Below are 113,347 nucleotides of genomic sequence, written 5' to 3'. Positions count from 1 at the left end.
CTCACCCCAGACGTGCTGGCCCGCGCCTACGGGCTGCGGGCCGAGGTGTGGAAAGACCCGGCGGGGGTCGCCCCCGTCATCGTCCCGCGCGGCACCGTGGGGTAGCTGGTGCATCAGGAGAGGAGATCTTCGTGCAGCGCTGGCTCGGCGGCCTTCCGCGTTACGACGCCACCCACCTCCCCACCGTGGCCAAGGTCCAGGAAACACTTGCTGACGTCGACGGTGTTGGCGTGACCGGCGCCTGGGTTGCCGGGGTTGGGGTCCCGGCCGTGATCGGCAACGCGCGTGAGGCGGCGCAGGGCCTCCTCTAGGCGGAAGCGCGCACCAAATTCCTTGATCTGGGACGTCGACGTCGCGTTCCCCCAGGTCGCGCCCCTTGTGCAAAGGAATTTGGTGTCACCCCAGTTGGTCCGAGTGACAAAAGACGCAACTCGAAAAAGTGGGGTCAGCATAACCGCAGGTCAAAAAAGGGCTAGCTAACAAGAGGTGCGTCTTTCGTCACTGGTGCGCATTCTGTTTAATCCAGGGTTTTGCCCTTCTGCTCAGGCAGGACGAACGCAGCCGCGGCTGCCACGGTGAACGCCACCGCGAAGACCACGAACACGCTGGCGTGGCCACCGAAGGCCAGAACCGGCGGGACGATCAGCGGCGCCAGGATCGAGCCGACCCTGCCGAAGGCAGCTGCAGCGCCGGTGCCGGTGGCGCGGATCTGGGTGGGGTAGAGCTCAGGGCCGATGGCGTAGAGGGCACCCCAGGCGCCCAGGTTGAACAGGGAGAGCAGGCAGCCAGCGGCGATGATCTGCCAGGGCGCGGTGGCGAACCCGTAGAGCCCCGCCGACACCGCCGACCCGGCCAGGAAGACGGCGAGGGTGGTGCGGCGCCCCCAGACCTCGATGAGCCAGCCTGCCAGAGCGTACCCGGGCAGCTGGGCCAGCGTGATGATCAGCGTGAAGCTGAAGGAGCGCACGAGGCTGAAGCCTTGGTCCACAAGCAGGGAAGGGATCCAGGTGAACGCGCCGTAGTAGGCGAGGGACACGCAGAACCAGACTGTCCAGAAGGCGGCGGTGCGGGCGCGCAGTTCGGGGCCCCAGATGTGATGGCTGGAACTTGCATCGGGATCGGCGGTGGTGGCGATGGGGGCGTCGACAAGCAGTTCGGGTGGGACTTGTTCCTCAAAGCTGCGGACCACTGCCTCTGCCTCCTCGTCGCGGCCGCGCGACTCCAGGAAGCGGACCGATTCGGGCAGCTGCATGCGCACATACAGCGCATAGAGCGCGGGCACTGCGCCGAGCGCGAGCCCCCAGCGCCAACCGTTTTCACCCTCGGCGACGACGAACGTGCCGATGACCGCCGCCAGAATCCAGCCCGCCGCCCAAAACGCCTCGAGCCAGACCACCATCCGCCCGCGCACCTTCAGCGGCGCGAACTCGCTCACCAGCGTGGACGCGACGGGCAGCTCCGCGCCGAGGCCAAGGCCGGTGAGGAAGCGGAAGATGAGCAGGACGGTAACCGACCCGGCGAGCGCCGAGGCCCCCGTCGCCACGCCGTAGACGAGGAGCGTGAGGGCGAAGACCTGTCGGCGCCCCAGCTTGTCCGCGAGCAGGCCGCCGAGGGAGGCGCCGACCGCCATCCCGATGAACCCCACGGACGCGATCCAGCTCGTGGTGGTTTTCTCCAGGTCCCAGTGCACCGCCAGCGCCGCGATGACGAAGGAGACCAGCCCCACATCCATCGCGTCCAGCGCCCACCCCACCCCCGATCCGACGAGGAGCTTCTTGTGCTTCGGGGTGACCGGCAGCCTGTCGAGGCGCTGGGTGCGCGTCAATGGTGTTTTCATGGGAAAAACCTTAGACCAAGCCTGTGGATATTGTGGGAAATTCGATCAAAATACCTGGTAGTCTGCCGGTATCAAGAAGCAGCTCGGACTCATGCTCGTTACTACCTGCTCAGCGACCATGTTGGTGGCCCCGCAAGCCATGGCGGAGGAGGCGCAACCAACCCGTCAAAGCCGGCTGCGCCAATCTGACCGACACTGAAAAGGACGACTCCTCCACCGGCGGCATCATCGCCGGCGTGGTGCTCGGGTTGCTGGCACTCATCGGAATCGTGGTAGCCACCAACCCAGGAATTCTCAATATGTTTTAGGTAGGTACACTCTCTGCTTATGCAAAGCGAGGAGCACACCACACCCGAACCAGAATGGTGGGAACAACCAGGCATGCCCTGGAACAGCAAACCAACCAAGGCCGACTACTGGTGCCTCGGCTGGTTCGGCTTCGTAGGCATCTTCGGCCTCGCCATGATCCCGCTTCGCGCCTGGCTACTCGGCCTGCACCCGCCCATCATGCTGGCGATTACCGGTTCGCGGATCGGCGCGGCGTCGACAGGCGCGCTCGCGGCTGTTGGCGAGGTGCAGCACTGGCTGGGCTACCTGCTCATCGGCACGCTGATGGCCATCAAGTTTGACTGGATCTACTGGTGGGCCGGCAAACTGTGGGGGCGTGGCATCCTGGACGTGCAGGCGCAGAACTCCAAACGCAGCGCCCGCAACATTGCGCGCGTGGAAACGTGGGCCCTGAAACTCGGCTGGCTGGGCATCTTCCTCGCCTACGTGCCGATCCCGCTTCCCATCGCCTTCGTCGTCTTCGTGCTGATGGGCATGACCGGCATGCCGCTGTGGAAGTTCATGGTGCTGGACTTCATCTCCAAAACCCTGTGGTCACTGGGCTATTTCGCCCTCGGTTGGTGGATCGGCGAGCCCGTGGTGTACGTGCTGGAGCAGTACGCGAAGGTGGCCAACTGGATCGCCATCGGGCTGATCGTGGTGATCATGTTCGGCGCGTTTAGGAGGCAATCGAAGAAGGCGTAGGTGCGCTGCCTGGCCGAGCAGTGACAAAAGACGCACTTGGATTTGATACAGACATTCATAGTCGCAGGTCAGAAATGGGCTATCTTTTCCTGGCTGCGTGATTTGTCACTCGGCGTCGCGTTTCCCTAGGCGCACCCCAAAATTAGCGGTACACCACCACTGAGGAGAAGTCCTCATCCCCGTGGCCCTTCTTCTGCTGCTCCTGGAGGGAGGCAACCGCGGTGCGGTTCCAGACCGTGAGGTCGTGGTCACTGATAAGCTTGAGCGCTAATTCGGTACACATACGGCAGAGGCCTAAAAAATGCAATCTTCATATCGCCTAGGATAGGCAACTATGACGAAGACGAACCTGACTTCAGAAAATACTGCTCGTTCTGCTGAGTTGTTTGCGCGTGCTCAGCGGGTCACGCCGGGTGGGGTGAACTCGCCGGTGCGCGCGTTTGGCTCGGTGGGTGGGCAGACGCGCTTTATTGAGAAGGCGTCCGGCAGCAAGCTCATAGATGTCGACGGCAATTCCTACGTCGACCTGGTCAACTCGTGGGGTCCGATGATCCATGGCAATGCGCACCCGGCGATCCTGGAGGCCGTCGAGAAGGCGTTGGTGAACGGGTTGAGCTTCGGTGCGCCGACTGAGGCCGAGGTGGAGATCGCGGAGATGATCACGCAGCGCACCTCGGTGGAGGAGGTGCGCATGGTCAACTCGGGTACTGAGGCGACGATGTCGGCGGTGCGTTTGGCGCGCGGGTACACGCAGCGTCCGAAGATTATTAAGTTTGATGGCTGCTACCACGGCCATGTGGATGCACTGTTGGCGTCGGCAGGCTCCGGCATTGCGACGTTCTCGCTGCCGGATTCGCCGGGGGTCACCGGCGCACAGGCGGCGGACACGATCGTGGTGCCGTACAACGACATTGAGGCTGTGAAGCGCGCGTTCGCGGAAAACGAGGGCCAGATCGCCGCCGTGATTGCGGAGGCGGCCGCCGGCAACATGGGCACGGTGGCGCCGCAGGACAACTTCAACGCGAAGCTGAAGGAGGTCTGCCACGCCAACGGCGCCCTGCTCATCCTGGACGAGGTGATGACGGGCTTCCGCACCTCCTACTCCGGCTGGTACGGGGTCGACGGTGTTGCGGGTGACCTGACGACCTTCGGCAAGGTCATCTCGGGTGGGTTGCCGGCGGCGGCCTTTGGTGGACGTCGAGAAGTAATGGAGAAGCTTGCGCCGAACGGGCCGGTGTACCAGGCGGGCACCCTGTCGGGGAACCCGGTGGCGATGGCTGCGGGCATGGCGTCGTTGCGCCTGGCCAGCGAGGATATTTACCCGGTGCTGCACCGCAACGCGGACAGGCTGGAAGATTTGGTCAGCTCGGCGCTGACGCGCGAGGGCGTGGCGCACCACATCCAGCGCGCGTCGACGATGCTGTCGGTGCGCTTCGCTGAGGGCGAGGGCCACAATTTCGACGACATGAAGGCGGCGGAGACGTTCCGCTACGCGCCGTTCTTCCACGCGCTGCTGGACCACGGTGTGCACGCGTCCCCGAGCCCGTTCGAGACCTGGTTCGTCTCTACGGCGCTGACCGACGACGACTTCGCCACCATCGAGGCCGCGCTCGTCCCGGCTGCGAAGGCCGCAGTCGCCGCGACCCCGGAGGGCCAGTAAATGACGCGAACTGTTGTCCACCTGGTGCGCCACGGTGAAGTGTTCAACCCGAAGAAGATTCTCTACGGGCGCCTGCCGGGCTACCACTTGAGCTCCCGCGGCTACTCGATGGCGGCTGCGACCTCGAAGTTTTTCGAAGGCCGCGACGTCACCTACCTGGCGGCTAGCCCGCTGCTGCGCGCGCAGGAGACCGCGCAGCCGATTGCGGAGGTCACCGGGTTGGAGATTGATACGCGGGAGGAGATCCTGGAGGCCGGCAACACCTTCGAGGGACTGCGCACCAAGGGGTGGCGCTCCCAACTGTGGAACCCGGTCCGGTGGCGCCACATGTTCAAGCCCTGGGAGCCGAGCTGGGGCGAGTCCTACGAGGACATCTTCGCCCGCATGGACGTCGCGATTGAGGACGCCCGCCAGCGCGCCGAAGGGCACGAGGCGGTCATGGTGAGCCACCAGTTACCGATCGTGACGGTGCAGCGCTACGTGCAGGGCAAGCCCTTCGCGCACGCGAGTCGTCGCTGCGAGCTGGCCAGCGTGACGTCACTTGTGTTCGACGACGACGTTGTTGTTGACTGGTCATACTCAACTCCCGCATCCGCGATCTAACCTGGAAGGACCCTATGACCGTGCGCCGCAGCCTTGTCCCATTCGTTGCCGCAGCAGTGCTGCTGAGCGGGTGCTCGAGCGCCAGCGACAACGGCGGGTCCTTCGCGTTCCACTCGCCGGGCGGGCAGGTGGAACTGTTCTACCCGCAGGAGGAGCGTAAGCCGCTGCCGGACTTTTCCGGCGAGTCCCTCATGGAGCCAGGAGAGACGATCGCACTGTCTGACTTTGATAACCAGGTCGTGGTGCTCAACGCGTGGGGCCAGTGGTGCGCGCCGTGCCGCGCGGAGGTTGACGACCTCCAGGAGGTCCAGGAGGCCATCGAGGGTTTCGGCACCGTGCTCGGTATTAATGTGCGGGACCACAACGCGGACATTGCGCGCGATTTCATGAAGGACAACGGGGTGACCTACCCCTCCTTGTACGACCCGCCGTTTAAGACCGCCGCGTTCCTGGGCGGCGTTCCCAGCTCCGTGATCCCGACAACTATCGTGCTGGACACCCAGCACCGCCCGGCGGCGGTGTTCCTGCGGGAGGTCACCGCGCAGGAGATCATTGACCTGGCAAACTCGCTGCACCAGGAGGCGGAGGCCTAAGTGGGGGAGGCGTTATCGGAGCTGGTCTCCCAGGGGCCGCTGCTGCTGGGGATGCTGGCGGCGGCACTGGCCGGGTTGGCGTCCTTTGCCTCGCCGTGCGTGGTGCCGCTGGTGCCGGGCTACATGTCGTACCTGACGGGCATCGTGGGCGGTGAGCTCAACGTGGACGAACACGGGGTATCTGTGACGCGGCGCCGCTGGGCCGTCGCGGGCGCGGCTGGGCTGTTCATCCTCGGGTTCACCGTGGTGTTTCTGCTGGCCACCGTGACCGTCTTCGGCGCGGTGAGCGCGGTGGCCCTGAACGCTGAGACCCTCATGCGTGCGGGTGGCGTGGTCACGATTGTGATGGGTCTGGTGTTCGCCGGCTGGGTGCCGGCGCTGCAAAACGACACGCGGCTGCGACCGAAGAAGTGGACCACGCTGCTGGGCGCACCGCTGCTCGGCGGGGTGTTCGCCCTCGGGTGGACGCCCTGCTTGGGGCCGACGCTCGCCGCGATCGTCTCCGTCTCCGTGGGCACGGCGGGCATGACGGCGGCGCGCGGCGTGCTGCTGGTCATCGCGTACTGCCTCGGGCTGGGGCTGCCGTTTCTGTTGGTGGCGCTTGGCTCGGCGAAAGCGGTGCGTAGTATCGAGGTGCTGCGGAAGCACTCGCGCACCATCCAGGTGATCGGCGGGGTAGCGATGGTCATCGTCGGCCTGCTGCTGCTCACGGGGGCCTGGAACGTGTTTATCGGCTGGACGCGCCAGCTCGTCGTCGGATATGGAGCAACGGTGATTTAAATGAGCACTGCATGGACGTGGCTACGCAGGTCGTGGCACTGGCTGACCAGTATGCGCACCGCGCTGCTGCTGTTGTTCCTGCTCTCCCTGGCCTCCATCCCGGGCGCGCTGCTGCCGCAGCGCACGGTCTCCGCGACGCTGGTGGATGACTACCTGCGCGCCAACCCAACCATGGGGCCCATCTACGACAAGCTCCAGCTTTTCGACGTCTTCGATTCCACCTGGTTCGTCGCCATCGTGACGCTGCTGATGGTGTCGCTGGTCGGGTGCATCATTCCGCGCTCGATTGACCACTGGCGTGCGTACCGGGCCACGCCGACGAGGGCGCCGAAGTACTTGTCCAGGATGCCGCTGCATGCGGAGGGGGACGTCGATACGCCGAAGGACGAGCTGGAGGCGAAGGCGCGCACAGTGCTGCGCAGGTGGCACGTGGCCTCCTACCAGCCGGAGGAAGACCGCGCCGGGGTGTTCTCGATCTCTGCGGAGCGTGGCTACTCTCGCGAGCTGATGAACCTGCTGTTCCACATTGGGCTGGTCGGCATGATTGTGGCGTTCGCGGCTGGCCGCATGGTGTTCTACGAGGGCCAGGTCATCATGGTGACCGAGTCCGAGTCGCAGTACGCGGTGCCGGTGGAACAGCCGCGACAGTTCTGTAATACGTCGCCGGCGAACTTCGACGTCTTCCGCGCCGGCCCGCTCTTCGACGGCACCGGCCTGCACCCGTTCTGCATCGAGTCGAAGAACTTCCGCGCCGAATACCTCAACACTGGGCAGGCGAACGGGTTCTGGTCGGACGTGGCCTACACCCCGGACGTGAGCGCCCCGCGCGAGCAGTGGGAGGACTTCACGCTGCAGGTCAACCACCCGCTGCGCGTGGACGGCAACCGCGTCTACCTGCAAGGCCACGGCTTCGCCCCGCAGGTGACCATCACGTGGCCGAACGGGGAGACCCGCACCCAGATGGTGCAGTTTCGGCCCACGGACGTGCAAAACTTCCTGTCCGCCGGCGTGATGCGCTTCGACCCACCGGCCGGCATGTACCCGGACCTCACCGAGCGCCGCCAGCACCAGATCGCCATCGAGGGCAACTTCGCGCCGACCGCCCAGTGGACCGGCGTGAACGGCGACATGCTGCAGTCTGGCTTCCCGGCGATGCAGGACCCGGCGATGGCGGTGGACATCTATGTCGGCGACGCCGGCCTGGACACCGGCCGCCCGCAGAACATCTTTGTGCTTGACCAGAACCTCATCGCTGAAGGGCGCCTGCAGAAGGTGGAGCGCGTCAACCTGGTGCCGGGGGAGGAAACCACCCTTGAGGGCGGCATCCGCGTGCGTTTCGACGGCGCCGCCGAGTACGCCAACTACCAAATCTCCCACGACCCGACCCAGGGCTGGATGCTTGCCACCTCGGTGCTCATGCTGGCCGCGCTGGCAGGTTCGCTGACCATCAAGCGCCGCCGCCTGTGGATCCGCCTAACCCCGACAGCAACCGGTACCCACGTGGAGCTCGCCGGCCTGGCCCGTACGGACCGCGCCGGGTGGGGCGCCGAGTTCGATGAAATCGCGGAGGAAATCCTGGGCGTTTCGGAGGAGGAGAACCCCTCCTTCGAGGTTGATGACCTTGGCTAACCTGCGGTGACGCGGTAGATTGTTCCCCATGCTTGTCGATTCCACGATGGCGGACCTTTCAGACCTCACGTTCCGCACCGCGTTCATCCTGTATCTGGCTGCGCTGATCATGTCCTGTATCTACTACGGGCGCATGTTCGGTGTGCTCGACATGCGCCGCGAGCGCACCCGCATGGATCAAAAAGTCGCTGTGGGGGCCGGGGGCGGCTCCGAGCTTATCGACGCCCCCTCCGACTCCTTCGACCAGGCAGAATACGACCGCCGCGTCGCCGGCGCCCGCAAGTGGGCGAACATGACGCAGGCGCTGATCTGGTTCGGCATCGTGCTGCACGTGGCGTCCTTTATTACGCGCGGGTTGGCGGCGAAGCGCTTCCCGCTCGGCAACCTGTACGAGTACATCCTGGCGATGACGGCCGTCGTGATGGTCGCAGCCGCGATCGTGGTGCAGCGCAAGAACTGGCACACCATCTGGCCGTGGCTGCTCGCCCCGATGGCGATCGCGATGTTCCTCAACTCCACCGTGTTCCACATGCACGTGGCGCCGGTGGTACCGGCGTTGCAGTCCTACTGGCTGCCGGTGCACGTTTCGTCGGTGTCGGTGGGGGCGTCGATAGGTATTGTGTCGGGCATCTTTGCGCTGCTGTACTTGCTGCGCATGTGGCAGCCGCGCGGCGAGGAGCACGGGTTCTTCGGCGCGATTGCGAAGCCGCTGCCGAGCGCGAAGACGCTCGACCAGATCACCTACAAGACGGCGATTATTACGCTGCCGCTGTTCGGAATCGGCATTGTGTTCGGCGCGATCTGGGCAGAGGTCGCCTGGGGTCGCCCGTGGGGGTGGGACGCGAAGGAAACCGTGTCCATGATCACGTGGATTCTGTACGCTGCGTACCTGCACGCGCGTGCCACCGCCGGCTGGAAGAACTCGAAGGCCGCGTGGATCAACGTTTTTGCCTTGGCCATGACCATCTTTAACATGACCTATGTAAATACTGTCATTGCTGGACTTCACTCGTACGCAGGATTGAACTAATGAAAACACTGATTACAGGAGGGGCCGGCTACATCGGCTCCACAATTGCATCGTGCTGCTCCGACGCAGGCATCACCCCGGTCATCCTCGATGACTACTCGACTGGCCTGCGCGTCTTCGCCGAGCGTTTCGACTACTACGAGGGCGACATCGCCGACACCGAGCTCCTCAACAAAATTTTCGACGACCACCCCGACATCGAAGCCGTCATCCACTGCGCGGCCAAGATCATCGTGCCGGAGTCCGTCGCGCAGCCGCTCGAGTACTACGACGTCAACGTCGGCCGCGCAACCAAGATGCTGCAAGTCCTTCGCGACCGCGGCGTCAAGCGCGTCATGCTCAGCTCCACCGCCGCCATGTACCAGGCGGACGAGGACTTCACTGTGAACGAGTCCTCCCTCGTCGCGCCGACCAGCCCGTACGCCGCGTCGAAGTGGATGCTGGAGCGCGTCATGGCCGACGCCGCTGCCGCCGGCCAGATCCAGGCCGTGGCCCTGCGCTACTTCAACCCGATCGGCGCCGACCCACAGCTGCGCACCGGCCTGCAGAACCCGCTGCCGTCCCACGCGCTGGGCAAGATGATCACCGCCCACCAGAAGGGTGAGGCGTTCACGGTCACAGGCGTCGACTGGCCAACCCGCGACGGCTCCGGCCTGCGCGACTACGTCCACGTCTGGGACCTCGCCCGCGCCCACGTCGCCGCCCTGAAGGCGGACCTCGCCCCGTACGAGGTCATCAACCTGGGCACCGGCACCGGCACCACCGTCTTCGAGCTCGCCGAAGCGTTCAAGGCCGCCAGCGGCTCCGACATGGAGGTCACCACCGCACCACCACGCGAGGGTGACGTGGCCGGCTGCGCGCCGCGCATTGACAAGGCGCGCGAGGTACTCGGCTGGTCCCCAGAGCTCACCATCGAGCAGGGCGTTCGCGACTCCCTCGCCTGGGCAGAGAAACTCCCCGAGGTCCTCGCAGAGGAAGCAACGCGCAGCTAGTCCTCGCCGCGCCTCCTCCGACGCTCCTCCTCTTCACGACGCCGGCGCTCCGCCTCCTCGCGGGCCCGGCGTTCTTTAAACCTATTCTTCTCGATCTCCCACAGGAACTCCTCATCATCATCCGGCCCCTTAATAACCGGTGGCTGTTCCTGCTGCTGCACCCCGTACCGGGCGTTCGACCCCGGGCCGAACGCACGCCACATCAGGTAGGCGGCAAGAATGATCAGTGCGAGCAGAAGAAGGCGTCCCATGCCCTCTAACATACTTGTTCCGGTTTGAGTTAGGCTAAGTCCCCATGAGTGAAGCACCACAGGAAGCTCCCGAGGTCGACCCAAACGCCAAGCGCCGCGCCAACAAAGCCGCCGCCATCTACGGGCTGTACCGGCTGCTCCTATTCATCGTCTTGACCGTGGTGATCCAACTGCTGGCCATGGCAGTTGGGGCGCCGGTGCCGCTGATCATGTCAGCCCTGCTGGCGCTCATTGTGGCGTTCCCGCTGTCCATGCTGGTATTCAAGAAGCAACGCATCGAGGCCGTCCAGGCCCTTGCGCACTGGAAGGAGCAGCGCCGGGCCCGCAAGGCGTGGATCGAGGCCGAGCTAGCCGAGCGTTAGCTCTCTCGTGGGGTGCTGTGCACCACATTCCGGGGTTTTGGAGATTCGGGTTCGCAAAAGCCCGGGTCGCGGCTTGTAATGCTGGAATTTGGTGCACGCTTCCACCCCGCCAGTGACAAAGGACGCAACCGACTTTTCGCGACCTGGGCTTTTGCCGGAGTCTATCGGCAAGATTGCGCCCTTTGTCACTCGCTCCCCAAGCTAGGCACCACATTCCCTTGCTCAACGTCGGCAAACTGGGGAAACGCTAGACCCGCCCACCCGAAACCTGGAATTTGGTGTAAGGCCGGGTGGGGTGACAAAAGACGCAAACGTGCCTACTCAGCGACAAGAAAACCCCTCCGCAGCCAGTCCGCTGAACGGGTGACTTCATGCAAGAGGGGAATACGTACCTTAAGATATCTGAAAAACAACTTTGTTTCAATCGGGGTGGATGGATTCATTTAATGGAGTTTAAACAGAGCTGGATATCTGAAAAGCGTTTCGAGCCGTATCTTCATTGCACGTGGGAGTGTAAGGAACGAGCTGTTGAATTGTATTTGCTGGACCGTCAGTTGAGTGCATCGATGTTCCAGGATATCTCGTATATCGAGGTTGCTCTGAGAAATGCAATTAACCGCTATTTGAGTGAGACCTACGGGGATAGTTGGTATTCACAGACAATTGGGTTCGATAAAAGAGTACGTGAGAATATTTCTGAGTCTTGGGAAAGTCTGCCATCGAGATTTACTTCCGCAAATGTTGATCGAGGTGCTTCTCTTGGCGGGCGCTTGGTCGCTGCTTCAATGTTTAGGACTTGGACGAACATGCTCGATAAGGGTGGTTCGACGGGTCTTGATGCCCCGTTTGATTGGGCAGATCATGATGAAATCTGGACGTCAGACGCTCTGAAAAAGGTGTTTCCAGGCGCAAATGCGTTGGCAAAGCAGCAAGACAAGAACTATGAGACGTATGGACTCAAACGCGCATGGGTTTATCAGAAAGTTTTTCCTGTTCGCCAGATTCGAAATCGTATTGCGCACCACGAGTCTCTATCCCCAAAGGGGGTTGCGATCACAGGTGCGGAAACAAGACTGACCCCTGAACAATGCTATGAGCAATGTATTGACTTAGCGCAGATGCTAGATAGAGATCTGGCTGAATTCCTTGCGCATTTATCGACGCCACAGCTTCTTCAAGAGCTAGCGTCCTTTCTTGATGCTTTGTAACCCTTGCCACCCGCACCCCGCTGGCGTAATGTTCCGCTGGTGCCTGCTGACATTCGGCATCGCCAGCTCAATAGCGCGGCGGTGATTTTGTTTGGCTTCCTGGTAGCCCTGTTTGTGGGCACCGTGTTGCTGATGCTTCCGGCTTCCACGGTGAATCCGGGTGGGTTGCCGCTGTTGCCGGCGTTGTTTACTGCGACGTCTGCGCTGTGTGTGACCGGCTTGGCGATTGTAGATACGGCGACGTATTGGACCACGTTCGGCAAGGTGGTGATCGCTGCGTTGATCCAGGTTGGTGGGTTCGGGGTGATGAGCTTCGCGACGATTCTGGGTCAGGCGGTGGTCCGCAAGGCGAATTTGAGTGCGAATGTGATTTCGGCGGTGGAGCGTCGTACGGCGGTGGGCGGGATCGCGCCGCTGTTGAGGCGGGTCCTGCTGGTGAGCATCGTGGTGGAGGCGCTGGTCGCGGTGGCGTTGACGGCGCGGTTTGTGGCGGTGGGGTATCCGTTGCCGCGCGCGGTGGGGCACGGGGCGTTTCATGCGGTGTCGGCGTTTAACAATGCTGGGTTCGCCCTTTATTCGGATAACATGACCGGCTTCGTGGGGGATTGGTGGGTCTGCGTGCCTGTTATGGCGGCGATCATTATTGGTGGTTTGGGCTTCCCGGTGCTGTTCCAGTTCCGCCGGGATGTGTTGCGGCTGCACCGGTGGACGTTGAATACGCGCATGGTGGTCGCGGGGACGCTCTTCCTTCTTTGCTTTTCGACGGCCACCATCCTCGCCATGGAGTGGAACAACCCGCGGACGCTGGGTGGGTTGCCGGTGTCGGATGCGGTGTTGGCTGGGCTGTTCCAGGCGGTGCAGACCCGCACGAGCGGGTTCAACTCGGTTGATATTGGTGGGATGCACGAGCCGACGTTGTTCGCGATGGACCTGTTCATGTTTGTGGGGGCGGGCCCGGCGGGCACCGCGGGTGGCGTGAAGATCACGACGGTGTTGGTGCTGGTGGCGGCGGTGGCGGCGGTGGTGCGGGGGCGTTCGCAGCCAGTGGTGCTGGGTAAAGGTGTCCCGGTGGAGGTGGTGCACCAGGCGATCACGGTGATGATGCTCAGTGGCGCGCTGGTGGTGGCGGCGACGTTCGCCCTGTTGGCGTTGACGCCGTATCACCTGTCGGAGGTGTTGTTTGAGGTGTTGTCGGCGTTCGGTACGGTGGGGCTGTCCACGGGTATTACGCCGCATCTGGATGCGGCTTCGCTATTGGTCATTATTTTTATGATGATTGTTGGCAGGCTGGGGCCGATTACTGTGGCGACGGCGTTCGCGTTTGCGGAGCCGGCGTCGAAAATGTTGCTCCCGCTAGAAAGGCCGATCATTGGTTAAGTTTGGAACGCCCACGTATGCGGTACTTGGGCTGGGTAGGTTCGGCTCGGCGGTGGGCAGGGAGCTCATGTTTGACGACGCCACCGTCGTCGGCGTCGATCTGGAAGAGGCCGCCGTGAAGCGCAACAACGGGCTGCTGTCGAAGGTGGTGCAGGCGGACTGCACGGACGTGGCCACTATTGAAGAGCTCGGCATTTCGGAGTTCGACGGTGTCGTCGTGGCGATTGGCGGGGCGCACGTGGAGGCGTCGATTTTGACGTGTTCGTTGTTGGTGGATGTCGGCGTCGAGAATTTGTGGGCGAAGTCCTCCGGCAACGCGCACGGGCGCATCCTGGACCAAATCGGGGTGCCGCATGCGGTGCACCCGGAGGAGGCGATGGGGCGGCGCGTGGCGCACCTGGTGCGTGGGGCGAACCTCGACTACGTGGAGTTGTCCTCGGGCACGGCGCTGGTGCACACGGTGGTGCCGACGCACGTGGCGGGCCCGCTCGACGAGCAGGCGTTGTGGCAGCAGCACGGCGTGAAGGTGATCGCCGTGCGCCGCGAGGACCGCTGGCAACCGGTGCTTGGGCACATGGTCTTGGAGGCTGGCGAGCAGGTACAGATCTATGGGGATTCGCGCCGGGTGGAGAAGTTCAGCCGAATGGCGGCACGGGGGCGCTAACCTGGGCTGCATGTCAGTACAGCACGCTTTCGACACTGCACGCGCGGCACAGCGCACCTGGGCGACGACGCCTCTCCGCCAGCGCAGCCGCATCTTCCTCCGCTACCACGACCTGATCCTTGCTCACCGCGACGAGCTGGTGGACCTGATCCAGCAGGAGACCGGCAAGGCGAAACATAACGCGTTCGACGAGGTCATGGACGTTGCGATCACCGCCCGCCACTACGCGTACCGTGCAAAAACCCTGCTGGCGCCGGCCCGGGTGCGGGGCGCTATGCCACTGGTGACCCGGACTGAGGTGCACCGGGCGTCGAAAGGCGTGGTGGGAGTGATCGCGCCGTGGAACTACCCGCTCTCGTTGGCGGTGTCGGACGCAGTGGCGGCGCTGATCGCGGGCAACGCGGTGGTACTGAAGCCGGATACGCAAACCCCGCGCACTGCACAGCGCGCCCACCAGCTGTTGGTGCAGGCCGGGTTGCCAGCCGACCTGTTCCAGGTCGTGGAAGGAAGTGGGCGGACGGTGGGGCAGGAGATCGTGAAGCGGTGCGATTTCCTCATGTTCACCGGGTCTACTGCCACCGGCAGGAAGCTTGCCGCGCAGGCCGGGGAGCGCTTGATTGGGTTCTCCGCCGAGCTGGGCGGGAAGAACCCACTGCTGGTTCTAGCCAGCGCGGACCCGGAGGTGGCGGCGCGCGGCGCCGTCGACGCGTGTTTCAGCAATACCGGCCAGCTGTGCATTTCCGTGGAGCGGGTGTACGTGGACCGCGCCGTGGCAGATGAGTTCCTTGCGCGCTTTGTGGCATTGACGAAACGCCTGCGTATCGGGCATGGGTGGGGTGATGATGTTGGCTCGCTGATTTCGGCGGAGAACCGCTCGCGTGTCGACGCCTACGTCCACGACGCCGTGACCAAAGGAGCTACTGTCCTGGCCGGTGGGGAGGCGTTGCCGCAGCTCGGGGATACGTTCTACGCGCCGACCATCCTCGTGGACGTCCCGGAGGCTGCCGACCTGTACCGCGAGGAAGTGTTCGGGCCGGTCGTCTTTGTGGAGGTGGTGGATGGGCCGGAGGTGGGCGTCGAGAAGATGAATGACACTGACTATGGGCTCAATGCCTCGATTTGGGGCGCGGAGGACGAGGCGCGCGTGGTCGCGGAGCACGTGCATGCAGGAACCGTGAACATCAACGAGGGGTACGCAGCCGCATGGGCGTCGATGGACGCGCCGATGGGCGGGTGGAAGCAGTCCGGTGTGGGGCGACGCCACGGCGATGAGGGCCTGCTGAAGTACACCGAGGCGCGATCCGTGGCGGCGCAGCGCTACGTGCCGCTCGGCGGGGTCGGGACTGCCGCCGGAAAGCGGGTTGCGGACGCGATGGCGCTCGCACTGCGGTTGGGCAAGCGCCTGCTGCGCTAGATGCAGCTAGGCCTTGCTCTCGTCGATTTCGGTGCTGTGTCCGGTCGCGTGCGCGATGGCGTCGGCGAGCCACTGCGCCAGGCCAGGCTGGCGTTCTTCGTAGTAGCGTTTGAAACGTTCATCGGCGACGTAGCCGCGCGAGATCTGAAACTGGATCTCTGGGGTGACGTCGAAGAACTGCCCGATCGCTTTCCGGTGCTCTTCGACGAGTTCGGCGGCCTCCGCGCTGTCGGTGGGCACGCCGCGGCGAACAGCGTCCGCGAGTTTGGTATCGATGGCGTCGAAACGCTGCTTGCTGTCCTCCCAGTCGCTCGCGCCCCAGTTATCGGTGCGGTCCTGGTACTGCGCCCAGCCAGCTGTATCGCCGTAGGCATCTTGCGCCTCGGCTTGGTGTTCGGTGTAGTTCGGGTCGCCGAGGATCTCGCCGATTTCTTCGAGTGTTGGTTTGTGGTTATTCATTGCTTGCTCCAATAACTTTTCGACGGCCACCACCATCCCATCGATCCGCGAGCGCTCCTCAAGCAGGCGTTTGCGTTGCCTGCGCAGGTGCTCCCGTGTTGAGGTGGGGTGGGAGAGTACTTTTTTAATTTCAGACAGTTTCATGCCGGTAGTCCGGTAGACCAGAATGTGCTGGATACACTCCAGGTCATCTGGTGTATACAGCCTGTAGTTTGACCAGCTGCGGTACACAGGTTCGATGAGGCCAGCCTGCTCCCAGTGGTGCAGGGTTCGCACCGTGATCCCGAATGCGTTGGCCACTTCGCCGACTGTGTAAAGCTCTTCGTTGTTGGTCATAGCAGTCATTGTGCAGGCTGACGTTACGTCAGGGTCAAGCCTTGCTCTCGTCGATCTTGACCAGCAGCTCGTCCGGGCCATACAGCGCGGTGATGTCGGCGGGGAAGAAGAAGTCTTCGGTGAAGAACTGACCTTTGGATGCAAACTCCCTGTTCACCCACGCGCCGAATGCCTCCACTGGGATGAATGGCGTGTCGTACTGCCTAGCGTTGACGTCGTCGGTGATGAGGGCGTCGCACAACGCGATGGGCATTTCGGGACTGTAAACGAGTCCGATCTCGTCGCACAGGTACGCCATGCGCGCACCATCGGTGACGTGGATTCCGTTGATGAAGATCGGTCCGCGGAACGCCACCTGATTGCCTTTCTCGAGGATATCGGCGGGGAAGGTCTGGAAGGGATCACCCGTGTAGTATCCATGCCAGTGTTCAAAATCGGCGAACGCGATGATCGGTATCCCCAGCTCCCGGGCGGTTCTTGCCTTGCGCGACATGGATGCCGGGTCCCACGCCACGAGGACATCGCACGTGGTCTCAGAGACACTGTTTTCGAAGATGAGCCCGCAGGACTCGCATGCGGAGATGAGCTGTTCTTCGCCGTCGTAAAAGCTGATGGCTTCGCGGCAGCCCGTAAACACCACCCTCATGCCTGGGGAGAGCAGCGCAGCAATGCCGATGGTTTGCTCTTCGCCTTCCGGAAGGGACACCTGCGTCAGCCCTGTCATGATGGCGCGTTTGCACACCTCCTCTTCGGCCCGCTTCGTCCAAACGCCGCGTGACATTCCCCAGGAAGAAAGCCGCAGGGCAGTCTGTTGGAGCACGTGTTGGTTGCCGACTTCCACACCAGAGCCGGAGAAGGCTGCCCAGGCGTTATCGGAGTCGGTCGCGCGGGTCTGATCCAATTTGAGTGGGGCGGCGGGCGCCCAAAACGGCTGGAAGAGCGCGCCTTCTTGCGTATCGGATGCGTCGGGTACCGGCCGCACGTAGGGGATCTCGACGTCCCCCGAGAGGAAGTCGAGCGCCATTGAATGTGCCCGCTCGACGACGTCGCTGCCCTCAACAACGATGTCGAGGGCTTCGGCGTCGATACCGCCCCCAAGCTCCATGTCGAGGCATCGTGCCTGGTAGCGGCCGGCGTCCTGCGCCATCTCGAGCCGATCACCGACGACAATGCCACCCGCGGCTTGCCGCAGCAGCAGTGGCCAAAAGTCCTCGAGACGCGGTGCGAGAGCAACCCCACCCGCTGGAACCTCGTTGTCGAGGCCGAACTGCCCCAAGTCAGACATCGGGTTGAGCCACGTGCCGAAGTCCGCAACGATCTGGCCACGCTCCACAACCACCGCGTGAACGCGAACGACGTGGTAGCTAACGTTAAAACTGACACCGTCAAAGGAGAGGAACACATAACGCTCGGGATCCGGCTCTGGCTCTTGCACCAACGATCTCAACGGTGAGTCGGACCCAGCCAATTCTCCCGCAGCGATGAGCTGTACGCCCCCAAACGGTTCGTTACTCTTTCGCGCGCGCTGCAGGGCCACGCTCATCATCAACAGGAGCTCGGTGTTGAGGTTGTGGGCGTCGTCGATAACCAATGTCTCAACCAAGCTAAGTAGCATCTCTGCGCCGCTGATGTCCCAGGAACCGCCCGGCAGGACATCGCCGAGCGTCATGAAGGGATCGAAGTTGAATGCAGAGTCGATCGTCAGTCCGCTGATGCCGTCCGCCGCGCGCCCCAGCAGCGCGACGGGCAGCACCCGTTTGCGTTGGCTATCGGGCAGCGCGTCGTTCACCTCCATGAACGCGCGCAGCAGCGTGGACTTGCCGGTGCCGGGCCCGCCGTCGACCACAACGCTCTCGCCGTTGAGCATCGACGTGAGCGCATGCTCGAAGTCCTGCGGCATCGAAATCGCCATGACCTGCACCTTTCACATCAACTATCACTTGTTGACTTCATTGAAGCATGCAGCCCCGACATTGCGCGGGCGATGTTCGAACGGGGGTTCGCGGTGTCCCAACACGAGAGCCCCGGGTGCATGCTTTCGCAGAGGCGCCTCGGGGCGTTCGGGAGTATCTTACCCATGTAAACATGAATGGGGAATGAAGCGTCCTGGGTTTAGTTCCTCTTCTTTTACTGACCTGTACTGACGAGTTCGTCAGTTGAGAGGAAAAGCTTATACCATACTATGGGGATAGACTTCCGAAATGGGCCAGAGTACGGTCAAACATCGCACAGGAAGGAGAGTGAACAGTCCTATGCCAGCATTCTTGATTGAATACCATCGCAAAAAGGGAACTGTCCAGTGTAAGAAGTTTGATTCGCTTTCTGAGGCTACGCGTGAGCGACTGCGCTTGGACCGAGACAATACCGACCCCGATGTTGAGATTGTGGCGGTCGCTAGCGCCAATGAAGAAAACCTCCGTTGGTCCCACTCTCGATATTTTTCCGGTGTTTAGCAGATACGTGTCACACCTTGTGATGTAGCCGCCGTGACGACAAAATATCCCCTCCACCCAACACCATACTTGGATGGAGGCCTTTCTCATGCCCAAAAGTCGACGGCTACCCCATGTGTATCAAAGTTGTGCGAGAGGGGTTCCTTCGTTTATGTCCGGTCAAAGCCCCTGCCTCACAACCCCTCGACCGCCCCGAGGAATCCCGCGATGATCTCCCGGTACGTGCCGTGCAGGTCTACGGTGGCGAAGCGGAATGGGTGGCCCTGGATCACGACAGTTTCGTTCACCGCCTTGCCGATGACCGGGTGCAGCAGTACACCCCGGGTGTGTGGCCCGAAGCCTGGGTTGGCCTGCTGACTCATCACGTAGGCGTAGATCTGGTACAGGTAGTTCGAGCGGAACTTGCCGGCGTGATACTGGGTGGGCTGCAGGATCTCGGTGAACTTGGTGTCCAGGATGATTGGGGGCGCGCCGGGTGGGCGCAGGATGATGTCGGTGATCATGCCGGGCAGCAGGGCAGCGTCGTCGTCGACAGTGGAAGAAAGGTCCCAGCGCAGATGTTTGCCGCCCTTGATATCCCAGGTTGGGAGGTTGGCGGTGTAGGCGCCGAGGGCGGCAGCCTCGAAGAGGCGGCGCAGGTGGTGGTCGTCGATGTTGAGGGACAAGGTGCGCAGTGACCCGGCTTGTGTGTTGGGCACGGCGAGGTCGTGGATGAGTTTCGCGGCGGCGATCATGCGCAGGTCGGCGGAGGCGTTGCGGTCGTGCTCGAGGGCGGCGACGGCACGGCCATCCGGCTTCAGCGCGCTCACACCGGCGGCGCCGAACTGATCGGCAAGGTGGTGGCAGCGGGGGTCCGCGTCGGGGAATCGGGTGGCGCGGATCAATGCGGAGCGCACAAGCCTGTTCGTTGGGGTGTCGAAGGAGACCTCATCGAAGGTGCAGCGGATGCGGCCACGTGTGAGGAGTTGGTCGCGCGCGGTGCCAAGCAGGTCGATCTTGCCTCGTACACGGCGGATGTCCGCGGTGTGGCGCTCGAATCCGACGCGCAGTCCGTTGCGGAGGCGGTGTTGGGCGGCGTCGGCAAGGATGGTTGAGACCAGCTCAATAACATCCTTATCGACGAGCTCCGCGCCAGACAGCGTGACCCCACCGTCGCGGTACAACTTCGACGCCAGCAGCTGCAGCAGCCAGACGTTGCGGACAGGGATGGGCGTCACGCTTGAACGCTTCCCGCGTGTAGTGCAGCCGTAAGCTGGGACTTCGCCTTCGCTACTTTGTCGTGATCATCAAACCAGTACTCCTCGAGTAGCGGCAGGATCTCGGTGTCGGTGACTACCTGCAGCCAGGCGCGGGTTTTCGCGGAGGTGTCCACGTTGGCTTGGGTGTCGATGCGTTCGGTGGGCACGACGTAGCTGTGGCCGATTTGGTACTCGGGGCCCAACAGCTGGTCGTTGTAGATTTCCTGGTTCAGGTCGGCGAGGGCAGCGCGGTAGGCGTCGGCGATACTGGCGTCGTAGCCGAGCTGCGTGACGTACTCCAGCCAGCGGTTGTTGATCTGGGGATAGAGGTTGGTGAAGGCGAAGCGGCGTCGAAAAGCCATGTCGACGAGCGCGAGCGAGCGATCCGCGAGGTTCATCGTGCCGATGATGTAGAGATTCGGTGGGAGGTAGCACTGCTCGTCGGTCCGCGGGTAGATGAGCTGCATCGCGGAGGCGGGGACGCGCTTGGTGTTCTCCATGAGGGTGAGCATCTCGCCGAAGATCTGGGCGGGGTTGCCGCGGTTGATTTCCTCGATGATCATGACGTAGCGGGTGTCCTGGTCTGCGCGGGCCCGCTCGGCGAGGGTGAGGAGGGGGCCGTCGATAAGCTCGAGGCTGCCGGTCGGCGATGGGCGGTACCCGCGGACGAAATCCTCGTAGCTCATGGAGGGGTGGAACTGCATGACCGTGAGCGAATCCGTGTTTTTCTCCCCAATGAGCGCGTACGCAAGGCGGCGGGCGAGCCACGTTTTGCCCGTGCCGGGTGGGCCCTGGAGGATGAGGTTTTTCTTCGTTTCGAGGCTGTGCAACATGCTGGTTAGCTGGGCTTCTTCGAGGAAGCAGCCGTCATCGATGATTTGGCTGACGTCGTAGCTGTTGTCGGTGGACTCGGCAGCGGGCTCGTCTTCGATGATGGTGGCTGGCTCCACACGGTGCACGAACGCCTCGTGGGAAAGCTCCACGATGGTGCTTGGGCTTTCGGTGCCGGTGGTGATCCAGTCGGTGACACTGTCGAGTGTTGCGACGTACTCATCGCCAGTCATGGCACGGTTGAGATTGAGCGTTCCCGGATTCGGGTACTGCTGGTTGAGGTAGCGCACATTCTGCGAATCGACGGCCACAAACTTCCGCGGGCGCAGGTAGAACAAGCCCATCGTGATTTGCACGACGGAGTTGCGCCGGGCCGCATCAAACGTTGCGACGAAGGCCTCTTCGTCCGCGTCTGTTCCCGAGTCCGCGTAGCGGATAGCTGCCTCGGCGAGATCCCACAGCTGCTCCACGTTGCTTTCGGAGTCATCAGCGTCTTTGGCTGGGAAGTGCATGAACCACGAATTGAGGTTGTTCAGAAGCGGGACGCCGCTAAACCCAGTCGGTGCCGGGGCCTCGATGCCAAAGACCTGCTTGTATGCCTCCGCGATGCGGAGGCGGTTGGCATCGATGATGCTCCGGTTGAACGGGGCAAAGACCGTAAATGGATCAATATCACGGACTCGTGTGCCGTCACTGTAGCGCTCGTTGGAGGGAAGTAGGAACTTGAACAGGTCCGGCTTGCCACTGACCGTCCCGCACTCCAGCACCTTATCCAGCAGTTCAGCGCGGCTAGTTCTGTACGTGAGCACGGTATTGGCGAGCTCTTCGTAGAACGGCACCCAATCAAACACCGGTTGCTTGGTCGCAGGGTTGACGCCTCTGAGTAGATCAAGGATCTCCTGTCTGCCGTTTCGCACCTCAAAGAAGGACATCCCAGACCCGAGCGTGTTCAGCGTTGACTGGGACAGGTTGGCACGCGGGATGTCGACGTGCTTCCACTCCACAGGCAACCGGTGCGGCGCCGTCGGGCCCTGTTCCTCGAAGTAGTACGGCCCGGTAACCACGCCGATGCTCAGCGTTTTGTTTTCCCGGTTGCTCAGTACAACCACGTCACCGACCTGTGCCTGGCGAGAAAAGCGGTAGAGCACCCCGATGACCTGGCCACTTTCATATGCAGTTTTGGCAGGGAACCATTCACTGTAGGCGTCCCTGATCGCGTCCTTGGAGGCGAAGCTTCGCAGATCAACGGGGAATCTGTAACTGACGCCGACGCAGCCTTGCGCAATCGGATCAAAATCCGTCTTGTTGTTGTGGGCTCCCCACACGTGCTGGGCCATAACTCTCCTTCGACGTCCACTGAAGCGTGTTGCCTTTACATTAGCGGGCCGAGCACCCGGTTCCCGTCGACCGAAGCTCGACGGGAACGAACGCCCCAGAAACCAACCCAAAACCCGCCCGAAAACCTTTACTCCAAACCATATCTTGCATTAAGGTAAGGCAAGCCTAATAATTCTACGAGGAGGGTGAACCTTATGAAGAAGTCCCAACGTCGGATCCACGCTGTGCTGCCAGTGCTGCCCGCGGTTGCGCTCGCGGCAAGTCTCGCCGTCGCACCGCTGGCCGTCCCAGCCCAAGCTCAGGAGGCTGGCACCACGGCCGTCGCGCCCGTCGCCGCAGCTCAGCCAGCTGGGGCAACACCGCTTGTCGACGCCCAATCCCAAACCCTGCAGTGGGAACTGAGCAAACGCGCCCTGCTGTGGGATGCCGCCGTGGAAGGGGAGGGCGTCTCCATCGTCGCGGTCGACGAATCCGAGCCGAACAACGGGAGCCTGAAGCTGACGAAGGCGACCGGCTGGGTCGACGAGGACACCAAAGCGCTGTCGGTGCAGTGGACTGGTCAGGTGACCTACACGATTAACGGGGCACAAACGATCACGTTCAAGGACTTCGCGCTCGAGGTCGATGCGGAGGGCGCCGGTAAGATTACGGCGGTCGTGAGCTCGGCGGACCCGAACCAGGCGGCCAATAATAAGGAGGCGAAGCGGGTCACCGTCGCGACGTTCAAGGGTGCCAACGTTGCTGTCGAAGGCAAGATGGTGACGGTGGGGGCGACGCCGGAGTACGAAGGGGTCGTCTATAAGCGGGATGAGGACATTTCCTACCCGGATGCGTGGCCGACTGAGCTGGTCAACAACGTGACGGACTCGGTGCGTTCGTGGTTCTACAACTCGGGGAGCAGGTGGGAGGACCAGAAGAAGCCGGCGCCGTTTGCTGTGACGCTGGAGCTCGGCGAGAAACCCGAGAAGCCCGCCGAGCCGGAACCGGCACCAGCGCCAGGGCATCAGCCAGAAGGCGGCATCCGCGATGCCTCGATTAACCGTGACGGCCACCTGATCCTGACCTTCACCAACGGCGCGACCAAGGACCTCGGCAAAGTGGTGGGGAAGGACGGCAAGGACGGCCGCAACGGCGCTGATGGCAAGGACGGCCACGATGGTCGTGACGGCCGCGACGCGCCTGCCGGTCGGGACGGTAAGGATGGCCGCGACGGCGTCGCAGGTAAGGAAGGCGCCCCAGGCACAAATGGCAACAACGGCAAGGACGGTCGCGGTATCGCGTCGGTGAAGACGGATAAGGACGGCAAGCTCGTCGTGACGCTGACAGATGGGACGGTGCTGCCACCGGTCGAGATGCCTGCGGCCCAGCAGCAGGGCATGGCCCCGGAGTCGATTGTGGCGATTGTGCTGGGGATCATCGCCACGCTGTTGGGTGGGTTCGCCGCGTTGCATACGCTCGCGGCGAGCATCCTGCCGAAGATCTAACGCCTAACGCTGCAGGCGCTTGAGCAGCGCCGCGATCACGGGGGACTGGGTAGCTAGGCCTGCGACGACGGCGAGCAGGGCTGCCCCGCCCGCGATCAGCACCGTACCCCACGCCGGGAACTTGGCAGGGGCAGTGGGCTCGGCAGGCACGGTAGGCGCTGCAGGCGCTGCGGTCGTCGAAGTCGGGGTGGTCGGAGTGGTCGTCGGCGCCTCCTTCGCCTCTGCGACTTCGACCTGCACCGGGTTGGTCGGCATGGTGAAGCGCAGCGCCTGCGTCGCGGGGTCGACGGTGTAGTCCTTCACGCCGGTCACCGACCACTTCGCCTTCGCGGCCAGGGGGTTCGCCAGGGTGACGTCGGTGCCGGGCGCCACGTACTCGCCGTACTCGTGCGCGATGCCGACCGCGTACAGTCGCTGGCTGATCGGCTTATCGACGTCCCCTACGACAAAGCGCGTCGACACCCCGAAGTCTGTGGTGACGAACTTGCCGTTGACCCATCGGCTGGCGTTGACGGAGGCTTGGTAGACGCCGGGGTCGGCGTCGTCGAACTTGGCGGTGCGGGCGTTGGGGTCGGAAAGGTCGAGGCTGCGTAGTGTTTTGGCACTGGTGCAGTGTTCGACGCACTCGATCTGGGCGCGCCACGCGGTGCCAGGGACGGACTCGGGGTAGTCCCACGCGACGGTGACGTTGCGCTTCTGGTCGATCTCGCTGCGGACGTTGGATGGCGTCGCTACGTGGTCCGTTGTTACCGAGGGCACCTTGAAGGTGACGCCGCGGTCGAAGTAGCGCTCGCTGAGCGCCAGGGCGTGCGCCGCCATGATCCCGACCGTGTAGGTTTGCCCCGGTTGCAGCGTGTTTGCCTCCACGAGTAGATCGAGGTCCAGCTTCCCGCCGTTTTCTTCCATCACGGCGGCGGGGATCCAGCGTGCGACGAGCGCGTCGCCGTCGCCGGTCATGGTGGAGCAGTGGTTGAGGCGCCACACCCGCGTCGGCGTGAGCACCACGTAGACGCCGTTGGACGCCCCGGGCGTCGACGCCGGGTTGATTCCCGAACCCTTCAATTTGAACGTGATGTCCTTGGTTGGGTCGATGGTGTCGGGGCCGGTGACGTCGAATTGCACGCCGAGGTTCGGGTGCCGCCTGTCGAGTTCGCCGGTGCAGCCGGGGGCGGTGGCGGCGTCGATAGTTGGGAAGGCGTGCGCGGCTGCGATGTTAGTGCTGAGCAGCGCTAATAGGGCAGCGCCCGTTGCGACGCGACGCCGTGTGGATACGTTCAAGATGAGACTCCCCTCATTAGATAACTTAGGTTAGCCTTATCTTAAATGTCTATCGCTATTGTGTGCAACGGCTGGCACGCTTTTTGATACTGCGAGACTGTGTCTGGCCAAGTCGTCCCGGGGGGACACGACCCGAATTACGGAGGACATGATAACGAAAGCTCCGAAAATGTGTTCACGTTGTCCTTCTGGAAGCGAGGAGAACTTGCGATTTGTTGCGAAACGGTTGTAGCTGGTTTGATCTTGCAGCTTGGCGAAGTATATTCCCCGATTGCAATAAGAAATCCAGCCCACACTCTGAGCTTGGCTCGGAGGCGGGCTGAACGATTGACATGAATCCTAGCGTTCGTGAGGTTAGTTCCACAAGCATGAAAACTCGTTTGTATCAATTTGCTAGCTGTAGCTACCCAGAGATGTTTGTCGGGCTCCTCCGCTAAGGTAAAAACTACGTAACTAGCGGGAGGTGAGTGATGGCTGTTCGAGTCGACATTGCAGAGCCGACGCTGCGCTGGGCGCTGCAGCGTACCGGCAGCACGGTGGAAGAACTTGCCCAAAGAAGTGATTTTCGGTTGGTCCGGCAATGGCTGGAAGGCAAGGTGTCGCCGACGCTGCGTCAGGCTGAGCACTTGGCATCGCTCGCATGTATCCCGTTTGGTTACTTGCTTCTCGACGGCCCCACGGACGATCAGCCGGATTTCCCAGATTTTCGCACCGTGGATAGTAAGAAAGTAACTGAGTTCAGCCCAGCGTTGAAGGAGACGATTTATACCTGTGAGCGCCGCTTGAGCTGGTATGCAGAATTTGCGCGCGCGGAAGGAATTGATCCTCCAAATTTCGGTGGTGCCTGGACACTGCGTGATAGCCCGGACGATGCGGTGTGTGCATTGTTACCCCAGCTTGCCGATGTCGGATGGAGGCCGGGTAAAGCGCCCACTGGTCGGGAGAATGTGCTGGAATTAGCGGATGCAATTGAGCACTGCGGTGTCTTAGTGATGCGAAACTCCGTACTTGGAAATAACAACCACCGCAAACTCGACATCGACGAGTTTCGAGCTTTCACACTGTTTGATGGTCCCTATCCGTTGATCTTCGTTAACGGCAGTGATTACAAAGTTGGGCAGTACTTCAGCCTTGCTCACGAGCTAGGCCACGTACTGCTCGCTGCAGAAGGTCTCACAGGTGCCATGAATGATCATCACGATGTGGAGCGATGGTGTAACAGGTTTGCAGCTGCCCTGCTTCTGCCACAGCATGCGTTGTTGCAGGAGTGGGACCGTAATCCCGACCTGAATAACATAACTCAGTGGGCATACGATGCGTACCGCGTGAGTGCGGATACGGCGCTGTGGTCACTGGTGGGGCAGCGTCGCCTTGGCAAACCACAAGTGCAGGAATTCCTTCGGCAACGTCCCTCGAACCTCAAGCCTCCGGTTGTTGGCGGAGGCGGCGACTTTTTCGTCACGTTGAAGTCGCGGCTGGGTGGCCGATTTTTGGACACCGTCACCGGGGCATATGTAGACGGTGCAATTTCTGAAGAGGAGGCTTCGCGTCAACTGGGGATTGCCAAGACCGAGACGTTGAAGAATACGGTTACTCGTGCGCAGGGGGTCGCATAGATGTACCTCATCGATACGAATATCGTGATTGGTGCGTTCAATCATCGGCCACGGGACATTTTTGAAACGTACTGGCGGCAGTTCGATTCGTTTTTCTCCAATGGTCAGTTTTATTTTCACCAGACTGTAGAAGATGAGTTGCTGAAACGAGATGACGAAAAGTCACAGTGGCTGAGAAGCTTCGTCCCTACGTCGCAGATTCTCACTGTGACGCAAGAAGAGGTTGACTCCTATCGTGCGGTAACACAATGGGTGCGTGATCGTAAGGATGCTCCCTATGAAGAAAGCGCAATTCGAGAATTTCTGCGCGTTGCAGATTCTTGGATAGTGGCGAGTGCGCATGCCCGAGACTTCACCGTGATTACGAACGAGACCCCGAGTCCGCGAAAACAAACGCGGGTCAAGCTGCCTGACGTTGCCAATGGTTTGGGAGTGCAGTGCATGACCGAGTTTGATTTCTTAAGGCAACAAAGCATTATTTTTTAAAACGGCCAATCCGACCCCACGCCACGCTCTATAACCCTTCGACCGTCCCGAGGAACCCCGCGATGATGTCCCGGTACGTGCCGTGCACACACTAGGAGCGGCCATATCTGGAACTGGGTTAAAGAGGACGGCGAGATCAAGTGGTTTGAGGGCCAGTCATCAGATGGACTAATCAATGTTGACGAACGGTTGAAGAAGTTGAAGGCGGGTTCGCTGACGATGATGCGCACGGACGATTTGACACCTACGGATGAAGTTTTGGCGGTGATTAGCGTTGATTGACGTTGCAGCACGGGCGGTGGAGCGCGCTAGGGAGGCGCTGCCCGAACGCCTGTGGTCTAACCGGGTGGTTGTTTACGGTGACGAGGCGATGGTAATGCCGGAGGAAACAGTGCCCATGGTGGTTGGTGACGCTCCCGCCTGGGTAACCCCTACAGGGGTTGTGGCTTTGCCTTCCAACGCTGATACGTGGCCGGAGTGGTACTGGCAGGTGTGTGAGGACGATTCCGCCTGGGTGACCGTCACGCAACACTGACCGCCACCCTGACTCCGCGATACTCCTCCCCGTTACCACCAAGGCGTGGAACACCACCCAAGCCCCCAATGAGGAGACAAACCACATGTCGGATGAAAACACCACCCCCGCAGACCTCGCACAGCAGGCCGCTGACAAGGCGCAGCAAGCCCAGCACGACACCGAGCAGGGCAACTACACCCAAGCCGGTGAACACCTAGGCGAGGCGCAGGCCAACGAGGCGGACGAAGCCGTAGACCTTGACGCGCTACGTAAGCAGCTCGCCCGATACGAAGCGGAAAACCGCAAGTTGAAGAACGAGAACGGCGACCGCCGAGTGAAGGCGAAGCAGGCGGAAGAACAGGCAGCGACGTTGAAGAAACTCGCGCAGGTACTCGGTTTTGAACCGTCCGACGAAGACTCGGAGGAACAAATCAAGCAGGCCAAGGCCGCCGCGCAGGAACGAGAAGCCGAGCGTGACAAGCTCCAGGCCGAACTCGACCGAATGCGCGAGGACAACACCCTACGCAAGCTGGCGAAGGAAAACGGGGCAGCCCCCGACATGCTTGTGCCGTATCTCCGTGGTGTAGGTGATCTCCCGAAGTGGGGCAGCGACGAGTGGGACAGTAAGGCTGGCGAACTCGTCACCAACACGCTCAACTCATTCCCACAGTTCAAGGCGGGTGGGGTAGCACCCCGCACCAGCGGAACCCCAGCCCCACGAACAACAACGATGGCCGAATCCTCACCGCCGATGACCTCAACCGCCTGTACGCACAGGGCAAGTTTGAGGAAATCAACAAGGCAGTGGAGGAAGGCCGTATCAGCCGCTAACAGTTTCCACTAGGAGGAACACACTATGGCAACTCCACAGTCCCACAAGAACTGGGATCCGGTAATTGGCCCCGTTGTCGCGTCCGCGCTCATGCAGCCGCTCAAGGAGACCTGGGCATTCGCGCAGGAAGGCGTGACGAACCGCGAATTCGAAGGTGAAATCAAGGGCAAGGGTGACGAGGTTGTTGTCTCCAACCTTGGCCGTCCCCACCATCCGTAAGTACGACGAGTCCGAAGACATGATTGTTGAAGATGTCGAGTTCGGAGAGCGTAAGTTCAAGACCGACCAGGGCGACTACTTCAACTTCAAGATTCCGCTGGTATCTTCCGTCCAGTCTGCTCTGGACGTGAAGCCGGAGGCAGTCAGCGAGGCAGAGGAAGGCATGTCCGAGCAGGTCGATACCTACATCGGCAAGCTCATGAAGGACGGAGTGAAGAACTCCAACAAGGTGGGCACCCTCCCGCTCGACATTGAGAAGAAGGACGCGTACAAGACGCTGGTGGCGCTGCGTAAGAAACTCAACGCCACTTCGGTTCCGAAGACTGACCGTTTCGTGATGGTTGGCCCGGAGATGGAATCGGCGTTGCTGTACGACGAGCGCCTGGACAAGGCAGTGAACAACAGCAATCTCTTGAACGGTGAGATTGGTCGCCTGCTCGGGTTCCGCATCATTTCCGCGCCGACGGTGCCGGGCCGTGAGGTGGTCATTGCGGGCCACCCGATGGCTACCCCGTTCGGCTACCAGATCACGGAGGTGGAGGAATCGTCCATGCTGCCGTTCCGTTTCACCCGTGCGATTACGGGCCTCCAGGTGTACGGCGGTTCCGTGATCCGCCCGGAGGCGCTGGCGACGGCTGAACAGGATGTGGTGGAGCCGACCACGGCGGGTGCTACCGAGTAGACGCTAGCCCGTAGCAGACAGCGAAGGGGTCAGGGTGTGTGCCTTGGCCCCCTTTACCCATACCTGGATGAAGGGCACACCATGAATAATCCGTATCAGGAAGAACTACTTAACCGTCTCCGTGACCATGAGAACGCGGGGGTGAACGTGAACTGACCCGGCTTATCAACTGGGCTACATCCGCTGTGTTGAAGTACACAGCTGTGCGGGCGCTCACTAAGACGATGATTGAGAAGTGGGTCAGAGTTAAGGCAGCAGGGTGTGTTCGATGCCGTCTAGAATCACATCGATGACGAGGTCGTAGTATTCCTCGGACATCGCTTCTTCTTCATCAGGGTGTGAGAGAGGCTCCAGGTAAGAGTTGACAATACTGGTCAGTCCAACAGATTGAGCCATCATAGGCTCAAGCCTGACAAGCATTTCGTGCAGGTTGTGGCGAGGCTGGATTTGATTGGATGCGCGCAGGTTTCTCGCTCCGATCGTGTGGATGATCGAGTTCGCGATAATTGTGTAGGCCACAGGCGAATTGTCACCAAACCCAGCTTCTTGTAGTTTGGCCCAGGCTCCATCGATCATCGGCAAAAACTGTTCGGTGAACTTGCCCCGCGCGAACCTGTCGGTAATCCCCGGATATGCTAACAATGCGGGGCGTAGATTGTGAGCCATAGCTCGAAACCAGGCTTTCCATTCAAGGTCCGGGTCGGGAACTTCAATCCCGACACATACCCGGTCTACAACAGCATCACAAATGGCTTCCTTGTTTGGAAAATAATGATAAATCACTGAGGGAACCACGCCCAGTTCACGGGCAATGTCCCGTACTGACCATCCCTCAACGCCACTGATCGCGCTTAACTGTACAGCTTGTTTGACAATCAGCTCGCGTGATAGCCCAGCCCTTCGCCCCGTTAGCGCAGTGTTCATAAGGTGACCCTAACTTATTCCTTGACCCTTACTAGAACACCATTCTACAATATCCCTAAGTGAAACAGTGTTCTAGTAATGGAGTGTAGTGATGCCCGACCCTCGTAGTAATAAGCCGACACAGAGCTCTATTGATCCAGGAGCGCAAGCAAACCTGGTAGTGGGAATCGTTTTTCTCGCCTTTATGGGGCAAATGATTCTCAATCCGATCATCGCGCCACTGTCACGACAGATGGGATTGCGGGAATGGCATATTGGCGCCACTATCTCTTTGGCAGCGATTGTACTAGCGAGCTTGAGTGCTTATTGGGGGCGAGCTTCCCAACGTGTCGGCGCTAAACGTGTACTCGCTGCCGGGCTTGTGATCGCGATCATCGCTTTGAGCGCCTTCGGTATTGTCTCCTACCTGGGGATGAACCAGGTAGTTGGCGGTGTCGGACTAGTTTTTGGTGTTGTGATCACTCGTGGTTTGCTCTATGGTGGAGGGATTTCAGCGATCGCCCCGACCGCGCAAGCCCACCTGGTCACGCATGCTGCCAGCGAGAACGGGCGGGTAAAAGCACTGGGCATGATTGGAGCGGCTCAAGGGATGGCCTCCATTGTTGGAGGTGTTACTGGAGGTGTGTTAGCCGCTGCTGGTGGCCTGCTCTTGCCCTTGGTGGTCATGCCCGTTGTGATGGTGATTGGTCTGGTTGTTCTCTTGGTGAGTTTCGCACCTCAAAGCCGAGGGCAACTTTTTGCAAAGCCTCAACGGATTCGCTTCACTGATCCGCGTGTAGCTCCCTGGCTAGCAACTGGTCTGGTGATGTTTCTTGTGTTTTCTTCTGTTGCTACGATTTTTGGATTCACTGTCCAAGACCGCTTCGCCCTGTCGGCAACTGCGACCGCAGGTATTTCCGCGATTTACCTGACCATCATGGGCGTGACCATGATCATTGCCCAAGCGGTGATTGCTCCAAAGACAGGGTGGGGAGCAGCGAAGCTTTTACGTACTGGTCTGGCCATTACACTAGTTGCAACTGTGCTCATTTGGCCTACCTCCTCGCACGCTTTACTGGTTGTCGGGTGTATCGTGCTGGGGGTAGGTATGGGACTGGCGATGCCCGGGTACAACACTGGCCCAACCTTGAAGATGAGTGCAGATGAGCAAGGCGCAGTGGCTGGCATCATCAACGCTAATAATGGGTTGGCGTACGCGATTGCCCCGCTGGCTTCGACCGCCCTTTACGGGTGGAACCCGCTGGCACCCTTCGCCGTCTGTATCGCCTTGATTGCAGTGGTCGTCATCTACGCCCACACCGCACCCGCACTACGCCAATAACTATGAGCGTGCCTGAAGTAGCCGTTCCATCACGTTATCCGCAGGAGTCGGCCCCGAGTAGTCCACCAGCGAGTTGGCTTTGACGACATCGAAAATCTCGTACCAGAGCGTATTCGCCTGCTTGCTAAACGACTGAGACATGGCCACGAATGGGGACGCGATAGCTGTTAGGACCACGGATTTAGTAACACCGTGGTGAGTATCCAGTAACGCCCGGGTGAGTATCGGGTAACACCCGGGCGTTGACTATGAGCCGCTACTGCGTATTGGCTTCGAGGCGCATGTTTGGTCCTTCGAGTGTGATGATCTCAGCGCCAACGACAAGCCGATTCAGGATCGACCCGGCGATGACAGCATCCGGGATGGACTTGTACCACTCATCGGGTGTGAACTGGGAGGTGACAATGGTTGAGCCCCGGTGTTCACGCTCAGCAAGAATGTTGAGCAGCTGGTGTGCTGTGGCAGCATCAATCGGCGTTGTTAAGAAGTCATCAAGTACGAGTACGTCTGCCAGGTGTAAGTCTTGAAGAAACTCCATGCGTGCTGTGTCATCATGGCGTAGCACCATCAGCTGGTTGGCCAGGGTGTCTGTGCGGAAGAAACGAGCAGAGTAGTCGTTTCTGCACGCAGCGGTAAGGAGTGCTTGGGCCAGGTATGTTTTGCCGACGGATGATTTGCCGAGGATGACAATGCTTTGCGCTTTTTGACACCATTGGCAGTGAGCGAGTCTGGTGATTTGCTCTTTGTTGAGGTTGCGGCCGGGTGCGTAGGTGATGTCTTCGATACACGCATCGAGATTTGGCGATCGGGATGCTTTGAGTAATTTGTTGACTCGTCGTTCACGCTTGGCCGCGACTTCTTTATCGAGCGCGTAGAGCACTTTGTCAGAAAAGCTCCACGAGTCGAAGATGGGATCTGCTGCAATATCAATCACGGTTCGGCCAAAAGCCGTCATACGTAGATCGGTAAAGACAGGCAGGATCGATTCATCAAGAAAGCGCGCTGATGCTGATGCTGGTTGTGGCTGTGTCATGACTGTAGGGGTCCTTTCTTCGTGAGGTTTTCCATACTGAACTGGGCAGACCCACCCAGATATGCGCCGCAGGTATCGCGTGCGTGTTCCACCGGTGGTGTTTCAGGCGCTGTTGTGGCTGGCAGATCATGGCCTGTCGGGCGGGTTGATTGGTCTTTGCGTACCGCGGCCATCATGTTTTTCACCGCGGTATACGACACAGCCCTCCTGGTGCCATCAGGTGCGATCAGGCGTGCACAGGCTTGTTCCAGAATCACTTTGTTGGCGTGTTTGCCCATATTCAGTACGTTTCGTCACGACTGAAATACCTGGGCAGGGATTGCCTTTGCGCTGATGAGTTCTTCGATGACTGTCCGGGTTGCGGGCCCGATCTTGGCTGCTTCACGGTAGAAGTACTCACTGGTCCACAACCCTGTGGTGTCAGCCATGTTGGCAGGAATATGATCCACATCGGTGACATAGATCCCCCGGGCTTGGGCAAGCCGGTGGGTTGCAACACGCTGCCCGGCATCAAAAACGGTTACTTCATTGCCAGTGATACGTACATCGACAGTCCGGCCGACAAGCTGGTAAGGCACTTAAGTAACGTGCAGTGTTGACGGTGATGTGGAAGTTGGGGGCGATGTTCGCGCGTTTCCATTCGGTATGCTGCCACGGTGATGTGGGAAGTTCGCCTAGTACGCCGCGTTCAAACTCGTCAAAGAGCATCCTTCTGCTGGTGTTGTGAATCGGCCTGACTTTTTGAGAGTGGCGTGTTACGCGGCGTGAAGGCCTGCGTGGTTTTCTCGTTGGTAGTTGGTGTAGTGCTTGATCGGCGGGATATGCCCGAGCGAGGAATGCAACCGCTCGTGATTGTACCAGTGGACCCATCCGGCTGTGGCGCGTTCCACCTCCCCCCCAGTTCGTCCACGTCTCTGCCTCGAAATCAATGAGTTCAGACTTGTACAGCCCGATCGTTGACTCCATCAGACCGTTGTCGTAGGCGTCGCCGACAGTGCCGATGGACCCGTCTATCTGATGGACGGCAAGCAGACGGCGGAGATGTGTGGGAGTGTACTGTGAGCCCGCCCGAGTGATGGGGCACCCCGGCCGACTCAAAGTACGGGTCCTGGCGCTGGCGTAGTGCCAGTGCCTGTCGCAGCGCACGGATGGCCAAAGATTTCGTGGCTCGGGTGTCCACGACATACGCCAGGATCTCACGGGTGAATACGTCGGTGACAGAAGCCACGTAGCTGAAACCGCAGCTGGTGTGCACATACGTGAAATCCGCGATCCACCACTGATCGGCGGATAGAGGCCGGACGGGCCGAGCAGAGGCGTGTTTGGTGTATTGGTGATGTGATTCCAGCAGGTATCTAGGCATTTTGTGTAGCGAGAGTTATTTTGAGTCCCAGGGCTTTCATGATTTTCGTGATAGCCGCAAAGGACGGGTTACCGTCTTTTGATAGTGACTTGTAGAGGGATTCACGGTTGAGTTGAGTCTCTTTAGCGAGCTGGCTCATGCCGTGTGCCCTTGCAATGTCACGCAAAACCACCTGTACGGTTTTCGTATCGCCGTCTTCGAGTGCGATAGCCAGGTAATCGTTCACTGCTTCTTGGCTATCGAGATATTTGCTTGCATCGAACGCTGAAAATGTTACTTCCTTCACGACTGTTCCTCCCTTACCTGTTGTGCGAGCTTTTGAGCGGTTCGAATATCTTTATCCTGGCTGGATTTATCTCCTCCGGCCAGCAGGAAAACCGTTATTGCGCCTAGTCGGGTGTAGTACACCCGATAGCCGGGCCCGAAATGAAATCTCATCTCGCTAACCTTCTCGCCAACGGGTTTGATGTCTCCAATCATTCTTCCGTGTGCTTCGCATCGGGCTATTGCATACAAAATGCGTCGCTGAGCATGTTTGTCTTTTAGCTCACCTAACCAGGCGTCAAACAAGCTGCTGGAAATGATCTCCACACGCCCAAGTGTAGCCTAAAAGCTACATGGCTCAAGTGGGGGATACGCCTCTCATGGCTGACTCCTCTTTCGGTTTGAAGATTGGTGATGACGCCAGGAAAGCGTCTAAAGACGCTAAAGACGCATGCAGACTTGAGGGTGCGGTTGATGAGTTGAGGTCGAGGTGGATGACACGTCCGCTACGGCCCGGATCTTCGGTGAGGTGTTCAAGGTCAACCTGACGACTGAGGGGCCACCGCACCGCTTTTCGATCATCCGTGATGAAGCCACGCTCTCGAGCCTCAACTGTCAATGAAGCAAACGGCGTTATTCTCGCAGCCCCTCCACGATCCGCACCGTCTCCACCGCAACCCGCGTGACTTTACCAATCAGGTCCACGATGTAGCGAGGGTTGCCTACCTCATCGGACCAGTCATTCGGGTCGTTCACAATCCCGGACGCCTTGTCCTTCTTCACCTGGTAGCGGTCAATCAACCACGCCACCGCAGAGCGCGACCCCAGCATGTACTCGTCAGCCTCAGCCGGAATACCAGTGATGGTGACGCGCTTGTTATAGATCAGCTTGGTCACGTCGTTGACGTTCTTACCGGTCTCGGGGTCCTTCTTGCGCCCCCACTTCATCTTCAACACGCGCCAGGTATCCGGATCGGACTCGTCGCCCTTGACCGTGATGTCCAGCGGGTATGGCTCCACGTCCTCGTATCCGACGTGCAGGTCCATGAGTTCCTTGCCAGCGCGCGCGAACTTGTCGAACTCTTCCCGCGTTCCCGGTGTCTCGATGTGCGGCAGCATCTTTTTCAAATCCGCCGCGTACGCCTCCCGATAATTCGGGTCGTGCAGCTTGCCGTAGACAAAGTGAAAAATATCGTCACCAGTAACATCCGCACCCAGCGCGTCACGGTAGACAGCCTTGATCGCGTCGGTGATGTTGTCCTTGCGCACATACCCCGCAACGACCTCACCGACCTGCCCATACATCGAGGACTCACCCTCGCTTATCGACGCCCCCTCGCCAAACAACGCACCATCCGAAGCCTCAACGAGCTCCCAAGTGAAGCGTGGGAAGAACTGTGTCCCTTCTGAACCAAACAGATTAAGGTCAAGGAGCATATCAGCTGCAAAAATGCTGTAAGGCTTCACCGCGCCTACGGTCATCTGGGCAAACCCGATGTTGTGGTGTTGCTGCGTCGGGAACATCGACGGCAACTGGTACTGCCTATCGATCAGTTCCTTCGCGAAGTAGCTCCGTTGCTTAAAGAAGGGACGGTACATCGAGGTGTAGGCACGGTCCGTATCAAGCGTGATTTCTGTTCCTCGAGAGAGTTCTTGCTTGAGATTTACATTCCATGAACCCTTCGTGCTGTCGATCAGCTCCGGGTGCTGTGCAAACAACGCATCAACACCCCGCTTGTTTTGCTCGAACCCTTCGCTTCGCAACACAACTTGCGCCTGATCGTAGTTCGCAACGTGCGTCTCGATGTTTTCTACGAGTTGTGGGATAGAAGACGAATAAGACCACGAGTCGCGACCTGTCTTTAGTCCTGAGGAATACGTTGTGAAGAATGTTGTTTCGTCGCTCTTCTTCTCGCCGATCACGGGCCATGTCCCAAACTCGGCACTACGCTGATTTAGCCAGTCACCGTGCTGATTCGGCGTGATTGAACGCCACTTAATCCGGTCAATTGACGCATTCTCGGCAAACGCCAGCTTCTCTTTACGCTTCTGATAGTCAGGAGTCTGCGCGTAATGCAGGTGGAAGCCGGTCTTGGAAGGATCCTTCACACCGATCAGCACCGCAACGCCGACTCGGATATCAAAGACATTGTCGCCCTCACGCTTGGCTTGTTCGCCACCACCCAAAGAGTTGCCGCGCAGATTGAAAACATAGAGGTCGGTGAAATCCTCGGCCATCGACAGGCGGACACCATCTCCGGTGTTGCCGTCTACCCAGCCGTTATTTGCGATAAACGCCACGACGCCATGATCCCCGATTCGGTCCGTCGCCCACCGGAATGCGCGCAGGTATGAGTCGTATAGCGAGTTCTTATTCGTCGCCGTTGACTTCGCCGCGTACGTTTCTGCAATACGCGCGTCTAGTGTCGGGTACTTCAGGTTCGCGTTGTTGTCATTCGCTTTTTTCTGACCCGATGAGTACGGCGGATTGCCCACGATGACATTGATCGGGGCTTCCTTCTGGCGAACAATGCGTTCGTTGTTGTTCCTGAATACCGTGAGGTCGAGGATGTCTCCTTCCTCGTGGATCTGGAACGTATCGGCAAGCGCGATGCCCTCGAAGGAAACGTAGCGGGGGGGGGGTGCGCTTTCCGAGCATTTGGCTGCCTCGGCCAGCAACGCGTTGAACGTCGTTTCGATGTTGGCGGCCGCGACGTAGTAAGCCAGCAGCATGATCTCGGTGGCGTGCAACTCGTTGGCGTACTTGCGTGCTAGATCCTTCGGATCAATCAACCCGGACTGCAACAGGCGCACCATAAACGTGCCGGTGCCCGTAAACGGATCCAGGATATGCACGCTCTCGTCGGTTAAACCGCGGCCGAAGTGCTTCTTCGACACATCGTCGGCGGCGCGCAGGATAAAGTCCACGATCTCCACCGGGGTATACACAATGCCCAGCTTGTCGGCGTCGCGTTTGAACGCCTTTTGGAAGAAACGCTCGTAAAGTTCTTTGATCACCTGCTGCTTCCCGGATGCACTCGTGACCTCAGATGCGCGCACACGCACCGAGGCGTAGAACTTCTCCAACGAGTCAGTCTCGGCATCCAGGTCACTGTCGTCGAGGGCGTCGACCATGCGCTGCATGACCTGGGAGACCGGGTTGTGGACGGCGAAGTTGTGCTCGCTAAACAGGGCGTCAAATACTGGGGCGGTAATCAGGTGCTGCGACAGCATACTGATTGCCTCGTCCTCAGAGATCGAGTCGTTGAGGTTACCCCGCAGACCTTCTACGAAGGTGTCGAACTCACCGCGCAGTGTCGCATCCGCCTGGTCAAGCAGCGCGCGGATGCGGGTGACCTGCGCCTTGGAGATGTCCGCGACGTCGTCGGCCCAATCCTCCCAGTAGGTGCGGGTACCCACCTTGTCCACCAGCTTGGTGTAGATCGCTTCCTGCCACTGCTCAAGCGAGAACAACGCGATCTGCTGGGCTGTCACCTGGTCGGATTCGTGGGCCTCGGTCCGCTCACTGTTCGCGAGTTTCTTCTTCGCCTCCTGCGCAGGATCAACAACTGGCTGGACGGAAATCGGCAAATCATCCTGCACGTTCTCGTTGAGCGCAATCGAGTTCACCTTGGCGTTAAAGCGGTCGTCGTGTGCACGCAACGCGTTGAGGATCTGCCATACAACCTTGAACCGCTGGTTATCGTTCAGCGCCTCCGACGGCGATGTATCCGGCGCCACCGCCACCGGCAAAATGATGTAGCCGTAGTCCTTGCCTTCCGCCTTCCGCATCACGCGACCAACGGACTGCACCACGTCCACCATCGAATTGCGCGGGTTGAAAAACACCACCGAATCGAGGGCGGGGACGTCGACACCCTCCGAAAGGCACCTGGCGTTTGTGAGCACACGGGTCTCATTGGTCGGCATATCCGACTCAAGCCACGTCAGCTTCGTGCTGCGCTCCAGGGCATTCATCGCGCCATCAACATGTTGCGCCTGCACATCAAGATCCATATTCAACGTCTGGATGTCGTTCGTCACCGCCTTTTCCTGCAGCAGCTCGCGATGCGACTTCACCAGCAGGGGGAACGCCTCCGTAATCGCCTTCGACGTCTTAATATCCTTCGCGAACGCCACCGTGCGGTGCATCGGCTCCGCGCCCTCATCGAAGCCGCCCTTCTTGCCCTGCAAACCTCCCGAGCGCTTCGCCAACGCATTCCAAACGCCGATCATCGCCGAGCCCGTCGTTAAGTTAATGTCCTTGCCACCAGCAGCGTTGAACTTGCCCATCGCATCAGCACCCAGCGACTCGTCGACAGTCATGATGAGCACCTTGTAGTCCGTCAACAACCCCTTATCGACGGCCTCTCCGAACCCCAACCGGTGAAACTCAGGACCGTACACGGCCTCGTCATCCATGGAGTAGAGCTCCGCCGAATGCTCGATGGCTTTGCCTTTCACGGTTTCGTCGAAAAGGCGTGGGGTGGCGGTCATGTACAGGCGCTTCTTCGCCTTGATGTAGTCATTGTCGTGGATGCGGGAGAAGTTCGACGGGTCCTCCCCGGCCAACGTTGCGCCGGTGGTGCGGTGGGCCTCGTCGCAAATGACAAGATCGAACTCCTCGAGGCCAGCTTCTTGCGCGTCGTGGATCGCGGGCAACGACTGGTACGTCGAAAACACGACGCTCAACCCCGCCGCGCGCTTCCGCTTCGACAAGCGCTCCGCAATATCCTCGCCATTCGTCGACACCGGCACCTCAAGGTCATACGAGGCGATATCCTCCGCCTTGCGCGCCACCTTGCTATCGGAGCACACCGCGTAACTGCGAAGATCCATCCGTGCCTGCGCAGTCCACTCCTTCAACGACTGCGACAACAAACTAATCGACGGCACCAAAAACAGCACTCGCGCCTTGCCATAGTGCTCCTTCGCAAAACGCTCAGCCAAGCGCAGCGCCGTAAACGTTTTCCCCGTACCGCAGGCCATAATCAGCTTGCCGCGATCGTGCGCCTTGAACCCCTCCAGCGACTTTTCAATCGCCGTTGCCTGATGCGGCCGCGGCTCAAACGTCTCCCGCAAGGTGAGGTTCACCGACATCTCACTGCCTGGGTAAGCGATATCCCAATTAATCGGGGACTCCGCAATCGCCGACGTACCGATCCGGTTCGTGGCGATCAGCTGGTTCTCCAGCATCGCCTCAGCGTTCGACGACCAACGGTCCGTCGTCGAAATAATCAGACGGTTCGCAAACTGCTCCACCCCGCGGTCAGTTTCGAACGAGCGTCCCGACGCCTCAAAGAACGAGTCCAGTTGACCCTTCTGAATATGCGTCGTGGGCAGGTAAAACTTGCACTGAATTGCCGTCCACTCGCCGTCATCCACCCGCCTCGCGACGAGGTCAATCCCCACGTCTGACTTGCCACCGTTGAACGGCCAATCCACCCAGCGGTACACCTCCGAGTACTCACTCGATAGCGTCGGGTCCGTCTTGAAGTAGTTGACCATCAACTTTTCAAACGCCAACCCTTGCTCCGACTTCGACGGCAGCTTGCGGAGTTCCTCGATGGCATCAGTGAATGTCGACATGCGCAACATTATGCCCCACTGATGCCACCCGGGCGAGAGATTAGGTCCTTAGAACGGCAGCGCCTGCGCAACCTGCGGAGGCAGCACGCCGGCGGCCTTCGCGCCGTAGCCGATGATGCCCAGGCCTGCCGCTGCAACTGCGATCCAGGTCAGGATCCAGCCGGCCTGCGTTGCCCGGTAGGCATCATCTGCGGAGGAACCGTTCTTGACGGAACCGTACACCCAGTCCCGGGTGGTCTGGGTGTCTAGTGCGGCGCCGGTGCCCTTGTCGTGCAGGATCTTTCGGAGCTTGGCGCGCTCCACTTTCGTTCGGACCTTCTTTTCGGCGTCCTGCAGCTTGCCGCCAAACTTATCCAGCGTGTCGAGGATGTCTGGGTTCCCCGCTGCCTCGGCAGCGGGGACGACGGCGAGGGAAAGTGCGGTAGCGCCAGCCAGGGCTGCGGTTCAGAGCGGCGTCGGAGCGTTTCCCCAGGTCGCGTAAAACGGGCGAGGGAATTTGGTGTCTTGTGTGAACGGCGAGTGACAATGGACGCAATCCTGCTGGTCGACCTCGGTAAAAGCCCAGGTCGCGAAAAGGGGGTTGCGTCTTTTGTCACTAGCGCGGCGAACGAGGACATCAAATTCCTAGATTTTCGCGCGGAGGTTTGGAAAAGCCCAGGTTACGCAAACTGCTGCGCGAGGGAATTTGGTGCGTAGACCCCGCAAAACCACAAAGAACCAGCCCTACGCGTACGGGACGACCATCCCGCCGAACGCCAGCGCAACCGCCGTGAGCACGGCCCACGCCAGCATGGCCTTGCCGTTGAGGCCCAGCACCGGGATGAGGGCTGTGCCGGTCGCGCCGCTGCGGACCTTCATGATGGCGGCGATCGCCAGCGGCAGCGCTACCAGCCCGACCAGGGCCGGCGCGTACACCAGGGCCAGCAGCACGCTGACTACGAACGGCACGCAGGTCAGGACGGTGAACAGGGTGCGGGCGCGGCGGTCGCTGAGGCGGACCGCGATGGTCTGCTTACCGGAGGCGGAGTCGGTGGGGATGTCGCGGATGTTGTTGACCAGGTTCACGGATGCGGAGATTGCGCCGATCGCCACCGCGACGAGCAGGCCCTCCCAGGACAGGAACCCGGTCTGGACGAACTCGGTGCCCATCACTGCGACGAGGCCGAAGAAGATGAAGACGCTGACCTCGCCAAGGCCGATGTAGCCGTAGGGGTTGTTGCCGCCGGTGTAGAACCAGGCGGCGGCGATGCAGGCGGCGCCGATCAGGATCAGCCACCACGCCCCGGCCAGCACGGACAGGATGATGCCGAACAGCCCTGCAACGCCGAACGCGATGAAGGCGGCGAGTTTTACGTCCTTGGGTTCGGCGAGTCCGCTGGCGGTGATGCGTGTGGGGCCGGAGCGGTCGTCGTCGGTGCCGCGGATGCCGTCGGAGTAGTCGTTGGCAAAGTTGACGCCGATGATCAGGGCCCACGCCACGAGCAGCGCCAACAGTGCCCGGCCGAGGTTGGCGTGCGCGGTAAAGGCCGCGACGCCGGTGCCGGCGATGACGGGCGCGAAGGCGTTTGGCCAGGTGTGGGGGCGGGAGGCTTCCCACCACGCGTGCAGGTTGGGTTGTGCGTTCATGGTTTCCATCATGCCCCGTGTCGGGCCTGTCGGCTAAAGTGGTGCGCCATGTGGGTTGATTACGCGGCGCGGCAGTCGGTGGCGCAGATAGGCGCGGTGGCGCGTTTGCCGTCGTTGCGGTTGGCGGTGCGCTCCGGGTGCCTCGAGTTTCCCGCCGACGGCCACACCGTGATCAGCCTGACTTCGCACGGCATCCGCTTATCGACGGTCCACCACACCCTCGCATCGCTGTTGGTGGGGACTCGCCGCGTGCCCACCATCCTGTGGCTGGACGCGGAGGACTTCGACGCGCCCTGGCCCGAGCCGCTGCGGGAGCTCGTGAAGCGCGGCCTGCAGGTGCGGCGTTCCGACGGCCACTACGGCCCGCACACGAAGTACTACGGCACGTTCCGGCAGCTCGCGGGCACGGGGACGAGCGTGATCACGGTGGATGATGACGTGTTGTACCCGCGGTGGTTCGTCGAGAAGCTGGTGGTGGATCCGCTGGCGGTGACGGCCTACCGGGCCCACGAGATCGCGCTGGTAGGCGAGGGCTTCGCACCGTATACGCAGTGGCGCAGCGTGCGCACCACCGCCCCGAGCCCGCGGCACTTCGCCACCGGCGTGTCCGGGGTGGCGTACCCGCCCGCGATGGTGGACTTTGTGGCCGCGCAAGGCGACGCTTTCCTGCGCGCCGCACCCAGCGCCGACGATGTCTGGCTCAACATGTGCGCGGTGCGTTCCGGACACTTTGTGCGGCAGGTCTTCGACAAGCCGAAGGAGTTTCCGCTGGTGCCGGGCTCGCAGTCGGTGGCACTCGTGCGCACAAACCTGCGCGGGGGCAACGACGCCCAGCTCGCCGCAAGCTACAGTGCGGAGGACATCCGGGCCGTGGTCGGGGCGCGCTAGAACAGGTCGCGCACCGCGGCCCGGTCCACCTTGCCCGGCCCCAGCAACGGCAGCGCCGCGACGCGCTTGAGCTCCTTCGGCACCTGCCACCGCGGCAGGTCCTGCAGGGCGTCCATCACGTCCGGCACCTGCGCCTCGCCCGCGAAGGCGGCGCAGATCCGCTGCCCGAAGCGCTCGTCCGGCACGCCGACCACGCACGCGTCCGCCACGCCGGGCACGCCGAGCAGGAAGCGCTCGAGCACCTCCGGCTGCAGCTTCAGGCCACCGGAGTCAATCACATTATCGACGCGCCCTTCGACCGTGAGGTGGCCGTCGACAAGCTGGCCTGCGTCTGAGGTGCGGAACCACCCTGGCTCGGCGAAGTCGGGGTGCTCCGGCTGGTTGCGGTAGCCCTGCGCGACCATGGGGCCGCCGAGCCAGATGCGGCCGTCGCGGATGCGAACGTTGGCGCCGGCGATGGGCACCCCGTCGTAGACGCAGCCGCCGGAGGTTTCCGAGGAACCGTAGGTGGTGACCACGTTGATGCGCAGCTTCGCCGCCGAGTCCAGCAGCGCCGGATTCGTGGCCGCCCCGCCGACGAGCACCGCGTCAAAGCTGCGCAGCGCGTCGATGCCGGTGAGCGTGGACATCGCCTTGTCCAGCTGCAGCGGGGTCAGCGCCGTGTAGCAGCGGTCCCCAGTTGCCACGATCTCCGCGGTGCGGGCCGCGAACTCATCCACGTGGAACCCGTGGGTGAGGTCCACGAAGGCGGGCTCCACGCCGGCGACCATGCTGCGCACCAACACCTGGACGCCAGCGATGAACGCGGCGGGCATCGCTAACAACCACTGGCCCGGCCCGCCGAGCGCCTGGTGGGTGGCGTCCGCGCTGGCAATCAGGTTCGTCGGGGTCAGCAACGCACCCTTCGGGGTGCCCGTGGACCCGGAGGTCGCCACCACGAGGGCGACGTCGTCCGCGATTGGCTCGCCCACGCCCTGCGTGTTACGCAGCAGGTTCGCGCGCGCCGGGTCGTTCGTCGGCACGGGCAGTAGGGCGCGCTGGCCGGTCAGCGCCTCCTCGAGAGCGGGCAGGATCGCCAGCGGCTTGGCGGGGTCAACGGGGAGGAGTTCCAGGAGCTTCGTCACGAAGCGTTAGTCTAGCGCCCCGCCCGCGAGGACCTCGATGGCGTCGCGCCACGTGACGTTGCCGGTGTCGGGAGCGAAGCGGTCCGTCGTCAAGAGGATGCAGCGGGACCCGGCGGGAAGGGCGTCGAACGGCGCGAGCTCTCGCGCGAGCGTCGCAGGCTCGGTAACCGTGAGCGCCACCTGGATGTAGAGAGTGTGTCGGCCGTCGTTAGCGATGAAATCAATCTCCCCACCGGGAACCTTACCCGTGGAAACCTGGTACCCGCGGCGGCGAAGCTCCAGGTAAACCATGTTTTCCAAGTCGTGGCCGAAGTTGAAAGGGCGAGAGCCCAGCAGCGCGGTGCGCAGGCCCGGGTCGACGAAGTAGAACTTGCCGTTCGTGCTCAGCCACCGCTTGCCCTTCGTGTCGTAATCCCGGCACTGATAGATAAGGTGCGCGTCCGCCATCAGTCCGAGGTAGCGGTCCATGGTTTCGCTCGACGCCTTGAGCCCCTCGTGCTTGAGGTGGCCCACGATGCGGTTCGTGGACACCGGGTTGCCGGCGTTGTCGAAGAGAAAGCGGGCCACGCGCAGGAAAGCGTCGGTGTCGCGGATCTGGCCACGCAAGGAAATGTCGCGAGTGAAGATGGAATCGAACAGGGAGGAGTTCGCCTGACGAATCACCACCGGGTCCGCGAGCTGTACCGTGGCGGGGAAGCCGCCGATGATGACCCACTCCTGAAACGCACTGTCAAGGCCAGGGCGCGCGTCCGACGGGTAGCGGAACTCCATGAACTCTGCCAGGGAAAGAGGCAGCATCGGGATCTCGATGTAGCGCCCCGCTAGATAGGTCAGCGACTCGCCAACGAAGAGAGAGGCGTTGGAGCCGGTCACGCAGATCTCCAGTTGCTCGTTGAGCCGCAGTGAGTTGATCACGCGCGCCCAGTCCTCGAGCTCCTGCACCTCATCGACGTGCAGGTAGCGCAGCCCTTGCGCGAGGCGGTGCGTAACGGCGTCGTGGAAGGTTGTCGGGTCCCGCAGCGCGGCGTTGGCCTGGTCCTCGAAGTTGATCACCATGATGGCGTCGTCTGGGGTGCCGTGCTCGCGCAGGTGGCGGCGGTACAGCTCCAGGAGGGTCGACTTCCCGCAGCGTCGAACACCGGTGATGATGCGCACGAAGTCGTTATCGGTGACTGCCAGCAGGTTGTCCAGGTACTGCTGCCGCGGGTACAGAGCTCTCATGCGTTTCGAGTATACCGGAAACTATCGCTAAAACCGGCAGGAGTTTCAGGTATACCGGAAATCACGCAGCTATCTGCCCAGTTCGTGACTGAGCGCCTCGAGCTCCCCGCCACCAGCCATCTGGTGGGTCAGCTCCTCCAAGGTGACGTTCTCCCGGGGCTCGTCGAGTTCCTGGCGGCCCAGCTTCAAAATGGTGAAGTGGTCCCCGACCAGGTAGGCGTGGTGCGGGTTGTGGGTGACCAACACGACGGCGATACCGCGGTCGCGGGCGGCGGCGACGAAGCGTAAGACCACCCCGGACTGTTTGACGCCCAGCGCCGCGGTCGGCTCGTCGAGGATGAGCACGCGGGCGCCGAAGTAGACGGCCCGCGCGATGGCCACGACTTGGCGCTGGCCACCAGAAAGGTTCCCGGCGTCGACTTCGACGTCGGGGATGTCGATGCCCATCTCACGCAGCTGCTCGGCGCAGATGCGTTTCATCTCGGTATCGCGAAGGACGCCGAAGCGGCCGGTGAGTTCCTGGCCGAGGAAGAAGTTGCGCCACACGCTGATCTCATCGACGATCGCTAAGGTCTGGTGCACCGTTGCGATGCCGGTATCGATCGAGTCTCGGGGAGAGGTGAAGGTGGTGTGCTGGCCGTCGATAAGTAGCTCCCCGGACGTGGGCTGGTGCAAGCCTGCGAGGATCTTGATCAGCGTGGACTTGCCAGCGCCGTTGTCGCCGAGCACGCACGTGACCTCGCCCTCGCGCACCGCGAGGTTCACCCCGCGCAGCGCATCGAAGCTGCCGTAGGACTTGGTGATGTTCTTCAGTTCAATGACAGCCACTTAGCGCCCCTTGGTGTACTTAGCGAAGGACATATTCGTAAACACGGCGACCAGCAGTGTTGCGCCGAGGAAGAACTTGAACCAGTCAGGGTTCCAGCCGGCGTAGACGATGCCCTGGTTCGTCAGGCCGAAAATCAGCGCGCCGATCGCGGTCCCCACCGCGGTGCCGCGCCCGCCCGTCATAGCGCAGCCGCCGATGACGGCGGCGATGATGTAGAGGAACTCGTTGCCCACACCCTGGCCCGCCTGGATGGAGTCGAAGGCGAACAGGGTGTGCATGCCCACGAACCAGGCCGCGAAGCCCACGCCCATGAACAGCAGAATCTTCACCCGACGCACCGGCACGCCCACGGCACGCGCGGCGTTTTGGTCCCCGCCGACCGCCGTGATCCAGTTGCCGAACTTCGTGCGGAACAGCACAAACGAGGCAATCGCGACGAGCAGCAACCACCACAGCACCGTCACATTCAAGGTGACGCCGCCAATGTCGAAGGTACCAGCGAACACCACATGCGCCGACGGGAAACCCTCCATGTCGGAGATGATCGGTGTTGCCACCTGGCCGGTCACCAGCTTGGTCACCGCCAGGTTGAGGCCCTGCAGCATCAAAAACGCCGCCAGCGTAATCAGGAAGCTATCGATGCCGGTGCGGGTGACCAGGTAGCCGTTCAGCGCGCCGATCGCCAGCGAGATCCCGAGCGCCATGAACGCGCCAACCCACGAGTTGAGGTGCAGGTTGTAGTTCAGCATCGTCGCGGCCAGCGCGGCCGTGGTCACGGCGACGCCGGAGGAAAGGTCGAACTCGCCGCCGATCATCAGCAGCCCCACCGCGAGCGCCACGATGCCCAGCGTCGAGGACGCGTACAGGGTGGTCGCGAACGCCTCAAAGGAGCGGAACGCGGGAGCGACGGTCAGGAAGAACGCAAAGATCGCGATGAAGCCCAGCATCGAAGCGAACTCGGGGCGCCGGATGAGCTTGGAAAATCCAGTGTGCGTTCGTAGCCGGTCATCGCTTGTCGACGCCCCTTCGTTCACCGCCGTGCTCATCGCATGCCCGCCTTCGCTGCCTCGGCAACCTTGTCCACGTTGTCCTTATCCACGAAGCTCGGGCCGGTGTAGACCGGGCGGCCCCCGCCGAGGGTGCCGCCGTTGCGCTTCGCGATCCACAGCGAGTCGACGGCCAGGTAGCCCTGCAGGTACGGCTGCTGGTCGACGGCGAAGGCGACGCGGCCGTCGGCGATGGCGTCGACAAGCTCGGCGTTGGTATCAAACGTGGCGACCTGCGCCTTGGACCCGGACTGCTTCACGGATTCGGTCGCGCGCATCGCCACCGGTGCCTGGAGGGCGAAGACAGTGTCGAAGCTTGTGTCCTGCGACAGCTTCGAGGTGATGGTGGACTGCACGGAGGTCAGATCCTGACCGTTGACGTAGAGCAGTTCGACGTTGCCGTCGAGGCCTTTGCGCAGGCCCTCGCAACGCGCTTCCTGGGAGGAGTTGCCCTGCTCGTGAATGACGCACAGGACGTTCGACTTGCCCTGCTCCTTGAGACGCTCGCCGGCGGCGTTGCCCGCCACCGACTCGTCCTGCCCGAAGAAACCGGTCATGCCGTAGTCCTGGTATTTGCCCATGCCAGCGTTCAGGCCGACGACGGGGATGCCGTGGTCCACGGCGTTGCGCGCAGCCGGGCCGATTGCCTCGGCGTTCGGCATGGTCACGGCGATGCCGTCGACGCCAGCGTCCACCGCCGAGCGCACCAGGTTCGCCTGGTTCGGCGCCTGCGGGTCGGAGGAGTAGCGCAGCTCGATGTTGTCCTTCTTCGCCGCGTCCTCCGCGCCCTTGCGCACGAGGTCCCAGTAGGTATCGCCCGGCGCACCGTGCGTGACCATCGCCACCACGTACCTCGGCGTATCGACGCCCCCAGCGGTCCCCTCGACGTTCTCCGAGCGGGGTGCGCCGCCTGTTGAGGAGCACCCAACAAGTAACGCCGCAGCCGTCAGCGCTGCGGCAAAAAATGTAGTCCGTGTCCTAGCCATTGTACGAGTGTGATCCACCACACCCGGTTTGTCAAGGCTAGAACACCCCCGCGATCAGCAACATCGCAGGCAGCGATAGGAACGTGGTGAGGAAAACGGTGTCCCGACAGATCACCTCGCCCGAGCGGTACGTCGCCGCGTAGTTGTACACATTCTGCGCCGTCGGCAATGCGCACAGGATAAGGGTCGCGTACATATCGGAGCCGGTCAGCCCCATCAGCGACGCCACGGCCCACGCCACGGCCGGCATGCCGATCAGCTTGAGGATGGTAGCGGTGGTCGTCGCTAAGCGCTGGCTCTGCAGCACCTTCTCCCCGGTGAGCGAGGCGCCGAAGCTCATGAGGATCATCGGGATGGACGCGCCACCCAGAATCTGCAGCGGGGCGAGCACCGGCTCCGGCACCGTCCACGACGACGACGACACCGCAAACCCCGCAAACGCTGCAACCACCACCGGCGCCTTCAACCCCGCAATCACCGACTTCAGCACCCCCGACGCCCCGCGGTCCAGGCCAGCAATGACGATGGGGGAGAGCACCGCCATCTGCAACACCAGCGCCGGAATCACGTACGTCGGATCCCCCAACACGTACGTCGCGATGGGCAACCCGATATTGACCGAGTTGTAATAACTCGACGACGCCGCCCCCGCCATCGTCTCCGCAGCATCCTGCTTGAACCACACCGCACTGATCGCCCAATAGATCAGCATCGTGACCACCGTGGCGATCGCGATCACCAGGATCACCGGGGAGAAGAACGCATCCGTGTCAGAGACCGCCACCGACGAAAAAATCAACGACGGCGTTGCCACATGAAACGCGATGCGGTTGAGCTGCAACCGCTGCTCGCCCGGGCCGATCACCTTCTTCTGGGCAAGCCACCAGCCCGCCGCGATCACGGTGAAGATGATGGCGAAACCAGTCAGAACGTCAAGCATGTCGAATGAGTGTAGTGGCTACGCGCCTGTGAAACTGGCGCCTAGTCCATCTGAAGGACGGTGCGCAGTTCTGCGAAGGGCACCGGGCAGATTTCGTGCGTGACGGTTCGGCCTGTCCGGGACTTTTTGAGTAGTCCGGCGTCGGCAAGCTTCTTCAGGTGGTGGGAGACCGTCGGTTGGCTGAGCCCGGAGTACTCGGTGAGCGCTGTCACGCTCATCGGCTCGCACCCTTCTGCGGCGAGGCGGGAGAGGAGGCGCAGCCGGGCGGGATCTGCCAGCACTTTGAACAGGGCCGCGTAGCGCTCGGCGTCTTCTGGGGGTAGCGGGCCGGAGCCGAGTGAGCAGCAGTCTGGAGCGGGGGATTGTTCGTGCATGACTTCTACCTTCTCATATTGACAGCGGTCTATGCGGCCCTCTATTTTCACATATTGATAGTTATCGATATGTGAGGTGATTAGATGACCAACCCAGAGCCGACCCCCGCTCGAATGTCGTTCCTCGACAGATTCCTACCAGTGTGGATTATCTTGGCGATGGCATTCGGGCTGCTGCTGGGCCGCGCCGTTCCAGGGCTCAGCAGCACGCTTGAGCGCTTCGAAGTCGGCGGGATTTCGCTGCCGATCGCGCTGGGCCTTTTGGTGATGATGTACCCGCCGCTGGCCAAAGTCCGCTACGACAAGACCCGCGAGATTGCCACCGACAAACGGCTCATGACCGTCTCCATCATCTTGAACTGGATCGTCGGCCCCGCGTTCATGTTCGCCCTGGCCTGGCTGTTCCTCCCGGACCAGCCAGAGCTACGCACCGGCCTCATTATCGTCGGACTGGCGCGCTGCATCGCCATGGTGCTGGTGTGGTCCGACCTGTCCTGCGCCGACCGGGAAGCCACGGCCGTCCTGGTCGCCATCAACTCTGTATTCCAGGTGCTCATGTTCGGCGTGCTCGGATGGTTCTACCTGCAGACCCTGCCGAGCTGGCTGGGCCTGGAGACCACCTCTGTGGAGTTCTCCTTCTTCTCCATCGTCACCGCAGTACTGGTGTTTCTCGGTATCCCGCTACTTGCCGGAGTGCTCTCCCGCATCATCGGTGAGCGAGTGAAGGACCGTGCGTGGTACGAAGAGACCTTCCTGCCAGCGGTTTCCCCGCTGGCACTCGTGGGGTTGCTGTACACGATAGTGCTGCTGTTCTCCCTGCAAGGCGAGCAGATTACATCCCAACCGTGGACCGTTGCCCGAGTCGCCCTGCCACTACTGGGGTACTTCGTGGGCATGTTCCTGATCGCCCTGGTGGTGTCGAAGGCGTCGGGCATGGGCTACGCCCAATCCGCCTCCGTGTCCTTTACGGCCGCAGGCAACAACTTCGAGTTGGCCATCGCGGTGGCGATCGGCACGTTCGGCGCCACCTCGGCTCAAGCGCTGGCAGGTACGATCGGCCCGCTCATCGAAATCCCCGTCCTCGTCGGCCTCGTCTACCTCATGCGCGGCATCGGGCCGCGACTCTTCCCAGGAGATCCAACCCTGCCAGCTGCAAGGAGCCGTTCATGAACCCCAGTGTCTTGTTCGTCTGCGTCGGCAACGGCGGTAAATCACAAATGGCGGCGGCGCTTGCGCGACACTACGCGGGCGATCAGGTCAGCGTCTTCTCCGCCGGCACGAAACCGGGCACGAAGCTGAATCAGGAATCCGTCGCCGCAATTGCAGAACTCGGTGCGGACATGTCGCGCGGCACACCGAAACCCATCGACCCAGAACTGCTGCGCACAGTTGACCGAGTAGTAATAATTGGCGACGCCGCCCAGCTCAACATGCCAGCCGACGCCGCCGGCACCCTGGAACGCTGGCACACCGACGAACCGTCCACCCGCGGCATCGAAGGCATGGAACGGATGCGCCTCGTACGCGACGATATCGACGCCCGCGTACGCGCCCTCCTGCGTGAGTTGCACCGCACGCTTTGAACCCCACGCTTTGAGCGGTTTGGGGTGCTACGCGCGGGCCGGGTGCGCACCAAATTCCTTCGCGCCGTGCCCGTGAACTGGGAGTTTGCAAATCCGCTCGCCGAAAAACTGGAATGTGGTGCGCGGGTGCGGTGATCGTGGGAACTTTCTTTGTAGACGGCCGTCACGACCTGGGGAAACGAAACCGTTAGTCGACCGAAATGGACCGGAGGCGCAAAGTAGTTCCCGGCGCCGGGAACTACTTTGAAGGCACGATGGGGCGTGAGAGCAGCGAGGGCCACCAGCCCCAGCTTTTCGAGGATTACGTCAATCCATGTACTGTAGCTTGGAACTTCGGGGGCCGTGCCGCTGTTTTGGGCGCGTGGCTGCGCGGTGAATGCGTTCTTGCTGGTGCGCTAAACCTGCAGCTCACAGGTGACGTACTCGTTTTTGCAATTTCGAGAGAATGCTTTGGCTAGCCTATGTTGCTGCTAAGCGGTCAGGACCCCCAAAGGAATCACGTGCACTCCGCTAGGAAGCGTGTAAGCATATTCCGTTGCGGTGACGATGGCTAGGTATGCAGGCGACCCGACCTTGTTGGTGTCGACACGTTCGTCACGGAGTTTGATGAGGTTCGCTTCGGCTTGTGGGATCTGCGATGCCCCGAGTTTGACTTCGCAGGCGCCCCACTTGCTGTCTTCGGGGTATTCGATGATGGCGTCAACTTCAAGGTCCGTGTTGTCTCGGTAGTGGTAGACGCGCCCGTGCTGGAGAGCGGATGTTGCGCGCAGATCTCGAATGACCATGGACTCGAAGATCTGGCCGAAAAACTCCGGATCGTTCGCGAGGCGGTCAACGCCGATGCCCAAGGCGGCACAGGCAAGGCTGGGGTCAGCGAGATGGAGCTTCGGCGAGGTGCGCAGTCGTGATTTCGACCGGAGTGCAACGCTCCAAGGTTGCAACTCGTCGAGGATGAATATCCGAGTAAGTGCCTGGAGGTACGTGGAGACTGTTTTCGGATCGACTGTTGTGGCATCCGAAGACACGTCTGCAGCGAGTGTTTTCAACGTTGCTTCGCCTGAAATATTCCGAGCGATGGACTCCAAGGTCCGTCGAATGTTCAGTTGGTTGTGACGTGTGCCAACGTTTTCTGGTACCTCTACATCGAATACGTTGTCCAGGTATGAGCGGTTAAACATGACCGCCTGCTGAGTGCTCGCGCCGAGCAGTCCTGGCCATCCGCCACGAACGGCCTGCTCGGCCATGTCCTTGTATGTGAGCTTGGAAGCTCCACTCACACTAACGTCCGGTTGTAGCTCTGAGAGGCTTACCTGGCTTGTCGACGCCCCACTCTCCGCGAGCGACATTGGACGCATCCGTAGCCTGGCAAAGCGCCCCGCCCCCGAGTGGCGTGTGGTGTCATCGGCTGGTGTCGCTGAGCCCGAAAGGATGAACTCTCCGCGTCCTTGGCGGTCGTCGATCTCGTGGCGGATAGTGTTCCACAGGGAAGGTGCGAGCTGCCACTCATCAATGAGACGAGGGGTTGGACCGTTGAGTAAGGTTGCGGGGTTCAATTCGGCCAGCGTAATCAGCTCGGGGGATCGGTCGAGGCGTACAGAACTTGCAGCCTTTTGGAGGGCGGTAGAGGTTTTCCCGCATGCGCGTGGTCCCTCAAGGAGGACGCCTCCCATGAACTGGAGGGAGTCCTCCAATACCTGATCTGCAAAGCGTGAAAAGTACTGCATATGGGCACTATACCCGTTTTTGCAACGATTTCATACCCGCGTTTGCAATAGTTTTATACCCGACTTTGCAATGGTTTTATACCCGTTTTTGCAATTTAGATGACGTTACAGATGTGTGGTGGTGGGACCCGTTTGTTCGAAACCTACGGAATTGTGTCTTCCAGCTCTCTATCATCGAAGGCAATCGACGGACTCGTGATTTGAAAGGACCGTAATGGGCTTCCAGACCCCCATGTATACGTTGGAGAAATACCTTGAGCGCACCACGACTGGCATTATTCAGCTGCCAGACTTTCAGCGACGATATAAGTGGGACGAAGAACGTGTTCGTCAGATTTTGGTGACTGTGCTTCGTGGGCATCCAATGGGCGTCGTCATGCTACTCGAGACTGGCAATGCCCAGGTCCGGTTTAAGCCCCGACCTGTAGAGGGAACTGAGGTAGCAGGTGCAGAACCTCAATACCTGCTTCTTGACGGGCAGCAGCGCTTGACCTCCTTGACGCAGGCATTAACCGGAGATGGCATCGTGCACACGAAAGATGCGCGAGGCAAGCTCCTTGATCGAAAGTTTTTCATCAATATCGCAAGCGCTCTTGCGGATCCTGACAGAGTTGAAGAAGCAGTGATCGCGGTCCCAGCGGATGGAAAAATTAAGAAAAATTTTAACCGCGAGATTGTGTTGGACCTGAGCACAACGGAGAAGCAATACGAGAATGGTTACTTCCCCTTGAACCTGTTGTATAAGACCGAAGGCACTCGGTGGCTGATGAAATATCCAGATAACGAGGTTGCGCTCGAGTTCTTAGATTCCTATGTTCAGAAGGCTTCGCAGTATCAGATCCCAGCTATCGAGCTGGACAAGGAAACCGACAAGGCAGCGGTGGCGACCGTCTTTGAGAAAGTGAACATTGGCGGACTTCCGCTTAATGTGTTCGAACTATTGACTGCGGTATTTGCTGGTGACGCTAACTTTTATGCGAAAACAAATCGTGATTTCAGGCTTAATGACGACTGGCTGGAAACCAAGGAAGCTTGGAAAGAGTTTTCGGTGCTTGATGACGTTGAGAATACCGACTTCCTTCAGGCCGTCACCATGCTCACAAGTCTTAAGAAACAGAGAGCAGCGTTATCGGAAGGGCGGAAAGTAGCGGTCACGGCGAAGCGTGAGGACGTCCTTCGGCTTACCCTTGAGGATTATCTTGAGTGGCGTGACCCGTTACGTGATGCATTTGTTTGGGCCTCAAGATTCTTAGCGGATCTCCATGTGTTCACGGCCCGAGACATCCCATACCAGAAGCAGCTGGTTCCTTTGGCTGAGATCAAGGTCGTGCTGGGACAAGATGCTGACTTGCATTCCGTAAAAGCGCGCCTTGCTAGGTGGTACTGGTCTGGTGTTTTCGGTGAGCTATACGGCAGTGCAATCGAAACGCGCTTTGTACGTGATATCGAAATGGTGCCTGATTGGTGCATGGACGAAAACAGTCCTACGCCACGTACCGTAGCGGATGCTAATTTTGTTGAATCACGCCTGCACTCGATGCGGACCCGTAACTCCGCAGCGTATAAGGGCGTCATGGCATTACTTATGGCCAACACTTCCAAGGACTGGATGGAAGATAAAACTTTCGGTGCCGTGCAGTACAAGGACATGAGTGTCGATATTCACCACATTTTTCCTCAAGCCTGGTGTAAGAAGAACAAACTTGACGATGAGCACCGTGAATCAATTGTGAACAAGACGATGCTCAGTGCACGTACTAATCGCGTTATTGGTGGCGTTGCACCTTCGAGTTACGTCGACAAGATTGAACGAACTGCCCAGATTTCAGAGACAGAACTCGACAGCCTGCTCCGTCCACATCTCATTGATCCACAGGCACTGCGTTCTGACGACTTTTTCTCGTTCTTTACTGCCCGACGTGAAGCACTGTGTCAGTTGGTTGAGGCGGCAATCGGGAAGCCGGTGCAGCGTGATGTCTCAGCTGGTCAAAGTGAGGAGGACTCTTCTCACTTCGATGAAGAGGAGATGTAGCGTGCGACTGCCGGATCCACTTCGCGAACAGTGAAGCGGAGCCGTGAAAGTCTAAAGACGCTGGGCGGCGGTTCGCGCCGCACAGGAAAATTTGGCCGGGCGTCGTCGCGATCGATTTCTTTCCAATGCCAGAGGAAGTGCTTGGACTCAACGCTTGTTCAATAGCCACCTGATGAGTGCAAGCGGGGACGCGAATATTGCGACGATCAGGGATAAGGCACTGATCGATATCAGGAAATCGGCAATTGGGTGCTCGGGTGCCATGCCAGTGATCATGCCGAGTAACACCGCAAACACGAACGAGGAGCCACCCACGATTCCTGACCATTTAATGATTGTCGCGCCGACGTTTGTTTTTCCTCTAGCACTGAAAGCGGCCCCGGTGAACTTGGTTGGACTGGAGCCGACGATGGGGAAATACTAGGTACATAGGCAGATGAGTACGCGGTGGCAAGCAGCTCGTCCGGGGTTGGATCGGCTACCTCCTCAACAACCGCAGCCTCCACCTCAACTGGTTCTTCGGCGCCGTCGACGGCGAGGTCCACCACCATTTCCACGAGCTGGCTGCGCCGTTTCGAGCCGACGCCGTGCAGGTCAAGTAGGTCGTTGGCGCTCGCGTTGAGCATCTCTGGGTGTTCGAGGCTCCACATGGCGAGGTAGCGGTCGATGCCGCGCCCGGTTGCTTCGGGGACGTGGTGGGGTGTGAGGTTGTCGGCGATCTCGTGCAGTGGGCGGTCCGGGTGCTGTTCGATCCACGCGGCGGCGATGCGCGTCCTCGACGAGCCTACAGCGTGCGACTGTTCGGGGGTCAGCCAGGAGAACTGCTCCGGAGCACTAGGAGCAGTAACAGACGGAGCAGTATCAGGAGCATCAACCGGCGCGTCCTCGGTCGTATCCTCCATGGCCTTCAGCAGCTGGGCGAAGTGGGTCTCGCTGATGATCGGAACGCCGTTCTCGCGTGCTTGCTTCGCTTTCCCGCTCATGGAGTCCGGGTTCGCCGCGACAAGGACGGCGCACATGCGGGTCACGCCGCCGACGTCGAGGCCGGCGGCGGTGGCGCGGTCGGTCCAGACGTCGCGCGGGATGTCCAGGGCCCCGGTGAACGCGACGCGGTCGCCCGGGCGCAGGGCGAAGGTGGCGGGGGTGGGGCCGGAGGTGGGCTCGTCGAGAAGCGAGCGGACGAGCTGCGCATCGACGTTGAGCGCCTCGGCGATGTCGAGCAGCGTGGCGCGTTCCTCATCGGTGATGACGCCGTCGGCCCAGGCTTCGACGGCGAGCTGGCGGGTGAACTCCTCGTTGATGGCGTCGACGTCGTCGGCGCTGAGGTCCGCGGCTATGGCGGTGGATTCGAGGCGGCGCATCTCGGTGCGGGAGATGGCGCGGTCTACAAGTGCGCAGGTCAGCTCGGCGCGGTAGTCGGCTTCGTTCTTGGTGGTGGCCGTCGGCAAGGTGCGCGAAAGCTGCCCAGCCCAGGACGGCGCGCCGCCGCGGGGAAGGCACGGGGCCTCGGCGGCAGGGGTGGTGAACGTCGCCGCCGGATACTTCTCGACGTCCACGCCGTTGCCCACGCACAAGTAGCGGAGGAGCTCCGCGGTTGCCTCCGCGTCCGCCAGCGCCGAGTGCGCGAACCGGTTCCGGATCTGCGCGATCTCCAACGCCTCGCTCAACTTGCCCACACCCATGTACTGCTTCGTCAACCGCATGGTGTCCAGCCACTCGCACAAGCCGTCCTCCGCGCCGGCGCGCGCGAACTCGTTGGTCAGGAAGCGGTGCTCAAACGACGCATTGTGCGCCACCAGCGTGCGGCCGTTGAGCAGCGAGCCCAGGTACGGAGCGACGTCACAAAATAAAGGTGCATCCACCACATCTGTCGCCGTGATCTTATGGATATAACTATTCGGAATATCGCGCTCCGGCTGGATCAGCGTCTCCCACGTGCGCTCCACGGAAAAGTCGGGGCGCAGCAGCACCACGCCGATCTCCACAATGCGGTCCTGGTTGCTCAGCCCTGTCGTCTCCAAATCGACGACCGCAAACCCATTCCGGCCCATTCCTACTCCCTTGTCCATCCGTGTTGGGGTGTCAATAAATATAAGGCACGCCCCCGACACACCAGGGACGGAGTCGGCCGGATGTTCGATGGAACCGGAAGGGGAGTTGTGGCGTCTAATTAAAAGTAAGAGCAATTAGTTGTCAATTGGCAGTTGACAAAAATATGCAATGGGGGGTTGAAATGTGAAGAGGTATGCAGTAATAAAGAAGTTGCGTAATGAAGCACGGCGTCAGGGGCTTGAATTTGAAGCGATCGCACTTACCAAACATGATGCCTACCGAGTTGGAAATACGACGAGAACGCTTGGTAGGCATCGGGAAATCGATGATTTGGCGGCGCGTAAGTTCTTTGACCAATTTCAGACAGAGTTAGGAAAAGGGTGGTGGAGATGAGGTCGTTTACTGTCACTGCGGAGCGCGGTGCGAGCGGAGCATGGGTCTTAGAGTGTGAAGAGCTCGGAGTTGTTTCTCAGACGCGTCGCCTCGACAGAGCAAAAGGCGAGGTGATTGAGGCCCTTGCATTCCAGTCGGGACTTGCTCCATCCGATTTTGAAGTTGAAGTGGTCCCGATTCTGCCGGGCGAGGTTGAAGCACTTCGGAAGCGCGCAGAAGAGCTTGGTAGCAAGGCGAAGGAAGCGACCGAAAAGGCCGCAGCTGCCAAGACTGAACTCGCCCAGAAAATGAAAGCAGAAGGCTTCACTCTTCGTGAGATGGGAGAGGTGCTTGGGGTCTCCCACCAGCGAGCTGCCGACTTAGTCGGTTAAGGGAGTAAGCGAGACAGACCTGGGCCCTGACTACGGTCCACGTTGCGTACCTGATCCTGCAGAGATTGTGGAGCGAGTGACAATGGACGCAATCCTGCCGTCCGGCGCCGGCAAAGGCCCAGGTCATGAAAAGGTGGTTGCGTCCTTTGTCACTCGGGCCGACTGGGGTGACACCAAATTCCCTTCCGTCGTGGCCGCGACCTTGGGCTTTGCAAACCCGTCCGCCGAAAACCCGGAATCTGGTGCGCGGACACGGAGGGCGCGGGAACTTTCTTCGTAGACGGCCGTCGCGACCTGGGGAAACGCAAACGCTGGTCGACCGGAACCGGCCCCAAACACAAAATAGGTCCCGGACGCGGGAACTATTTCAATAGAGTATGCAGGGAGCGAGCACCGCGAGGCCCACAGCCCTAAACGCAGCCACACTCCTGCCTAGTAGTAGAACGGGAACTCGTCCCAGCGTGGCGGGCGCTTTTCCAGGAAGGAGTCGCGACCCTCGACGGCCTCGTCGGTCATGTAGGCGAGGCGGGTCGCTTCACCGGCGAAGACTTGTTGGCCCATGAGGCCGTCGTCGACAAGGTTGAAGGCGAATTTGAGCATGCGCTGCGCGGTGGGAGACTTGCCGTTGATTTCGCGGGCGACCTGGATGGCCTCCTCTTCCAAGGAGTCATGCGAAGCCACGATGTTCACCGCACCCATGCGGTGCATCTCCTCGGCCGAGTAGGTGCGGCCGAGGAAGAAGATTTCGCGGGCGAACTTCTGGCCCACCATCTTTGCGAGGTAGGCGGAGCCGTAGCCGGCGTCGAAAGATCCGACGTCGGCGTCGGTCTGCTTGAACCGAGCTTCCTCGCGGGAGGCGATGGTGAGGTCGCACACGACGTGGAGTGAGTGGCCGCCGCCGGCCGCCCAGCCGTTCACCACCGCGATGACTACCTTGGGCATCGTGCGGATGAGGCGCTGGACTTCCAAGATGTGCAGGCGTCCGCCCTCGGCCTTGACGCGCGCTTCGTCGACGGTGTCGGCGGTGTCGCCGCCGGCGTATTGGTAGCCGGAGCGGCCGCGGATGCGTTGGTCGCCGCCGGAGCAGAATGCCCAACCGCCGTCTTTTTCGGAAGGCCCGTTGCCGGTCAGCAACACTACGCCCACGGAAGGGTCGCGCCGGGCGTGGTCGAGTGCTCGGTAGAGTTCGTCGACGGTGTGGGGGCGGAACGCGTTGCGGACTTCGGGGCGGTCGAAGGCGATGCGGACGATGCCGTCGGCGCGCGTGGTGCCGATGTGTCGGTGGTAGGTGATGTCGGTGAAGTCAAAACCTTCGACTTCGCGCCACTGGGTTGGGTCGAATGGTTGCGCAGTGGAATAGCTCATGGCTTTGTAGTCTACGGGGCGCAGGTGCGTACGGTTATCAGGGAGGCTACCCCCACTGTGAGGCAACCAATGTCTAAGGCATTGCTTATCTAATGTGCTCGGAGTTAAATCAAACGTATGAGTCTGATAACCAAATCTGCCGAGGGCACCCTCGCCCGCATCCCCGTCGGCGACAGCGCCGTTATCGTGGCGCTTGACACCACCCCGACGGCCGCGCGTCGCCTGCAGGAGCTTGGTCTTCGCCCAGGCCAGCGCGTGAGCATCATGCAGTCCACGGCTGGTGGTGGTCGCGTGATCAAGGTGGCAACCTCCCGCTACGCCCTCAGCGCCGGCGCGCTGCGTGGTATCAAGGTGAGCGTGGCATAGCCATGGCGGATTTTACTCAGGTCCCGTCGTGCTGCGGGCCGCACGCAGATACCGTTGTCAAGGGCGAGCCAACCATTGCGCTGATTGGAGCCCCGAACGCCGGCAAGTCCACTTTGTTCAATGCGCTGACCGGCGCGAACGTGAAGATGGGTAACTGGCCTGGCACTTCCGTGGAGATCTCCCGTGGCGTGTGGGCGGGCTCTTACAATGTGATTGATTTCCCAGGCGCTTATTCGCTGGACCCGCAGAGCCCCGACGAGGAGCTCACCCGTGAGCTGCTGCTAGAGCGCTGCCAGGCTGAGCGCCCGGACGTGGTGGTGGTCGTTGTTGATGCGGCGAACCTTGCGCGTGGCCTGTACATGGTGGCGCAGCTTGCGGAGACGCCGTACCGCATTGTGGTCGCGTTGACCAAGATGGATGTGGCCCGCGCGGAGGGCATTGCGGTGGATGCGGCGGCGCTGCAGCACTCGCTTGGGGTGCCTGTGGTCGCGGTCGATCCGCGTAAGAGGGATGTGCGCGGCCTGCGCGAAGTTATCGACGCCCAGCTCTCCGAACCCGCGGTCACCCTGCGCCCAGTGGCCACCTCGGACGATTTCGAGCTTGCCGACGCCCGCTTCGCCTGGGTCGACGCCGCCGTCGAAGTTGCTGCGACCGACACCGGCCACCAGCAGACCTTCACCGAGCGCCTGGACCGCTTCGCGCTGCACCCGGTGCTTGGCCCCTTGATGTTCTTGGTGGCGATGTGGCTGGTCTTCGAGATCACCACCACTGTGGCGAAGCCGCTACAGGATGGCCTGGAGGCATTCTTCGGCGGCCCGGTCTCTGATGCGGCGCTCGCGGTGCTGCCGGATATCGGCTGGCTGCGAGGGCTGGTCGTCGACGGCCTCATTAACGGCGTGGGCATGGTGCTCACGTTCGCGCCGCTGATGGCGCTGATGTTCCTGTGTCTCGCTGTGCTGGAGGATTCTGGTTATATGGCGCGCGCGGCCGTCGTCGCGGATCGTGTGATGCGTGCGATGGGCTTGCCTGGTAAAGCGTTCATCCCGCTCATTGTTGGCTTCGGCTGTAACGTGCCGGCGATTTCGGCGACGCGCGTGATGGGGGATCCGCGCCACCGCCTGATGACGGCCCTCTTGGTGCCGTTCGCGTCCTGCAGTGCGCGCCTGACGGTGTACGTCATGCTGGCTGCGACGTTCTTCCCGGATCACGCGGGCACCGTCGTCTTCGCGATGTACGTCATTTCTATCCTGCTTGTCGTGCTGACGGGCTTCGCGTTGCGCAAGGTGCTGTGGTCCACGATGGGCACCGAGCCATTGGTCATTGACCTGCCGGTGTACCAGCTGCCGGGCGCGCGCCTGGCGCTGTCGGTGATGTGGGCGCGCTTGCGTGGCTTCCTTGAGACCGCGGGCAAGATCATCGTGGCGACCGTCGTCGTGGTGTGGGCGCTGCAGTCCACCCCGGTGACCTCCGAGGCAGAGTTCGGCGAGGTTGCCCCGCAGGAGTCGGTGTACGGCACTGTCTCTGACGCGATCGCCCCTGTCTTCGCGCCTGCAGGCTTCGACTCCTGGTCCCTGGCTGGCCCGCTGATCACCGGCTTCGTGGCCAAGGAGGCCGTCATTTCCAGCTGGGCGCAGACCTACGCGCTGGAGGAGCCCGAGGAGGGCGACGGCAACTCGCCGTTGAGTCAGGCGATCCGCGAAGACTTCAACCAGGCCTCCGGCGGGCACACGATACCTGCAGTGTGGGCGTACATGCTCTTCCTGTTGGCGTACACCCCGTGCGTGGCCACGCTTGCTGCGCAGCGCCGGGAGATCGGCCTGAAGTGGACGCTGTTCGGCGTCATGTTGCAGATGGCGATGGCGTGGGCCCTGGCCGTCGTGGCGTTCCAGCTGTTGAAGGTGTTCTTCTAATGAGCGGCGGGCCGATGTCGGCGGTGCTCGGCGCGCTGCGCGAGGGCTGCGTGAGCCGCGAGGAAATTGCGCGCTGCACCAACCTGTCACCCATGACTATCGACGCCGTCATGGCCCACCTCGAGGCCACCTGCGAAGTGCAGCGCAGCGCCCTCAACGACTCCTGTGCGGGTGGCTGCGGTGGCTGTTCCTCGCGGGGTGCGTGCTCGATCCAGCAGGGGCCCGTCGCGCTGGTGCTCGGCCGGCGCTAGCCTGGCCCTATGCCTTCTCTATTGCCGTCTGCTGACGAAATCCTCGAACGCTCCCACGTCGTAGCCCTGCCCATGGCGGTGAAGTTCCGCGGGATCACCACGCGCGAGGCCCTGCTTATCGACGGCCCCTCCGGTTGGGGCGAGTTCTCTCCCTTTGTGGAGTACGGCCCTGAAGAGTCTGTGCAGTGGCTGCGCTCCGGCTTGGAGGCCGCGTTCGAGGGGCTGCCGGAGGCTTCCGGACCGGTGCCGGTGAACGGCACGGTGCCCGCGGTGGATGCCGACCAGGTGGAGGAGGTTCTCGAGCGTTTCCCGGGGATCGGGACGTTCAAGATCAAGGTGGCCGAGGCTGGCCAGACCCTCGCTGAGGATGTTGCGCGCGTGCAGCGAGTGCGCGAGCTGCGTCCCGACGCGACCCTGCGCGTGGACGCGAACCGGGGGTGGAGCGTCGAGGAGGCGGTGCGCGCCGCCGAAGCGTTGGGGGAGCTGGAGTACATCGAGCAGCCCTGCGAGAGCGCGGAGGAGCTCGCGGAGGTGCGGGCGCGGGTGCGTACGCCGATTGCGGCGGACGAGTCGATCCGGCGTGCGGTGGACCCGCTGCGGGTCGCGGAGCTGGGCGCGGCGGACGTGGCCGTGCTGAAGGTTGCGCCGCTCGGGGGAGTGCGCCGCCTGCTGGCGCTGAAGCGGGACCTGGGCATGGACGTGACGGTGGCCAGCGCCCTGGATACCGCGGTGGGGATGTACGCGGGCCTGGTGGCGGCGCGTGTCGCGGACTCGCGCGCGGCGGGCTTGGCCACGCAGCGGCTGTTCGTAGAGGACGTCGCAACGCCGCGACCGCTCGTCGATGGCTGCCTCGAAGCCACCCCTGTTACCCCCGATCCGGCACGCTTGCACGAACTGCGGGCGCCCGCGGAACGGCGCGACTGGTGGTTTCAGCGCATCCGTGACTGCATGGACACCATGCGGGGGTAAAAACAATCGTGGGTGGGGGTGAAAATGTTTGATTAATCTGTGCATTCTTGCGACATTTGAGATGTGAGGGAGTAACGTCTCTCACACTGGGGTGTGAAAGATCACCTTGTAGCTGTTGTGTGAATCCTGTTCGAAAGGATCGAAAATGTCGACTCCCGTGTTGCATGAATCCTCTGCGCTCTCTGATGGTGAGCTAGCCAAGTCGCCCGAACCGGGTGAGTGGCGCCGCCAACTTATTGGCTTGATCGCAGGTGTGCTGCTTGCGCTGCTGGTGTACTACATCTTCCCGGGCAGCGCTGCCGAAACAGTACAGCAGTCCTCGGGGGCCGACCCTGAAACGACCTACGATGCTGACGTGATGCGCGTCGTCGCCGCGACCACGGTGCTCATGGCTGTGTGGTGGATGACGGAGGCGATCCCGCTGGCGGCAACCGCCTTGCTACCGATCGCGATCTTCCCGGTGATGGGCGTGGCAAAGTTCAGCGCGGTCTCCGGGCCGTACGCGTCGTCCACGATTTTCCTCTTCATGGGTGGCTTCCTGATGGCGCTTGGCCTGCAGCGTTGGAATCTGCACCGCAGGCTCGCGCTGGTGGTCGTGCGCATTGTGGGTACTAGCCCGAAGCGCATCATCTTGGGCTTCATGCTGGCAACCGGCTTCATGTCCATGTGGGTGTCGAACACCGCGACCGCCGTGGTCATGCTCCCGATTGGTGTTTCTGTGCTGTCCCTGACCGCTGACTCCGTGGGTGGCATGCAGAACCAGAAGAAGTTCGCTACCGCGCTCATGTTGGCGATTGCGTACTCCGCCTCCACCGGTTCGCTCGGCACCCTGATTGGTACACCGCCGAACGCGCTGCTGGCCGGCTACATGAAGGAAGCACACGACATCACGATCGGGTTCGGTCAGTGGATGCTGGTGGGTATGCCAATGGCGATCCTGCTGACCGTGATCGCCTGGTTTGTCCTGATTAACGTGTTCAAGCCTGAGATCGACCGGATCCCTGGTGGTAAGGAGCTCATCGATGAGGAGTACCGCAAGCTGGGTGCCTGGACGTTCCCGCAGGTGGCCGTCGGCATCATCTTCCTGATCGCGGCACTCGCTTGGATTTTCATCCCGCTTGGTATCAAGCAGTTCGGTTGGGAGTTCCCGTACAACGACGCCATCGTCGGCATCATTGCCGGCCTGCTGATGTTCATCGTGCCGGGCACGAAGCAGGGCAAGCGCCTGATGGACTGGGAGACCGCGAACGAGATGCCGTGGGACGTCCTGCTGCTCTTCGGTGGTGGCCTGTCCCTGTCCGCGATGTTCACCTCCACCGGCTTGTCCCTCTGGATCGGTGAAGCCGCAAAGGGCCTCGCTGTGCTGCCGACGATCCTGCTCATCATGGCTGTCGCCGCACTGGTGCTGGGCCTGACCGAGCTGACCTCGAACACGGCAACCGCCGCAACCTTCCTCCCGATCATGGGTGGTGTCGCGGTTGGTATCGGCCTGACCGAGGCGACCGAGATGAATATCCTGCTGCTGGCCATCCCTGTGGCGCTGTCCGCAACCTGTGCGTTCATGCTCCCGGTGGCAACCCCGCCGAACGCGATTGCGTACTCCTCGGGCTACGTCACCATGGGCGAGATGCTCAAGGGCGGCCTGTGGCTGAACGTCATCTCCCTCGGCCTGATCACCGTGGTGACCTACTTCCTGGCGGTGCCGGTGTTTGGTTTGGTGCTCTAGCGGTACGCTAGCAGCATGGATAACCAGCAACGTCCAAAGCAGTACTTCCCGGACCCGGAGCACCAAACGCAGTACTACGAGCCGGAAGCCTATTACGAACCCCAGTCCTATTACGAGCCGGAGCCGCAGCGCTCCAACGGGCTCGCAATCGGGCTGGGGATTGCGCTTGCTATCGCACTGTGTGCCGGCACCGTGCTGTTCTTCCTGTGGCGCGGCGCCGCAGCGGAGGCGGACAAGCCGCCGGTAACTTCCACGGTGACTGCGACTTCCGTTGTCACGGAGACAGTCACGGAAACCACGACGAAGCGGCCGAAGTTGCTGCCGGACCGGGGGCGCGGGGAGAACGGGGAGACGGTGGCACCGACCGAGCCAGCCGTCGAGGTGCCGACCGAGCTGCGCGGCCTGTTCGACGACATCGTCTCCGGTGCGGAGAGCGCGCTGCAAGGCCAGTAAGGTAGGTGGCCATGAACTCGATGGATATTGCCCACCAGGTCGCCGAGACGCTGTCGCAGCACGTCACCGACGTGGTGATGTGCCCAGGTTCGCGCAACTCGCCGCTGGCGTACGCGCTGCTCGCACGCAAGGACATCACCGTCCACATGCGTATCGACGAACGCTCCGCCTCCTTCACCGCCCTCGGTCTGGCGCGTGTGCAGCGCCGCCACGTCGGCGTGGTGATGACGTCCGGCACCGCGGTCGCCAACACGTTTCCAGCCATGGTGGAGGCGCACATGGCGCACGTGCCGCTGGCTGTCATCAGCGCCGACCGCCCCGAGTGGATGGTCGGCACTGGGGCCTCCCAGACGATCTGGCAGCAGGGCATTTTTGGCCACTACGCCAAGACGCAACAGGTCACCAGCGTGGAGGAAGCCCGCGCGCTGGACTTCAGCGCAGTCCAGGTGCACGTCAACGTGGCACTGGACACCCCATTGGTGCCCGACGCCCTGCCTGAGCCGGTGGGGCAGCCGCGCCGGGTTGGGCCGGGCCGCCTGGCCACGAAGCCTGCGTGGTGCGACCACGGGGCCGTGGATGTCGACCTGACGAAGGACACGCTGGTTATCGCCGGCGACGAGGCCTGGGATGTGCCCGGCCTGGAGCACGTGCCGACCATCGCGGAGCCGACCGCGCCGACGCCGTTCCACCAGGTGCACCCGCTGGCCGCGCGCTTCTTCGCGCAGAGCGAGGTCTCGATTAGTCACGACGGCGGCGATTTCGCCGCGTCGACGAAGCCGGAGCAGGTCATCGTGGTGGGACACCCAACCCTGCACCGCGACGTGATGGCGTTGCTCGCCGACCCGGACATCGCCGTGATCGGCATTTCGCGCACGGAGACGTTCACTGGCAACCCGCAGCTGCGCGGCTCGCGAGTCAACGCGACCGGACAGCCGCGCCAGCAGTGGATCACCATCTGCGAGGCCGCGGGCGGCGTCGGCGCGAACACGGTACGCGACGCCCTCGCCGACGCCGACTACGGATTTACCGGCATGCACGTCGCCGCCGCCGTGTGCGACACCCTCGGGGTCGGGGACACGCTGGTGTTGGGGGCCTCCAACCCGGTGCGCGACGCCTCCTTCGTCGGCATGCCGTTCGACGGCGTGCCCACCTTCTCCCCGCGTGGCGCCGCTGGCATCGACGGCACGATCTCCCAGGCAGTCGGCGTCGCGCTTGCCACGCAGTGCCTCCACCCGGACGAAATCCGCGCCCCGCGCACCGTCGCGCTCATGGGGGACCTCACCTTCCTTCACGACGCCAGCGGGCTCCTCATCGGGCCCGATGAGCCACACCCCGGCAACCTCACCGTCGTCGTGGCCAACGACGACGGCGGCGGTATCTTCGAAACGCTCGAGGTCGGGGCACAGTCCGTCCGGGACGACTTCGAGAAGGCGTTTGGTACGAGGCACGGAGTGGACGTCGAAAAGCTGGCGGAGGCCTACGCCGCCGACTACCGCCGTGCCGAAACCCTCGCCGAGCTACACGAGGTACTCTTCGAGTTGGAGTCGCAGCCCAACCCGATCACCGTGGTGGAAGCGTGCACCACACGGGCCACCCGGCGAGCGCTCGCGCAGCGGCTTCAGAAGTGATCCGCTGGAAGCGACGCGCCCAGCAGCTCGTACTGGCGCTGTACACGTGCGCGATGCTCGGCTGCCTCGCGATGGTCGCAGGTCCCGCCATCAACGACTGGCGCATCGCCCGCGACCCCGGCCGCGGCCTGGCCACCGTGACCAGCGTGAGCAAGATCCGCACCGCCGTGGAATACCAGGACGACCGCGGACGCACCCACTCGCCCGTGACCGGCCTGCTGTACCCAACTGGGCTCAGCGAAGGACAGCAGGTGTGGGTGACGTACTCGCGCACCGACCCTGACCTGGTCAAGGTTGAGGGCCGCGGCTGGACGCTGTCGCTGATCCCTGCGCTGTCCGTCGCCGTGGTGGCCACGCTGGTGGCGGCCGCCGCGTGGAAGGGCGTGGGCCGCTTCGTGCGCGGGGAGAACGAGGGGCAGGTGTAGCGGATGCGCGTGGCCATCGTTGCTGAGTCCTTCCTGCCGAACGTCAACGGGGTGACCAACTCCGTGCTGCGCGTGCTCGACCACCTTCGCGAGTACGGCCACGACGCCATCGTGATTGCCCCCGGAGCCCGCGAGCATCAGGAAGAGATCCCCGACTACCGGGGCTTCCGCGTGATCCGCGTGCCCACCGTTCGCGTGCCGATGGTCAACTCGCTGCCCGTCGGGGTTCCCACCAGTGCCGTGCGCGCCGCGCTCGCTTCCTTTCAGCCGGATGTGGTGCACCTGGCCAGCCCGTTCGTGCTCGGGGCGGCTGGCGCGTTCGCCGCGCGCCAGCTGAAGGTGCCAGCGGTAGCGCTCTACCAAACCGATGTGGCCGGGTTCGCTACGAAGTACCACCTACCGGCGCTGACGAAGCTTGCGTGGGACTGGACGCGGCGTCTCCACAACGCGTGCCAGCTCACGCTCGCGCCCTCGTCGGCGGCGGTGGAGCAGCTGCGCAGGCACGGCATCGAGCGCGTCCACACGTGGGGCAGGGGTGTCGACGCCACCCTCTACCACCCCCGCCGCCGCAGCGAGGAGCTGCGCCGCACCTGGGACCCCAGCGGGCGCAAGCGCATCGTCGGGTTCGTCGGTCGCCTTGCCGCGGAAAAGAGTGTGCACCGCTTCGCCCCACTCTGCGGCCGTGAGGGCCTGCAGGTGGTGATCGTCGGAGGCGGCCCGGAGGGCGACGCCTTGCGCGCGGTATTGCCGGGCGCGGTGTTTTGCGGCCCGCTCACCGGCGAGGAGCTCGCCCGCGCTTACGCCAGCTTCGACGTCTTCGTGCACCCCGGCGAGTTCGAAACCTTCTGCCAGACCATTCAAGAAGCCCAGGCCAGCGGGGTGCCCACCATTGCGCCGCGCGCCGGCGGCCCCATCGACCTCATCACCGACGGCACCAACGGCCTCCTTCTCGACGTCCCCACGTTCACCACTGAACTCCCCCACGCCGTCGCGTGGTGCCTCGACGAGGCCCGGTGGCCGGACCTGCGGGTCGCGGCGCGGGAGTCGGTCTCCGGCAGAACGTGGGAGGCGCTGTGCCGACAACTCGTCGAGTATTACGAACAGGCACAGCGCGCGCTACAGTAGAGCGTTATGGCCAAGGCAGATCTGGAGAAGAAGCCCTTCGACGTAGCGGGCATGTTTGACGGCGTCGGTGAGAAGTACGACATCACCAACACCGTGTTGTCCTTCGGGCTGGACAAGTATTGGCGCAGGCGCGCCCGCGAGCGCCTCAATCTGAAGCCGGGGGAGAAGGTGCTCGACCTCGCCGCCGGCACCGCCGTGTCCACCGTGGAGCTGGCGAAGTCCGGCGCGTGGGTCGTCGCCTGCGACTTCTCCCAAGGCATGCTGGCCGCCGGCCGCGACCGCGACGTCCCCAAGGTCGTCGGTGACGCAATGCACCTGCCGTTTGCCGACAACACCTTCGACGCCGTCACCATTTCCTACGGCCTGCGCAACGTCTACGACTTCGAGGCCGGCCTGCGTGAAATGGCGCGCGTGACCAAGCCCGGCGGGCGCCTTCTGGTCAACGAATTTTCGACGCCCATCGTCCCCGGATTCCGCACCCTGTACAAGCAATACCTGCCGGTGGCGCTGCCGCTGCTGGCGAAGGTGTTCTCCTCCAACGCAGAAGCCTACGAGTACCTCGCCGAGTCCATCCGGGCGTGGCCGCACCAGGAAGAGCTGGCCGCGGCTATCAACCACAACGGGTGGGCAGGCGCCGGCTGGCAGGACCTCTCGCTCGGCATTGTGGCGCTGCACAGCGCCGTGAAACCTACAGCGTAGCGTCCCACAGTGGTGCGTTGACCGGCACCACGCGCCCCGCTGCGCGCCACGCACGCGAAATCAGGTCCGTGTCCTCCTCGGTGACCAGGTTGCCCATCAGGCGTGCAGCCGCCGGCATCAGGTGACGCCCCGCCACGCCGCGCAGCGCCAGCGGGCCCGCCACCGGCAAGAACTGCGGGTAGGTCAACAGGCGGGCAGCGGTGCGAGCCAGCGCGAACGCCCGGCCGTACGCCTCCCGCAGGAGCAGCGGCCACGCCAGGGTGCAGTCCTTGGCCTCCTGCAGCAGTTCCACCGCCATGACGGCGGTCTCCATGCCGTAGTCGATGCCCTCGCCGTTCAGCGGGTTCACGCACGCCGCCGCATCCCCGATGAGTACCCAGTTCGGTCCCGCTACGTTCGAAACCGCGCCGCCCATCGGCAACAAGGCACTGGTGACCTGCTGCGGCTCCCCCAGAGCCCAGGTGTCGCGCTGCTGGTCCGCGTACTGGTGCAGCAGCTTCTTCGTGTTCACGCGCGCCGGGCGGGCGTCCGTGGACAGGGCGCCGCAGCCGAGGTTCACCGTGCCGTCGCCGAGCGGGAAGATCCAGCCGTAGCCGGGTTGGATGGTGCCGGTGTCGTCGCGAAGTTCGACGTGGGAGTGCATCCACGGCTCGCCGGACATCGGGGAGGTGCAGTAGGAGCGTGCCGCGATCCCGAACACCTCGCCCTTGTGCCACGTGCGGCCCAACAGCTTGCCGAACGTCGAGCGCACCCCATCAGCCACGATCACCCAGCGGGTGCGAACCTCACCTCGCGCGGTGTGCACCGCCTCGATTAAACCGTCAGCGCCGAACGTGACGTCCGTTGCGGGGCAGTCCTGCCACACCGTGGCCCCCGCCGCCTCGGCCTCCGCAACCAACGCCGCATCGAACGTCGCGCGAGGGCGCGCGGAACCCTCCGTGCCATACTTCCCATCCGGCCACGGGGCAGTCACGTCACCCCCGTACCCGTGCAGCCGCAGGCCCTTGTTGCGGTAGGCGGGCAGTACGTGCTCCAAGCCCAGGCGGCGCAGCGTATGCACCGCCCGCGGGGTCAGGCCGTCGCCGCAGGTTTTGTCGCGGCCGGGCGAAGCGGCGTCGAGAAGCAAGGTAGAAAACCCAGCTCGCTGGGCGGCGATGGCCGCCGTAGCCCCCGACGGGCCCGCACCCACAACTACGCAATCAACAAACTCAGTCACGAGTCCACATTGTGCCAGATAGCGCAGGCACACCCCATTACTGCGAAAAATGGAGGGTGTGGACTACGGTTAGTGATGTTAACCGCGCGCAGCACATGCCCCGAGCATGGCGCAATGAGTACTTTAACCTGCAAGGACATCATCGATGACCAACGGCATAACACCGTCACCACGCCATGGATTTCGCATGGACCTCGGCGACGACGCCCTCACCGAGCGTGTGACCCAAGGCATGGGCGAGGTCGAAACTCTGCTCAGGGAGCGCCTCCAGCAAGGCGAAGCGTTCATCACCGACAAAGTGATGCACCTAGCAGCCGCCGGCGGCAAACGCTTCCGCCCGCTCGTGGCGCTGCTCTGCAGCGAATTCGGGCCCAACCCGGGCGCAACCAACGTCATCAAAGGGGCCACCATCACCGAAATGGTGCACCTGGCCACCCTCTACCACGACGACGTCATGGACGAAGCAGAGAAACGACGCGGCGTCGACTCCGCCAACATGCGGTGGAGCAACACCGTCGCCATCCTTGCAGGAGACATCCTGTTTGCCCATGCCTCCAGGCTCATGAGCGAAATCGACACCGCCACCGTCGCCCACTTCGCCGACACCTTCCAAGGCCTCGTCACCGGCCAAATGCGCGAAACCGTCGGCGCACAAGGGGAGGATCCAGTCGAGCACTACCTCAAAGTGATCGACGGCAAAACCGCCGTCCTCATCGCCTCCGCAGCCTACCTCGGCTCGCTGCACTCCGGGGCGTCGCGCGACATCGTCGAAAGCTGCTCCCGCATGGGTAACGCCATCGGCATGATCTTCCAGATCGTCGACGACATCATCGACATCTTCTCCGACAGTGCCCAGTCCGGGAAAACCCCAGGCACCGACCTCCGCGAAGGCGTGTTCACCCTCCCCGTGCTCTACGCCCTCGAGGAAGACTCGCCCGCCGCAGATGAGTTGCGCGGCTTGCTCACCGGCCCCCTCGACAACGACGCCGACGTCGAGCGTGCCATCGCGCTCCTCCGCCAAACGCAGGGGCGCCAGCGCTCCCTCGATACCGTGCAGGAGTACCTCGACATCGTCGAACGTGAACTCGACTTCCTTCCCGACGGCCCCGCCAACCAAGCACTGCGCCAGGTCTCTGTGTACGCTATCGAGCGTGTCGGATAGCGGCGGGATATGCCCTCTGTGCACGCGATTTGCTTTATCGCGGGTGTGTTGATGTAAAGTAGTCCACGCACTTACGGTGCATGCCAGGTTGTCCGAGTGGCCAAAGGAAGCGGACTGTAAATCCGCCGGCGTACGCCTTCAGAAGTTCGAATCTTCTACCTGGCACCGAAAGCCCGCCCCTCACTGAACGTGAGGGGCGGGCGTTTTTCATCTCTGGGTGATGCGTTATAGCCGTTGAAGAATGGGTCGAAAAAGCTAGTGTTACCTGGCGATTTGCGTTCATTCATAGAACCGGGTTACTCTTTCAAAGGCTTCAACGGAGCGGACACACCAACACGGTGAGTTCACAACACAGAGGCTGTGCCCCCTTAGCTCAGTCGGCAGAGCGTTTCCATGGTAAGGAAAAGGTCGTCAGTTCGATTCTGACAGGGGGCTCTGTTGTTTGTATAGCCCTCGTGGCGGCAAGCACATGGCGGTGTAGCTCAGTGGTAGAGCAAGCGACTCATAATCGCTGTGTCGCGAGTTCAATTCTCGCCATCGCTACTCACCTCAAAACGGGAAACTCGTTTCCCGTGGTAGGGTTAGGAACACTGTTCACAGTGTCCTAGGGGCGTGGCGCAATTGGTAGCGCAACGGTCTCCAAAACCGTAGGTTGCAGGTTCGAGTCCTGTCGCCCCTGCCAAAACTTGTAGATAGAGGAGTTCTTTTGACTAATCCGCAAGAACACAACCCAGCACAGCCCACCGGCAAGCGCCAGCTGCGCGGGGTTTCCTCTGTTTCATCCGCTTCCTACGAAGAGAAGCGTGCCCCCGCCAAACAGGAAGAGGACCACGAAGAGTCCCTCGGCGGCGGCCCAGGCGCATTCCCAGGAGAAGTTGTCCAGGAAATGCGCAAAGTCATCTGGCCAACCGGAAACCAGATGCTCAACTACACCCTCGTCGTGTTCGCATTCCTCATCGTGCTTACGGCACTCGTATGGGGGACCGACCGCCTCGGCACCATGTTGATGCAATGGGTGTTCATCCGCTAACATGAACAACAAGTGATTGTCCCGCCACCTCAGAACCGAGGAACGGCGGGATTAGTTTTTGCCACACCAAGGAGAAACACCATGACCACCGAGCCGGAAAACCTGGAAAACACCGACTTCGAAGCAACCGACCAGTACGCAGAAGAAGAAATGGTTGCCGAAGGCGGCGCCGTGACCGAGGCGACCGATCCAGAGATCGAAGCAGCTGCTGAAGAGGACGTGGAGTCCGAGGATGGAGCTCAGAGCGTCGAGACTGTCGAGGAGCCCGTACAGGAGGGTGACCTCAACGCCGCCGAGTCGCCGCTCGCTGAAGGTGCTGAGACCACGGAGACTTCCGCAGCTGACGATGATTCTGAGTACCGCGCGCGCCTGCGCAAGTACGTCCGCGAACTGAAGAAGCTGCCAGGCGAGTGGTACATCATCCAGTCCTACTCCGGCTACGAGAACAAGGTGAAGACCAACCTCGACATGCGTATCCAGACGCTCGAGGTGGAGGATTCCATTTACGACGTCGTCGTGCCGATCGAGCAGGCCATCGAGAACAAGGACGGAAAGAAGAAGCTCGTCAAGCGCAAGCTGCTGCCCGGCTACGTCCTGGTCCGCATGGACATGAACGACGCCGCCTGGTCCGTCGTACGTGAAACCCCGGGCGTGACCAGCTTCGTGGGCAACGAGGGCAACGCAACCCCGGTCAAGCACCGCGACGTTGCGAAGTTCCTCATGCCGAAGACCGAACCAGCCACCGGCGAGGACACTAAGCCAAACGCCGAGGGCGAAACCGTCGTCGCGATGCCGGAGGAAGCCGCGCCGAAGAAGATCGACCACGACTACAAGGTCGGAGAGGCCGTCACTATCCTGTCCGGTGCGCTAGCGTCCGTTTCCGCCACGATTTCCGCAATCGACGAAGAGACCGGCAAGATCCAGGCGCTCGTGTCCATCTTCGGCCGCGAAACCCCAGTCGAGCTGACCGCTGATCAGATCGAACGCATCATGTAATCGTTTGCGGTTTCACCCCTTGGGGGCGTAGTGTTGAACGTCGCGTGTGCCGAAAGGCCCGCGACGTTTTTTCGTTCTCCCCGGTGGCTCCGTCAAGCGGGGCATCCGGAAGTGTTCCTGCCAACATCGTGGCAGGTGGCACTGTACCAAGGAATTGAGGTAATTCGATGGCTAAGAAGAAGGTCACTGGCCTGATCAAACTGCAGATCGAGGCTGGCATGGCAAACCCGGCCCCGCCGGTTGGTCCTGCGCTGGGTGCACACGGCGTGAACATCGTTGAGTTCACCAAGGCATACAACGCTGCAACCGAGTCCATGCGCGGCAACATCGTCCCGGTTGAGATCACCGTGTATGAAGACCGCTCCTTTGACTTCATCCTGAAGTCCCCACCAGCTGCATCCCTGCTGCTGAAGGCAGCTGGCCTGCAGAAGGGCTCCGGCGTCCCGCACACCCAGAAGGTTGGCTCTGTCACCTGGGAGCAGTGCAAGGAGATCGCCGAGACCAAGAAGAAGGATCTCAACGCCCGCGACATCGAGGCTGGCGCCGCGATCATCGCTGGTACCGCCCGTTCCATGGGCATCACGGTCGAGAAGTAGTTCTCACCGTCTGTGGGAGCGTCGGCCAGGCGCGTACCACATTTCCTGACAACATCATTTTCTGAAAGGAAACCAACATGGCTAAGAAGTCCAAGCGCTACAACGAAGCACTGGCACAGGTGGACCGCGACGCGTTCTACCACCCACTTGACGCCGTCAAGCTGGCGCAGGAGACCTCCTCCAAGAACTACGACGCCACCATCGACGTCGCAATGCGTCTGTCCGTCGACCCTCGCAAGGCTGACCAGCTGGTCCGCGGCACCGTCAACCTGCCACACGGCACCGGTAAGACCGTCCGCGTTGCTGTGTTCGCAGAGGGCGAGAACGCGACCAAGGCTGAGGCAGCAGGCGCTGACATCGTCGGCACCGACGCGCTGATCGAGCAGATCAACGCCGGCAACATCGAGTTCGACGTCGCCATCGCGACCCCAGATCAGATGGCCAAGGTCGGCCGCGTCGCTCGCGTCCTCGGCCCACGTGGTCTCATGCCGAACCCGAAGACCGGCACCGTCACCACCGACGTCGCGAAGGCGATCGAGGAGACCAAGGGCGGCAAGATCGCGTTCCGCGTGGACAAGGCTTCCAACCTGCACGCGCTGATCGGCAAGGCTTCCTTCACCGCTGAGCAGCTCGCCGAGAACTACGGCGCCCTGCTCGACGAGGTTCTGCGCCTCAAGCCAGCATCCGCGAAGGGCGTGTACCTGAAGAAGGTCACCGTTTCCGCAACGCAGGGCCCTGGCGTTCCAGTGGACACCCACGTTGTGAAGGACTTCGCTAAGAAAGCGTAAGCTTCCTTTCCTTTTCGACGCCCACTCCGGCCTCGCCGTGGTGGGCGTTTTGCTATGTGTAGAGCAGTTTCATGGCCCCAGGACGATGTACTGGGTTGGGCGCGGCGTAGCCGCGTGGTGAGTGCCAGAGTGGCTGGGCGTCCACCAACTCAATGCGCCCGCGGCGGGCGCGTTGTGGGTCGTCGTCGTTGACGCGGTTGTGGTAGCGGCACAGCGGGGCCAGGTTGTCGATGTTTGTTTCCCCGCCGTGTTGCCATGCAGTGATGTGGTGGATTTCGCAGGAGTCGGCTGCGTGGCGGCATCCGGGTACCGGGCAACCGGGAGTGACGGCCCGGGCGAGGGTGCGCTGCTTGTCATTGGCGAGGCGTTGCGTCCGGTAGAGGTTGACTGCCCCGTGCTGTGGGTGGAATACGGCGGCCTCGAGTTCGTTGGCGCTGGTTGCGACGGTGCTGTTGAGGTATTCGGCGCCGGTCATGGTGGTGCCGTCGGTGAGGGTGAGGGTGGTGTCGTCGCCGTGGCCGCGTTTTATTTGGATCCACTGTGGCAGCGGGATGAGCAGGAGAGGACGTGGGACGGCGTGGGGGACGGAGTGGCCGTCGCCTCGTATGATGTCGAGGAATCTGCGTAGCATGTGTTTGCTAGGTGGCGTTTCGGGGTCCATGTCGCGGGTGAGGGCGTGTTCAAGGTCGGCGAGGTCACGCTCGTTGGTGGTGAGCGTCATGGTGCGCCGTCCATTGCGGGAAGGGGAGAAGGTCAGGCGGTCTGTTGCTGGTTTGGTGTTGTGTGGGAGGAGCGCTTTTGCGCGTTCGCTGAGCTTTTTGTACGTGCCTTTGCTGTCGAGGAGTACGAGGCGTAATTTGGTGCGGGTTCGCGCAGATTTGATGGGGCGTAGTCGGCGTTCGATCATGGCGAGTTGGTCGAGGGAGAAGCCGTAGCGTCGCGCTTTTTCGACGGCGAGGCGTTGCTTTTGCCGTGATTTTGTGGGGCCGAAGTAGATTTCGTGGAGTTGGCGCCAGGCGCGGGCTCGTGTTGGGTCGACGCCTGCTTCGATGGCGGCGTCGTAATCGAAGCCGTCTAGGATGTCGAGTGCTTGTGTGGACATAGATTCTAGGAATGTTTTGAAGTTCATGCTTTGAACATAAGGGGCTGTGCAATGTTCGGGAAGACATTTCCCGCTGCCTGTGGATAACTTGCAATTTGCATGTCGGAGCTACTGAAAATAATGTTCATTAGGTGAATTTTTCAGCCCTCAAAACGCTGCGAGTGCTCGCCGCGACACTGCTGTTCTTTTTCGTATCGACGCCCGCTTTCGCCGCCGAATGTCACCCAGCGCTGCATCCGATGGTGAAGGATGACCGCACAGTCCCGGCGGAGTGGCGCGATCCCGCAGAGCTCCGATTTGGTCTGGGAGATGCGTCGAAACAGCAGGTCACTAGCCCTGTGGGGCCGATCCCGGCTGGTACCGTGTGGATGATCGGCGCGACTCAGCAGGCGGGGGTGCCGTGGCTCGGGGCGAACACGCAGCACCCGTCGCTGCTTGAGCACACATCGGGTGATGTGACTTGGGAGATCACCGGTTTCGACGGCCCTGGCACGATGTTTGTGTTTACGCAAGGTGGCCTCGGTCAGGTTGTGGGTGAAGAGTGGTTCCGTGCAGTGGATGGGCAGGCGCAGGGCAGCCATACTATCCCGGCGAATTCGCATGTGCACCCGAATTGGATGTTTAGCGCGCCGGGAACCTACACGGTGACTGTGCGGCAGAGCGCGACGGCGAACAACGGTGAGTCGGTGGGTGGGGAGGCGACGCTCACTTTCGATGTTGGTGGTTCGGGAAACGCGAACGATGGCCACTTTGACTTCGGCTCTGTCTTCGAGGCCGAGGGGGAGTGTGCGCAGCCGGTGGCGGCGAATGATTCGAATGAAGGAGCTGGTCAGGGGCAGCATCAGTCCCAGGGACAGTCGCTGCAAGAACCTGCACCGGCGCAGCGTAGCGGTGCTCTCGCAGAGACCGGAACCACGGTAATGACGCTGCCAGTGGCAGTACTCGGTTTGGGTGTGTTTGTCTTTGGTGCCGGTTGGATGTGTTTGGATGCGTCGTTACGCCGCCGTGTTGCCGCTGCGTGGGGTTTCGGTGGCCAACAGTGAGTCGGCTTTTTCGGTGCGTTGGCGCGCTGGTGTGTACGGCGCTGCTCGGGGCATGTGGAATTCCGGATCAGCGGCCGGTGGGGGAGGGGAAGGTGTCGGTGGTGGCGTCGACACCTATTTTGGCGGACGTTGTGCATAACGTTGCAGGTGACGCTGCTGATGTGCGCGCGTTGATGGCGCGAGGGGTTGATCCTCATAGCTATGAGCCGAGCCTGCATGCCACGCGCGATATTGCGTACGCAGATGCGGTGTTCACGAATGGGTTGCTGTTAGAGCCACAGTCGTTGACCAACACGATCGCGGCGACGGCGCGTGAGACAACGCCGGTCGTGCCGCTCGCACAGGAGGCACAGCGCTACGGGTTCGCGCCGATTCCGCTTGTGGAGGACGCGAGCCTGGACGCGGTGTGGCTTGGTCTGCGGGTGGATACGGGCCAGCAGCTCCCGGCGACGGGGGTTGCGGACCTACAGCTCGTAGACGTTGACGGCCCCGGGGACGCTTTCGCGTTCATCCTGGGGACGTTCGGTACTCCGGAGGTGGTGTTTAACTCTCGCGATGGGCTGGATAACCATGATGCAAAGACATTGCCGGTTGACGCTCACACTCACCTGAGCTGGGCGTTTTCTCACCCCGGTGTGTACAAGCTGACGCTCGCGGCGCAGATCCGCGACGCCGTGGGTGCACCGGAGCGCGCAAACACGCAATCAACGGTGACGGTCGTAGTAGGGCAGGACCCCGCGCGGGTTGCGCCGGGCATGCACGCGGTGGAGAAGGGGCACGTCGACATCACAGCTGAGCTCGACGAGCAGGGTACAGCACACCTTGTGCTCAATTCGGATGACGACGGCCACCTCGACCCCGCACACGTTGCCGTCACGGTGCCGAACACCACGTTGCAGCCGATTCCGCCCGAGCGCGCGTTTCGTTTCCTGGGCACCCCGGGGGAGGAAACCTATCTGTTGCCGCAGGCGGTGCTCGGTAACCACGTGCACGGCGAGCTAGACCCTCACGTGTGGCATGACGTGCGCGCCATGAAGGCGATCGTGCAGGTGATCCGCGACGAGTTGGCCGCGGTGGACCCGCGCCACGCGGAAACCTACCAAGCCAACGCCCATGATTACCTTCAGCAACTGGATGCGGCGGATGACACCATGCGCGAGGCTGTCGCCGCGGTTCCGGAGGAGCAACGCAACTTGGTGACCACCCACCACGGCTACTCCTACCTTGCGCGGGCCTACGGGCTGCGCGTCGCCGGGTTTGTCACACCAAACCCCAGCGTGGAACCGAGCCCGCGCGACGTCATCGCGTTCACCCGCACGCTGGAAAACCTGCACGTGCCCGCGGTGTTCCTGGAACCGCAGCTTGCGGGGCGCAGCACGGTGCTGACAGAAACTGCCGCCCAGCTGGGCATTGAGGTCTGCCCGATCTGGGGCGACACGCTGGATCCTCCAGGTTCCGGTCCGGCAGATACCTATATACACCTTGTTGAGGCGAATGCTGCGTCGATACGCAGGTGCCTTGGACGAAATGAGAAATGAGCGAACAATGAAACTTCGAATTACCCCACTCATGTGCGCTGCGATGCTTGTTACCGCCCCGGCGGTGGCGAACGCGCAGGCCGCCGACAACGACCCTGCGCTGCAACAGGTGGTCAGTGCGGATGAGGCGATCGCGCCCGTCGGCGAGCGTACAGTCATCGACGCCGGCCACGTGGACCTCGGCGCGACGTTCAACGGGGATACGCTTGAGTTCCTCGCCCGCGACGACACAAACCAGCCACCTGTGTGGCGCCACCTCGACGATGTCGTGTTCCGCGTGAGCGATGCTGCGAAGCAAACCCTTCCCGACGGCGACGATTTCGCCTTCACCGGCGCAAAGCCGGGCACGGACGTGTGGGTAATCCCGCAAACTGAAGTCGCTGGGGTGCCGTGGCTGGGGTGGAACACGCAGGCGGCGAGTCTGCTCGAGCACTCCGGCAGCGGGGTAAGCCTTGAATTCGGCGGGCACGAGGGCCCGGGTGAGTTCTCGCTGTTCTTGCAACCGGGTGGCTTTCATGCGCCGCAGCTCCTGTGGACAACCACCGAGCCTGGCGCGCAGGCGATGTGGGTGGAACCCAACACGCACACCCACGCCAACTGGGTCTTCACTGAGCCGGGCGTACACCTAGTTGGGGTGCGGGCCGTGGTGAAAGACGACGCCGGTACCGTCCACACAGACGAGCAGCTGGTGCGCGTGGCGGTTGGCGACGCCGCAGATGTTGAGGCGGCGCACTCCGCGCAGTTCAACGGGCCGTGGCGTGAAGGCGCGGCATCGGAGGAGCAGCAGGGTGGCGAAAGCACACTGAACGTGGGTCTCATCGCTGGTGGCGTGATCGGCGTGCTGGTGCTTGCGCTCGTGGCACTTCTGGTGGCGCGCTCCCGGAAGGGGCGTAGCGAGTGAATCCCCAACCGCTGATAGAGGTGCGTGGGCTGCGCGCCGGGTACCCGGGCCGCCTCGTGTTCGAGGGCGTCAACCTCAGCGTGCCTGCTGGACAGTTCGTCGGGCTGCTCGGGCCGAATGGGGCGGGCAAGACCACACTGATGCGGGCAACGCTCGGCCTGATTCCCGGTGCTACGGGGACGGTGCGGGTGGGGGACCGGGAGGGCAACGCGGTGCGAAAAGTGGTGGGGTACGTCCCGCAGCGCCATGACGTTGCCTGGGATTTCCCGATCGATGTTGCGTCCGCCGTCCTCAATGCCACGCTTGACCTGCGTCCGTGGTACGCCAGACCGACGGCGGAGCATCGCGAAGCTGTTGCGGATGCACTCGATGCTGTGAACCTTCAGGATCTGGCTCACCGGCCGATTGCGGCGCTGTCCGGTGGGCAACGCCAACGCGTGCTGGTGGCGCGAGCCCTGGTGCGTCGCCCGAGTGCGTTGTTCCTTGACGAGCCGTTCACTGGCCTTGACATCCCGTCCACGGAGCAACTGTTAGCACTGTTTCGCGAGTTGGCGTCCCGCGAAATCGCGATCGTGATGTCCACGCACAACATCGTTGAGGCCGTGGATTCCTGCGATCGGCTCTTGCTGTTCCGCAGTGGCATCGTCGCTGATGGGGCTCCCGCTGAACTTGACAGTGCGGAGCCTTGGATGGACACGTTCGGCGTCGGCCCGGATTCGCCGTGGTTGGCGGCTCTGCAAACACATGTGAAAGAGGTATCCCGTGCTTGAGATCGGGTTTCTGCAGTTTTTGGCCGATGTGGCCAACCCGCACCTGGCGTTCTTGCCGCGCGCGCTGACGGCGGCGGTGTTGGCGTCGGTGCTGTGCGCGGTCGTTGGCTGTTTTGTGGTGCTGCGTGGCATGGCGTTTATTGGAGATGCGGTCGCACATGCTGTGTTCCCGGGCGTTGCGTTGGCGTTTGCGCTGCAGGTGTCGGTGCTGCTCGGCGGTGCAGTCGCCGGGTTGATCGTGGCGGTGTTGATTGCGGTGCTGTCGCAGCGGCGTGCGTTGAAAGAGGATGCGGTGATCGGCATTGTGTTTGCGGCCGCGTTCGCGCTCGGTTTGGTGATCATTTCGCGCGTTGAGGGCTACACAGCGTCGCTGAGTTCGTTTCTGTTCGGCTCGCTGACGGGCGTGAGTGAGCGTGACCTGATAGTCAGTGCCGCGACGTGCGCTGTGATCGTGGAGTTGGTGGTGGCGTTGCGCCCGTGGCTGACGGCGGTGGCGCTCGACCGGGAGACGGCCCGCGCGATGAACGTGCGCGTCGCGCTTCTGGACTTAGTGCTCTACCTCTGCGTGACTGCCGCGGTGGTCGTTTCGGTACAGACGATCGGCAACATCCTTGTGCTGGCGTTGCTGGTCACTCCGGCGTCCGCGGCTCGCCTGTTTACGGACAACCTAGAAACCATGATGATTCTCGCTGCGTTGATCGGTGTGGTCGGCAGTGTGGTTGGCGTGTGGTTGGCGTGGTCGTTCGACTCGCCGACCGGCGCAACCATCGTGCTGTGCGTGACGGCCATCTTCGGTGCGAGCTGGTTGTTCGCCAGGAAGGGGGCGCGAGCATGATCCGCAGACTCATCCTCGCGGTGGCGCTCATCGCGTTCACCGTCACCCCGGCGCACGCGGCCACGCCTGCGGAGCACCGGCCCGGCGACCCTGGACATGGCGTCGTCCTTCCTGAGGATCTTGACCATCCATGCGCTGGCCGTAAGTTGCTGTACCACTCCCACAACGACGCCCTCTACGGCACTCGGTTCGGTGGCCAACTGTCCATAGGGGCGGTCGATGGTCAACAGGTCACCGATCAGCGCGACGTCTGCTTCCGCCTGCCCCTCGACGCCGACGCAGACGGCAACGACGTCTCCCGTCTCACCATCCCGGACGACGGTTCCCTCGACTTCCTGGGAGCCCCGGGCAGCCAGGTGTGGCTCGCACCTCAGCACGCCGATTTCACGGACAATTGGCGCCCGATCTGGTCCGGCATCGGCGCTTTCGACCCCGCCCACGAGCTTCCGGGCGCTGTGCCGAGCAACTTCAAAGACGACTTGATGTACTTCGATCTGCTGAACATCGACGGCCCGGGCGATGTGCAGATCTTCTTCAAGAACGCCGCCTCGCCGGCCGAGCGACTCTTCAATAGTGCCGACGAAAAGATGCACACCGTCGAGTATGAGGTCGGTGCGCACGGCCACTTCAACTGGACGTTTACGAAGCCGGGGATCTACAAGCTGCGTTGGCAGGGCCGCGCCGAGCTCACTAACGGTGAGACCGAGTACACCGGTTGGACCGACCAGTATTGGCTGGTGGGCACGGACGCGGACGTCGGCCTGCCGGAGGGAACCACGACGGGGCTTCGCAGCCCACAATTATCGACGCCCACTCCGTCACCCACGCCAACACCGACGCCAACGACAACCGCGGCGCCCGAACCGACAACAACTGCGGCTCCAGCGCCAGCTCCCGCTCCCGCGTCGAAGCACTGCGATGCGCTGCGCACCCGGCCGGATACCTTCATCGCGAGCGGTCATATGGATATGGGGCCCGTCGATGCGCGGGAGGCTGCGCTCATCGACGACCGCGACCCCAACAACCCCGCGCGTCGCGCCAGTGGCACCTTCCTATTCGAGGTGCCCGACCGTGCGCGCAAGGACATCCTCGCGACGTTGCGCGACACCTTCCCCACGCGCCCCGAGCACATGTGGGTGTTGCCGCAGTCGCAGCAGTCAGACCTGCCGTGGCTCGGCTTCTCGACGACCCACCACCCCGCACCCAAAACCGTCCGTATTAATAAGGTCTCCGGGCCGGGACGCATGTACACATGGCACGAAGGGTTGCAGGGCGCCAAGCTTGAGTTGGACTCGGGCGACAGCTCCCGCACACTGCGCTACCCGGCCAACGCTCACGATCACCAGGCGTTCGGATTCACTGAGCCAGGCCTGTACGCCGTGACTTTTGCATTCGACTCTGTGGAGCTCGTTGCGGTCTTCGCGGTTGGCGACGCCGCCATCGCTACCGCGCGTGAGCAGCACGCAAACGGATATCGTGACTTGGACTCCTGCGCAGCCAGCGTAGCGACGAGCGACACTTGGATGGGTGCCTTGGCGAAGGGCATCCGCTCGATTGACGAAGAGCTGAACAAGTTCGGACAGAAGCTGCGGCCAACGACCGCTAAGGCGACGCCCCGAGCAATGGCTCCGAGGGCCGCTGTAAGTACAGTGCGTCCGACGGAAGCCAAGACGGCGCCCAAGAAGACGGCAGCGCAACAGCCAGCACAGCAACCCGCGCGGAAACCCGCCCCAGGGCGGTCCACAACAACGTCGGCACCGAAGCAGAAGGCGGCAAACGCGACGGGAGCGAAGCCGACGTCGACAAGAAGGACGATTTCCAATGCCCCGCAGCAACAAAGTGGCGGCGGAATTGTGTCTTCCTTTGATCAGGGTGCAGCGCAGGAGGAGCCCGCGGCGGGCGTCACTGCCAGCGGTTTCTGGGGCGGGCTCATCCTCGGCGTTGGGTTGATGGCGCTGCTGGGAGGCATCGCGCTGTTCGTGATTGCGGCTCGGATGTTGCGTGGAGTTGCGCGCACGCAAGAAGACGTGTAGGGTTCCACAACGAAGTTTGAACGGGTATTACCCGAGCTCAAGTTTCACCGAAGACCGTCGGTCGCCCTTCGGGGCCGAAGGTACCCCACTCCAGGGGTCGACCCACGCAGGAGGAACGTGGCCTACCTTTCTTATGGTGCCTCGTGCTTCTGCACGGGGCACTTTTTGTGTCCCGGGCGGATTGAAGGACATGAAGTATTGGAAGGAGGCGTGTGTAATGGCAAATCCGAAGAATGAGCGCGAGCTTGCTGTGTTGAAGGAGAAGTTTGACGCTGCTAGCTCCATCGTGCTGACGGAGTACCGCGGCCTGACCGTTGGTCAGCTGCAGACTCTGCGTGGCGATCTCGGCTTCGATGTCGAATACCACGTCGCCAAGAACACCCTCATTAAGATTGCTGCGAACGAGCACGGCATCGAGGGTCTCGACGAGCTTCTGACCGGCCCGACCGCTATCGCTTTCATTAAGGGCGAGGCTGTTGACGCTGCAAAGGTCATGAAGAAGTTCTCCAAGGATCACGACGCGTTCGTGATCAAGGGTGGCTACATGGATGGCGCTGCCATCGACGCCGCTCAGGTTGACGCCATCGCTGAGATGGACAACCGCGAGACCACGCTTGCAAAAATCGCTGGCGCATTCCAGGGTTCTTTGGCAAAGGCTGCTGGGCTGTTCGAGGCTCCGGCATCCAAGACGGCTCGCCTTGTCGCTGCGCTGCAGGACAAGCAGAACGACGCCGCATAACACACTTACAAACTTGGGCTAACCGCCCACCAATAGAAAGGAAGCCACCATGGCTAAGCTGTCTAAGGACGAGCTCATTGAGCAGTTCAAGGAAATGACCCTCATCGAGCTTTCCGAGTTCCTGAAGGAATTCGAGGAGGTCTTCGACGTTACCGCTGCTGCACCAGTTGCTGTTGCTGCTGCTCCGGGCGCTGCTGGCGACGCTCCAGCTGCTGAGGAGAAGGACGAGTTCGACGTTGTTCTCGAGGACGCTGGCGCGAAGAAGATCGGTGTCATCAAGGTTGTCCGCGAGCTCGTTCCGGGCCTGGGCCTGAAGGACGCCAAGGAAATGGTCGAGGGTGCTCCAAAGGCTATCCTCGAGGGTGCAAACAAGGACGATGCAGAGGCTGCAAAGGCCAAGCTGGAAGAGGCTGGCGCAAAGGTTACCCTCAAGTAATCGTGCAGGCTGTATAACTTTTCGACGAACACCCCGTCGCCACTCACTGTGGCTGGCGGGGTGTTTTTCGTTGTGTGCTAAAATTTCGCACCATGCTGCCCAAATCCAGGATCATTGCTTCGCTGTTGGCGGGCCTCGGTATCGCGTTGTTGGTTGGTGGTCTGCTGGCCCCGCGCGTGCTGAACTCGGGTGCGAAGCTGCCGTTGGACCTGGGCGCGGTCACGCTGACGATGGTGGACCCTGACGGGACCCGTGAGGGTGAGACTGTGCCGGTGGTGCACCAGCTGCATATGGAGGTGCAGAGCCCAGCGGGAAAGGACACGGCAAGCGTGCGTGTGGGGGATACGCTGCGGGCGGGGGATGCGGGCACAGATTTTGAGAATCTTGTCGGTGCGAGCACATGGACGTACACCCTGGACCGTGAAACGGGTGAGGCGCAGGGCTCCGCAAAGGTCCAGCTTGTGATGGCGATGCCGGCCGTTGACGTCCCGGTGGGGGGGTCTTGGTTGAAGTTGCCGTCGCCGGTGCGTCAGGAGACGTACCAGGTGTTTGACCCGGTGCTGCGCGGCGCGGCGCCCGCGGAGTTTGTCGCTGAAGAGACGGTTGCTGGGCGCACGGTGTTGCGGTTCCGGCAGGACATTGCGCCGACGAATGTGGCGCAGCGCTACGCCGATATGCGGAACACGCTAACGGTCGAGGGGGACGGTGGCGAGCCGGTCCGCGCCTTTTACACGCATAGTGCGCAGCGCGAGCTGCTGGTTGATCAGGTCACCGGCGTGGTCGTGGGGATGCAGGAGCGCGTGAACGACTATTATGCCGACGTGGACGGAAATGAGGTCCAGGGCATTGTTTCCTACGATGCGGCGATGGATGCGCAGCAGACGGCCGAGCTCCTCTCACTTCTCGACGGCGCCTACGGGCCTTCCACGCAACAGGCATTCACATGGGGTGTGCTTGGTATGGGTGGTGTGCTGACCTTGATTGGTCTCGTTGGCGCGCTGTGGCCACGTCGGCGTTAGCGTCGGGTGCGCGTTTAGTGCTAAGCTTCCCGGCGACGGCATAGGCTCGGGGGATTTGCGCTGCCCTTTACAACATTGGGTGCATTGTGTAAACTCATTCGGTGCACTGGAAGCCGTCTCCAGTCCGCTATGTCAGCCTTGCTTTTTCGGCGTCGAAAAACTTTCGAAACGTCGAATTGACAAGGTGATTTTGCTGTCTCTGGGGGCGGGTATTCCGAAGCAGACCGAATGCTAATTTACCCAGCGGAAACGCCGATTTTTACAGAGCCAGAGTAGAGATCGGCGTCCGCCTTAGGTGCTGGAAGGACCCAACTTGGCAGTCTCAAACCAGACCATGTCAATGGCTGAAATTCCCGGGGCTCCCGAACGTTATTCGTTCGCGAAGATCGCAGAGCCGATCGCTGTCCCGGGTCTTCTTGATGTACAGCTTGAATCTTTCGCGTGGCTTGTTGGTACGCAGGAGTGGCGTGAGCGTGAGCAGGAAGCTCGCGGCGCCGACGCGCGTATCACGAGTGGCTTGGAGGACATCCTCGAGGAGATCTCCCCAATTCAGGACTACTCGGGCAATATGAGCCTGACGCTGTCCGAGCCACGCTTCGAAGATGTCAAGGACACGATCGACGAGTGTAAAGAAAAAGATATCAACTACTCCGCGCCGCTGTATGTGACGGCGGAGTTCATCAACAATGAAACCCAGGAGATTAAGTCTCAGACGGTGTTCATTGGTGATTTCCCGCTGATGACGGACAAGGGCACCTTCATCGTCAACGGCACCGAGCGTGTTGTTGTTTCGCAGCTGGTGCGTTCGCCGGGCGTGTACTTCGACGAGACGATTGATAAGTCGACGGAACGGCCGCTGCACGCGGTGAAGGTGATCCCTTCGCGCGGTGCGTGGTTGGAGTTTGACGTCGATAAGCGTGACACGGTTGGTGTGCGTATTGACCGTAAGCGTCGCCAGCCGGTTACCGTGCTGCTGAAGGCGCTTGGTTGGACGACGGAGCAGATCACGGAGCGCTTCGGCTTCTCCGAGATCATGATGTCCACCCTGGAGAACGACGGTGTGGCAAACACCGATGAGGCACTGCTGGAGATTTACCGCAAGCAGCGTCCGGGTGAGCAGCCGACGCGCGACCTTGCGCAGTCCCTGCTGGAGAACTCGTTCTTCAAGGCGAAGCGCTACGACCTGGCGCGCGTTGGTCGTTACAAGATCAACCGCAAACTGGGGCTCGGCGGCGACCACGACGGCCTGATGACGCTGACCGAGGAAGACATCGCGACCACCCTCGAGTACCTGGTGCGTCTGCACGCTGGTGAGACCGAGATGACCTCCCCGGAGGGCGAGGTAATTTCGATCAACACGGACGACATCGACCACTTTGGTAACCGTCGTCTGCGCACAGTGGGCGAGCTGATCCAGAACCAGGTTCGTGTTGGCCTGTCCCGCATGGAGCGTGTCGTGCGCGAGCGCATGACGACGCAGGACGCGGAGTCCATCACGCCGACCTCGCTGATTAACGTCCGCCCAGTTTCCGCGGCGATCCGCGAATTCTTTGGTACCTCCCAGTTGTCCCAGTTCATGGACCAGAACAACTCGCTGTCCGGTCTGACGCACAAGCGTCGTCTTTCCGCGTTGGGCCCTGGTGGTCTGTCGCGTGAGCGCGCTGGTATTGAGGTTCGCGACGTCCACCCGTCGCACTACGGCCGTATGTGTCCGATTGAGACGCCGGAAGGCCCGAACATTGGTCTGATCGGTGCGCTGTCGTCCTACGCGCGCGTGAACGCGTTTGGCTTCATTGAGACGCCGTACCAGAAGGTCGAAGACGGCCAGCTGACCGATACGGTCCACTACCTGACCGCGGATGAAGAGGACCGCTACGCAATCGCGCAGGCGGCCACCCCAATGGATAAGGACCGCAACCTCACCGGTGAGCGTATCGAGGTCCGTCTGAAGGACGGCGACATCGGCGTTGTCGGCCCGAAGGGCGTCGACTACCTCGACATTTCTCCGCGTCAGATGGTGTCCGTGGCAACGGCGATGATTCCGTTCCTCGAGCACGACGACGCGAACCGTGCCCTTATGGGTGCGAACATGCAGAAGCAGGCTGTGCCGCTGTTGCGTTCTGAGGCTGCGTACGTGGCTACCGGCATGGAGCAGCGTGCTGCGTACGACGCTGGTGACACGATTATTTCGGCGAAGGCTGGCGTCGTCACGAATGTGACTGGTGATTTCATCACCGTTATGGACGACGAAGGCATCCAGGACACCTACATGCTGCGCACCTTTGAGCGCACGAACCAGGGCACCTGCTACAACCAGGTCCCGATCGTCGATCACGGCCAGCGCGTTGAGGCTGGCCAGGTGCTGGCTGACGGCCCAGGCACCAAGAACGGCGAGATGGCGCTCGGCCGCAACCTGCTGGTTGCGTTCATGCCGTGGGAGGGCCACAACTACGAGGACGCGATCATCCTGAACCAACGCGTGGTTGAGGACGACATCCTGACCTCCGTACACATCGAGGAGCACGAAATTGATGCCCGCGACACCAAGCTCGGTGCCGAGGAAATCACCCGCGAGATCCCGAACGTGTCCGAGGACGTGCTGAAGGACCTCGACGAGCGCGGCATCATCCGCATCGGTGCGGACGTGCGCGACGGCGACATCCTGGTCGGTAAGGTCACCCCGAAGGGTGAGACCGAGCTGACTCCGGAAGAGCGTCTGCTGCGCGCCATCTTCGGCGAGAAGGCTCGCGAGGTCCGTGACACCTCTCTGAAGGTGCCACACGGTGAGACCGGTAAGGTCATCGCGGTTCGTCGCTTCTCCCGCGAGGACGACGACGATCTGTCGCCAGGCGTCAACGAGATGATTCGCGTCTACGTTGCGCAGAAGCGCAAAATCCAGGACGGCGACAAGATGGCTGGCCGCCACGGCAACAAGGGTGTCGTCGGTAAGATTCTGCCGCAGGAAGACATGCCGTTCATGGCGGACGGCACCCCGGTGGACATCATCCTGAATACCCACGGTGTGCCGCGTCGTATGAACATTGGACAGGTCCTCGAGGTGCACCTCGGCTGGTTGGCGAAGGCTGGTTGGACGGTCAACCCGGACGATCCTGCGAACGCCAAGCTGCTCGAGACGCTGCCTGAGCACCTGTACGACGTCCCACCGGAGTCGCTGACCGCGACCCCAGTGTTCGACGGCGCGACGAACGAGGAGATCGCCGGCCTGCTGGCGAACTCCAAGCCGAACCGCGACGGCGACGTCATGGTCGACGAGAACGGCAAGACCACGCTGTTCGACGGCCGCTCCGGCGAGCCGTTCAAGTACCCGATCTCCGTCGGCTACATGTACATGCTCAAGCTGCACCACCTGGTTGACGAGAAGATTCACGCTCGCTCTACTGGTCCGTACTCCATGATTACCCAGCAGCCGCTTGGCGGTAAGGCCCAGTTCGGTGGCCAGCGCTTCGGTGAGATGGAGGTGTGGGCGATGCAGGCATACGGCGCCGCCTACACGCTGCAGGAACTGTTGACGATCAAGTCGGATGACGTGGTTGGCCGCGTGAAGGTGTACGAGGCCATTGTGAAGGGTGAGAACATCCCTGACCCGGGTATTCCGGAGTCGTTCAAGGTGTTGCTCAAGGAGCTGCAGTCGCTGTGCCTGAACGTCGAGGTTCTTTCGACGGACGGCACCCCGATGGAGCTCGACGGCGACGATGACGACTTTGATCAGGCTGGTTCCTCCCTTGGCATCAACCTGTCACGTGACGAGGGCTCCGCGGCGGACACCGCCTAAGCCAGGAACGAACGAAAGAATCTATCCAACTGCAATCCTCCCCGTCGTTGGGGAGGTGAAAGGGAATTTACGTGTTTGACGTAAACCTCTTCGACGAGCTTCGCATCGGCCTGGCTACTGCTGACGACATCCGTCGTTGGTCGCATGGTGAGGTCAAGAAGCCCGAAACGATTAACTACCGCACGTTGAAGCCGGAAAAGGACGGCCTGTTCTGCGAGCGCATCTTCGGTCCTACTCGTGACTGGGAGTGTGCGTGTGGCAAGTACAAGCGTGTTCGCTACAAGGGCATCATTTGTGAGCGTTGTGGCGTCGAGGTCACCAAGTCGAAGGTTCGCCGTGAGCGTATGGGCCACATTGAGCTGGCCGCGCCGGTGACCCACATTTGGTACTTCAAGGGCGTCCCGTCGCGCCTTGGCTACCTGCTGGATCTTGCTCCGAAGGATCTGGAGCGCATCATTTACTTCGCTGCCAACATCATCACCAGTGTTGATGAGGAGGCACGTCACAACGACATGTCGACGCTCGAGGCGGAGATGCTGCTCGAGAAGAAGGAAGTCGAGCAGGACGCCAACGCTGAGATTGCGGAGCGTGCGCAGAAGCTGGAGGAGGACCTCGCTGAGCTCGAGGCCGCCGGTGCGACTGCTGCTGCCCGCAAGAAGGTACAGAACGCTGCTGACAAGGAGATGCAGCACATCCGTGAGGCCGGCGAGCGCGAGGTTGATCGTCTCGACGAGATCTGGTCCACCTTCCAGAAGCTTGCACCGAAGCAGATGATTATCGACGAGTTCCTCTACGAAGAGCTCGTGGACCGTTACGAGGATTACTTCACCGGCGGCATGGGCGCAGAGGCGATCCAGACGCTGATCCGTAACTTCGACCTCGAGGCTGAGGCGGAGGAGCTGCGCACCATCATCGCGGAGGGCAAGGGCCAGAAAAAAGTCCGCGCGCTGAAGCGTCTGAAGGTTGTTGCTGCGTTCCAGCGTTCGGGTAACGATCCTGCCGGCATGATCTTGGATGCGATCCCGGTGATCCCGCCGGAGCTGCGCCCGATGGTGCAGCTCGACGGTGGCCGCTTCGCGACCTCGGACCTGAATGATCTGTACCGTCGCGTAATCAACCGCAATAACCGTTTGAAGCGCATGATCGACCTGGGTGCCCCAGAGATCATCGTGAATAACGAGAAGCGCATGCTGCAGGAGTCTGTCGACGCCCTCTTCGACAACGGCCGTCGTGGCCGCCCTGTCACGGGCCCGGGCAACCGTCCGTTGAAGTCGCTGTCTGACCTGTTGAAGGGTAAGCAGGGTCGCTTCCGCCAGAATCTGCTGGGTAAGCGTGTGGACTACTCTGGCCGTTCGGTCATTATTGTTGGTCCACAGCTGAAGATGCACGAGTGTGGTCTGCCGAAGCTGATGGCGCTCGAGCTGTTCAAGCCGTTCGTGATGAAGCGCCTCGTCGATAATGAGTACGCGCAGAACATCAAGTCGGCGAAGCGCATGGTGGAGCGTCAGCGCCCCGAGGTGTGGGACGTCCTCGAAGAGGCGATTTCTGAGCACCCAGTGCTGCTGAACCGTGCACCGACCCTGCACCGTCTGGGTATTCAGGCGTTCGAGCCGAAGCTGGTCGAGGGTAAGGCAATTCAGCTGCACCCGCTGGCCTGTGAGGCGTTCAACGCTGACTTCGACGGTGACCAGATGGCAGTTCACCTACCGCTTTCCGCGGAGGCGCAGGCTGAGGCCCGCATCCTGATGCTGTCCTCGAACAACATCCTGTCCCCGGCGTCCGGTAAGCCACTGGCGATGCCGCGTCTGGACATGGTGACCGGTCTGTACTTCCTGACAATGGAGAAGGGCGAGGATGAAATCGGCGGCGAGGGTCGCTTCACCCCTGCCGACGAGAACGGCCCGGCAAAGGGCGTGTACTCCTCCTACCGCGAGGCCATCATGGCCTACGACCTGGGTGTGCTTGGCCTCCAGGCGCCGATCAAGGTTCGCATCGATCACCTACGTCCGACGCGCGAGATCGAGGCGGAGCAGTTCCCAGAAGGCTGGTCGAAGGGGCAGGCGTGGATGATGGAGACCACCCTTGGTCGCATCATGTTCAACGAGCTGCTTCCGTTTAACTTCCCGTACCAGGAAGGTGCCATGGTCCGTAAGGGCGGTGGCTCCGGCAAGGTGCTGTTGGGCGACATCATCCAGTCGATGGTGGAGAAGTACCCAATGATCACCGTAGCCCAGACGCTGGACAAGCTGAAGGACGCCGGTTTCTACTGGGCAACCCGTTCCGGCGTGACCATCTCCATGTCTGACGTGCTGGTGCTCCCGAACAAGACGGAAATCCTGGAACAGTACGAGCAGCGCGCCGAGGAAATCGAGCGTAAGTACTGGGAGAAGGGCGCCCTGACCGAGGAGAACCGTTACGACCGCCTCGTGGAGCTGTGGCAGGACGCCACCAACCAGGTCGGTGAAGCGGTTGAGGCACTGTACCCGGATGACAACCCGATTCCGATGATCGTGAAGTCGGGTGCTGCCGGTAACATGCGTCAGATCTGGACCCTGGCCGGCATGAAGGGCATGGTCGTGAACTCGCGTGGTGAGTACATCACCCGTCCGATCAAGACCTCCTTCCGCGAAGGCCTGACAGTGATGGAGTACTTCAACAACTCCCACGGTTCCCGTAAGGGCCTTGCCGATACGGCACTGCGTACCGCGGACTCCGGCTACCTGACCCGCCGCCTTGTCGATGTCGCCCAGGACGTCATTGTTCGCGAGCACGACTGTGGCACCCGACAGGGAGTTAAGGTTCCTGTCGCGCAGCTCGCCGGTGAGAAGTTCGTCCGCGACGAGTTCGTGGAGACTTCGGTTGCTGGCCGCGTCCTCGCATCCGACGCCAAGGACGCCGAGGGCAACGTCGTGCTCGAGGCCGACGCTGAGCTTTCGGAAGAGCGTATCGACGCCCTCGTCGCCGCCGGCGTTGAGGAAGTCAAGGTCCGCTCCGTTCTGACCTGCCAGACCCCAACCGGTGTCTGTGCGAAGTGCTACGGCAAGTCCATGGCCTCCGGCAAGCTGGTCGACATCGGCGAAGCCGTCGGTATCGTCGCTGCACAGTCCATTGGTGAGCCTGGTACCCAGCTGACCATGCGTACCTTCCACCAGGGTGGTGTCGGCGGCGACATTACCGGCGGTCTGCCACGTGTGCAGGAGCTGTTCGAGGCCCGCGTGCCAAAGAACTGCGCCCCGATCGCATCCGTGGCCGGCACCGTCACCCTCGAGGACGAAGGCAACTTCTGGACGCTCACCATCCACCCGGATGACGGCTCCGACGTTGTGGTCTACGAGAAGCTGTCGAAGCGCCAGGGCCTGGCACAGGTCCGCCGCCCGATGGAGTCCAACCCGAACGCGATGATCGAGCGCTCCCTGCGCGAAGGCGACCACGTCAACGTTGGAGACCGCCTCCTGCGCGGCGCTGCCGACCCGCACGACGTGCTCGAGGTCCTCGGCCGTCGCGGCGTGGAGAAGCACCTCATCGACGAGGTGCAGGCCGTCTACCGCACCCAGGGTGTGTCCATCCACGACAAGCACATCGAGATCATCATCCGTCAGATGCTGCGCCGCGGCACCGTCATCGACTCGGGTACCACCGAGTTCCTGCCGGGTACGCTCGTGGACCTGTCGGAGGCACGCCAGGTCAACGCTGCGGCTGTCGCCGACGGCGGTGAGCCAGCAGAGATGCGCTCCGAGATCATGGGTATCACCAAGGCCTCCCTGGCAACCGAGTCCTGGCTGTCCGCCGCCTCATTCCAGGAGACCACGCGTGTGCTCACGGACGCTGCTATCAACAAGCGTTCTGACCAGCTGATCGGTCTGAAGGAAAACGTGATCATCGGTAAGCTGATCCCGGCCGGTACCGGTATCTCCCGCTACCGCAACATCACGGTGAAGCCGACGGAAGGCGCCCGCTCCGCCGCCTACTCGATCCCGTCCTTCGGCGACGGCATCTACGGCGACGACGCCTACGGCGACTACACCGGCGCTTCCGTCCCACTGGAGGAATACGGGTACGACCAGATCTAGTGACTCTGGCTTGTAGCTAGGTCTGCTACCCAGCACCAGCGCCCCACCACCCTGAAACGAGGGAGGTGGGGCGCGTTGCGTTAGGCGCTGTAGACGCCGCGGTCGTCTACCCCGCGAGCCCACTGCAGCACGAGTTCATGGCCGCGCTGTGCGACAGCGCCCTGCAACTGGGCAAGGTGCTGCTCAATCACGGAGCCCGGCCACAGCGTAGTACGGAGCTGAAGCCCCATCCCGTGCTCACGGGCGGCGCCGCATACGAGGTCCAGGCTTTCCCACATCCTTGCAGCCACCGCGTTGGATACACCAGCAACCGACGGCAAGTCTTCTGGAAGCGCTTTCACGTCGAACCCGATCCAGTCGGGGCGGGTAGAAGCGTCGGACAGCAGCGTGCGAAGCCGCGCGGGTGCGTAGCCACTGGTGTGCAGCCCAACGGCGAAACCGATGCCGTGTGTCGCCGCGATCGCCTCACCGAGGCCCGCGCAAGCCAACGGTTCACCGCCGGAAATGACGAGGGCGTCGATAAGCCCGCGGCGTGCACGCAGCAAGTCGAGGACTTCTGAGAAATCATGCGCGCCCGGCTTGAATCCCTGGAGCGCCGGGTTGTGGCAGTAGCTGCACCGCAGCGGGCAGCCCTGTGTAAACGCGGTGACGGTCAGGCGCCCTGGCCAATCGGTGGCGGAAAATGGAATGATCCCCGCCACCGGGAGGCTAGGCGTATGCTTCGGCGAAGTAGTGGCGCTCAGCGAACTCACCCTTCTTACCAGTGTTGAAGCTCTGCACGGGACGGAAGTAACCCATCACGCGCGTCCACATCTCGGTAGTTGTGCCACAGTGCGGGCACTCCGGGTGCTCGCCCGAGATATAGCCGTGGTTTGAACAGATGGAGAACGTCGGCGTGATGGTGATGTACGGCAGGCGGAATGTCTCCAGGCTGCGGCGTACAAGCTTCGCAGTGGCTTCCCCGCTGGACATTGCGGCGCCCATGTACAGGTGCAGCACTGTGCCGCCGGTGTATTTGGTCTGCAGATCTTCTTGCGCGGCGAGTGCAGCGAACGGGTCCGGGGTGTGAGCCACCGGAAGCTGTGAAGAATTGGTGTAGTAAGGCTGTTCCTCGGTGCCAGCCTGAATAATGCCGGGGTAGCGTGCGCGGTCTTCGCGTGCGAAGCGGTACGTTGCGCCCTCCGCAGGGGAGGCTTCAAGGTTGTACAGGTGACCGGTGTGTTCCTGGGCTTCGGTGATGCGGGTATTGATGTGGTCAAGCAGACGCAACACCAGCGCGTGGCCTTGGGGGTCGGTGATGTCGTAGGTGTCCCGGGTGAAATTTCTCACCATCTCGTTGCAGCCGTTGACGCCAATGGTGGTGAAGTGATTGTCGAACCCAGGCAGCCAACGCTTCGTGTACGGGTACAGCCCCTTGTCGAAGCACTCTTGCACAAACGCTCGGCGACGCTCGAGCGTATCGACGGCCACTTCGATCAACTCGTCAACCCTGTGAAGCAGTGCGTCTTCGTCGTTTGGGAAAAGGTACCCGAGACGTGCGCAGTTCAGGGTCACCACGCCGATGGAGCCAGTGAGCTCTGCGGAACCGAACAGGCCGTTGCCACGCTTCAGCAGTTCGCGTAGGTCGAGTTGGAGGCGGCAGCACATTGAGCGAATCATGCCGGGGTCCAAATCGGAGTTGAGGAAGTTTTGGAAGTAGGGGAGGCCGTACTTACCCGTCATGGTGAACAAGGCCTCGGCGTTTGGGGAGTCCCAGTCGAAATCTGTTGTGATGTTGTAGGTGGGGATCGGGAACGTGAATGGGCGACCGTCGGCGTCGCCTTGGGACATGACTTCGATGAACGCGCGGTTGATCATGTCCATCTCATATTGGAGTTCGCCGTAGGTGAAGTCGACCGGCTCGCCTCCGATGAACGGGGTTTGGTCCGCGAGGTCCTCCGGGCATGTCCAGTCGAAGGTGAGGTTCGTAAATGGGGTCTGCGTGCCCCATCGGGATGGCACGTTGAGGTTAAATACGAACTCTTGCATGTGCTGCAGGACGTCCTCGTACGACAGGGAATCCAGCCGAATAAACGGTGCCATGTAGGTATCGAAGCTCGAAAACGCTTGAGCGCCAGCCCACTCGTTCTGCAACGTGCCGAGGAAGTTGACCACCTGCCCGCATGCGGAGGAGAAATGCTTTGGGGGGTTGGAGGAAATCGTGCCTGGTACTCCTCCGAAACCTTCTTCGAGGAGCTGCCGCAACGACCACCCTGCGCAGTATCCGGAGAGCATGTCTAGGTCGTGGATGTGGAGGTCGCCGTTGCGGTGGGCGTTGCCGGCGGCGTCGGAAAAGACTTCGTCGAGCCAATAGTTGGCGGTGATCTTTCCGGCGGAGTTGAGGATCATTCCGCCGAGTGAGTAGTCCTGGTTTGCGTTAGCGTTGATGCGCCAGTCGGCGCGGTGAAGGTATTCGTTGATCGTGGCGCGTGGGTCGACCTGGTTGGTTGCGGCCATGAGGGTTCCTTTCTCTCGGTTCGTTACTAACATAGCTGTAATTCCATTGATCGCATTTAGTAGATATGGACACAAAAGGTGCTGGGGATACTAGATGTGGTAGTTTTGGACTGCTGGCCCCACGGGTAATGGATCAGCGGGGGGTAGGTGTAGTGGTGGGGGGCCATCCCTTGGTGCACCCTCGATTGGGGGAAGTTGAACTGGGTGCGGCGCTTGTATTGCGCAATCGGTAGTGAGCGTGGTACCGTATCGGACGGTTCACCCTCTCAAGGTGAAGTGTCTGATCGTTTTCGCATTAACGTGGCGGGGCGTTCTGGACGTGCGGCAGGGCCCCGGGAAAGAGCCCTCATTTTTGCATGTTCAGGCGAATGCCGCCGTGGCGTAAAAACTTAGAAGGAAAATTAATGCCAACTATCCAGCAGCTGGTCCGCAAGGGCCGCCACGACAAGCGTGGCAAGGTAGCAACTGCAGCGCTGAAGGGTTCCCCGCAGCGTCGTGGTGTGTGCACCCGTGTGTACACCACCACGCCGAAGAAGCCGAACTCGGCACTCCGTAAGGTTGCTCGTGTTCGTCTGAGCTCCGGTATCGAGGTCTCTGCATACATTCCGGGTGAGGGTCACAACCTCCAGGAGCACTCCATGGTGCTCGTCCGTGGTGGTCGTGTGAAGGACCTCCCGGGTGTTCGCTACAAGATTGTTCGTGGCTCCTTGGATACCCAGGGTGTCAAGGATCGTAAGCAGGCTCGTTCCCGCTACGGCGCAAAGAAGGGACAGTAATCAGAAATGCGTAAGCAGCAAGCTCCGAAGCGTCCCATCGTTAAGGACCCGGTATACAACTCTGAACTTGTGACTCAGCTGGTCAATAAGGTGCTTCTCGACGGTAAGAAGTCCACCGCTGAGCGCATCGTCTACGGCGCGCTTGAGATCTGCCGCGAGAAGACCGGCACCGATCCGGTCGGCACCTTGGAAAAGGCACTTGGCAACATCCGCCCTGACCTTGAGGTTCGTTCCCGCCGTGTCGGTGGCGCTACCTACCAGGTTCCGGTAGAGGTCAAGCCGGTTCGCTCCACCACTCTGGCTCTGCGCTGGATGGTCACTTTCACGCGCCAGCGTCGTGAGAACTCGATGATCGAGCGTCTCGCAAATGAGATCCTGGACGCGTCTAACGGTTTGGGTGCATCCGTGAAGCGTCGCGAGGATGTCCACAAGATGGCTGAGGCAAACCGTGCGTTTGCTCACTACCGCTGGTAGTCGCCGGTAGGTTATCTATGAAGCAAATTCCCCGGACCATGCTGACACGGACGGCGTGTGCACAATTGCATACGTGTGCACCCACCAATGTGGGTGCACGTGCGGCGTCCGGGTTTTTGTTTTGTGGTGATTTTCTGGCTGGCACTGCCCATCATGGGCAAACAGTGGCACAATGAACTAGGTAAATATTCGCCAAGACGTGTGCAGCACGTCGACGACTTTTAAGTTGGGGTAAATAACGTGGCACAAGAAGTGCTTAAGGACCTGCACAAGGTCCGCAACATCGGCATCATGGCGCACATCGATGCTGGTAAGACCACCACGACAGAGCGCATTCTGTTCTACACCGGTATTAACCGCAAGGTTGGCGAGACCCACGACGGTGGCGCAACTACTGACTGGATGGAGCAGGAGAAAGAGCGCGGCATCACCATTACGTCTGCTGCCGTGACCTGCTTCTGGAATAATAACCAGATCAACATTATCGACACGCCGGGTCACGTGGACTTCACCGTTGAGGTTGAGCGTTCCCTGCGCGTACTCGACGGCGCAGTTGCTGTGTTCGACGGCAAGGAAGGCGTTGAGCCGCAGTCCGAGCAGGTGTGGCGCCAGGCTGCGAAGTACGACGTCCCGCGTATCTGCTTCGTCAACAAGATGGACAAGCTGGGCGCTGACTTCTACTACACCGTCGGTACGATCGTTGACCGTCTCGGCGCGAAGCCGTTGGTAATGCAGCTGCCAATCGGTGCTGAGGATAACTTCGACGGCGTTGTCGACCTTCTCGAGATGAAGGCGATGCTGTGGCCTGGCAAGGTTGAGACCGGCACCCCTGCGCAGATCACCGAGATTCCGGAGGATCTGAAGGCGAAGGCTGAGGAGTACCGCGAGAAGCTCGTCGAGACCGTTGCTGAGTCCGACGAAGAGCTCATGGAGAAGTACTTCGGTGGCGAAGAGCTCACGATTGAGGAGCTGAAGGCTGGTATCCGTAAGCTCACCGTGAATTCGGAAGTCTACCCAGTCTTCTGTGGTACTGCGTACCGCAACAAGGGTGTCGAGCCTGTGCTGGACGCTATCGTCGATTACCTGCCGTCCCCGCTGGACATCGGTGAGGTTCACGGCACCGCCCTCGACGGTGAGGGCGACCTGACCCGTAAGCCTTCCGTCGACGAGCCGTTCTCCGCTCTTGCATTCAAGATCGCGGTTCACCCATTCTTCGGTAAGCTGACCTACGTGCGTGTCTACTCTGGCCAGGCCATTCCGGGCGAGAACATGCTGAACTCCACGAAGCAGCAGCGTGAGCGTGTCGGTAAGCTCTTCCAGATGCACGCGAACAAGGAGAACCCGGTTGAGCATGCTGACGCCGGCAACATCTACGCGTTCATTGGTCTGAAGCACACCACCACCGGTGATACCCTGTGCAACCCTGACCACCCGATCATCCTCGAGTCCATGGACTTCCCGGATCCGGTTATCCAGGTCGCCATTGAGCCAAAGACCAAGGCTGACCAGGAGAAGCTGGGTACGGCTATCCAGAAGCTCTCTGAGGAGGACCCAACCTTCACTGTTCACCTCGACGACGAGACCGGCCAGACCGTCATCGGCGGCATGGGCGAGCTCCACCTCGACGTCCTCGTGGACCGCATGAAGCGCGAGTTCAAGGTTGAGGCGAACATTGGTTCCCCACAGGTGGCATACCGCGAGACCATCCGCAAGAAGGTGGAGTCCCTGGACTACACCCACAAGAAGCAGACTGGTGGTTCGGGTCAGTTCGCGAAGGTTATCGTTACCATCGAGCCTTACAACCCGGATCCGGAGACCCTGGAAGAGGGCGAGAGCGCAACGTACCAGTTCGTCAACGCGGTCACTGGTGGTCGTGTTCCGAAGGAATACATCCCTTCCGTCGACGCTGGTATTCAGGATGCGATGCAGTACGGCTACCTCGCTGGCTACCCGCTGGTCAACATCAAGGCGACCCTCGAAGACGGTGCCTACCACGAAGTTGACTCCTCCGAAATGGCCTTCAAGATGGCTGGTTCGCAGGTGCTCAAGGAGGCCGTCGCTAAGGCGAAGCCAGTGCTTCTCGAGCCGCTGATGGCTGTTGAGGTTGTCACGCCTGAGGAGTACATGGGCGACGTCATCGGTGACCTGAACTCCCGTCGTGGTCAGGTCAACTCGATGGACGACCGCTCTGGCGCAAAGGTCGTCAAGGCTGTTGTCCCGCTGTCCCAGATGTTCGGCTACGTTGGCGACCTGCGTTCCAAGACGCAGGGCCGCGCGAACTACACCATGGTGTTCGACTCCTACGGTGAGGTTCCTTCCAACGTCGCGCAGGAAATCATCGACGCGCGTAACGGCAACTAGTCGTTTCCCTGCTTCTCGACGACCAGCTTCGCGTGCCAGCAAGGCTAATCGGTTGAAGGGAGCAGGGCGGTCGCAAGTAGCGGCCGTGCTGGGGCTGCCACACTTTTGGCGTGGTGGTTTGAGCCGGCCGTTACTCGCGACGAATGGTCCCGGAATTTTCGGTCTGACGGTTTGAAAATCAGGCCGCGAATCTCTAGGATCAGGTAACTGGCACATTGTGAATGAGCCGACGCCTTTTCGAAGGCAAAGGCAAATGTAAACCACGTGGCTGCGAAGGTCGTAGCCACCATGAAGTCCTAGGAGGACATACAGTGGCAAAGGCAAAGTTCGAACGTACAAAGCCGCACGTCAACATCGGTACCATTGGTCACGTCGACCACGGTAAGACGACCACCACGGCTGCTATCACCAAGGTGCTCGCTGACAAGTACCCGGAGGAGAACAAGTCCTTCGCGTACGACGCGATTGACAAGGCGCCGGAAGAGCGCGAGCGCGGCATTACCATTAACATTTCCCACGTCGAGTACACCACCCCGAAGCGTCACTACGCTCACGTGGATGCTCCGGGCCACGCTGACTACATCAAGAACATGATCACCGGTGCTGCTCAGATGGACGGCGCAATCCTCGTTGTTGCTGCTACTGACGGCCCGATGCCTCAGACTCGCGAGCACGTTCTGCTTGCTCGCCAGGTTGGCGTTCCTTACATCCTCGTTGCGCTGAACAAGTGCGACATGGTCGACGATGAGGAAATCATCGAGCTCGTCGAGATGGAAGTTCGTGAGCTGCTCGCCGAGCAGGACTACGACGAAGAGGCTCCAATCGTTCACATCTCCGCTCTGAAGGCTCTTGAGGGCGAGGAGAAGTGGGTTGAGTCCATCGTTGAGCTCATGGACGCTTGCGACAACTCCATCCCGGACCCAGTCCGCGAGACCGATCGTGACTTCCTGATGCCGATCGAGGATATCTTCACCATTTCCGGCCGCGGTACCGTTGTGACCGGCCGTGTTGAGCGTGGCGTCCTGAACCTCAACGACGAGGTTGAGATCATCGGTATCCGCGAGAAGTCCACCAAGACCACCGTCACCTCCATCGAGATGTTCAACAAGCTTCTCGACACCGCTGAGGCTGGCGACAACGCAGCTCTGCTGCTCCGTGGCCTGAAGCGTGAGGACGTTGAGCGTGGCCAGGTTGTCATCAAGCCGGGCGCTTACACCCCTCACTCCAAGTTCGAGGGTTCTGTCTACGTCCTGTCCAAGGACGAGGGTGGCCGCCACACGCCATTCTTCGACAACTACCGTCCTCAGTTCTACTTCCGCACCACCGACGTTACCGGTGTTGTGCACCTGCCTGAGGGCACCGAGATGGTCATGCCTGGCGACAACGTCGACATGTCCGTCGAGCTGATCCACCCAGTCGCAATGGACGAGGGCCTGCGCTTCGCTATCCGCGAGGGCTCCCGCACCGTCGGCGCTGGCCGTGTCACCAAGATCCTCGACTAATTTAGTCCGATAGCGTGACGTAAAGGTCACTCCCCACTAGGGGGAGTGACCTTTTTCTATGCCCGCTGCCAGGCGATACGGCTGGCAGCGGGCTTGTGGGGAGCGGCTGTCCGGCTTAAGGGACATTTTGTGTGTAACTAACTGCGTCCGGCCCACCCTTTTCTCACGCCTAAGCTGGGGTTCCACTGACTATCAATGCCGGTATCGAATTCTTTCGGCCGCCCATCCAGGACACCACGCACGCAAGCTCACCTCCCACCCCAAGCTGTATGCCAGCTCGCTCAAGGACATGGCTAGAAGCCGCGCATACCGTTAAACGGCATAGAGGCTGTGTAGGTACAGGAGGGTGGCAATACTCAGCCCTTCCTTCGATATGGCCGGAATTGTGCACGTCAAGGGCTTTGCTCGTCTTTCTGGCCGTATACGCCGCCCCCAACGCGCGTTGGCGGCTGGTTCTTGTCCCCTAAAGTCTCGGCTGGGCCCTGCAATACCCGCAGAGTCCATACCACACACCAGACGTCATTCGGTGTTGATTTCTCAAAACGGACGAATGTCATTGTTTTGAAAACCATATTGGGTTGTTGGTCGAGGTCATCCCGGGAAACCGGATAGATTTGTACACACAAAATGTCCCTTAAGCCGGCTGTCCCAGCGCGGAGGGCATCCGGTGCTTGCCGCAGCTGCCGCACCGCGCAGCTTACCCTGGTCGTAGTTGACTCGGTCAAGCCGGCAAATTGGCCGCGGTCAAATCTTTACACAGAAATTGTCCCTTACACTGGTGTGCTCGATCGGTGACCGGGCAAAGAAAGGCTCCCCAACCGCAATTATGTTGCGGGAGGGGAGCTGCTTCGCTCTTTGTGGCGCTAGGCGCTTATTTGGTCGTAGTGCAGCTTCCAGAGCGTATCCACGTTCATTGTGTGGTTCGCCATTCGGAAGTCTTGGTCGGCCTTTTCAAGCACAGTCGCGACTTCATCGAGTGAGAACGCTGGGTTTGCTACTGCCACGAATTCGATGGTCGGGCGAGTCTCAACCATTGCGACCTTGGCATCCGCTGAGTTGATCATTGGGTTGGTCGCCAGGTGGTGGCAAGCAGCCTCGGCGACTCGCTTCACGTTGATTTCGGTTGTGCCATGCTCGGCGTCGGCCGCGGTAATTTCTCGGGTGGAGAAACCTCGGCTTCGGACGTTGGCGATAACAGCCCACAGGCCAACAACGGTCAATACGACTGCCCCGACGATCAGGGCGGTGTTGTACCAGGAGCGATAGGGGAGGTTGCCAATCACCGCTGGGTTGACCTGTTGGGTCCATTCGCTTACGTAGGGGATGTCCCAGAAGTAGGTGAGTGGAATGAACCCGAAGCAGAGCAAGAGGATACCTAGAATGAAGACGAGTAGGCGGTCAAAGAACGCAATTGTCTTGGTCATTTAGTTCGCCTCCTGGTCTGCAGCTGGCGCTGGCGCTTCGGTCTTGATGGTGATGGTAGGCAGTTGCTCCAAACGTTGGAACTCGCCAACGAGTGCTTCCTGAGCCTGCTGTTCGACCTCGGGGCGGGGCGCGTCGCTCTGCATTGTGAGCGTCATTTTCTTGCGGTCCGCTTTGGTGCGCGCGTGGTTTGCTCCGAACTGTGACGTTGCGAGGAACGTTGATTTGCGCGCAAGATCCACCGGTCGCGTCCAGATAGAAACCGGTGACTGTACGCGCAGATGCGTTTTTTGGCGTGGCTTCAATGCCGCAACCACGAGTGCCAATCCCACCACCATCACAACGATGCCGACGGCGACGGCTACCCACGTGATGTCAATGAGCTGCAGCGTCAACTGGTCGTAGAGCTCGGTGAGCCACTCTGGTTGGTCGCTCGTTTCTTGGAGTCGAGCCCAAGCGTCGTGGCCAGCCACTACGGCTCCCCCGAGGAAGACCAGGCCGACGAGAACGCTGAGCCAGCGAGCTACCGGGCTGGCTTTCGGTGCGACTGCAGGGTGTGGGCCTACTGCGGCAACGGGGGTATTAGGTTCGGTCATAGTACTTCACCGCCGGTTTGATTGTGATTTCGCGAAGTGGCTGCGGCTGCGGAGCCGCTACCGGCTTCGGAGTCGTAGCTCGCTTCACACGAACTGGCTTGAGAGGCGCCGGAACCGGGACATTCGGGCTGTATGCGCGCTGTGTGCGTGTCTGCACGCCACGCACCTGTACAGGTTCCGGCGTGCGTGGACGGAATACTCGGGGCGGCTGCACCTCGAACCCTTCTGTGCGGACAGGGTGTGGCTTCGGCGCAGCGACGGACGCTACGGCCGTTGGTGTAGGAACGCGGGTGGCTTTGAGGTCGTCGACAAGCGAGTGGGCGACGATCTCCTGCAGCGGCTCTGGCTCCTTTGTCTTCGGGGACTCCACCTCTAAAGGCTTGACCTTCAGTGGAGTTGGGATGATGAAGGATTGGTGATTCGTAACGTCATCCCAGGAGACGGGTGTGCCTGCGTTCGCAGTGACATTCGCGACCTCGATATTGACGCTGGAAACATCCAAGCCGGTCAAGGTGCGGATGTGCGAAATGATCGTCGAGCGCACGGCGTCCGTGATGGCGGCGATGGGGGCAGGGTAGGTAGTAGCGATCTCGGCTTCGACGGCCGCGGTGCCTGAAACTCGGTCCAGGCGGACATCGATTTGGGGAAAGCTGCGGCCCGCCAGACCTGCAAGCTTCGCGTCCATTTCGATCGTGCCCGGCACTGACGAAGCCGCCACCTCAGCGATCTGTGCAATCACACGTTCGCTGAGGTGGAACTGGTTCGACGCCATTAGCTCCGACCCTTACCTGAGCTGGTGCTCAGGATCTCTGCAAGGTCCAGCTTGCCGTCGAGCTGCGCGCCTACGATGCCACCAATGACGGAGAACAGGACGAGCCACAGCAGTCCGAGTCCACCACCGAAGGTAACGAAGAACGCGACGATAATGCCGATAATGACACCGGTTAGCGCTTTGTTGGATAGAAAGTTCATAGTTCACCACTTAAATTTTGTTGTGGGTACGCAACGCGGACTGCCTCGGAGGGCAGTTTCATGCGGCGTCGGCGACAACAACATCGACGAAGTCGACATCGGTGGCGCGTAGGGCGGCGGTGCGTACGTCGTCGGCGACGGAGGGGATGTCCCGTTCGCTCGAAACGTCGTAGATAAAGTTCACTTCTAGGCCGCGGAGGTTTGGCGCAGAGGATCGTGATGCCGGTTTCAGCCCCTCGATCCGTCCACCGGGCAGGAGGAGGGCAACTTCGCCGAAGTACCCGCCGTGCATACCGGCCACGCCGGGGATGGCCAAGATGGCGTCCCGGGCGGCTTCGGCTACCTCGCGGCTAACGGAGGTGTACGCCATAACTACTGAGCCAGTGCCTGGTTAGCGTTGTAGGCTGCCTCGTTGGACTCCTCGTTGTCCTGCTCCGGCAGGTGGACGTCGTGAACTGTGACATCGACGCGGTCAACAATGAGGCCAGTCATGCGGGTGACAGCGACCGTGATGTTCTCGCGGATAGCATTTGCAAGCTCGTGGATTGCGACGCCGTACTCCGCGATAATTGCGACGGCGACGGATGCGTGACCGTCTTCGACAGCGACATCGACACCCTGCTGCACGTTGGTAGAGGAGGTCAGCGACTCACGGACAGCGCCCCACATGCGGGCTGCGCCACCACCAAGGTTGTACACACCGGACACCTCGCGAGCAGCAATGCCCGCGATCTTGCCGACGACGTTGTCGTCGATCATTGTGGTGCCATGATCAGTCTCAAGGTTGGAGTTGCGCGTGCGGATTTGCTCCGTCTCCTTCGCCTCGGTGGTAGCTGGGGTGTTCTGGGTTGCATTGTGGTCGGCCATGAAAAATCCCTTCATATATATGGATAAAGAAAAATACGACGGACAAAGGCCCGTGTAAATACCCAGGGTACACAGCAAGCCCCGGACATGCCCGCATCGATGCAAAATGTACTGAATGGATACAGCACTGCAATCAAATTGAAATAATGCGCGAAAGGGGTTGCGCTTCTTGCGAGAACGTGTTTTAATACTCGGGTTGCCTCAACATGACGGTCGCATGGTTGTGATGGTGAGGTAAACATGACACCTTCCAAAGAAGGTTTTTATCTAGGTTAACTAGGTGAGAAACCGGAGAAGGGACATGGCAAATAAACAGCGGCAGTACGCAAGGGTCACGCACCCTTCCGAGTCTGACACCCCGACGCCCCGCGCGTCGAGGCGGAAGCACTGAAGTAAACGCGCAGTTTTTTGTCGCGTCGTTCACCTTCCGGAAGTGTCAAACAGTCAATGAAAACGACACTGGCGTTGAGCCATGGGCCCAGCCCGGACAACGTTATAGAGAAACTAGAAGCTACAACCCCACCGCTTCGTTCAGAATGTGGGGATGCGAGGAAGAGGTAAGCGTGGCGGGACAGAAGATCCGCATCAGGCTGAAGGCCTACGACCACGAAGCGATCGACGCATCCGCGAAGAAGATCGTTGAGACGGTCACCCGCACGGGTGCCCGCGTCGTTGGACCGGTGCCGTTGCCCACAGAGAAGAACGTGTACGCCGTTATTCGTTCTCCCCACAAGTACAAGGACTCTCGCGAGCACTTTGAGATGCGCACGCACAAGCGTCTCATCGACATTCTCGATCCGACGCCAAAGACGGTTGACGCGCTTATGCGTATCGACCTTCCTGCAAGCGTTGACGTGAACATCCAGTAATCACTAGAGATCCGACAACCTGTAAGTAGTGGAGAACTAATACATGTCTGATAACCAGATCAAGGGCATCCTGGGCACCAAGCTCGGCATGACCCAGATCTTCGACGACGAGAACCGTGTTATCCCGGTTACCGTCGTTGAGGCTGGGCCGTGCGTGGTCACCCAGATCCGTACACCAGAGACTGATGGCTACTCCGCCATCCAGATTGCTTACGGTGACATCGATCCCCGTAAGACGAACAAGCCAGAGGCTGGCCACTTCAAGAAGGCTGGCGTCACCCCACGTCGCTACGTAGCTGAAATCCGTATGGATGACACCTCTGCGTACGAACTCGGCCAAGAGATCACCGTCAACCTGTTTGATGGCGACGTCTTCGTCGACGTTGCAGGTACCACCAAGGGCCACGGCTTTGCCGGTGCAATGAAGCGTCACGGCTTCGCTGGCCAGGGTGCTGCACACGGTAACCAGGCCGCTCACCGTCGCGTTGGCGGCATTGGTGGCGCGTCTACGCCGGGTCGCGTGTTCAAGGGCAAGCGCATGGCTGGCCGTATGGGCGGTAACCGCGTTACTACCCAGAACCTGAAGATTCAACGCATCGACGGCGACAACAACCTCCTCCTCATCAAGGGTGCTATCCCTGGTGCGAAGGGTTCCGTTGTTACCGTCAAGACCGCAGTGAAGGGCGGTGCTCACGCATGACGAACCTGACGTTGAACGTCCACACCGCAGACGGAAAGACCAACGGTTCCGTTGAGCTTCCGGCAGAACTTTTTGACCGTGAAGCTTCCATCCCCCTGATGCACCAGGTTGTGACAGCTCAGCTGGCAGCCGCTCGTCAGGGTACTCACGCCACCAAGACCCGCGGCATGGTCCGCGGTGGTGGTAAGAAGCCATTCCGCCAGAAGGGCACCGGTCGCGCTCGTCAGGGCTCGATCCGCGCGCCACACTTCACCGGTGGTGGCATTGTTCACGGGCCGCAGCCGCGTTCCTACGCGCAGCGCACCCCGAAGAAGATGATCAAGGCTGCACTTGCTGGTGCGCTGACTGATCGTGTTCGCAACGAGCGTATCCACCTCATTGAGGAGCTTGTTCCAGGCCAGAAGCCTTCGACCAAGTCCGCTCGTACGTTCATTGAGCGTCTGACTGACCGTAAGTCGGTGCTGCTCGTGATCGGCCGTGAGGATGTCAACTCCCGTCTGTCCGCAAGGAACCTGCCGGGCGTCACCATTCTTGAGCCGGCGCAGCTGAACACCTACGACGTGCTGAACGCCGATGACGTTGTGTTCTCGGTTGAAGCGCTGCACACCTTCATCAACCGTGGCAAGGCTGAAGCTGCGGAGGAGGAGAAGTAAATGGCTAAGATCGTGAATTCCCGCGACATCATCATCGCGCCGGTCCTCTCCGAGAAGACCTACGCGCTGATGGAGCAGAACACCTACACGTTTTTTGTAGCGAAGTCTGCGAACAAGACCCAGATTAAGATTGCCGTGGAAGAGATTTTCGGCGTCGACGTCGCTTCGGTGAACACCGTGAACCGTGAGGGCAAGCGCAAGCGTTCCCGCACCGGTTTCGGTAAGCGCAAGGACACCAAGCGCGCCTACGTTACTCTCCGCGAGGGCAGCGATCCCATCGACATCTTCGGCGGCGCAGCCGTCTAAGTGACTCGATAGAAAAGGACAAAATATGGCTATTCGTAAGTACAAGCCGACAACCCCGGGTCGCCGTGCCAGCTCTGTTTCGGAGTTCGAGGAGCTCACTCGCTCCACTCCGGAAAAGTCGCTGCTGCGCCCGCTCCCGAAGAAGGGTGGCCGTAACACGCACGGCCACATCACCACTCGTCACCGTGGTGGCGGCCACAAGCGTCGTTACCGCGTGATTGACTTCCGTCGTTCGGACAAGGATGGCGTGCTGGCAAAGGTTGCTCACATTGAGTACGACCCGAACCGCACCGCAAACATCGCGTTGCTCCACTACTACGACGGTGAGAAGCGCTACATCATCGCTCCGAAGGGCCTGAAGCAGGGCGCCGTCCTCGAGGCCGGCCCTAACGCCGACATCAAGGTTGGCAACAACCTGCCACTGCGCAACATCCCGACCGGTACGACGATCCACGCAGTCGAGCTCAAGCCAGGCGCAGGTGCCAAGCTTGCTCGCTCCGCTGGCGCTTCGATCCAGCTCCTCGGTAAGGAAGGCTCCTACGCAGTGCTGCGTATGCCATCCTCCGAAATCCGTCGCGTGGACATCCGTTGTCGCGCAACCGTTGGTGAGGTCGGCAACGCTGACCAGATCAACATCCGCTGGGGCAAGGCTGGCCGTATGCGCTGGAAGGGCTGGCGCCCAACGGTCCGCGGTGTTGTCATGAACCCTGTGGACCACCCACACGGTGGTGGTGAAGGTAAGACTTCCGGTGGTCGTCACCCAGTGTCCCCATGGGGCAAGAAGGAAGTTCGCACCCGCAACCCAAACCGTTACTCAAACAACATGATCGTGCGACGTCGTCGCTCGAAGAGCAAGAAGCGTTAAGAGGAGGTAGTAAGACATGCCACGTAGCCTAAAGAAAGGCCCGTTCGTCGATGAGCACCTCCTCAACAAGGTGGACGCTCAGAACGATGCCGGCACCAAGCAGGTAATCAAGACCTGGTCTCGCCGTTCGACCATTCTCCCAGATTTCATCGGACACACCTTCGCCGTCCACGACGGTCGTAAGCACGTCCCGGTGTTTGTCGACGAGTCCATGGTCGGCCACAAGCTCGGCGAGTTTGCACCAACCAAGACCTTTAAGGGTCACGTCAAGGAACAGAAGGGACGTCGATAAGCAATGGCTGACACCATCACCACTGCATCCGCGACGGCCAAGTTCGTTCGTGTTTCCCCGATGAAGGCGCGCCGCGTGCTCGCCCTCGTCCGTGGGAAGTCCGTCTCCGAGGCTCTCGCAGTCCTGAAGTACGCACCACAGGGTGCTGCGAAGGACGTCGCCAAGGTTGTTGCATCTGCAGCCGCCAACGCTGAAAACAACTTCGGTTTGGACCCGCGTACGCTGGTCGTTTCCGAGTGCTGGGCTAACGAAGGTCCGACCATGCGTCGCTTCCAGCCACGCGCTCAGGGGCGCGCATTCCAGATCCGGAAGCGCACCTCGCACATCACCGTAGTTGTCGAGTCCAAGGAAGGGGCGAAGTAATGGGCCAGAAGATTCACCCACACGGCCTGCGCCTGGGTATCACGTCCGACTGGAAGTCCCACTGGTACGCCGACAAGAACTACGCTGATTACGTCGCAGAAGACATCAAGATCCGCGAGTTCCTGTCTAAGGGTCTCGAGCGCGCCGGTATTTCCGACGTCGTTATCGAGCGCACCCGTGACCGCGTCCGCGTCGACATTCACACCGCCCGCCCGGGTATCGTGATTGGCCGTCGTGGCGCTGAGGCTGACCGCATCCGCCGCGAGCTCGAGAAGCTCACTGGCAAGATGGTTGCGCTGAACATCCTCGAGGTCAAGAACGTCGACGCCGACGCAACCCTCGTTGCACAGTCCATCGCTGAGCAGCTTGTGAACCGCGTTGCGTTCCGCCGTGCGATGCGTAAGGCAATCCAGTCCGCTATGCGTAACCCACAGGTCAAGGGCATCAAGGTCATGACCTCGGGTCGCCTGGGCGGCGCTGAAATGTCCCGCGTCGAGCGCTACCACGAGGGCCGTGTGCCACTGCACACCCTTCGCGCTGAGATCGACTACGGCATCGCAGAAGCACACACGACCTTCGGCGTCATCGGCGTCAAGGTTTGGATCTACAAGGGCGACGTCGTCGGTGGCGTGCGCGAGTCCGAGCTGAACGCTCCGTCGAACGAGCGTCGTGGCCGTGGCGACCGTCGCCCACGCCGCGGTGGCCAGCGCCGCCAGCGTGCAGAGCAGAAGCAGGAGGGCTAATCAATGCTTATTCCTAAGCGTGTGAAGTACCGCCGCCAGCACCGCCCGACTCGTTCTGGCGTGTCCAAGGGTGGCAACACGATCAACTTCGGTGACTACGCTCTGCAGGCTCTCGAGCCGGCGTACATCACCAACCGTCAGATTGAGGCGGCTCGTATTGCGATCAACCGCCACGTCAAGCGTGGTGGCAAGGTTTGGATCAACATCTTCCCGGACCGCCCGTTGACGCAGAAGCCGCTCGGTGTTCGTATGGGTTCCGGTAAGGGCCCTGTCGAGAAGTGGGTCGCTAACGTAAAGCCAGGACGTATTCTCTTCGAGATGTCCTACCCGAACGACGCAACCGCTATCGAGGCACTGCGCCGCGCAGGCGCGAAGCTGCCTTGCAAGGTTCGCATCATCAAGAAGGAGGACCAGTTCTAATGGCAAACGGTACCCCCGCATCCGAGTTCCGCGAGCTCAACGACGAAGAGCTGCGCGCTCGACTGTCCGAGGCAAAGGAAGAGCTGTTTAACCTGCGCTTCCAGCTTGCCACCGGCCAGCTGACCAACAACCGCCGCATCTCCACCGTGAAGCGCGACATTGCACGTATGTACACCGTGCTGCGCGAGCGCGAGCTCGGCCTGTCCGTTGTTCCGGGAGCTGAGGCTTAATCATGAGTGAGGCAAACGTGAACGAACAGACCAACGAGAAGCGTGTTCAGAAGAACCGCCGCGGCTACGTCGTATCCGACAAGATGGACAAGACCATCGTTGTCGAGGTCGAGGACCGCAAGTCCCACGCCCTGTACGGCAAGATCGTCCGTACCACCAAGCGTGTGAAGGCACACGACGAGGAGAACACCGCCGGTGTCGGCGACCTCGTCCGCATCCAGGAGACGCGTCCGCTGTCCAAGGACAAGCACTTCCGTCTCGTGGAGATCATTGAGAAGGCACGCTAAACCCATCCGGTAGACGCGTCCGACTCAAGGACAACTCAGCACCACCCCCGAGTTTCACAACTTGGGGGTGGTGTTTTTTGTGTTTCGGTACACTTTCTGGTGTTCGAAACACTCAATTTGAAGGAGGCCATGATGGGTACTGGTAAGTTTTGCGTCACCGTTGCACACGCGAAGGACAATGAGGATCTGGCGACGCTCGGCTTCGTGGTCGCGAACGCTGCGGTAGGTTCCGCGCAGGACACGATGGTGTTCCTCTCCTCTGAGGGCGCTCGCCTGGCTGTGAAGGGCTACGCAGACGACATTCATGAGGAGGGCTTCGCGCCGATCAAGGAGCTCATCGAGAACTTCGTTGCTGCCGAGGGCAAGCTGTACGTGTGCGCGCCTTGTGCGAAGAAGCGCGGCTTCGGGGAAGAAGACCTTATCGACGGCGCCACCATCGTCGGCGGCGCGAAGCTCGTTGAGTTCCTGGCGGACGGTACCCCGAGCGTCTCCTACTAGGGCAGCGATGGCTGAGCAAGAGAATGTACACCCGTACGCCCCGGACGCCAGCTTCGATGGTGGCGATTTGGACTGCGGCAACGGGTTGCTGTTGTTGATTCGAAAGAACATTGATCCGCTTGAGGCGGGGCAGCTGTTGGAGATTGTTTCCTACGACTCCACAGTGAAGGTCGACCTGCCTTCCTGGTGTAACTTGACGGGAAACGATCTGGTCAACGTGGTGGAGGAGCCGGAGCATAAGCGGTGGCGCTTCCTTGTATCGAAGGGTTCCTTTACGAAGCCCGTGGAGGTCGCGGACATCCCGGCGGCGACAGAGGCTGTGCGGCCGAAGAGAAAGAAGGGTCCGCGTAAGCGTCCGCAGATGCCGGTGACGCAGGAGGTTGTGGAGCCGACGATCGCTACGGACTTGCCGGAACCGGCGCCCGCACCGGAGATCCCGGCGGGGTCGGTGCTGACGATGGGTTCCTGGCCACGCTCGCCGTGGTTGCTGGACGCGCTGCACCGCCACCTCGAGGAGCGGATGGACGAGGACACGTTCCAGGCGACGGCTGATGACGCAGTGCGCCTCGTGGTTTCGGCGCAGGAGCGGGCCGGAATGGACGTCGTCACTGATGGTGAGATGCGGCGCGACAACTACTCGAGCTTCGTTGCGGGGCGTTTGCAGAACTGCCAGCTCATTCCGATCACGGACTTGTTGCCGTACGTGGATGACCCTGAGGAGTTCGAGCGGGAGCTTCGCGCGTTGGATGTGCCGGCGGGGGAGGTGCGACACCCGGCGGTTTTCGGTCCGCTTGGTCGCGATAAGCCGCTGGTTGCGCACGAGGTTGAGTTCGTGCAACAGCTCACCGACCGTCCGGTGAAGGTGTGCCTGCCAGGGCCGTATCTGTTGACTCGCACGATGTGGATGGAGTGCGTCTCCGACCGCGCGTACGAGAACCGCGAGGAGATGTCGAAGGACATTGTCCGGGTGTTGCGCGAGGAGCTTCACGAGCTGCTGGCGAAGGGCACGGCGCTGGTGCAGATCGACGAGCCGGTGCTGACGGAAGTCGTGTACGGTCAGGCCGGAGGAGGCGGCCGCACGTTCATGTGCGGTGCGCTCGACGGCCTGGAGGGCACGGTGGACGAGGAGCTGGAGTTCGCGAAGTCGCTGCTGGATGAGCTGACGAAGGGGCTGCCGAAGGACCGGTTGGCGCTGCACGTGTGCCGCGGCAACTGGACGACGGACGAGTCAGCGGCGCTGACGGGCGACTACGCCCCGTTCGTGGAGCTGTTCGCTTCGCTGAACGTCGGTATGCTCTCAATGGAGCTTGCGACGCCACGCGCAGGCGACATCCGCGCTTTGGAGGGAATCCGCGACGACCAACGTATTTGCGTTGGCGTGCTGAACCAGAAGCTCCAAGAGTTGGAGCCGGTTGAGGCAGTGGAGGAACGCATCGAGCGTGCCCTGGACACTTTCGGGGCTGACCGGGTGGTCTTCTCCAACGACTGCGGCTTCGCGACGTTCGCCGATAACCCAATCGTGGCCGCGAACTTGGCGGAGCAGCAGCTTGCGCTCATCGTGCAGGCCCGCGACAACGTGATGGCGCGTCGCAATGCATGAGGATCACTACTGGGATGCCCAGGACATCGCGTGCGGTGATGTCCTGGTGCGCCTCTTCCTCTTATTCCGTGACCAAATCAAGGACGGGGAAGTGCTGCATTTGCGGTCCACGAATGAAGCTATCGATATCGATATCCGTGCGTGGTGTGGCCTGACAGGCAACACGTTGCTGCGCGCGGATCACCCGGAGTTTTATATCCGTAAAACTTCTGATTGATACGAAACATCGGCTATCCTTATTGCTGTGAATAAAGGACTGCGTCGAACGAATCATGTCGTTTCCCGAGCCCTCGCAACCGTGGGGCTCGGGGTTTGCCTTCTTGTCTCTACCGCTGCCTGCGGGTTCGGGGGTGGCCAGCCCGTGATGGCGGCCGACACGACGGAACTCGCGCCGCGCGATGTTGCGGCCAAGGTGCCGGTTACCGCGACGGTGGAGGCGGCCTCGGTCACGGCGTTGACGACGCACCTGACCGGTCCCGTCACGGCCCTCAACGTCAAGGTGGGGCAGCGCGTCGAGGCCGGCCAGGTCGTCGCCGTTCTGGATACGTCGGGGGTCCAGCGTGAGATTGATACGCAGCGCGCACAGCAGATCTCGGCAGACGTCGCTGCACAGAACCAGCTCGAGCAGGCGCAGCAGGCATACCAGCAGTCCAACGACGCGATGCAGCGTGGCCTAAACCCGCAGGTGACGCAGGCGGAGGCGGCGCTTCGACAGGCTGACGGCCAGCTGCAGGAGGCCACCGCGGTGTTTGAGCAACGCAAGAAGGCCGTGGCGGCGGGCCTAGACAGCACATTGCTCACGCAGGCGCAGGGCGTGGACTCGGCGCGCCGTGATGCGTTGACGGCGGCGCTGGAGTCGGTGCGCGGCAACCATGGCATTTACCAATCGGGGATGGCAAAAGACGACGCTGTGCAGCCGCTGCTAAGCAAGCTGGAAGCCGACGAACGCTACCGCGGCGCAAAGCACAACCTGTCCGCGGCACAAAAGGCGTACGACGCCGCACTCAACGACACGGACGCGGATCTTGCGGCGAAGCAACGCGCGGTTGCCCAGGCGTTTGATGCGAAGGCGGAGGCAGCTGTCGGACTTGAGGTGGCGAAACTCGCCGCCCAGCAGCAGCTCGATTCCCAGGCGGCGGCTGTGCAGCAGGCGCAGCGCGGGGTGCAGGCGGCGCAGGCGGCGGCTGGCCAGTCGATCGCGCAGCTCGAGGTCGACGTGGCGTCGGGTCAGGTGCGTGCCCCGATCGCTGGCGTGGTCGCCGAGGTCGCGGTGAAGCAGGGGCAGGCTCCGGCGGGCTATCTGCTCTCTGTGGCGGACCCGAACCGGCTGGTGCTGCGCGCGAACGTGAAGGAGTTGGACTCGGCGAAGATGAAGCCGGGCGACGCGGTCACGTTTACGACGCCCGGTACCGGCGCGAAGAAGTTTAAGGGCCGTGTACTGGATGTTTCTTCGGTCGCGGAAACGCAAGCTGCGGCGGAGGGCGCGTCGGGGCAGACTGCGCGCCCGGAGTTCCCCGTAGAGATTGAAGTCCTGGGGGATACCGAGGGGCTGAAGATCGGCGGCACGGCGAAGGCGCAGATCACGACGGAGTCCGCGAAGGGTGCGCTCGCCGTGCCACGCGAGGCGGTCGTGGACGAGAACGGCAGCTACTCGGTGTACACGCTGCGCCCGAAGGATGACGGGGACAAGTTCGAGGTTGTGAAAACGCCGGTCAAGGTTGGTCTGGTGTCGGATTCGGATGTGGTCGTAGAGGGCGTCGAAAAGGGGACGAGGGTGCTGAACAAGCCTGCCGAGTACCGTGAGCGCGTCGGCGCCACCGTGACCTTGGTTGAGGAGCAGGAGTGAACCCGCGCGAATCCGTCAGGCTCGCCACGGTGAGCCTGCGGGCGAACAAGATGCGCTCCGCGCTGACGCTGCTCGGCGTGGTCATCGGCATCGCGTCGGTGATTGCGATCATGACGCTGGGCAAGGCGATGCAGAAGCAGACGCTGGACAGCCTGGAGCAGTTCGGCATTCACGACGTCCACCTCGAGGTAAAGCCCCGCCAGGAGGACGACAGCGAGGCCGCCCGCTACATGTTCCAAGAGATTGACGACGCCTCCAAACTCACCCCCGACATGATCGAGGACCTGCGCGCAGAACTCGGTACGCAGGCGAAAGGAATTGCGTTCGAGCTGGACAGTACC

The 113,347-nt window shown here is 61.5% G+C and carries 114 protein-coding genes, 4 tRNA genes and 2 pseudogenes (2 of these 120 cut by a window edge); 81 read left to right on the top strand and 39 right to left on the bottom strand.

All coding sequences use genetic code 11. The features are described from left to right. Both BJP08_RS10485 and BJP08_RS10480 read left to right on the top strand, forming a co-directional pair. A protein-coding gene (locus BJP08_RS10485; protein ID WP_143110108.1) for an ABC transporter ATP-binding protein crosses the window boundary here: on the top strand, positions 1–105 show its 3' end. 672 nt of this gene lie to the left of the window's left edge; 105 of the gene's 777 nt are visible here — the last part of the coding sequence; its start codon lies beyond the left edge, outside the window; its stop codon occupies positions 103–105. Positions 106–131: 26 nt separating this feature from the next. Beyond that, entirely contained in the window at positions 132–311 is a 180-nt protein-coding gene (locus BJP08_RS10480) for a hypothetical protein (protein ID WP_071569490.1), read from the top strand. A gap of 206 nt (positions 312–517) precedes the next feature. Here the strand turns inward: BJP08_RS10480 and BJP08_RS10475 are convergent, their stop codons facing one another. Then, positions 518–1,837 carry an MFS transporter gene (locus BJP08_RS10475; protein ID WP_071569489.1) on the bottom strand — a complete coding sequence of 440 codons (1,320 nt, stop codon included), beginning with the start codon at positions 1,835–1,837 and terminating at the stop codon, positions 518–520. A gap of 23 nt (positions 1,838–1,860) precedes the next feature. Between BJP08_RS10475 and BJP08_RS11740 the strand changes: the two genes are divergently transcribed. Next, positions 1,861–2,145, top strand: a complete 285-nt coding sequence (locus tag BJP08_RS11740) for a hypothetical protein (RefSeq protein WP_177221756.1) — start codon at positions 1,861–1,863, stop codon at positions 2,143–2,145. Positions 2,146–2,164: 19 nt separating this feature from the next. Further along, positions 2,165–2,869 (top strand): DedA family protein, encoded by a 705-nt coding sequence (locus tag BJP08_RS10470; RefSeq protein WP_071569488.1) that lies wholly within the window; start codon positions 2,165–2,167, stop codon positions 2,867–2,869. A gap of 142 nt (positions 2,870–3,011) precedes the next feature. Here the strand turns inward: BJP08_RS10470 and BJP08_RS11735 are convergent, their stop codons facing one another. Then, a complete protein-coding gene (locus tag BJP08_RS11735; protein WP_177221755.1) occupies positions 3,012–3,152 on the bottom strand; it encodes a hypothetical protein in 141 nt (46 codons plus the stop codon). A gap of 51 nt (positions 3,153–3,203) precedes the next feature. Here BJP08_RS11735 and hemL point away from each other — a divergent pair, with 51 nt between their 5' ends. Genes hemL through galE form a run of 7 tightly spaced genes read left to right on the top strand, consistent with a single transcriptional unit; the run spans position 3,204 to position 10,156 of the window. Then, positions 3,204–4,529: a glutamate-1-semialdehyde 2,1-aminomutase gene (gene hemL, locus BJP08_RS10465; RefSeq protein ID WP_071569487.1), complete on the top strand. Its 1,326-nt coding sequence runs from the start codon at positions 3,204–3,206 to the stop codon at positions 4,527–4,529. Continuing rightward, positions 4,530–5,132 carry a histidine phosphatase family protein gene (locus BJP08_RS10460; protein WP_071569486.1) on the top strand — a complete coding sequence of 201 codons (603 nt, stop codon included), beginning with the start codon at positions 4,530–4,532 and terminating at the stop codon, positions 5,130–5,132. Positions 5,133–5,146: 14 nt separating this feature from the next. Next, positions 5,147–5,725: a TlpA disulfide reductase family protein gene (locus tag BJP08_RS11510; protein ID WP_071569485.1), complete on the top strand. Its 579-nt coding sequence runs from the start codon at positions 5,147–5,149 to the stop codon at positions 5,723–5,725. Positions 5,726–5,776: 51 nt separating this feature from the next. Then, a complete protein-coding gene (locus BJP08_RS11730; RefSeq protein ID WP_177221759.1) occupies positions 5,777–6,505 on the top strand; it encodes a cytochrome c biogenesis CcdA family protein in 729 nt (242 codons plus the stop codon). Continuing rightward, on the top strand, positions 6,506–8,134 hold the full coding sequence (locus tag BJP08_RS10445) for a cytochrome c biogenesis protein ResB (RefSeq protein ID WP_071569483.1): 1,629 nt from the start codon (positions 6,506–6,508) through the stop codon (positions 8,132–8,134). A 28-nt stretch (positions 8,135–8,162) separates the two neighbouring features. Continuing rightward, entirely contained in the window at positions 8,163–9,164 is a 1,002-nt protein-coding gene (ccsB, locus tag BJP08_RS10440) for a c-type cytochrome biogenesis protein CcsB (protein WP_071569482.1), read from the top strand. Continuing rightward, positions 9,164–10,156: a UDP-glucose 4-epimerase GalE gene (gene galE, locus BJP08_RS10435; RefSeq protein WP_071569481.1), complete on the top strand. Its 993-nt coding sequence runs from the start codon at positions 9,164–9,166 to the stop codon at positions 10,154–10,156. Before ccsB ends, galE begins: the two co-directional genes overlap by 1 nt. Here galE and BJP08_RS10430 read toward each other — a convergent pair. Continuing rightward, positions 10,153–10,407: a hypothetical protein gene (locus BJP08_RS10430; RefSeq protein WP_071569595.1), complete on the bottom strand. Its 255-nt coding sequence runs from the start codon at positions 10,405–10,407 to the stop codon at positions 10,153–10,155. The genes galE and BJP08_RS10430 overlap by 4 nt on opposite strands. A 44-nt stretch (positions 10,408–10,451) precedes the next feature. Between BJP08_RS10430 and BJP08_RS10425 the strand changes: the two genes are divergently transcribed. The 5 genes from BJP08_RS10425 (at position 10,452) to BJP08_RS10405 (ending at position 15,432) form a co-directional block, all read left to right on the top strand. Further along, positions 10,452–10,769, top strand: coding sequence for a DUF4229 domain-containing protein (locus BJP08_RS10425; RefSeq protein ID WP_071569480.1), 318 nt, complete (start codon positions 10,452–10,454; stop codon positions 10,767–10,769). A 446-nt stretch (positions 10,770–11,215) separates the two neighbouring features. After that, positions 11,216–11,977, top strand: coding sequence for an Abi family protein (locus BJP08_RS10420; protein WP_071569479.1), 762 nt, complete (start codon positions 11,216–11,218; stop codon positions 11,975–11,977). 39 nt (positions 11,978–12,016) lie between these two features. Further along, on the top strand, positions 12,017–13,354 hold the full coding sequence (locus BJP08_RS10415) for a TrkH family potassium uptake protein (protein ID WP_255364820.1): 1,338 nt from the start codon (positions 12,017–12,019) through the stop codon (positions 13,352–13,354). Further along, positions 13,347–14,018, top strand: a complete 672-nt coding sequence (locus BJP08_RS10410; protein ID WP_071569478.1) for a TrkA family potassium uptake protein — start codon at positions 13,347–13,349, stop codon at positions 14,016–14,018. Before BJP08_RS10415 ends, BJP08_RS10410 begins: the two co-directional genes overlap by 8 nt. Positions 14,019–14,028: 10 nt before the next feature. Further along, entirely contained in the window at positions 14,029–15,432 is a 1,404-nt protein-coding gene (locus tag BJP08_RS10405; RefSeq protein WP_071569477.1) for a succinic semialdehyde dehydrogenase, read from the top strand. A gap of 6 nt (positions 15,433–15,438) precedes the next feature. On the opposite strand, the gene BJP08_RS10400 is transcribed toward BJP08_RS10405, so the two are convergent. The 4 genes from BJP08_RS10400 to BJP08_RS10380 form a co-directional block, all read right to left on the bottom strand. Beyond that, positions 15,439–16,227: a MerR family transcriptional regulator gene (locus tag BJP08_RS10400; RefSeq protein WP_071569476.1), complete on the bottom strand. Its 789-nt coding sequence runs from the start codon at positions 16,225–16,227 to the stop codon at positions 15,439–15,441. Between the two features lie 34 nt (positions 16,228–16,261). After that, positions 16,262–18,139 carry an AAA family ATPase gene (locus tag BJP08_RS10395; RefSeq protein ID WP_071569475.1) on the bottom strand — a complete coding sequence of 626 codons (1,878 nt, stop codon included), beginning with the start codon at positions 18,137–18,139 and terminating at the stop codon, positions 16,262–16,264. A gap of 714 nt (positions 18,140–18,853) precedes the next feature. Continuing rightward, positions 18,854–19,897 carry a hypothetical protein gene (locus BJP08_RS10385; protein ID WP_071569473.1) on the bottom strand — a complete coding sequence of 348 codons (1,044 nt, stop codon included), beginning with the start codon at positions 19,895–19,897 and terminating at the stop codon, positions 18,854–18,856. After that, positions 19,894–22,086 carry an AAA family ATPase gene (locus tag BJP08_RS10380; RefSeq protein ID WP_071569472.1) on the bottom strand — a complete coding sequence of 731 codons (2,193 nt, stop codon included), beginning with the start codon at positions 22,084–22,086 and terminating at the stop codon, positions 19,894–19,896. Before BJP08_RS10380 ends, BJP08_RS10385 begins: the two co-directional genes overlap by 4 nt. A gap of 195 nt (positions 22,087–22,281) precedes the next feature. Here BJP08_RS10380 and BJP08_RS10375 point away from each other — a divergent pair, with 195 nt between their 5' ends. Further along, positions 22,282–23,571: an HtaA domain-containing protein gene (locus BJP08_RS10375; RefSeq protein ID WP_071569471.1), complete on the top strand. Its 1,290-nt coding sequence runs from the start codon at positions 22,282–22,284 to the stop codon at positions 23,569–23,571. Positions 23,572–23,574: 3 nt separating this feature from the next. On the opposite strand, the gene BJP08_RS10370 is transcribed toward BJP08_RS10375, so the two are convergent. Then, a complete protein-coding gene (locus tag BJP08_RS10370; protein WP_071569470.1) occupies positions 23,575–24,849 on the bottom strand; it encodes a hypothetical protein in 1,275 nt (424 codons plus the stop codon). 470 nt (positions 24,850–25,319) lie between these two features. On the opposite strand from BJP08_RS10370, the gene BJP08_RS11945 reads away from it, so the two are divergent. From BJP08_RS11945 to BJP08_RS10340, 6 genes are all read left to right on the top strand, one after another. Continuing rightward, on the top strand, positions 25,320–26,465 hold the full coding sequence (locus BJP08_RS11945) for an ImmA/IrrE family metallo-endopeptidase (protein ID WP_071569469.1): 1,146 nt from the start codon (positions 25,320–25,322) through the stop codon (positions 26,463–26,465). Beyond that, positions 26,466–26,951, top strand: coding sequence for a DUF4411 family protein (locus tag BJP08_RS10360; RefSeq protein ID WP_071569468.1), 486 nt, complete (start codon positions 26,466–26,468; stop codon positions 26,949–26,951). A gap of 274 nt (positions 26,952–27,225) precedes the next feature. Next, positions 27,226–27,486, top strand: coding sequence for a hypothetical protein (locus tag BJP08_RS10355; RefSeq protein ID WP_070465412.1), 261 nt, complete (start codon positions 27,226–27,228; stop codon positions 27,484–27,486). 85 nt (positions 27,487–27,571) lie between these two features. Further along, complete coding sequence (locus BJP08_RS10350; protein ID WP_071566607.1) at positions 27,572–28,312, top strand: hypothetical protein; 741 nt, start codon at positions 27,572–27,574, stop codon at positions 28,310–28,312. 12 nt (positions 28,313–28,324) lie between these two features. Further along, positions 28,325–28,519 carry a hypothetical protein gene (locus BJP08_RS10345; protein ID WP_071566606.1) on the top strand — a complete coding sequence of 65 codons (195 nt, stop codon included), beginning with the start codon at positions 28,325–28,327 and terminating at the stop codon, positions 28,517–28,519. Further along, positions 28,485–29,201: a hypothetical protein gene (locus BJP08_RS10340; protein WP_177221754.1), complete on the top strand. Its 717-nt coding sequence runs from the start codon at positions 28,485–28,487 to the stop codon at positions 29,199–29,201. The genes BJP08_RS10345 and BJP08_RS10340 overlap by 35 nt, the downstream gene beginning before the upstream one ends. A 246-nt stretch (positions 29,202–29,447) precedes the next feature. Here BJP08_RS10340 and BJP08_RS11780 read toward each other — a convergent pair whose 3' ends face one another. After that, a complete protein-coding gene (locus tag BJP08_RS11780; protein WP_071569465.1) occupies positions 29,448–30,125 on the bottom strand; it encodes a TetR/AcrR family transcriptional regulator in 678 nt (225 codons plus the stop codon). Between the two features lie 91 nt (positions 30,126–30,216). On the opposite strand from BJP08_RS11780, the gene BJP08_RS10330 reads away from it, so the two are divergent. After that, entirely contained in the window at positions 30,217–31,446 is a 1,230-nt protein-coding gene (locus tag BJP08_RS10330; protein WP_070495012.1) for an MFS transporter, read from the top strand. Here the strand turns inward: BJP08_RS10330 and BJP08_RS10325 are convergent. From BJP08_RS10325 to BJP08_RS10300, 7 genes and pseudogenes are all read right to left on the bottom strand, one after another. Next, a pseudogene (locus BJP08_RS10325) lies at positions 31,447–31,611 on the bottom strand (terminase); the annotation flags it as partial. A 91-nt stretch (positions 31,612–31,702) separates the two neighbouring features. Beyond that, on the bottom strand, positions 31,703–32,479 hold the full coding sequence (locus tag BJP08_RS10320) for an ATP-binding protein (RefSeq protein ID WP_071569464.1): 777 nt from the start codon (positions 32,477–32,479) through the stop codon (positions 31,703–31,705). 293 nt (positions 32,480–32,772) lie between these two features. Continuing rightward, entirely contained in the window at positions 32,773–33,057 is a 285-nt protein-coding gene (locus BJP08_RS11505; RefSeq protein ID WP_143110101.1) for a hypothetical protein, read from the bottom strand. Between the two features lie 177 nt (positions 33,058–33,234). Continuing rightward, entirely contained in the window at positions 33,235–33,408 is a 174-nt protein-coding gene (locus BJP08_RS12020) for an integrase core domain-containing protein (RefSeq protein ID WP_369816428.1), read from the bottom strand. Between the two features lie 5 nt (positions 33,409–33,413). Further along, positions 33,414–33,842: a DDE-type integrase/transposase/recombinase gene (locus BJP08_RS12015; RefSeq protein WP_071569463.1), complete on the bottom strand. Its 429-nt coding sequence runs from the start codon at positions 33,840–33,842 to the stop codon at positions 33,414–33,416. Then, positions 33,835–34,128, bottom strand: a complete 294-nt coding sequence (locus BJP08_RS10305) for an addiction module antidote protein (protein WP_070362126.1) — start codon at positions 34,126–34,128, stop codon at positions 33,835–33,837. The genes BJP08_RS12015 and BJP08_RS10305 overlap by 8 nt, the downstream gene beginning before the upstream one ends. Continuing rightward, positions 34,125–34,433 carry a type II toxin-antitoxin system RelE/ParE family toxin gene (locus tag BJP08_RS10300; protein WP_070482101.1) on the bottom strand — a complete coding sequence of 103 codons (309 nt, stop codon included), beginning with the start codon at positions 34,431–34,433 and terminating at the stop codon, positions 34,125–34,127. Before BJP08_RS10300 ends, BJP08_RS10305 begins: the two co-directional genes overlap by 4 nt. A gap of 163 nt (positions 34,434–34,596) precedes the next feature. Here BJP08_RS10300 and BJP08_RS11940 point away from each other — a divergent pair, with 163 nt between their 5' ends. Then, entirely contained in the window at positions 34,597–34,728 is a 132-nt protein-coding gene (locus BJP08_RS11940) for a hypothetical protein (RefSeq protein ID WP_255364819.1), read from the top strand. A gap of 11 nt (positions 34,729–34,739) precedes the next feature. Here the strand turns inward: BJP08_RS11940 and BJP08_RS10295 are convergent, their stop codons facing one another. The 3 genes from BJP08_RS10295 to BJP08_RS10285 all read right to left on the bottom strand — a co-directional run bounded on the left by BJP08_RS10295 (position 34,740) and on the right by BJP08_RS10285 (position 41,321). Continuing rightward, the gene (locus BJP08_RS10295) at positions 34,740–39,695 is read right to left on the bottom strand and encodes a DEAD/DEAH box helicase (protein ID WP_071569462.1); all 4,956 of its coding nucleotides are present in this window, start codon (positions 39,693–39,695) and stop codon (positions 34,740–34,742) included. A 48-nt stretch (positions 39,696–39,743) separates the two neighbouring features. Then, positions 39,744–39,998, bottom strand: a complete 255-nt coding sequence (locus tag BJP08_RS10290) for a hypothetical protein (protein ID WP_071569461.1) — start codon at positions 39,996–39,998, stop codon at positions 39,744–39,746. Between the two features lie 420 nt (positions 39,999–40,418). Then, entirely contained in the window at positions 40,419–41,321 is a 903-nt protein-coding gene (locus BJP08_RS10285) for a 1,4-dihydroxy-2-naphthoate polyprenyltransferase (RefSeq protein ID WP_143110100.1), read from the bottom strand. 48 nt (positions 41,322–41,369) lie between these two features. Between BJP08_RS10285 and BJP08_RS10280 the strand changes: the two genes are divergently transcribed. Then, positions 41,370–42,209 carry a glycosyltransferase gene (locus BJP08_RS10280; protein WP_071569459.1) on the top strand — a complete coding sequence of 280 codons (840 nt, stop codon included), beginning with the start codon at positions 41,370–41,372 and terminating at the stop codon, positions 42,207–42,209. Here BJP08_RS10280 and menE read toward each other — a convergent pair. From menE to BJP08_RS10245, 7 genes are all read right to left on the bottom strand, one after another. Continuing rightward, positions 42,206–43,333, bottom strand: coding sequence for an o-succinylbenzoate--CoA ligase (gene menE / locus BJP08_RS10275; protein WP_071569458.1), 1,128 nt, complete (start codon positions 43,331–43,333; stop codon positions 42,206–42,208). The genes BJP08_RS10280 and menE overlap by 4 nt on opposite strands. Before the next feature lie 6 nt (positions 43,334–43,339). Beyond that, entirely contained in the window at positions 43,340–44,554 is a 1,215-nt protein-coding gene (locus tag BJP08_RS10270) for an ATP-binding protein (protein WP_071569457.1), read from the bottom strand. 69 nt (positions 44,555–44,623) lie between these two features. After that, positions 44,624–45,382 carry an ATP-binding cassette domain-containing protein gene (locus tag BJP08_RS10265; RefSeq protein WP_071569456.1) on the bottom strand — a complete coding sequence of 253 codons (759 nt, stop codon included), beginning with the start codon at positions 45,380–45,382 and terminating at the stop codon, positions 44,624–44,626. Next, positions 45,383–46,429: an ABC transporter permease gene (locus BJP08_RS10260; RefSeq protein WP_071569455.1), complete on the bottom strand. Its 1,047-nt coding sequence runs from the start codon at positions 46,427–46,429 to the stop codon at positions 45,383–45,385. Then, entirely contained in the window at positions 46,426–47,415 is a 990-nt protein-coding gene (locus BJP08_RS10255) for a substrate-binding domain-containing protein (protein WP_071569454.1), read from the bottom strand. Before BJP08_RS10255 ends, BJP08_RS10260 begins: the two co-directional genes overlap by 4 nt. Before the next feature lie 37 nt (positions 47,416–47,452). After that, entirely contained in the window at positions 47,453–48,355 is a 903-nt protein-coding gene (locus BJP08_RS10250) for an AEC family transporter (protein ID WP_071569453.1), read from the bottom strand. A gap of 41 nt (positions 48,356–48,396) precedes the next feature. Then, positions 48,397–48,729, bottom strand: coding sequence for a helix-turn-helix transcriptional regulator (locus BJP08_RS10245; protein ID WP_071569452.1), 333 nt, complete (start codon positions 48,727–48,729; stop codon positions 48,397–48,399). A gap of 84 nt (positions 48,730–48,813) precedes the next feature. Here BJP08_RS10245 and arsB point away from each other — a divergent pair, with 84 nt between their 5' ends. Next, positions 48,814–49,899, top strand: coding sequence for an ACR3 family arsenite efflux transporter (gene arsB / locus BJP08_RS10240; RefSeq protein WP_071569451.1), 1,086 nt, complete (start codon positions 48,814–48,816; stop codon positions 49,897–49,899). After that, positions 49,896–50,312, top strand: a complete 417-nt coding sequence (locus tag BJP08_RS10235) for a low molecular weight phosphatase family protein (RefSeq protein ID WP_071569450.1) — start codon at positions 49,896–49,898, stop codon at positions 50,310–50,312. Before arsB ends, BJP08_RS10235 begins: the two co-directional genes overlap by 4 nt. 470 nt (positions 50,313–50,782) lie before the next feature. Here the strand turns inward: BJP08_RS10235 and BJP08_RS10230 are convergent, their stop codons facing one another. Next, positions 50,783–52,036: an ATP-binding protein gene (locus BJP08_RS10230; protein WP_071569449.1), complete on the bottom strand. Its 1,254-nt coding sequence runs from the start codon at positions 52,034–52,036 to the stop codon at positions 50,783–50,785. 214 nt (positions 52,037–52,250) lie between these two features. Between BJP08_RS10230 and BJP08_RS10225 the strand changes: the two genes are divergently transcribed. Next, complete coding sequence (locus BJP08_RS10225; protein WP_071569448.1) at positions 52,251–54,068, top strand: DUF262 domain-containing protein; 1,818 nt, start codon at positions 52,251–52,253, stop codon at positions 54,066–54,068. Positions 54,069–54,340: 272 nt separating this feature from the next. Here BJP08_RS10225 and BJP08_RS10220 read toward each other — a convergent pair whose 3' ends face one another. After that, positions 54,341–56,119, bottom strand: a complete 1,779-nt coding sequence (locus BJP08_RS10220; RefSeq protein ID WP_071569447.1) for an exonuclease domain-containing protein — start codon at positions 56,117–56,119, stop codon at positions 54,341–54,343. A 390-nt stretch (positions 56,120–56,509) separates the two neighbouring features. Here BJP08_RS10220 and BJP08_RS10210 point away from each other — a divergent pair, with 390 nt between their 5' ends. Together BJP08_RS10210 and BJP08_RS10205 are read left to right on the top strand one after the other, a co-directional pair. Beyond that, the gene (locus BJP08_RS10210) at positions 56,510–56,884 is read left to right on the top strand and encodes a hypothetical protein (protein WP_071569593.1); all 375 of its coding nucleotides are present in this window, start codon (positions 56,510–56,512) and stop codon (positions 56,882–56,884) included. An 82-nt stretch (positions 56,885–56,966) separates the two neighbouring features. Continuing rightward, positions 56,967–57,164: a hypothetical protein gene (locus BJP08_RS10205; protein ID WP_071569445.1), complete on the top strand. Its 198-nt coding sequence runs from the start codon at positions 56,967–56,969 to the stop codon at positions 57,162–57,164. Positions 57,165–57,316: 152 nt separating this feature from the next. Here the strand turns inward: BJP08_RS10205 and BJP08_RS10200 are convergent, their stop codons facing one another. After that, the gene (locus tag BJP08_RS10200; RefSeq protein WP_071569444.1) at positions 57,317–58,249 is read right to left on the bottom strand and encodes a 1,4-dihydroxy-2-naphthoyl-CoA synthase; all 933 of its coding nucleotides are present in this window, start codon (positions 58,247–58,249) and stop codon (positions 57,317–57,319) included. Between the two features lie 117 nt (positions 58,250–58,366). Between BJP08_RS10200 and BJP08_RS10195 the strand changes: the two genes are divergently transcribed. From BJP08_RS10195 to BJP08_RS10150, 10 genes and pseudogenes are all read left to right on the top strand, one after another. Next, a complete protein-coding gene (locus tag BJP08_RS10195) occupies positions 58,367–58,615 on the top strand; it encodes a FeoA family protein (RefSeq protein ID WP_083428515.1) in 249 nt (82 codons plus the stop codon). Between the two features lie 2 nt (positions 58,616–58,617). Further along, on the top strand, positions 58,618–60,525 hold the full coding sequence (gene feoB / locus BJP08_RS10190) for a ferrous iron transport protein B (protein WP_071569443.1): 1,908 nt from the start codon (positions 58,618–58,620) through the stop codon (positions 60,523–60,525). After that, on the top strand, positions 60,525–60,776 hold the full coding sequence (locus tag BJP08_RS10185) for a hypothetical protein (protein WP_071569442.1): 252 nt from the start codon (positions 60,525–60,527) through the stop codon (positions 60,774–60,776). The genes feoB and BJP08_RS10185 overlap by 1 nt, the downstream gene beginning before the upstream one ends. 9 nt (positions 60,777–60,785) lie before the next feature. Continuing rightward, positions 60,786–61,745 carry an o-succinylbenzoate synthase gene (locus BJP08_RS10180; RefSeq protein WP_071569441.1) on the top strand — a complete coding sequence of 320 codons (960 nt, stop codon included), beginning with the start codon at positions 60,786–60,788 and terminating at the stop codon, positions 61,743–61,745. Between the two features lie 145 nt (positions 61,746–61,890). Continuing rightward, positions 61,891–63,471: a DASS family sodium-coupled anion symporter gene (locus BJP08_RS10175; protein WP_071569440.1), complete on the top strand. Its 1,581-nt coding sequence runs from the start codon at positions 61,891–61,893 to the stop codon at positions 63,469–63,471. Between the two features lie 15 nt (positions 63,472–63,486). Then, the gene (locus BJP08_RS10170) at positions 63,487–63,924 is read left to right on the top strand and encodes a hypothetical protein (protein WP_071569439.1); all 438 of its coding nucleotides are present in this window, start codon (positions 63,487–63,489) and stop codon (positions 63,922–63,924) included. An 11-nt stretch (positions 63,925–63,935) separates the two neighbouring features. Beyond that, positions 63,936–65,552 (top strand): 2-succinyl-5-enolpyruvyl-6-hydroxy-3-cyclohexene-1-carboxylic-acid synthase, encoded by a 1,617-nt coding sequence (menD, locus tag BJP08_RS10165; RefSeq protein ID WP_071569438.1) that lies wholly within the window; start codon positions 63,936–63,938, stop codon positions 65,550–65,552. Beyond that, complete coding sequence (locus BJP08_RS10160; protein WP_369816432.1) at positions 65,552–65,977, top strand: DUF3592 domain-containing protein; 426 nt, start codon at positions 65,552–65,554, stop codon at positions 65,975–65,977. Before menD ends, BJP08_RS10160 begins: the two co-directional genes overlap by 1 nt. 3 nt (positions 65,978–65,980) lie before the next feature. Then, positions 65,981–67,081: pseudogene (locus tag BJP08_RS10155) on the top strand (glycosyltransferase family 4 protein); the annotation flags it as partial. Between the two features lie 27 nt (positions 67,082–67,108). Further along, positions 67,109–67,801 carry a demethylmenaquinone methyltransferase gene (locus BJP08_RS10150; protein ID WP_071569437.1) on the top strand — a complete coding sequence of 231 codons (693 nt, stop codon included), beginning with the start codon at positions 67,109–67,111 and terminating at the stop codon, positions 67,799–67,801. On the opposite strand, the gene BJP08_RS10145 is transcribed toward BJP08_RS10150, so the two are convergent. Then, positions 67,791–69,017: a geranylgeranyl reductase family protein gene (locus tag BJP08_RS10145; protein ID WP_071569436.1), complete on the bottom strand. Its 1,227-nt coding sequence runs from the start codon at positions 69,015–69,017 to the stop codon at positions 67,791–67,793. The two genes, BJP08_RS10150 and BJP08_RS10145, sit on opposite strands and share 11 nt — an antisense overlap. Positions 69,018–69,162: 145 nt before the next feature. Here BJP08_RS10145 and BJP08_RS10140 point away from each other — a divergent pair, with 145 nt between their 5' ends. The 9 genes from BJP08_RS10140 to rplA all read left to right on the top strand — a co-directional run bounded on the left by BJP08_RS10140 (position 69,163) and on the right by rplA (position 73,589). Beyond that, positions 69,163–70,179: a polyprenyl synthetase family protein gene (locus BJP08_RS10140; protein WP_071569435.1), complete on the top strand. Its 1,017-nt coding sequence runs from the start codon at positions 69,163–69,165 to the stop codon at positions 70,177–70,179. A gap of 82 nt (positions 70,180–70,261) precedes the next feature. Then, positions 70,262–70,344, top strand: a tRNA-Tyr gene (locus BJP08_RS10135). Positions 70,345–70,541: 197 nt separating this feature from the next. Next, a tRNA-Thr gene (locus BJP08_RS10130) sits at positions 70,542–70,614 on the top strand. Between the two features lie 36 nt (positions 70,615–70,650). Beyond that, positions 70,651–70,722, top strand: a tRNA-Met gene (locus BJP08_RS10125). Between the two features lie 63 nt (positions 70,723–70,785). Beyond that, positions 70,786–70,861 (top strand) — tRNA-Trp (locus BJP08_RS10120). Between the two features lie 24 nt (positions 70,862–70,885). After that, the gene (gene secE, locus BJP08_RS10115) at positions 70,886–71,209 is read left to right on the top strand and encodes a preprotein translocase subunit SecE (RefSeq protein WP_071569434.1); all 324 of its coding nucleotides are present in this window, start codon (positions 70,886–70,888) and stop codon (positions 71,207–71,209) included. A 150-nt stretch (positions 71,210–71,359) separates the two neighbouring features. Further along, the gene (gene nusG / locus BJP08_RS10110; RefSeq protein WP_071569590.1) at positions 71,360–72,205 is read left to right on the top strand and encodes a transcription termination/antitermination protein NusG; all 846 of its coding nucleotides are present in this window, start codon (positions 71,360–71,362) and stop codon (positions 72,203–72,205) included. A 167-nt stretch (positions 72,206–72,372) separates the two neighbouring features. Continuing rightward, positions 72,373–72,801, top strand: coding sequence for a 50S ribosomal protein L11 (rplK, locus tag BJP08_RS10105; RefSeq protein ID WP_071569433.1), 429 nt, complete (start codon positions 72,373–72,375; stop codon positions 72,799–72,801). Between the two features lie 77 nt (positions 72,802–72,878). After that, positions 72,879–73,589 (top strand): 50S ribosomal protein L1, encoded by a 711-nt coding sequence (rplA, locus tag BJP08_RS10100; protein WP_071569432.1) that lies wholly within the window; start codon positions 72,879–72,881, stop codon positions 73,587–73,589. 52 nt (positions 73,590–73,641) lie between these two features. Here rplA and BJP08_RS10095 read toward each other — a convergent pair whose 3' ends face one another. Next, positions 73,642–74,691: an HNH endonuclease signature motif containing protein gene (locus BJP08_RS10095; RefSeq protein ID WP_071569431.1), complete on the bottom strand. Its 1,050-nt coding sequence runs from the start codon at positions 74,689–74,691 to the stop codon at positions 73,642–73,644. Between the two features lie 131 nt (positions 74,692–74,822). Between BJP08_RS10095 and BJP08_RS10090 the strand changes: the two genes are divergently transcribed. From BJP08_RS10090 to BJP08_RS10040, 11 genes are all read left to right on the top strand, one after another. Further along, positions 74,823–75,734: a TIGR03773 family transporter-associated surface protein gene (locus tag BJP08_RS10090; RefSeq protein WP_071569430.1), complete on the top strand. Its 912-nt coding sequence runs from the start codon at positions 74,823–74,825 to the stop codon at positions 75,732–75,734. Next, entirely contained in the window at positions 75,731–77,272 is a 1,542-nt protein-coding gene (locus BJP08_RS10085; RefSeq protein ID WP_143110098.1) for an anchored repeat ABC transporter, substrate-binding protein, read from the top strand. Before BJP08_RS10090 ends, BJP08_RS10085 begins: the two co-directional genes overlap by 4 nt. Positions 77,273–77,279: 7 nt before the next feature. Continuing rightward, positions 77,280–78,173, top strand: coding sequence for a choice-of-anchor M domain-containing protein (locus tag BJP08_RS10080; protein ID WP_071569428.1), 894 nt, complete (start codon positions 77,280–77,282; stop codon positions 78,171–78,173). After that, positions 78,170–78,943 carry an anchored repeat-type ABC transporter ATP-binding subunit gene (locus BJP08_RS10075; protein WP_071569427.1) on the top strand — a complete coding sequence of 258 codons (774 nt, stop codon included), beginning with the start codon at positions 78,170–78,172 and terminating at the stop codon, positions 78,941–78,943. Before BJP08_RS10080 ends, BJP08_RS10075 begins: the two co-directional genes overlap by 4 nt. Further along, positions 78,936–79,778, top strand: coding sequence for an anchored repeat-type ABC transporter permease subunit (locus tag BJP08_RS10070; protein WP_071569426.1), 843 nt, complete (start codon positions 78,936–78,938; stop codon positions 79,776–79,778). Before BJP08_RS10075 ends, BJP08_RS10070 begins: the two co-directional genes overlap by 8 nt. Next, positions 79,775–81,811, top strand: a complete 2,037-nt coding sequence (locus BJP08_RS10065) for a choice-of-anchor M domain-containing protein (protein WP_071569425.1) — start codon at positions 79,775–79,777, stop codon at positions 81,809–81,811. Before BJP08_RS10070 ends, BJP08_RS10065 begins: the two co-directional genes overlap by 4 nt. Before the next feature lie 217 nt (positions 81,812–82,028). Then, on the top strand, positions 82,029–82,550 hold the full coding sequence (gene rplJ, locus BJP08_RS10060; protein WP_071569424.1) for a 50S ribosomal protein L10: 522 nt from the start codon (positions 82,029–82,031) through the stop codon (positions 82,548–82,550). A gap of 49 nt (positions 82,551–82,599) precedes the next feature. Continuing rightward, positions 82,600–82,986 carry a 50S ribosomal protein L7/L12 gene (gene rplL, locus BJP08_RS10055; RefSeq protein ID WP_071567419.1) on the top strand — a complete coding sequence of 129 codons (387 nt, stop codon included), beginning with the start codon at positions 82,600–82,602 and terminating at the stop codon, positions 82,984–82,986. A 92-nt stretch (positions 82,987–83,078) separates the two neighbouring features. Next, positions 83,079–84,005 (top strand): DUF3068 domain-containing protein, encoded by a 927-nt coding sequence (locus BJP08_RS10050; RefSeq protein WP_071569423.1) that lies wholly within the window; start codon positions 83,079–83,081, stop codon positions 84,003–84,005. Positions 84,006–84,300: 295 nt separating this feature from the next. Next, positions 84,301–87,798, top strand: a complete 3,498-nt coding sequence (locus BJP08_RS10045) for a DNA-directed RNA polymerase subunit beta (protein ID WP_071569422.1) — start codon at positions 84,301–84,303, stop codon at positions 87,796–87,798. Between the two features lie 71 nt (positions 87,799–87,869). Beyond that, positions 87,870–91,868: a DNA-directed RNA polymerase subunit beta' gene (locus tag BJP08_RS10040; protein ID WP_071569421.1), complete on the top strand. Its 3,999-nt coding sequence runs from the start codon at positions 87,870–87,872 to the stop codon at positions 91,866–91,868. Positions 91,869–91,948: 80 nt separating this feature from the next. Here the strand turns inward: BJP08_RS10040 and BJP08_RS10035 are convergent, their stop codons facing one another. Both BJP08_RS10035 and BJP08_RS10030 read right to left on the bottom strand, forming a co-directional pair. Next, positions 91,949–92,611, bottom strand: a complete 663-nt coding sequence (locus tag BJP08_RS10035) for an anaerobic ribonucleoside-triphosphate reductase activating protein (RefSeq protein ID WP_071569589.1) — start codon at positions 92,609–92,611, stop codon at positions 91,949–91,951. Further along, on the bottom strand, positions 92,577–94,364 hold the full coding sequence (locus tag BJP08_RS10030) for a ribonucleoside triphosphate reductase (RefSeq protein WP_071569420.1): 1,788 nt from the start codon (positions 94,362–94,364) through the stop codon (positions 92,577–92,579). The genes BJP08_RS10035 and BJP08_RS10030 overlap by 35 nt, the downstream gene beginning before the upstream one ends. Positions 94,365–94,768: 404 nt before the next feature. On the opposite strand from BJP08_RS10030, the gene rpsL reads away from it, so the two are divergent. The 4 genes from rpsL to tuf all read left to right on the top strand — a co-directional run bounded on the left by rpsL (position 94,769) and on the right by tuf (position 99,477). Beyond that, on the top strand, positions 94,769–95,140 hold the full coding sequence (gene rpsL, locus BJP08_RS10025; RefSeq protein WP_071567415.1) for a 30S ribosomal protein S12: 372 nt from the start codon (positions 94,769–94,771) through the stop codon (positions 95,138–95,140). A gap of 6 nt (positions 95,141–95,146) precedes the next feature. Next, positions 95,147–95,614, top strand: coding sequence for a 30S ribosomal protein S7 (gene rpsG, locus BJP08_RS10020; protein WP_071569419.1), 468 nt, complete (start codon positions 95,147–95,149; stop codon positions 95,612–95,614). A 240-nt stretch (positions 95,615–95,854) separates the two neighbouring features. Continuing rightward, positions 95,855–97,975, top strand: coding sequence for an elongation factor G (fusA, locus tag BJP08_RS10015; RefSeq protein WP_071569418.1), 2,121 nt, complete (start codon positions 95,855–95,857; stop codon positions 97,973–97,975). Positions 97,976–98,286: 311 nt separating this feature from the next. Then, on the top strand, positions 98,287–99,477 hold the full coding sequence (gene tuf, locus BJP08_RS10010; protein WP_071569417.1) for an elongation factor Tu: 1,191 nt from the start codon (positions 98,287–98,289) through the stop codon (positions 99,475–99,477). A gap of 863 nt (positions 99,478–100,340) precedes the next feature. On the opposite strand, the gene BJP08_RS10005 is transcribed toward tuf, so the two are convergent. The 6 genes from BJP08_RS10005 to BJP08_RS09980 are packed head-to-tail and all read right to left on the bottom strand — an operon-like array spanning position 100,341 to position 103,334. Continuing rightward, entirely contained in the window at positions 100,341–100,901 is a 561-nt protein-coding gene (locus tag BJP08_RS10005) for a hypothetical protein (RefSeq protein ID WP_071569416.1), read from the bottom strand. Further along, positions 100,902–101,495, bottom strand: coding sequence for a hypothetical protein (locus BJP08_RS10000; RefSeq protein WP_143110097.1), 594 nt, complete (start codon positions 101,493–101,495; stop codon positions 100,902–100,904). Then, the gene (locus BJP08_RS09995) at positions 101,482–102,267 is read right to left on the bottom strand and encodes an Asp23/Gls24 family envelope stress response protein (RefSeq protein WP_071569414.1); all 786 of its coding nucleotides are present in this window, start codon (positions 102,265–102,267) and stop codon (positions 101,482–101,484) included. Before BJP08_RS09995 ends, BJP08_RS10000 begins: the two co-directional genes overlap by 14 nt. Beyond that, positions 102,267–102,467 carry a hypothetical protein gene (locus tag BJP08_RS09990; RefSeq protein WP_071567408.1) on the bottom strand — a complete coding sequence of 67 codons (201 nt, stop codon included), beginning with the start codon at positions 102,465–102,467 and terminating at the stop codon, positions 102,267–102,269. The genes BJP08_RS09995 and BJP08_RS09990 overlap by 1 nt, the downstream gene beginning before the upstream one ends. A gap of 58 nt (positions 102,468–102,525) precedes the next feature. Continuing rightward, entirely contained in the window at positions 102,526–102,837 is a 312-nt protein-coding gene (locus BJP08_RS09985) for a hypothetical protein (RefSeq protein WP_071569413.1), read from the bottom strand. A gap of 2 nt (positions 102,838–102,839) precedes the next feature. Continuing rightward, positions 102,840–103,334, bottom strand: coding sequence for an Asp23/Gls24 family envelope stress response protein (locus tag BJP08_RS09980; protein WP_071569412.1), 495 nt, complete (start codon positions 103,332–103,334; stop codon positions 102,840–102,842). 563 nt (positions 103,335–103,897) lie between these two features. Here BJP08_RS09980 and rpsJ point away from each other — a divergent pair. The 16 genes from rpsJ to BJP08_RS09900 all read left to right on the top strand — a co-directional run. Next, positions 103,898–104,203 (top strand): 30S ribosomal protein S10, encoded by a 306-nt coding sequence (gene rpsJ / locus BJP08_RS09975; RefSeq protein WP_003848085.1) that lies wholly within the window; start codon positions 103,898–103,900, stop codon positions 104,201–104,203. Positions 104,204–104,246: 43 nt separating this feature from the next. Beyond that, on the top strand, positions 104,247–104,903 hold the full coding sequence (gene rplC, locus BJP08_RS09970; RefSeq protein WP_070363106.1) for a 50S ribosomal protein L3: 657 nt from the start codon (positions 104,247–104,249) through the stop codon (positions 104,901–104,903). Then, a complete protein-coding gene (gene rplD / locus BJP08_RS09965; RefSeq protein WP_071567405.1) occupies positions 104,900–105,556 on the top strand; it encodes a 50S ribosomal protein L4 in 657 nt (218 codons plus the stop codon). Before rplC ends, rplD begins: the two co-directional genes overlap by 4 nt. Continuing rightward, entirely contained in the window at positions 105,557–105,862 is a 306-nt protein-coding gene (gene rplW / locus BJP08_RS09960; RefSeq protein ID WP_070363104.1) for a 50S ribosomal protein L23, read from the top strand. It begins immediately after the preceding gene. 25 nt (positions 105,863–105,887) lie between these two features. Continuing rightward, positions 105,888–106,727: a 50S ribosomal protein L2 gene (rplB, locus tag BJP08_RS09955; protein ID WP_071567404.1), complete on the top strand. Its 840-nt coding sequence runs from the start codon at positions 105,888–105,890 to the stop codon at positions 106,725–106,727. A 16-nt stretch (positions 106,728–106,743) separates the two neighbouring features. Beyond that, positions 106,744–107,019 (top strand): 30S ribosomal protein S19, encoded by a 276-nt coding sequence (rpsS, locus tag BJP08_RS09950; RefSeq protein ID WP_070363102.1) that lies wholly within the window; start codon positions 106,744–106,746, stop codon positions 107,017–107,019. 3 nt (positions 107,020–107,022) lie between these two features. Continuing rightward, a complete protein-coding gene (gene rplV / locus BJP08_RS09945; RefSeq protein WP_070363101.1) occupies positions 107,023–107,382 on the top strand; it encodes a 50S ribosomal protein L22 in 360 nt (119 codons plus the stop codon). Next, a complete protein-coding gene (gene rpsC, locus BJP08_RS09940; protein ID WP_070363100.1) occupies positions 107,382–108,125 on the top strand; it encodes a 30S ribosomal protein S3 in 744 nt (247 codons plus the stop codon). Before rplV ends, rpsC begins: the two co-directional genes overlap by 1 nt. A gap of 3 nt (positions 108,126–108,128) precedes the next feature. Beyond that, positions 108,129–108,545: a 50S ribosomal protein L16 gene (gene rplP, locus BJP08_RS09935; RefSeq protein WP_070363099.1), complete on the top strand. Its 417-nt coding sequence runs from the start codon at positions 108,129–108,131 to the stop codon at positions 108,543–108,545. Then, entirely contained in the window at positions 108,545–108,775 is a 231-nt protein-coding gene (gene rpmC, locus BJP08_RS09930; protein ID WP_071569411.1) for a 50S ribosomal protein L29, read from the top strand. Before rplP ends, rpmC begins: the two co-directional genes overlap by 1 nt. A 2-nt stretch (positions 108,776–108,777) precedes the next feature. Beyond that, a complete protein-coding gene (rpsQ, locus tag BJP08_RS09925; protein WP_070363097.1) occupies positions 108,778–109,062 on the top strand; it encodes a 30S ribosomal protein S17 in 285 nt (94 codons plus the stop codon). 129 nt (positions 109,063–109,191) lie between these two features. Next, entirely contained in the window at positions 109,192–109,560 is a 369-nt protein-coding gene (locus BJP08_RS09920) for a DsrE family protein (protein ID WP_218160230.1), read from the top strand. A gap of 7 nt (positions 109,561–109,567) precedes the next feature. Continuing rightward, complete coding sequence (locus tag BJP08_RS09915; protein WP_071569410.1) at positions 109,568–111,160, top strand: sulfurtransferase TusA family protein; 1,593 nt, start codon at positions 109,568–109,570, stop codon at positions 111,158–111,160. Further along, entirely contained in the window at positions 111,153–111,377 is a 225-nt protein-coding gene (locus tag BJP08_RS09910) for a hypothetical protein (RefSeq protein WP_070363094.1), read from the top strand. Before BJP08_RS09915 ends, BJP08_RS09910 begins: the two co-directional genes overlap by 8 nt. A gap of 27 nt (positions 111,378–111,404) precedes the next feature. Beyond that, positions 111,405–113,006: an efflux RND transporter periplasmic adaptor subunit gene (locus BJP08_RS09905; RefSeq protein ID WP_143110096.1), complete on the top strand. Its 1,602-nt coding sequence runs from the start codon at positions 111,405–111,407 to the stop codon at positions 113,004–113,006. Further along, positions 113,003–113,347, top strand: partial view of an ABC transporter permease gene (locus BJP08_RS09900; RefSeq protein ID WP_071569408.1) — the start only. 918 nt of this gene lie beyond the right edge of the window; 345 of the gene's 1,263 nt are visible here — the first part of the coding sequence; it begins with the start codon at positions 113,003–113,005; its stop codon lies off the right edge, out of view. Before BJP08_RS09905 ends, BJP08_RS09900 begins: the two co-directional genes overlap by 4 nt.

Source organism: Corynebacterium sp. NML140438, from assembly GCF_001875725.1.
GTDB lineage: Bacteria > Actinomycetota > Actinomycetes > Mycobacteriales > Mycobacteriaceae > Corynebacterium.
The sequence above is the reverse complement of the archived record's forward strand: the minus strand, read 5'-3'. Positions and strand labels throughout refer to the sequence as shown.

Excerpts from the sequence above, each read along its gene's own strand:
- rpsC (WP_070363100.1), top strand. The coding sequence starts at position 107,382 with ATGGGCCAGAAGATTCACCCACACGGCCTGCGCCTGGGTATCACGTCC.
- BJP08_RS10245 (WP_071569452.1), bottom strand. The coding sequence starts at position 48,729 with ATGCACGAACAATCCCCCGCTCCAGACTGCTGCTCACTCGGCTCCGGC.
- arsB (WP_071569451.1), top strand. The coding sequence starts at position 48,814 with ATGACCAACCCAGAGCCGACCCCCGCTCGAATGTCGTTCCTCGACAGA.
- BJP08_RS11945 (WP_071569469.1), top strand. The coding sequence starts at position 25,320 with ATGGCTGTTCGAGTCGACATTGCAGAGCCGACGCTGCGCTGGGCGCTG.
- rpsQ (WP_070363097.1), top strand. The coding sequence starts at position 108,778 with ATGAGTGAGGCAAACGTGAACGAACAGACCAACGAGAAGCGTGTTCAG.
- galE (WP_071569481.1), top strand. The coding sequence starts at position 9,164 with ATGAAAACACTGATTACAGGAGGGGCCGGCTACATCGGCTCCACAATT.
- BJP08_RS10475 (WP_071569489.1), bottom strand. The coding sequence starts at position 1,837 with ATGAAAACACCATTGACGCGCACCCAGCGCCTCGACAGGCTGCCGGTC.
- BJP08_RS12015 (WP_071569463.1), bottom strand. The coding sequence starts at position 33,842 with ATGCCTAGATACCTGCTGGAATCACATCACCAATACACCAAACACGCC.
- BJP08_RS09995 (WP_071569414.1), bottom strand. The coding sequence starts at position 102,267 with ATGGCGTCGAACCAGTTCCACCTCAGCGAACGTGTGATTGCACAGATC.
- menD (WP_071569438.1), top strand. The coding sequence starts at position 63,936 with ATGAACTCGATGGATATTGCCCACCAGGTCGCCGAGACGCTGTCGCAG.
- BJP08_RS10220 (WP_071569447.1), bottom strand. The coding sequence starts at position 56,119 with ATGGGCCGGAATGGGTTTGCGGTCGTCGATTTGGAGACGACAGGGCTG.
- rplA (WP_071569432.1), top strand. The coding sequence starts at position 72,879 with ATGGCTAAGAAGTCCAAGCGCTACAACGAAGCACTGGCACAGGTGGAC.
- BJP08_RS10425 (WP_071569480.1), top strand. The coding sequence starts at position 10,452 with ATGAGTGAAGCACCACAGGAAGCTCCCGAGGTCGACCCAAACGCCAAG.
- BJP08_RS09910 (WP_070363094.1), top strand. The coding sequence starts at position 111,153 with ATGCATGAGGATCACTACTGGGATGCCCAGGACATCGCGTGCGGTGAT.
- BJP08_RS10345 (WP_071566606.1), top strand. The coding sequence starts at position 28,325 with ATGGCAACTCCACAGTCCCACAAGAACTGGGATCCGGTAATTGGCCCC.
- BJP08_RS11780 (WP_071569465.1), bottom strand. The coding sequence starts at position 30,125 with ATGAACACTGCGCTAACGGGGCGAAGGGCTGGGCTATCACGCGAGCTG.
- BJP08_RS09915 (WP_071569410.1), top strand. The coding sequence starts at position 109,568 with ATGGCTGAGCAAGAGAATGTACACCCGTACGCCCCGGACGCCAGCTTC.
- BJP08_RS10210 (WP_071569593.1), top strand. The coding sequence starts at position 56,510 with ATGAGGTCGTTTACTGTCACTGCGGAGCGCGGTGCGAGCGGAGCATGG.
- BJP08_RS10430 (WP_071569595.1), bottom strand. The coding sequence starts at position 10,407 with ATGGGACGCCTTCTTCTGCTCGCACTGATCATTCTTGCCGCCTACCTG.
- BJP08_RS10400 (WP_071569476.1), bottom strand. The coding sequence starts at position 16,227 with ATGACCAACAACGAAGAGCTTTACACAGTCGGCGAAGTGGCCAACGCA.
- nusG (WP_071569590.1), top strand. The coding sequence starts at position 71,360 with ATGGTTGCCGAAGGCGGCGCCGTGACCGAGGCGACCGATCCAGAGATC.
- BJP08_RS10030 (WP_071569420.1), bottom strand. The coding sequence starts at position 94,364 with ATGGCCGCAACCAACCAGGTCGACCCACGCGCCACGATCAACGAATAC.
- BJP08_RS09920 (WP_218160230.1), top strand. The coding sequence starts at position 109,192 with ATGATGGGTACTGGTAAGTTTTGCGTCACCGTTGCACACGCGAAGGAC.
- BJP08_RS10255 (WP_071569454.1), bottom strand. The coding sequence starts at position 47,415 with ATGGCTAGGACACGGACTACATTTTTTGCCGCAGCGCTGACGGCTGCG.
- BJP08_RS10175 (WP_071569440.1), top strand. The coding sequence starts at position 61,891 with ATGTCGACTCCCGTGTTGCATGAATCCTCTGCGCTCTCTGATGGTGAG.
- ccsB (WP_071569482.1), top strand. The coding sequence starts at position 8,163 with ATGCTTGTCGATTCCACGATGGCGGACCTTTCAGACCTCACGTTCCGC.
- BJP08_RS10080 (WP_071569428.1), top strand. The coding sequence starts at position 77,280 with ATGAAACTTCGAATTACCCCACTCATGTGCGCTGCGATGCTTGTTACC.
- BJP08_RS10195 (WP_083428515.1), top strand. The coding sequence starts at position 58,367 with ATGAGTCTGATAACCAAATCTGCCGAGGGCACCCTCGCCCGCATCCCC.
- BJP08_RS10095 (WP_071569431.1), bottom strand. The coding sequence starts at position 74,691 with ATGTCCACACAAGCACTCGACATCCTAGACGGCTTCGATTACGACGCC.
- BJP08_RS10280 (WP_071569459.1), top strand. The coding sequence starts at position 41,370 with ATGTGGGTTGATTACGCGGCGCGGCAGTCGGTGGCGCAGATAGGCGCG.
- rplJ (WP_071569424.1), top strand. The coding sequence starts at position 82,029 with ATGGCAAATCCGAAGAATGAGCGCGAGCTTGCTGTGTTGAAGGAGAAG.
- BJP08_RS10330 (WP_070495012.1), top strand. The coding sequence starts at position 30,217 with ATGCCCGACCCTCGTAGTAATAAGCCGACACAGAGCTCTATTGATCCA.
- BJP08_RS10200 (WP_071569444.1), bottom strand. The coding sequence starts at position 58,249 with ATGAGCTATTCCACTGCGCAACCATTCGACCCAACCCAGTGGCGCGAA.
- BJP08_RS10140 (WP_071569435.1), top strand. The coding sequence starts at position 69,163 with ATGACCAACGGCATAACACCGTCACCACGCCATGGATTTCGCATGGAC.
- BJP08_RS10320 (WP_071569464.1), bottom strand. The coding sequence starts at position 32,479 with ATGACACAGCCACAACCAGCATCAGCATCAGCGCGCTTTCTTGATGAA.
- BJP08_RS10420 (WP_071569479.1), top strand. The coding sequence starts at position 11,216 with ATGGAGTTTAAACAGAGCTGGATATCTGAAAAGCGTTTCGAGCCGTAT.
- BJP08_RS10065 (WP_071569425.1), top strand. The coding sequence starts at position 79,775 with ATGATCCGCAGACTCATCCTCGCGGTGGCGCTCATCGCGTTCACCGTC.
- BJP08_RS10295 (WP_071569462.1), bottom strand. The coding sequence starts at position 39,695 with ATGTCGACATTCACTGATGCCATCGAGGAACTCCGCAAGCTGCCGTCG.
- rplB (WP_071567404.1), top strand. The coding sequence starts at position 105,888 with ATGGCTATTCGTAAGTACAAGCCGACAACCCCGGGTCGCCGTGCCAGC.
- BJP08_RS10470 (WP_071569488.1), top strand. The coding sequence starts at position 2,165 with ATGCAAAGCGAGGAGCACACCACACCCGAACCAGAATGGTGGGAACAA.
- BJP08_RS10250 (WP_071569453.1), bottom strand. The coding sequence starts at position 48,355 with ATGCTTGACGTTCTGACTGGTTTCGCCATCATCTTCACCGTGATCGCG.
- feoB (WP_071569443.1), top strand. The coding sequence starts at position 58,618 with ATGGCGGATTTTACTCAGGTCCCGTCGTGCTGCGGGCCGCACGCAGAT.
- rplL (WP_071567419.1), top strand. The coding sequence starts at position 82,600 with ATGGCTAAGCTGTCTAAGGACGAGCTCATTGAGCAGTTCAAGGAAATG.
- BJP08_RS10225 (WP_071569448.1), top strand. The coding sequence starts at position 52,251 with ATGGGCTTCCAGACCCCCATGTATACGTTGGAGAAATACCTTGAGCGC.
- BJP08_RS09980 (WP_071569412.1), bottom strand. The coding sequence starts at position 103,334 with ATGGCCGACCACAATGCAACCCAGAACACCCCAGCTACCACCGAGGCG.
- rplK (WP_071569433.1), top strand. The coding sequence starts at position 72,373 with ATGGCTAAGAAGAAGGTCACTGGCCTGATCAAACTGCAGATCGAGGCT.
- rplW (WP_070363104.1), top strand. The coding sequence starts at position 105,557 with ATGGCTAAGATCGTGAATTCCCGCGACATCATCATCGCGCCGGTCCTC.
- BJP08_RS10205 (WP_071569445.1), top strand. The coding sequence starts at position 56,967 with ATGGACGCAATCCTGCCGTCCGGCGCCGGCAAAGGCCCAGGTCATGAA.
- BJP08_RS10150 (WP_071569437.1), top strand. The coding sequence starts at position 67,109 with ATGGCCAAGGCAGATCTGGAGAAGAAGCCCTTCGACGTAGCGGGCATG.
- rpsG (WP_071569419.1), top strand. The coding sequence starts at position 95,147 with ATGCGTAAGCAGCAAGCTCCGAAGCGTCCCATCGTTAAGGACCCGGTA.
- rpmC (WP_071569411.1), top strand. The coding sequence starts at position 108,545 with ATGGCAAACGGTACCCCCGCATCCGAGTTCCGCGAGCTCAACGACGAA.
- rpsS (WP_070363102.1), top strand. The coding sequence starts at position 106,744 with ATGCCACGTAGCCTAAAGAAAGGCCCGTTCGTCGATGAGCACCTCCTC.
- BJP08_RS09985 (WP_071569413.1), bottom strand. The coding sequence starts at position 102,837 with ATGGCGTACACCTCCGTTAGCCGCGAGGTAGCCGAAGCCGCCCGGGAC.
- BJP08_RS10180 (WP_071569441.1), top strand. The coding sequence starts at position 60,786 with ATGCCTTCTCTATTGCCGTCTGCTGACGAAATCCTCGAACGCTCCCAC.
- BJP08_RS10350 (WP_071566607.1), top strand. The coding sequence starts at position 27,572 with ATGTCGGATGAAAACACCACCCCCGCAGACCTCGCACAGCAGGCCGCT.
- BJP08_RS10285 (WP_143110100.1), bottom strand. The coding sequence starts at position 41,321 with ATGAACGCACAACCCAACCTGCACGCGTGGTGGGAAGCCTCCCGCCCC.
- BJP08_RS10270 (WP_071569457.1), bottom strand. The coding sequence starts at position 44,554 with ATGAGAGCTCTGTACCCGCGGCAGCAGTACCTGGACAACCTGCTGGCA.
- BJP08_RS10405 (WP_071569477.1), top strand. The coding sequence starts at position 14,029 with ATGTCAGTACAGCACGCTTTCGACACTGCACGCGCGGCACAGCGCACC.
- BJP08_RS10445 (WP_071569483.1), top strand. The coding sequence starts at position 6,506 with ATGAGCACTGCATGGACGTGGCTACGCAGGTCGTGGCACTGGCTGACC.
- rplV (WP_070363101.1), top strand. The coding sequence starts at position 107,023 with ATGGCTGACACCATCACCACTGCATCCGCGACGGCCAAGTTCGTTCGT.
- BJP08_RS10050 (WP_071569423.1), top strand. The coding sequence starts at position 83,079 with ATGCTGCCCAAATCCAGGATCATTGCTTCGCTGTTGGCGGGCCTCGGT.
- hemL (WP_071569487.1), top strand. The coding sequence starts at position 3,204 with ATGACGAAGACGAACCTGACTTCAGAAAATACTGCTCGTTCTGCTGAG.
- BJP08_RS10005 (WP_071569416.1), bottom strand. The coding sequence starts at position 100,901 with ATGACCAAGACAATTGCGTTCTTTGACCGCCTACTCGTCTTCATTCTA.
- BJP08_RS10230 (WP_071569449.1), bottom strand. The coding sequence starts at position 52,036 with ATGCAGTACTTTTCACGCTTTGCAGATCAGGTATTGGAGGACTCCCTC.
- BJP08_RS10460 (WP_071569486.1), top strand. The coding sequence starts at position 4,530 with ATGACGCGAACTGTTGTCCACCTGGTGCGCCACGGTGAAGTGTTCAAC.
- BJP08_RS10260 (WP_071569455.1), bottom strand. The coding sequence starts at position 46,429 with ATGAGCACGGCGGTGAACGAAGGGGCGTCGACAAGCGATGACCGGCTA.
- BJP08_RS11730 (WP_177221759.1), top strand. The coding sequence starts at position 5,777 with ATGCTGGCGGCGGCACTGGCCGGGTTGGCGTCCTTTGCCTCGCCGTGC.
- BJP08_RS10380 (WP_071569472.1), bottom strand. The coding sequence starts at position 22,086 with ATGGCCCAGCACGTGTGGGGAGCCCACAACAACAAGACGGATTTTGAT.
- BJP08_RS11735 (WP_177221755.1), bottom strand. The coding sequence starts at position 3,152 with ATGTGTACCGAATTAGCGCTCAAGCTTATCAGTGACCACGACCTCACG.
- BJP08_RS10185 (WP_071569442.1), top strand. The coding sequence starts at position 60,525 with ATGAGCGGCGGGCCGATGTCGGCGGTGCTCGGCGCGCTGCGCGAGGGC.
- rplC (WP_070363106.1), top strand. The coding sequence starts at position 104,247 with ATGTCTGATAACCAGATCAAGGGCATCCTGGGCACCAAGCTCGGCATG.
- BJP08_RS10360 (WP_071569468.1), top strand. The coding sequence starts at position 26,466 with ATGTACCTCATCGATACGAATATCGTGATTGGTGCGTTCAATCATCGG.
- rplD (WP_071567405.1), top strand. The coding sequence starts at position 104,900 with ATGACGAACCTGACGTTGAACGTCCACACCGCAGACGGAAAGACCAAC.
- BJP08_RS10000 (WP_143110097.1), bottom strand. The coding sequence starts at position 101,495 with ATGACCGAACCTAATACCCCCGTTGCCGCAGTAGGCCCACACCCTGCA.
- BJP08_RS11510 (WP_071569485.1), top strand. The coding sequence starts at position 5,147 with ATGACCGTGCGCCGCAGCCTTGTCCCATTCGTTGCCGCAGCAGTGCTG.
- rplP (WP_070363099.1), top strand. The coding sequence starts at position 108,129 with ATGCTTATTCCTAAGCGTGTGAAGTACCGCCGCCAGCACCGCCCGACT.
- BJP08_RS10375 (WP_071569471.1), top strand. The coding sequence starts at position 22,282 with ATGAAGAAGTCCCAACGTCGGATCCACGCTGTGCTGCCAGTGCTGCCC.
- BJP08_RS09990 (WP_071567408.1), bottom strand. The coding sequence starts at position 102,467 with ATGAACTTTCTATCCAACAAAGCGCTAACCGGTGTCATTATCGGCATT.
- BJP08_RS10235 (WP_071569450.1), top strand. The coding sequence starts at position 49,896 with ATGAACCCCAGTGTCTTGTTCGTCTGCGTCGGCAACGGCGGTAAATCA.
- rpsL (WP_071567415.1), top strand. The coding sequence starts at position 94,769 with ATGCCAACTATCCAGCAGCTGGTCCGCAAGGGCCGCCACGACAAGCGT.
- BJP08_RS10170 (WP_071569439.1), top strand. The coding sequence starts at position 63,487 with ATGGATAACCAGCAACGTCCAAAGCAGTACTTCCCGGACCCGGAGCAC.
- BJP08_RS10395 (WP_071569475.1), bottom strand. The coding sequence starts at position 18,139 with ATGGCGATTTCGATGCCGCAGGACTTCGAGCATGCGCTCACGTCGATG.